The sequence below is a fragment of the Nonomuraea sp. NPDC003560 genome, assembly GCF_042878785.1.
Taxonomy (GTDB): domain Bacteria; phylum Actinomycetota; class Actinomycetes; order Streptosporangiales; family Streptosporangiaceae; genus Nonomuraea.
Window position 1 is genome coordinate 282612 of sequence record NZ_JBIAOF010000008.1, and the last position, 109554, is coordinate 392165.

Annotated in this window: 115 protein-coding genes and 1 pseudogene (2 of these 116 running past the window's edge); 53 read left to right on the forward strand and 63 right to left on the reverse strand. The window is 74.3% G+C overall.

Annotation, left to right across the window (positions count from 1 at the left end):
- Nucleotides 1-165 carry the final stretch of an S-methyl-5'-thioadenosine phosphorylase gene (locus tag ACFYUV_RS30070; RefSeq protein ID WP_387673821.1) on the forward strand. Its footprint begins 738 nt before the window's first position, so the window shows 165 of its 903 coding nt (coding positions 739-903); its start codon lies beyond the left edge, outside the window; its stop codon occupies nt 163-165.
- Between the two features lie 61 nt (nt 166-226).
- Here the strand turns inward: ACFYUV_RS30070 and ACFYUV_RS30075 are convergent, their stop codons facing one another.
- The 3 genes from ACFYUV_RS30075 to ACFYUV_RS30085 form a co-directional block, all read right to left on the reverse strand.
- A complete protein-coding gene (locus tag ACFYUV_RS30075; protein WP_352354843.1) occupies nt 227-490 on the reverse strand; it encodes a phosphopantetheine-binding protein in 264 nt (87 codons plus the stop codon).
- A 53-nt stretch (nt 491-543) separates the two neighbouring features.
- A complete protein-coding gene (locus ACFYUV_RS30080) occupies nt 544-786 on the reverse strand; it encodes a phosphopantetheine-binding protein (protein WP_352354845.1) in 243 nt (80 codons plus the stop codon).
- 124 nt (nt 787-910) lie between these two features.
- Nucleotides 911-1933 (reverse strand): prephenate dehydrogenase/arogenate dehydrogenase family protein, encoded by a 1023-nt coding sequence (locus ACFYUV_RS30085; protein ID WP_387673824.1) that lies wholly within the window; start codon nt 1931-1933, stop codon nt 911-913.
- A gap of 157 nt (nt 1934-2090) precedes the next feature.
- Here ACFYUV_RS30085 and ACFYUV_RS30090 point away from each other — a divergent pair, with 157 nt between their 5' ends.
- Nucleotides 2091-2867, forward strand: coding sequence for an alpha/beta hydrolase family protein (locus tag ACFYUV_RS30090; RefSeq protein ID WP_387673827.1), 777 nt, complete (start codon nt 2091-2093; stop codon nt 2865-2867).
- A gap of 80 nt (nt 2868-2947) precedes the next feature.
- Here the strand turns inward: ACFYUV_RS30090 and ACFYUV_RS30095 are convergent, their stop codons facing one another.
- Nucleotides 2948-3541, reverse strand: coding sequence for a TetR/AcrR family transcriptional regulator (locus ACFYUV_RS30095; RefSeq protein WP_387673830.1), 594 nt, complete (start codon nt 3539-3541; stop codon nt 2948-2950).
- A gap of 64 nt (nt 3542-3605) precedes the next feature.
- The gene (locus ACFYUV_RS30100) at nt 3606-4838 is read right to left on the reverse strand and encodes a serine hydrolase domain-containing protein (protein WP_387673833.1); all 1233 of its coding nucleotides are present in this window, start codon (nt 4836-4838) and stop codon (nt 3606-3608) included.
- Nucleotides 4839-5081: 243 nt separating this feature from the next.
- Between ACFYUV_RS30100 and ACFYUV_RS30105 the strand changes: the two genes are divergently transcribed.
- Nucleotides 5082-5858: a MerR family transcriptional regulator gene (locus ACFYUV_RS30105; RefSeq protein WP_387673836.1), complete on the forward strand. Its 777-nt coding sequence runs from the start codon at nt 5082-5084 to the stop codon at nt 5856-5858.
- Nucleotides 5859-5877: 19 nt separating this feature from the next.
- Here the strand turns inward: ACFYUV_RS30105 and ACFYUV_RS30110 are convergent, their stop codons facing one another.
- Nucleotides 5878-7149, reverse strand: coding sequence for a cytochrome P450 (locus tag ACFYUV_RS30110; RefSeq protein ID WP_387673839.1), 1272 nt, complete (start codon nt 7147-7149; stop codon nt 5878-5880).
- Nucleotides 7150-7428: 279 nt separating this feature from the next.
- Between ACFYUV_RS30110 and ACFYUV_RS30115 the strand changes: the two genes are divergently transcribed.
- Nucleotides 7429-8199 (forward strand): class I SAM-dependent methyltransferase, encoded by a 771-nt coding sequence (locus ACFYUV_RS30115; protein WP_387673842.1) that lies wholly within the window; start codon nt 7429-7431, stop codon nt 8197-8199.
- Nucleotides 8200-8241: 42 nt separating this feature from the next.
- Nucleotides 8242-8579: pseudogene (locus ACFYUV_RS30120) on the forward strand (IS5/IS1182 family transposase); the annotation flags it as partial.
- A 15-nt stretch (nt 8580-8594) separates the two neighbouring features.
- Here the strand turns inward: ACFYUV_RS30120 and ACFYUV_RS30125 are convergent.
- Nucleotides 8595-9419: an endonuclease/exonuclease/phosphatase family protein gene (locus ACFYUV_RS30125; RefSeq protein ID WP_387673845.1), complete on the reverse strand. Its 825-nt coding sequence runs from the start codon at nt 9417-9419 to the stop codon at nt 8595-8597.
- A gap of 552 nt (nt 9420-9971) precedes the next feature.
- Here ACFYUV_RS30125 and ACFYUV_RS30130 point away from each other — a divergent pair.
- Both ACFYUV_RS30130 and ACFYUV_RS30135 read left to right on the forward strand, forming a co-directional pair.
- The gene (locus tag ACFYUV_RS30130; RefSeq protein ID WP_387673848.1) at nt 9972-11447 is read left to right on the forward strand and encodes an MFS transporter; all 1476 of its coding nucleotides are present in this window, start codon (nt 9972-9974) and stop codon (nt 11445-11447) included.
- A complete protein-coding gene (locus ACFYUV_RS30135) occupies nt 11444-11908 on the forward strand; it encodes a MarR family winged helix-turn-helix transcriptional regulator (RefSeq protein ID WP_387673851.1) in 465 nt (154 codons plus the stop codon). Before ACFYUV_RS30130 ends, ACFYUV_RS30135 begins: the two co-directional genes overlap by 4 nt.
- A gap of 2 nt (nt 11909-11910) precedes the next feature.
- Here ACFYUV_RS30135 and ACFYUV_RS30140 read toward each other — a convergent pair whose 3' ends face one another.
- Nucleotides 11911-12471 (reverse strand): GNAT family N-acetyltransferase, encoded by a 561-nt coding sequence (locus ACFYUV_RS30140; RefSeq protein ID WP_387673853.1) that lies wholly within the window; start codon nt 12469-12471, stop codon nt 11911-11913.
- Between the two features lie 33 nt (nt 12472-12504).
- Nucleotides 12505-12924, reverse strand: a complete 420-nt coding sequence (locus ACFYUV_RS30145) for a MerR family transcriptional regulator (protein WP_387673856.1) — start codon at nt 12922-12924, stop codon at nt 12505-12507.
- A 54-nt stretch (nt 12925-12978) separates the two neighbouring features.
- Here ACFYUV_RS30145 and ACFYUV_RS30150 point away from each other — a divergent pair, with 54 nt between their 5' ends.
- Nucleotides 12979-13929, forward strand: a complete 951-nt coding sequence (locus ACFYUV_RS30150; protein WP_387673859.1) for an SDR family NAD(P)-dependent oxidoreductase — start codon at nt 12979-12981, stop codon at nt 13927-13929.
- A 5-nt stretch (nt 13930-13934) separates the two neighbouring features.
- Here ACFYUV_RS30150 and ACFYUV_RS30155 read toward each other — a convergent pair whose 3' ends face one another.
- Together ACFYUV_RS30155 and ACFYUV_RS30160 are read right to left on the reverse strand one after the other, a co-directional pair.
- On the reverse strand, nt 13935-15344 hold the full coding sequence (locus tag ACFYUV_RS30155) for a hypothetical protein (RefSeq protein WP_387673861.1): 1410 nt from the start codon (nt 15342-15344) through the stop codon (nt 13935-13937).
- A 105-nt stretch (nt 15345-15449) separates the two neighbouring features.
- Nucleotides 15450-15884 (reverse strand): peptidase inhibitor family I36 protein, encoded by a 435-nt coding sequence (locus tag ACFYUV_RS30160; RefSeq protein ID WP_387673864.1) that lies wholly within the window; start codon nt 15882-15884, stop codon nt 15450-15452.
- A 125-nt stretch (nt 15885-16009) separates the two neighbouring features.
- Between ACFYUV_RS30160 and ACFYUV_RS30165 the strand changes: the two genes are divergently transcribed.
- The 8 genes from ACFYUV_RS30165 (at nt 16010) to ACFYUV_RS30200 (ending at nt 24433) form a co-directional block, all read left to right on the forward strand.
- A complete protein-coding gene (locus tag ACFYUV_RS30165) occupies nt 16010-16495 on the forward strand; it encodes a MarR family winged helix-turn-helix transcriptional regulator (RefSeq protein WP_387673867.1) in 486 nt (161 codons plus the stop codon).
- Nucleotides 16496-16575: 80 nt separating this feature from the next.
- Nucleotides 16576-18015, forward strand: a complete 1440-nt coding sequence (locus ACFYUV_RS30170; protein WP_387673870.1) for an MFS transporter — start codon at nt 16576-16578, stop codon at nt 18013-18015.
- Nucleotides 18016-18052: 37 nt separating this feature from the next.
- On the forward strand, nt 18053-18529 hold the full coding sequence (locus ACFYUV_RS30175; RefSeq protein ID WP_387673873.1) for a PPOX class F420-dependent oxidoreductase: 477 nt from the start codon (nt 18053-18055) through the stop codon (nt 18527-18529).
- Between the two features lie 148 nt (nt 18530-18677).
- Complete coding sequence (locus ACFYUV_RS30180) at nt 18678-20039, forward strand: integrin alpha (protein WP_387673876.1); 1362 nt, start codon at nt 18678-18680, stop codon at nt 20037-20039.
- A gap of 88 nt (nt 20040-20127) precedes the next feature.
- On the forward strand, nt 20128-21210 hold the full coding sequence (locus ACFYUV_RS30185; RefSeq protein WP_387673879.1) for a dihydrodipicolinate reductase: 1083 nt from the start codon (nt 20128-20130) through the stop codon (nt 21208-21210).
- Nucleotides 21207-21743: a carboxymuconolactone decarboxylase family protein gene (locus tag ACFYUV_RS30190; protein ID WP_352325308.1), complete on the forward strand. Its 537-nt coding sequence runs from the start codon at nt 21207-21209 to the stop codon at nt 21741-21743. The genes ACFYUV_RS30185 and ACFYUV_RS30190 overlap by 4 nt, the downstream gene beginning before the upstream one ends.
- Before the next feature lies 1 nt (nt 21744).
- The gene (locus ACFYUV_RS30195) at nt 21745-23352 is read left to right on the forward strand and encodes a GMC oxidoreductase (protein ID WP_387673882.1); all 1608 of its coding nucleotides are present in this window, start codon (nt 21745-21747) and stop codon (nt 23350-23352) included.
- 97 nt (nt 23353-23449) lie between these two features.
- On the forward strand, nt 23450-24433 hold the full coding sequence (locus ACFYUV_RS30200) for an alpha/beta fold hydrolase (protein ID WP_387673884.1): 984 nt from the start codon (nt 23450-23452) through the stop codon (nt 24431-24433).
- 48 nt (nt 24434-24481) lie between these two features.
- Here ACFYUV_RS30200 and secD read toward each other — a convergent pair whose 3' ends face one another.
- From secD to ACFYUV_RS30220, 4 genes are all read right to left on the reverse strand, one after another.
- Entirely contained in the window at nt 24482-26719 is a 2238-nt protein-coding gene (secD, locus tag ACFYUV_RS30205) for a protein translocase subunit SecD (RefSeq protein ID WP_387673887.1), read from the reverse strand.
- Nucleotides 26720-26757: 38 nt separating this feature from the next.
- Nucleotides 26758-27150, reverse strand: coding sequence for a hypothetical protein (locus tag ACFYUV_RS30210; RefSeq protein WP_387673890.1), 393 nt, complete (start codon nt 27148-27150; stop codon nt 26758-26760).
- A 55-nt stretch (nt 27151-27205) separates the two neighbouring features.
- Nucleotides 27206-28816: an amidase gene (locus ACFYUV_RS30215; RefSeq protein WP_387673893.1), complete on the reverse strand. Its 1611-nt coding sequence runs from the start codon at nt 28814-28816 to the stop codon at nt 27206-27208.
- 186 nt (nt 28817-29002) lie between these two features.
- Nucleotides 29003-30130: an esterase-like activity of phytase family protein gene (locus ACFYUV_RS30220; RefSeq protein WP_387673896.1), complete on the reverse strand. Its 1128-nt coding sequence runs from the start codon at nt 30128-30130 to the stop codon at nt 29003-29005.
- Between the two features lie 206 nt (nt 30131-30336).
- Here ACFYUV_RS30220 and ACFYUV_RS30225 point away from each other — a divergent pair, with 206 nt between their 5' ends.
- Entirely contained in the window at nt 30337-32199 is a 1863-nt protein-coding gene (locus ACFYUV_RS30225; RefSeq protein ID WP_387673899.1) for an ABC transporter ATP-binding protein, read from the forward strand.
- Between the two features lie 6 nt (nt 32200-32205).
- On the opposite strand, the gene ACFYUV_RS30230 is transcribed toward ACFYUV_RS30225, so the two are convergent.
- Nucleotides 32206-32748, reverse strand: coding sequence for a GtrA family protein (locus tag ACFYUV_RS30230; RefSeq protein WP_358302626.1), 543 nt, complete (start codon nt 32746-32748; stop codon nt 32206-32208).
- 288 nt (nt 32749-33036) lie between these two features.
- On the opposite strand from ACFYUV_RS30230, the gene ACFYUV_RS30235 reads away from it, so the two are divergent.
- The 8 genes from ACFYUV_RS30235 (at nt 33037) to ACFYUV_RS30270 (ending at nt 40088) form a co-directional block, all read left to right on the forward strand.
- A complete protein-coding gene (locus ACFYUV_RS30235) occupies nt 33037-34038 on the forward strand; it encodes an ABC transporter substrate-binding protein (RefSeq protein ID WP_387673903.1) in 1002 nt (333 codons plus the stop codon).
- Complete coding sequence (locus ACFYUV_RS30240) at nt 34035-35075, forward strand: methyltransferase (RefSeq protein WP_387673906.1); 1041 nt, start codon at nt 34035-34037, stop codon at nt 35073-35075. Before ACFYUV_RS30235 ends, ACFYUV_RS30240 begins: the two co-directional genes overlap by 4 nt.
- 149 nt (nt 35076-35224) lie before the next feature.
- Entirely contained in the window at nt 35225-36307 is a 1083-nt protein-coding gene (locus ACFYUV_RS30245) for a hypothetical protein (protein WP_358302617.1), read from the forward strand.
- A complete protein-coding gene (locus tag ACFYUV_RS30250; protein ID WP_387673909.1) occupies nt 36304-37581 on the forward strand; it encodes a hypothetical protein in 1278 nt (425 codons plus the stop codon). The genes ACFYUV_RS30245 and ACFYUV_RS30250 overlap by 4 nt, the downstream gene beginning before the upstream one ends.
- The gene (locus tag ACFYUV_RS30255; RefSeq protein ID WP_387673911.1) at nt 37578-37964 is read left to right on the forward strand and encodes a FixH family protein; all 387 of its coding nucleotides are present in this window, start codon (nt 37578-37580) and stop codon (nt 37962-37964) included. The genes ACFYUV_RS30250 and ACFYUV_RS30255 overlap by 4 nt, the downstream gene beginning before the upstream one ends.
- A 45-nt stretch (nt 37965-38009) precedes the next feature.
- A complete protein-coding gene (locus ACFYUV_RS30260; protein ID WP_387673914.1) occupies nt 38010-38618 on the forward strand; it encodes a TetR family transcriptional regulator in 609 nt (202 codons plus the stop codon).
- Entirely contained in the window at nt 38615-38815 is a 201-nt protein-coding gene (locus tag ACFYUV_RS30265; RefSeq protein ID WP_352354927.1) for a ferredoxin, read from the forward strand. The genes ACFYUV_RS30260 and ACFYUV_RS30265 overlap by 4 nt, the downstream gene beginning before the upstream one ends.
- A gap of 1 nt (nt 38816) precedes the next feature.
- Complete coding sequence (locus ACFYUV_RS30270; RefSeq protein WP_387673917.1) at nt 38817-40088, forward strand: cytochrome P450; 1272 nt, start codon at nt 38817-38819, stop codon at nt 40086-40088.
- 35 nt (nt 40089-40123) lie between these two features.
- Here the strand turns inward: ACFYUV_RS30270 and ACFYUV_RS30275 are convergent, their stop codons facing one another.
- Nucleotides 40124-40897 (reverse strand): methyltransferase domain-containing protein, encoded by a 774-nt coding sequence (locus ACFYUV_RS30275; protein WP_387673920.1) that lies wholly within the window; start codon nt 40895-40897, stop codon nt 40124-40126.
- 120 nt (nt 40898-41017) lie between these two features.
- The gene (locus tag ACFYUV_RS30280) at nt 41018-42166 is read right to left on the reverse strand and encodes a methyltransferase (RefSeq protein WP_387673923.1); all 1149 of its coding nucleotides are present in this window, start codon (nt 42164-42166) and stop codon (nt 41018-41020) included.
- A gap of 306 nt (nt 42167-42472) precedes the next feature.
- Here ACFYUV_RS30280 and ACFYUV_RS30285 point away from each other — a divergent pair, with 306 nt between their 5' ends.
- A complete protein-coding gene (locus ACFYUV_RS30285; protein ID WP_387673925.1) occupies nt 42473-43534 on the forward strand; it encodes a hypothetical protein in 1062 nt (353 codons plus the stop codon).
- A 27-nt stretch (nt 43535-43561) separates the two neighbouring features.
- On the opposite strand, the gene ACFYUV_RS30290 is transcribed toward ACFYUV_RS30285, so the two are convergent.
- The 3 genes from ACFYUV_RS30290 to ACFYUV_RS30300 all read right to left on the reverse strand — a co-directional run bounded on the left by ACFYUV_RS30290 (nt 43562) and on the right by ACFYUV_RS30300 (nt 45321).
- On the reverse strand, nt 43562-44017 hold the full coding sequence (locus ACFYUV_RS30290; RefSeq protein WP_352354937.1) for a MarR family transcriptional regulator: 456 nt from the start codon (nt 44015-44017) through the stop codon (nt 43562-43564).
- A 7-nt stretch (nt 44018-44024) separates the two neighbouring features.
- A complete protein-coding gene (locus tag ACFYUV_RS30295; RefSeq protein WP_387673928.1) occupies nt 44025-44258 on the reverse strand; it encodes a hypothetical protein in 234 nt (77 codons plus the stop codon).
- A gap of 229 nt (nt 44259-44487) precedes the next feature.
- Nucleotides 44488-45321 carry an SAM-dependent methyltransferase gene (locus tag ACFYUV_RS30300; protein ID WP_387673930.1) on the reverse strand — a complete coding sequence of 278 codons (834 nt, stop codon included), beginning with the start codon at nt 45319-45321 and terminating at the stop codon, nt 44488-44490.
- 210 nt (nt 45322-45531) lie between these two features.
- Between ACFYUV_RS30300 and ACFYUV_RS30305 the strand changes: the two genes are divergently transcribed.
- The 8 genes from ACFYUV_RS30305 to ACFYUV_RS30340 all read left to right on the forward strand — a co-directional run bounded on the left by ACFYUV_RS30305 (nt 45532) and on the right by ACFYUV_RS30340 (nt 53681).
- Entirely contained in the window at nt 45532-46737 is a 1206-nt protein-coding gene (locus ACFYUV_RS30305; RefSeq protein ID WP_387673933.1) for a CoA transferase, read from the forward strand.
- Between the two features lie 399 nt (nt 46738-47136).
- Nucleotides 47137-47820 carry a hypothetical protein gene (locus ACFYUV_RS30310; RefSeq protein ID WP_387673936.1) on the forward strand — a complete coding sequence of 228 codons (684 nt, stop codon included), beginning with the start codon at nt 47137-47139 and terminating at the stop codon, nt 47818-47820.
- A gap of 4 nt (nt 47821-47824) precedes the next feature.
- The gene (locus ACFYUV_RS30315) at nt 47825-48613 is read left to right on the forward strand and encodes a glycosyltransferase family 2 protein (RefSeq protein WP_387673939.1); all 789 of its coding nucleotides are present in this window, start codon (nt 47825-47827) and stop codon (nt 48611-48613) included.
- Nucleotides 48610-49821, forward strand: coding sequence for a 2-phospho-L-lactate transferase CofD family protein (locus ACFYUV_RS30320; RefSeq protein ID WP_387673942.1), 1212 nt, complete (start codon nt 48610-48612; stop codon nt 49819-49821). Before ACFYUV_RS30315 ends, ACFYUV_RS30320 begins: the two co-directional genes overlap by 4 nt.
- Nucleotides 49822-49826: 5 nt before the next feature.
- Entirely contained in the window at nt 49827-50450 is a 624-nt protein-coding gene (locus ACFYUV_RS30325; RefSeq protein WP_387673945.1) for an HAD family hydrolase, read from the forward strand.
- Nucleotides 50451-50458: 8 nt separating this feature from the next.
- Entirely contained in the window at nt 50459-51205 is a 747-nt protein-coding gene (locus ACFYUV_RS30330; protein WP_387673948.1) for an NTP transferase domain-containing protein, read from the forward strand.
- The gene (locus tag ACFYUV_RS30335) at nt 51193-52446 is read left to right on the forward strand and encodes a lipopolysaccharide biosynthesis protein (protein WP_387673951.1); all 1254 of its coding nucleotides are present in this window, start codon (nt 51193-51195) and stop codon (nt 52444-52446) included. The genes ACFYUV_RS30330 and ACFYUV_RS30335 overlap by 13 nt, the downstream gene beginning before the upstream one ends.
- Entirely contained in the window at nt 52443-53681 is a 1239-nt protein-coding gene (locus tag ACFYUV_RS30340; RefSeq protein WP_387673954.1) for a glycosyltransferase family 4 protein, read from the forward strand. Before ACFYUV_RS30335 ends, ACFYUV_RS30340 begins: the two co-directional genes overlap by 4 nt.
- 4 nt (nt 53682-53685) lie before the next feature.
- On the opposite strand, the gene ACFYUV_RS30345 is transcribed toward ACFYUV_RS30340, so the two are convergent.
- The 7 genes from ACFYUV_RS30345 to ACFYUV_RS30375 all read right to left on the reverse strand — a co-directional run bounded on the left by ACFYUV_RS30345 (nt 53686) and on the right by ACFYUV_RS30375 (nt 60613).
- Nucleotides 53686-54657 (reverse strand): glycosyltransferase family 2 protein, encoded by a 972-nt coding sequence (locus ACFYUV_RS30345; protein WP_387673957.1) that lies wholly within the window; start codon nt 54655-54657, stop codon nt 53686-53688.
- 81 nt (nt 54658-54738) lie between these two features.
- The gene (locus ACFYUV_RS30350) at nt 54739-55740 is read right to left on the reverse strand and encodes a hemolysin family protein (RefSeq protein ID WP_387673960.1); all 1002 of its coding nucleotides are present in this window, start codon (nt 55738-55740) and stop codon (nt 54739-54741) included.
- Nucleotides 55737-57047: a hemolysin family protein gene (locus tag ACFYUV_RS30355; RefSeq protein ID WP_387673963.1), complete on the reverse strand. Its 1311-nt coding sequence runs from the start codon at nt 57045-57047 to the stop codon at nt 55737-55739. The genes ACFYUV_RS30350 and ACFYUV_RS30355 overlap by 4 nt, the downstream gene beginning before the upstream one ends.
- Before the next feature lie 111 nt (nt 57048-57158).
- The gene (locus ACFYUV_RS30360; RefSeq protein WP_387673966.1) at nt 57159-57545 is read right to left on the reverse strand and encodes a pyridoxamine 5'-phosphate oxidase family protein; all 387 of its coding nucleotides are present in this window, start codon (nt 57543-57545) and stop codon (nt 57159-57161) included.
- A 76-nt stretch (nt 57546-57621) separates the two neighbouring features.
- Nucleotides 57622-58314: a sigma factor-like helix-turn-helix DNA-binding protein gene (locus ACFYUV_RS30365; protein WP_364338633.1), complete on the reverse strand. Its 693-nt coding sequence runs from the start codon at nt 58312-58314 to the stop codon at nt 57622-57624.
- Complete coding sequence (locus tag ACFYUV_RS30370; protein WP_387673969.1) at nt 58284-59402, reverse strand: hypothetical protein; 1119 nt, start codon at nt 59400-59402, stop codon at nt 58284-58286. Before ACFYUV_RS30370 ends, ACFYUV_RS30365 begins: the two co-directional genes overlap by 31 nt.
- A complete protein-coding gene (locus tag ACFYUV_RS30375) occupies nt 59399-60613 on the reverse strand; it encodes a sensor histidine kinase (protein WP_387673972.1) in 1215 nt (404 codons plus the stop codon). Before ACFYUV_RS30375 ends, ACFYUV_RS30370 begins: the two co-directional genes overlap by 4 nt.
- A gap of 287 nt (nt 60614-60900) precedes the next feature.
- Here ACFYUV_RS30375 and ACFYUV_RS30380 point away from each other — a divergent pair, with 287 nt between their 5' ends.
- Nucleotides 60901-61665: a PP2C family protein-serine/threonine phosphatase gene (locus ACFYUV_RS30380; RefSeq protein ID WP_387673975.1), complete on the forward strand. Its 765-nt coding sequence runs from the start codon at nt 60901-60903 to the stop codon at nt 61663-61665.
- A 73-nt stretch (nt 61666-61738) separates the two neighbouring features.
- Here the strand turns inward: ACFYUV_RS30380 and ACFYUV_RS30385 are convergent, their stop codons facing one another.
- Complete coding sequence (locus tag ACFYUV_RS30385) at nt 61739-62272, reverse strand: hypothetical protein (RefSeq protein WP_387673978.1); 534 nt, start codon at nt 62270-62272, stop codon at nt 61739-61741.
- Between the two features lie 45 nt (nt 62273-62317).
- Between ACFYUV_RS30385 and ACFYUV_RS30390 the strand changes: the two genes are divergently transcribed.
- The 3 genes from ACFYUV_RS30390 (at nt 62318) to ACFYUV_RS30400 (ending at nt 65969) form a co-directional block, all read left to right on the forward strand.
- Complete coding sequence (locus ACFYUV_RS30390; protein ID WP_387673981.1) at nt 62318-63928, forward strand: PucR family transcriptional regulator; 1611 nt, start codon at nt 62318-62320, stop codon at nt 63926-63928.
- 150 nt (nt 63929-64078) lie between these two features.
- A complete protein-coding gene (locus ACFYUV_RS30395; protein WP_387673984.1) occupies nt 64079-65449 on the forward strand; it encodes a diaminopimelate decarboxylase in 1371 nt (456 codons plus the stop codon).
- 184 nt (nt 65450-65633) lie between these two features.
- The gene (locus tag ACFYUV_RS30400; RefSeq protein WP_387673987.1) at nt 65634-65969 is read left to right on the forward strand and encodes a WGxxGxxG family protein; all 336 of its coding nucleotides are present in this window, start codon (nt 65634-65636) and stop codon (nt 65967-65969) included.
- 126 nt (nt 65970-66095) lie between these two features.
- Here the strand turns inward: ACFYUV_RS30400 and ACFYUV_RS30405 are convergent, their stop codons facing one another.
- On the reverse strand, nt 66096-66887 hold the full coding sequence (locus ACFYUV_RS30405) for a putative protein N(5)-glutamine methyltransferase (RefSeq protein WP_387673990.1): 792 nt from the start codon (nt 66885-66887) through the stop codon (nt 66096-66098).
- A gap of 402 nt (nt 66888-67289) precedes the next feature.
- Here ACFYUV_RS30405 and ACFYUV_RS30410 point away from each other — a divergent pair, with 402 nt between their 5' ends.
- Nucleotides 67290-69398: a prolyl oligopeptidase family serine peptidase gene (locus ACFYUV_RS30410; RefSeq protein ID WP_387673992.1), complete on the forward strand. Its 2109-nt coding sequence runs from the start codon at nt 67290-67292 to the stop codon at nt 69396-69398.
- Between the two features lie 15 nt (nt 69399-69413).
- Here the strand turns inward: ACFYUV_RS30410 and ACFYUV_RS30415 are convergent, their stop codons facing one another.
- From ACFYUV_RS30415 to ACFYUV_RS30455, 9 genes are all read right to left on the reverse strand, one after another.
- Nucleotides 69414-69920 carry a DUF1707 domain-containing protein gene (locus ACFYUV_RS30415; RefSeq protein ID WP_387673995.1) on the reverse strand — a complete coding sequence of 169 codons (507 nt, stop codon included), beginning with the start codon at nt 69918-69920 and terminating at the stop codon, nt 69414-69416.
- Complete coding sequence (locus ACFYUV_RS30420) at nt 69917-70720, reverse strand: ABC transporter permease (RefSeq protein ID WP_358299601.1); 804 nt, start codon at nt 70718-70720, stop codon at nt 69917-69919. The genes ACFYUV_RS30415 and ACFYUV_RS30420 overlap by 4 nt, the downstream gene beginning before the upstream one ends.
- Entirely contained in the window at nt 70717-71682 is a 966-nt protein-coding gene (locus ACFYUV_RS30425; RefSeq protein WP_387673998.1) for an ATP-binding cassette domain-containing protein, read from the reverse strand. The genes ACFYUV_RS30420 and ACFYUV_RS30425 overlap by 4 nt, the downstream gene beginning before the upstream one ends.
- Nucleotides 71683-71699: 17 nt before the next feature.
- Entirely contained in the window at nt 71700-72632 is a 933-nt protein-coding gene (locus ACFYUV_RS30430) for a DUF4097 domain-containing protein (RefSeq protein WP_387674001.1), read from the reverse strand.
- A 5-nt stretch (nt 72633-72637) separates the two neighbouring features.
- The gene (locus ACFYUV_RS30435) at nt 72638-73204 is read right to left on the reverse strand and encodes a toxin-antitoxin system HicB family antitoxin (protein ID WP_387674004.1); all 567 of its coding nucleotides are present in this window, start codon (nt 73202-73204) and stop codon (nt 72638-72640) included.
- A gap of 71 nt (nt 73205-73275) precedes the next feature.
- Complete coding sequence (locus ACFYUV_RS30440) at nt 73276-73665, reverse strand: hypothetical protein (RefSeq protein ID WP_387674007.1); 390 nt, start codon at nt 73663-73665, stop codon at nt 73276-73278.
- 106 nt (nt 73666-73771) lie between these two features.
- Nucleotides 73772-74278, reverse strand: coding sequence for an FBP domain-containing protein (locus tag ACFYUV_RS30445; RefSeq protein ID WP_352354999.1), 507 nt, complete (start codon nt 74276-74278; stop codon nt 73772-73774).
- Complete coding sequence (locus ACFYUV_RS30450; protein ID WP_387674010.1) at nt 74275-75636, reverse strand: DHA2 family efflux MFS transporter permease subunit; 1362 nt, start codon at nt 75634-75636, stop codon at nt 74275-74277. The genes ACFYUV_RS30445 and ACFYUV_RS30450 overlap by 4 nt, the downstream gene beginning before the upstream one ends.
- Complete coding sequence (locus tag ACFYUV_RS30455; protein ID WP_352327684.1) at nt 75633-76205, reverse strand: TetR/AcrR family transcriptional regulator; 573 nt, start codon at nt 76203-76205, stop codon at nt 75633-75635. The genes ACFYUV_RS30450 and ACFYUV_RS30455 overlap by 4 nt, the downstream gene beginning before the upstream one ends.
- A gap of 131 nt (nt 76206-76336) precedes the next feature.
- On the opposite strand from ACFYUV_RS30455, the gene ACFYUV_RS30460 reads away from it, so the two are divergent.
- Genes ACFYUV_RS30460 through ACFYUV_RS30470 form a run of 3 tightly spaced genes read left to right on the forward strand, consistent with a single transcriptional unit; the run spans nt 76337 to nt 79170 of the window.
- Nucleotides 76337-76537: a ferredoxin gene (locus tag ACFYUV_RS30460; RefSeq protein ID WP_352355003.1), complete on the forward strand. Its 201-nt coding sequence runs from the start codon at nt 76337-76339 to the stop codon at nt 76535-76537.
- Nucleotides 76530-77906 carry an NAD(P)/FAD-dependent oxidoreductase gene (locus tag ACFYUV_RS30465; RefSeq protein WP_387674013.1) on the forward strand — a complete coding sequence of 459 codons (1377 nt, stop codon included), beginning with the start codon at nt 76530-76532 and terminating at the stop codon, nt 77904-77906. Before ACFYUV_RS30460 ends, ACFYUV_RS30465 begins: the two co-directional genes overlap by 8 nt.
- A gap of 16 nt (nt 77907-77922) precedes the next feature.
- A complete protein-coding gene (locus ACFYUV_RS30470; RefSeq protein ID WP_387674016.1) occupies nt 77923-79170 on the forward strand; it encodes a cytochrome P450 in 1248 nt (415 codons plus the stop codon).
- A gap of 12 nt (nt 79171-79182) precedes the next feature.
- Here ACFYUV_RS30470 and egtE read toward each other — a convergent pair whose 3' ends face one another.
- From egtE to ACFYUV_RS30510, 8 genes are all read right to left on the reverse strand, one after another.
- The gene (gene egtE / locus ACFYUV_RS30475; RefSeq protein WP_387674019.1) at nt 79183-80319 is read right to left on the reverse strand and encodes an ergothioneine biosynthesis PLP-dependent enzyme EgtE; all 1137 of its coding nucleotides are present in this window, start codon (nt 80317-80319) and stop codon (nt 79183-79185) included.
- Complete coding sequence (gene egtD, locus ACFYUV_RS30480) at nt 80316-81296, reverse strand: L-histidine N(alpha)-methyltransferase (RefSeq protein WP_387674022.1); 981 nt, start codon at nt 81294-81296, stop codon at nt 80316-80318. Before egtD ends, egtE begins: the two co-directional genes overlap by 4 nt.
- A gap of 18 nt (nt 81297-81314) precedes the next feature.
- A complete protein-coding gene (gene egtC, locus ACFYUV_RS30485; RefSeq protein WP_387674025.1) occupies nt 81315-82025 on the reverse strand; it encodes an ergothioneine biosynthesis protein EgtC in 711 nt (236 codons plus the stop codon).
- Nucleotides 82026-83321: an ergothioneine biosynthesis protein EgtB gene (egtB, locus tag ACFYUV_RS30490; RefSeq protein ID WP_387674028.1), complete on the reverse strand. Its 1296-nt coding sequence runs from the start codon at nt 83319-83321 to the stop codon at nt 82026-82028.
- Nucleotides 83318-84583 (reverse strand): ergothioneine biosynthesis glutamate--cysteine ligase EgtA, encoded by a 1266-nt coding sequence (gene egtA, locus ACFYUV_RS30495; protein ID WP_387674031.1) that lies wholly within the window; start codon nt 84581-84583, stop codon nt 83318-83320. The genes egtB and egtA overlap by 4 nt, the downstream gene beginning before the upstream one ends.
- A 120-nt stretch (nt 84584-84703) precedes the next feature.
- Complete coding sequence (locus tag ACFYUV_RS30500) at nt 84704-84949, reverse strand: anti-sigma factor family protein (RefSeq protein WP_387674034.1); 246 nt, start codon at nt 84947-84949, stop codon at nt 84704-84706.
- Between the two features lie 40 nt (nt 84950-84989).
- Nucleotides 84990-85583, reverse strand: a complete 594-nt coding sequence (locus ACFYUV_RS30505; RefSeq protein WP_387674037.1) for an RNA polymerase sigma factor — start codon at nt 85581-85583, stop codon at nt 84990-84992.
- A gap of 230 nt (nt 85584-85813) precedes the next feature.
- Entirely contained in the window at nt 85814-86212 is a 399-nt protein-coding gene (locus ACFYUV_RS30510; RefSeq protein ID WP_387674040.1) for a VOC family protein, read from the reverse strand.
- A 67-nt stretch (nt 86213-86279) separates the two neighbouring features.
- Here ACFYUV_RS30510 and ACFYUV_RS30515 point away from each other — a divergent pair, with 67 nt between their 5' ends.
- A complete protein-coding gene (locus tag ACFYUV_RS30515; RefSeq protein WP_387674043.1) occupies nt 86280-86768 on the forward strand; it encodes a DinB family protein in 489 nt (162 codons plus the stop codon).
- Between the two features lie 16 nt (nt 86769-86784).
- Here the strand turns inward: ACFYUV_RS30515 and ACFYUV_RS30520 are convergent, their stop codons facing one another.
- Together ACFYUV_RS30520 and ACFYUV_RS30525 are read right to left on the reverse strand one after the other, a co-directional pair.
- On the reverse strand, nt 86785-87648 hold the full coding sequence (locus tag ACFYUV_RS30520; protein ID WP_387674045.1) for an SMP-30/gluconolactonase/LRE family protein: 864 nt from the start codon (nt 87646-87648) through the stop codon (nt 86785-86787).
- 37 nt (nt 87649-87685) lie between these two features.
- Nucleotides 87686-88597 (reverse strand): EamA family transporter, encoded by a 912-nt coding sequence (locus ACFYUV_RS30525; RefSeq protein ID WP_358299548.1) that lies wholly within the window; start codon nt 88595-88597, stop codon nt 87686-87688.
- Nucleotides 88598-88673: 76 nt separating this feature from the next.
- Here ACFYUV_RS30525 and ACFYUV_RS30530 point away from each other — a divergent pair, with 76 nt between their 5' ends.
- Entirely contained in the window at nt 88674-89171 is a 498-nt protein-coding gene (locus tag ACFYUV_RS30530; protein WP_387674047.1) for a MarR family winged helix-turn-helix transcriptional regulator, read from the forward strand.
- Nucleotides 89172-89289: 118 nt separating this feature from the next.
- Here ACFYUV_RS30530 and ACFYUV_RS30535 read toward each other — a convergent pair whose 3' ends face one another.
- The 6 genes from ACFYUV_RS30535 to ACFYUV_RS30560 all read right to left on the reverse strand — a co-directional run bounded on the left by ACFYUV_RS30535 (nt 89290) and on the right by ACFYUV_RS30560 (nt 94574).
- On the reverse strand, nt 89290-90537 hold the full coding sequence (locus ACFYUV_RS30535) for an MFS transporter (protein ID WP_387674049.1): 1248 nt from the start codon (nt 90535-90537) through the stop codon (nt 89290-89292).
- Nucleotides 90538-90581: 44 nt separating this feature from the next.
- Complete coding sequence (locus ACFYUV_RS30540; protein WP_357981488.1) at nt 90582-91061, reverse strand: Rrf2 family transcriptional regulator; 480 nt, start codon at nt 91059-91061, stop codon at nt 90582-90584.
- Nucleotides 91062-91084: 23 nt separating this feature from the next.
- The gene (locus tag ACFYUV_RS30545; protein WP_387674053.1) at nt 91085-91957 is read right to left on the reverse strand and encodes a pentapeptide repeat-containing protein; all 873 of its coding nucleotides are present in this window, start codon (nt 91955-91957) and stop codon (nt 91085-91087) included.
- Between the two features lie 44 nt (nt 91958-92001).
- On the reverse strand, nt 92002-92769 hold the full coding sequence (locus tag ACFYUV_RS30550) for a GNAT family N-acetyltransferase (RefSeq protein ID WP_387674055.1): 768 nt from the start codon (nt 92767-92769) through the stop codon (nt 92002-92004).
- Between the two features lie 26 nt (nt 92770-92795).
- Nucleotides 92796-93770 carry a small ribosomal subunit Rsm22 family protein gene (locus tag ACFYUV_RS30555; protein WP_387674058.1) on the reverse strand — a complete coding sequence of 325 codons (975 nt, stop codon included), beginning with the start codon at nt 93768-93770 and terminating at the stop codon, nt 92796-92798.
- A gap of 240 nt (nt 93771-94010) precedes the next feature.
- A complete protein-coding gene (locus ACFYUV_RS30560) occupies nt 94011-94574 on the reverse strand; it encodes a TetR/AcrR family transcriptional regulator (protein ID WP_358299528.1) in 564 nt (187 codons plus the stop codon).
- 57 nt (nt 94575-94631) lie between these two features.
- Between ACFYUV_RS30560 and ACFYUV_RS30565 the strand changes: the two genes are divergently transcribed.
- Both ACFYUV_RS30565 and ACFYUV_RS30570 read left to right on the forward strand, forming a co-directional pair.
- A complete protein-coding gene (locus tag ACFYUV_RS30565) occupies nt 94632-95591 on the forward strand; it encodes a DsbA family protein (RefSeq protein ID WP_387674060.1) in 960 nt (319 codons plus the stop codon).
- A gap of 59 nt (nt 95592-95650) precedes the next feature.
- A complete protein-coding gene (locus ACFYUV_RS30570) occupies nt 95651-96496 on the forward strand; it encodes an alpha/beta fold hydrolase (protein ID WP_387674064.1) in 846 nt (281 codons plus the stop codon).
- Between the two features lie 22 nt (nt 96497-96518).
- Here the strand turns inward: ACFYUV_RS30570 and ACFYUV_RS30575 are convergent, their stop codons facing one another.
- Nucleotides 96519-96989: a MarR family winged helix-turn-helix transcriptional regulator gene (locus ACFYUV_RS30575; RefSeq protein ID WP_387674067.1), complete on the reverse strand. Its 471-nt coding sequence runs from the start codon at nt 96987-96989 to the stop codon at nt 96519-96521.
- Between the two features lie 78 nt (nt 96990-97067).
- Between ACFYUV_RS30575 and ACFYUV_RS30580 the strand changes: the two genes are divergently transcribed.
- Complete coding sequence (locus tag ACFYUV_RS30580) at nt 97068-98519, forward strand: LLM class flavin-dependent oxidoreductase (protein WP_387674070.1); 1452 nt, start codon at nt 97068-97070, stop codon at nt 98517-98519.
- Here ACFYUV_RS30580 and ACFYUV_RS30585 read toward each other — a convergent pair.
- A complete protein-coding gene (locus ACFYUV_RS30585) occupies nt 98443-99747 on the reverse strand; it encodes an MFS transporter (protein ID WP_387674073.1) in 1305 nt (434 codons plus the stop codon). The genes ACFYUV_RS30580 and ACFYUV_RS30585 overlap by 77 nt on opposite strands.
- A gap of 55 nt (nt 99748-99802) precedes the next feature.
- Between ACFYUV_RS30585 and ACFYUV_RS30590 the strand changes: the two genes are divergently transcribed.
- From ACFYUV_RS30590 to ACFYUV_RS30605, 4 genes are all read left to right on the forward strand, one after another.
- Nucleotides 99803-100192 (forward strand): MerR family transcriptional regulator, encoded by a 390-nt coding sequence (locus tag ACFYUV_RS30590; protein ID WP_387674075.1) that lies wholly within the window; start codon nt 99803-99805, stop codon nt 100190-100192.
- 73 nt (nt 100193-100265) lie between these two features.
- A complete protein-coding gene (locus ACFYUV_RS30595; protein WP_387674078.1) occupies nt 100266-100901 on the forward strand; it encodes a GNAT family N-acetyltransferase in 636 nt (211 codons plus the stop codon).
- A 243-nt stretch (nt 100902-101144) separates the two neighbouring features.
- Entirely contained in the window at nt 101145-101498 is a 354-nt protein-coding gene (locus ACFYUV_RS30600) for a hypothetical protein (RefSeq protein WP_387674081.1), read from the forward strand.
- A 126-nt stretch (nt 101499-101624) separates the two neighbouring features.
- Nucleotides 101625-102434 (forward strand): TetR/AcrR family transcriptional regulator C-terminal domain-containing protein, encoded by an 810-nt coding sequence (locus tag ACFYUV_RS30605; RefSeq protein ID WP_387674084.1) that lies wholly within the window; start codon nt 101625-101627, stop codon nt 102432-102434.
- Here the strand turns inward: ACFYUV_RS30605 and ACFYUV_RS30610 are convergent.
- The 6 genes from ACFYUV_RS30610 to ACFYUV_RS30635 form a co-directional block, all read right to left on the reverse strand.
- On the reverse strand, nt 102421-103551 hold the full coding sequence (locus ACFYUV_RS30610; protein WP_387674087.1) for an aminotransferase class I/II-fold pyridoxal phosphate-dependent enzyme: 1131 nt from the start codon (nt 103549-103551) through the stop codon (nt 102421-102423). The two genes, ACFYUV_RS30605 and ACFYUV_RS30610, sit on opposite strands and share 14 nt — an antisense overlap.
- Nucleotides 103548-104174, reverse strand: a complete 627-nt coding sequence (locus ACFYUV_RS30615) for a transcriptional regulator (protein ID WP_387674090.1) — start codon at nt 104172-104174, stop codon at nt 103548-103550. The genes ACFYUV_RS30610 and ACFYUV_RS30615 overlap by 4 nt, the downstream gene beginning before the upstream one ends.
- A 56-nt stretch (nt 104175-104230) precedes the next feature.
- Nucleotides 104231-105355: a winged helix DNA-binding domain-containing protein gene (locus ACFYUV_RS30620; protein ID WP_387674092.1), complete on the reverse strand. Its 1125-nt coding sequence runs from the start codon at nt 105353-105355 to the stop codon at nt 104231-104233.
- A 220-nt stretch (nt 105356-105575) separates the two neighbouring features.
- Nucleotides 105576-105977, reverse strand: coding sequence for a sigma factor (locus ACFYUV_RS30625; protein ID WP_387674095.1), 402 nt, complete (start codon nt 105975-105977; stop codon nt 105576-105578).
- Nucleotides 105974-106345, reverse strand: a complete 372-nt coding sequence (locus ACFYUV_RS30630) for a YciI family protein (RefSeq protein ID WP_387674097.1) — start codon at nt 106343-106345, stop codon at nt 105974-105976. The genes ACFYUV_RS30625 and ACFYUV_RS30630 overlap by 4 nt, the downstream gene beginning before the upstream one ends.
- Before the next feature lie 40 nt (nt 106346-106385).
- On the reverse strand, nt 106386-107036 hold the full coding sequence (locus ACFYUV_RS30635) for a DUF998 domain-containing protein (RefSeq protein ID WP_387674100.1): 651 nt from the start codon (nt 107034-107036) through the stop codon (nt 106386-106388).
- A gap of 159 nt (nt 107037-107195) precedes the next feature.
- On the opposite strand from ACFYUV_RS30635, the gene ACFYUV_RS30640 reads away from it, so the two are divergent.
- On the forward strand, nt 107196-107621 hold the full coding sequence (locus ACFYUV_RS30640; protein ID WP_387674103.1) for a hypothetical protein: 426 nt from the start codon (nt 107196-107198) through the stop codon (nt 107619-107621).
- 295 nt (nt 107622-107916) lie between these two features.
- Nucleotides 107917-109554, forward strand: the 5' end (the start) of a protein-coding gene (locus tag ACFYUV_RS30645) for an OmpL47-type beta-barrel domain-containing protein (protein WP_387674106.1). The gene runs 1731 nt beyond the window's last position; only the first 1638 of its 3369 coding nucleotides appear in the window; it begins with the start codon at nt 107917-107919; its stop codon lies beyond the right edge, outside the window.

Consider the following 109554-nt stretch of genomic DNA (forward strand, 5'->3'; position numbering starts at 1 on the left):
GACGAGCTGTTCACGATCTTCCACGAGGGGCTGGACCGGCTGCGGGCGCTGGTGCTGGCGACCGTGGCCCGGCTGCCCCGCACCCGTACGTGCGGCTGCGCGCGTGCCCTGGAGGACGCCGCCCTCCCCGCCGACGCCGACCACCTCGGCCCGCTCCCCGCCTGAATCCTTCTTGGACCACGCGGAAACCCGGGCCCCCGCGGGAACCCGGGTGTGATCGCGGGGGCTACACCGCCATCGGCACGTGCGCGTCCAGGGCGACGCGTTCGACCAGCGCCTCCAGGTTCGGGTCCGCGTCGAAGACGTCGCCGACGTCGATGGCGATGCCCAGCTCCTCCTTGATCCGCCCGACCAGCCGCGCCGCGGCCGCGAACTCCCCTTCCAGGTCGGAGAACGTCGCCGCCTCCAGCCCCTCGGGCACGTCGAGCACCTCGTTCCAGATGTCGCCGACCTTCTCGCGAAGCTCGGCGAGGCTGAGTCCGCCGGTCATGGGCCGTCCCTCCTCAAGGTCTGCTGGTGATTGTCGCAACGGCGCCGCGGCGGCTACATCTCCGAGGATGCCCTGGCCCTGACCTGGCCGAGCAGCGCGTCGAGCGTCCCGTCGCACAGCAGGACGGCCGGTTCGACGGCCACCCCGAGCCGGTCCTCGATCCGGGCGGCCATCCGCAGCGCGGCGAGCGCCGTGCCGCCGAGCTCGCCGAAGGTGGCGCCGGCCTCGTCCGGGCCGACGCCGAGCACGGTGTTCCAGATGTCGGTGACGTGCCTGTCGACGTCCGCCGGGTCCACGTCGCGCGTCCTCCCGTGAGGCTCTCCTTGGGGGGACCATAAGCCGCGGGGGCGGCGGGCGCTTGTCCTCACGTGCGCACTCGGGGCCGTTCGCCCGTGCGGGCCCGTCGGTCGCGCGGCGGGGTCAGGACGCCGCCCGTTCCGCCTCCCGCGTGCGCGACAGCGCCCGGACGATGCGCGCGTGCCCCTCGTTCCCCCTGGCCAGCACCTCGGCCACCGGGCCGTCGTCGGCGGCGCGCAGGGCGGCGGCGACGCGGCTCAGGTCGCGGGTCAGCTCGTCCAGCAGGTCGGCCACCGGGGTCGCGTTGTGCGCCAGGATGTCCCGCCACATGCCGGCGGGGCTGCCGGCCACCCGCGTCACGTCCCGCAACGCCCCGGCGGCCAGCGACAACCCGCCCGCATCCCGGTCCACCTCCCAGCCCGTCTCCGTCTCCGCGCCCGTCTCCGCGCCCGTCTCCGCGCCCGTCTCCGCGCCCGTCTCCGCGCCCGTCTCCGCGCCCGTCTCCGCGCCCGTCCCCTCGCCCGGGGGCGGTTCGGCGGGCCCGTCCTGGGCGCCGGTCGCGAACCGGGCGGCGAGCGCGGCCGACAGGACCAGCGGCAGGTGCGACACCGCCGCGGCGGCCCGGTCGTGGGCGTCCGGCGCGAGCAGCCGCACCTCGGCCCCGCACGCGGTCGCCAGCGCCGCCACCGTGCGCAGCGCGCGCGGCGACAGCGCCGGATGGGGGCACAACGCCCACGTCCTGCCCTCGAACAGGCCCGCCCGCGCGGCCCCCGGCCCCGACACCTCCCGCCCGGCCATCGGATGGCCGGGCACGTAGCAGGACAGGTCGCAACCGCCGCGCTCGACCTCGGCGAGGATCCGCGTCTTGGCGCTGGCCACGTCCGTGTAGACCCTCCCCAGCCCGCGGGCCTGCGCCTCCCGCAGGACGGCGGCCACCGACGAGGGCGGCGTGGCGATCACGACGACGTCGGCCGGACCGGCCCCGGCCCGCAGCGCGGTGCCCGCGCCCATCCGCGCGGCCTGCGCCAGCGCCCACGGATCGTGGTCGGCCAGCTCGACCCGGACGCCCGCCCGCCGCAGCGCGCACGCCACGGACGTGCCGATCAACCCACAGCCGATCACCACGACACGGCGGATTGGGGACATGGCCGAACCTCGCTTCCCTCGGACGTCACTCCCCCATGGTCGCGGCGCGAGGCACCCGGCGGCGGTACGCGGCCCGTCTTCTTGCTGCCGCCCCGCGGCACGTTCCTGCCAGCGCAACCCCAGGTCAACCCCCTGGACGCGCTCCTACGATCACGACATGTCCTACCAAGACCTGCTGTCCCGACCGGTACGCCCGCCCGACCGCGTGCTCCGCTACGGCGACCGCCACCCCGACCAGGTGATCGACGTCTACGACGGCGCCGGCCGCCCGCCCCTCGTCCTGCTGCACGGCGGCTACTGGATGGCCGAGTACGACCGGCGGCACGCCCGTCCCATGGCCGTCGCCCTGGCCGCGCTCGGTCACACGGTGTGGGTGCCCGAGTACCGCAGGGTGGGCCAGGAGGGCGGCGGCCACCCGGGCACGTTCGACGACGTGGCCGCCGCGCTCGACCTCGTAGGAGCGCACTGCCCGTCCGGGGTGCTGCTGGTGGGCCATTCGGCGGGCGGTCACCTCGCGCTCTGGTCGGCGCTGCGGCACCGGCTGCCGCCCGGCTCCCGCTGGCACGCCGAACCGGCGGTCCGCGGCGTGGTGGGGCTGGCCGCCGTCGGCGACCTGGGCGAGGCGTTCACGGCGGGGCTCGGCGGCGGCGCGGCCCGCGCCCTGCTCCACGACCGCGCCGACCTGCTGGACGAGGTGGATCCGGCGCGCCTGCTGCCCTACGACCGGGGCCCGCTGGTGCTGGTGCACGGGGTCAGGGACCGCGTGCTGCCGGTGTCGATGAGCCGCCGGACGGCGGCGGCCGAGCCGTCGGCGGTGCTGATCGAGCCGTCGGACGCCGGCCACTTCAGCCTGATCGACCCCCAGTCGAGCACCTGGCCCCTGATCACCGCCGCCATAGAGGCCGCGGCGGGTCGCAACGCGATTCGGGCGTGAGCCCGCCGACGACCCGGGCGAGCAGCATGGTCAGGACGGTTCGGACATGAGCGCCCCGACGACCCGGGCGAGCAGGGCGGTCAGGACGGTTCGGGCATGAGCGCGCCGACCACCCGGGCGAGCAGGGCGGCCCATTCCTCGTCGCCGACGGCGTGCAGGTCGGGCGTGACCAGGGCGCTGCCCATGGACAGCAGCAGGCAGAAGTGGGCCAGCGCGGCCGGCGACAGCGCCGGGTCCAGCTCGCCCCGGTCCTGGGCGAGGCGGGCCAGCGCGGCCATCGACCCGGCGCGCTCGCCGACGTAGTCGCGCATGGGCCGGGCGACGTCCTCGTCCCGGCGGGCCGCGACGAGCGCCTCGACGATGAGGTAGCCGCGGGCGTCGCGCCGCTGCGGCAGCCAGCGTCCGATCTCCAGCAGCAGGTCGGGGACGGGCCGGTCGGGGTCGGCGGCGAACAGGTCGGCCAGCCCCCGCCGCCCGTGCGCGCGCAGCGCCGCCACCAGCAGCTCGGCCTTGGAGCCGAAGTGCGCGTACAGCGCGCCGTTGCTCACCCCGGCGGCGGCGGCGATGTCGGCGACGCGGGTGCCGTCGTAGCCGCGTTCGGCGAACGCCTCCGCGGCGGCGCGCAACAACCGTTCACGAGTCTCGGCGGCGGTGACGCCGGCGATTCGGCCCATGGCAGCATTAAACAGCCCGCCCACCCGGGACGTGACCATCGACCGGATCCCCCGCCCGCGCCGGTCAGTCGTCGAGGGCCTGGTAGAGCGTGGTCCAGAAGTCGTTGATGAGCCGCATCGAGTCCGGGGTGGACATCCCGACCTGGGTGAGCAGGATCCCGGTGAGCCGCCTGGCCGGGTCGGCGTAGGCGGTGGTGCCGGTCCCGCCGTCCCAGCCGAACTGGCCGACGGAGGCGTAGTCGCCGCGGCGGGTGCGCACCGCCATCCCGAAGCCCCAGCCGCCCTGGAGCCCCTGGCCGGCGGACACATGGACGATGTTCCCGTACATGGCGTCCCGGGCGGCCTGTTGCGCCGGGGTGAGGCGGTTGGTGGTCATCAGCTCGACCGCGGGCCTGGACAGGATGCGTTCGCCGTCGTGGACGCCGTGGTTCAGCAGCATCCGGAAGTAGGCGTGGTAGTCGTCCACGGTGGAGACCAGCCCGCCGCCGGCGCCCTGGAACGCCGGGGGCCGGGCGGTTCTGCCGCCCTCCGCCTCGTCCCACACCAGGAACTCCCCGGTCGCCGGGTCGGGCCCGTACAGGGGCGGCAGCCGGTCGATCTTCGCGGCGGGCACGTGGAAGGCGGTGTCCTTCATCCCCAGCGGGTCCAGGACGCGTTCGCGCAGGAACGCCTCCAGGGACCGGCCGGCGACCCTGGCGACGAGCACGCCGACCACCTCGTTGCTGAGGTCGTACTGCCACCGCTCCCCCGGCTGGTACGACAGCGGCAGCTCGCCGAGGCGGCGCATCCACTCGTCCGGCTCCGGCGCCGGCCCGGACGCCACGCTGTAGTCGGTCCGCTCGAAGGTGGCGGCCCTGATCGGGGAGTCCAGCAGCGTGAAGTCCATGCCGAGGCCGAACGTGGAGGTCAGCAGGTCCCGTACGGTGATCGGCCGGAGCGCCGGCACGGTGTCCTCCAGCGGGCCGTCGGGACGCCGCAGCACCCGCCGGTCGGCCAGTTCGGGCAGCCACGGATCGACCGGGTCGTCCAGCCGCAGCCGGCACTCGTCCAGCAGGACCATCGCCGCCGCCATCGTGACCGGCTTGGACGTGGACGCCATCCGGAAGATCGTGTCCCGGCTCATCGGCGCGCCGCCGTCGTGGCGCATGGTCCCGATCGCCTCGACGTGCGTCTCCTCGCCCCGGCTGACCAGGGCGACCAGCCCGGGAATCCGCTTGGACTCCACGTGCCGGGTCAGCACCTCGCGCAGCCGGCGCAGCCCTGCTCCGGAGAAGCCGTTGTCGTTCTCGATCGTCATGATCCCTCTTTCGGTGGTGGTCGTCGTCCGCCACGGCTCGAAGGCGGTGATGGACGGGCCACCGGCGCCTTCGAGGTGGCCGTGCGACGAGCCTGAACCCTGACCCAAGGTCAAGGTCAACCCCGCCATGGCCGTGCGCGCTACTCTCGGCCCTGTGAATGCCCGCACCCCGTACCCGGGAGCGCCGCTCGCCGACCGGCGACCGGCGCGCGTCCGCCTGCCGTCCGCCGCCGCGCCGAGCCGATGACGGACGGGCTCACGATCGGTCAGACGGCGGCCTTCACCGGCGTCACCGTCAAGACCGTGCGGCACTACCATCGGCTCGGCCTGGTCGCCGAACCCGAACGCGACAGTTCCGGCTACCGGCGTTACCGGTCGGCCCACCTGGTCCGGCTGGTCCAGGTCCGGACCCTCGCCGCGGCCGGCGTGCCGCTGGCCGAGATCGGCGACCTGCTCGACGCCGATCCCGAGCCGTTCGCCGCCGCCCTGGACGACGTCCGCCGCCGGCTGACCGAGCGGATCGAGGACCTGACCGCGCGCCGCGACACACTGCATCGCCTGGCCCACGGCGACCGGGTCCTGCTGCCCGACCGGGCCTGCGCCGTCCTGGACCGGCTGGCCGCCCTCGGCTTCGACCCCGGCTACGTGTCCACCCAGCGGGAAGCCATGGTCCTGACCAGGGCGCTGATGCCGGCGATCTTCGACAGCCTCCTGACCCGGCTCGAACACTCACTGGACGACCCCGAGCACGTCGAGCTGGTCAAACGCGCCCTGGAGGCGCGGGCCTGGGACCCGGACGACCCGCGCATCGAGGAGCTGGCCGCCGCCCTGGCCGCCAAGCTGCTGGCCGGCCCGGGGCCGCGGGCGATGCCGGCCGGGTTCTGGAACCGGTCCGACACCGCCGCCCGCTACGGGCTGGTCAACCACCACGGCGAGGACCGGGAACCGTCCATCGCCCGGCTGAACGCCCTGGTCGAGGCGGAGCTGCGAGCGTCCGGCATCGACCTCCCCCGCGGGTGACGCCGGCGTTCCTGGGCGGTCAGCCGATGCGCAGGGGCAGGGTCCGAGGGCCCCGGACCTGACTGGCGGCCCAGGTGACGGCGTCGGGGTCGGCGAGGGTGAAGGCGGGGATGCGCTGGAGCCAGACGTCGAGGGCGGTGCGCAGTTCCATGCGGGCCAGGTGGGAGCCGACGCAGCGGTGGATGCCGAGTCCGAAGGCGGCGTGGCGGTTGACCTCGCGGTCGATGCGGATGTCGGCGGGGTGGTCGAAGTGGGCGGGGTCGCGGTTGGCGGCGGGGAAGGAGAGCAGGACCCAGTCGTCGGCTTTCATGTCGACGCCGTTCCAGTGCATGTCCTGTTTGACGAGGCGGGCCATGGTGACGGGGGCGTAGGCGCGCAGGAACTCCTCCATGGCGGTGGGGAGCAGGGCGGGTTCGGCGACCAGGCGTTCGCGGTCGGCGGGGGTCCTGGCCAGGTGCCACAGGGACGCCCCGATCGCACTCCACGTCGTGTCGATACCGGCGATCAGCAGCAGCGTCATCGTGCCGACGACGTGGACGGGGTCCAGCTTCGCGCCGTTGAGCTCGGCGCCGAGCAGGTACGTCGTGAGGTCGTCCCGCGGGTGGGCCAGGTGGTCGTGGATCTGCTCGACCAGGTAGGACGACAGCTCGGCGAAGCGCTCCAGCCGTTTCTCGGTGGGCTCGTTCACGCTTTCCAGGGCGTTCTCCACGAACTGCCGGAACCGGTCGGCGTCCTCGGGCGGGAAGCCCAGCATGTCGGCGATCACCCGCATCGGGATGTCCTGGGCGTACTCACGGGCCGCGTCCACGACCTCCCGCCCTTCCAGGCCGTCGATCAGCTCGTGGCACAACGCCCTGGTACTGGCCTCCCGCTTGGCGACCGCCGTCTTGGTGAAGGCCGGCAGCAGTAACTTGCGGGCGTCGTGGTGGAAGGGCGGGTCGGACGAGATCGGCGGAACCCCGCCCACCGGCGCGAGCTCGCGGGGCGGCTTGACGTTGCCGACGACGACGGCCCGGGAGGAGAACCGCTCGGTGTCGTAGGCGATGGCGGCGACGTCCTCGTACCGGGTCGGCAGCCACACCCCGCCGAACCGGTCGGTGTGCGCGATCGGGCAACGCTGCCGCAGGTCGTCCTGGATGGGGTACGGGTCCGCGGCCCACTGGGGGTCGACGTGGGAGAAGTCGGTGGCCCAGTCGGAGACCGGATCGGTGACGATCTCGCTGACGGTGCCGCGCAGCCGGTTCCTGCGCGTCTCTTCCAGCTCCGGGCCGAAGCGGTCGTCCACGGTCATCTCGCAGCTCCATCCCTGACGTCGATGAACCGGTCGGAGTCGATCTGAGGTGAATCGCACCCTCACCCGAATTAAAAAAGCATTCATTTGATACGTCAAGACACCCCCACGACCGACGTTCCTGCCCGGCGGCAGTTCGTCCGGGTAGGGCAGACCGAGCGCTTCAGTTGGTGGATGGGCGCTTGAGGCGCGATCGGCGCACACGAGCAGCGAGGATGCCGTTTGCGTGCTTGACCAAGATCTGCCGTATGTCTGTGCCGCCGAGACTGCTGGGCCACAATGGCCCGCATGTCTGCCATGCCCAAAGATCACGTTGAGACCGCGAACCCCTCCTCGCTCAACGACTACGACAGGATGGCTGAGGGGTACGCGGCCGAGAACGAAGCCAGTCTGCTCAACGCGTACTACGAGCGGCCCGCGATGCTGGAGCTCGCCGGGAACGTGGCCGGAAGGCGCATCCTCGACGCCGGCTGCGGCGCGGGTCCCCTGTTCTCCGAGCTGCGCGATCGAGGGGCCGTCGTGACCGGCGTCGACGCGAGCGTCGGAATGCTGGAGCAGGCCCGACGGCGGCTGGGGGCCGACGCCGATCTGCGGGTCGCCGACCTTGCGGGCCCGCTGCCCTTCCCCGACGAGGCGTTCGACGACGTCATCGCGTCCCTGGTGCTGCACTACCTGGAAGACTGGGGCCCGACACTGGCCGAGCTGAGACGCGTGCTGAAGCCCGGCGGCCGGCTCCTCGTCTCGGTCGACCATCCTTTCAGCGTCACCCTCTTTCAGCACATGGCCGGGGAGAAGCCCAAGTACTTCGAGACCCGCAGCCGGACCGACGAATGGACCATGGGCGGGCAGACCGTCCAGATGCGTTTCTGGGACCGGCCCCTGCACGCGATGACCGAAGCCTTCACTGCGGCGGGCTTTCGTATCAGCGTCATCAGCGAACCGCCGTTCGCGCCGGAAGCCCGCGAACTGTTCGCCGAGGAGCTCCGCGAGTTCGAGCCCACTCGCACGAGGTTCCTGTGCTTCTTGTTCTTCGTTCTCGAAGCCGGCTAGCTTGACCGCGCCTTACGCAACGCCGCGCGAGACGGCCTGCACTACCTGGTGCTGGACGGCATGCTCATCCCCATCGACCGCTTGCGCGCCGACCGGCCGTACTGCTCGGCCAAGCACCGCATGCATGGGATGAACATCCAGGTCATCGCCTCTCCAGACGGCACGATCATCTGGATTCCGGCATGCTGCCCCTGGCCGACAAGGGCTACCAAGGCGCCGAAGGCCCGGTGGCCCGGTGGCCACACCGTACAAGGGCCGCAACAAGCCCCTGTCACAGGGGCTGGCGCATCCTCCGCAAGCTTCGCTGCTGCCCGCACAAGGCAGGACAGCCATGCAAGGCGATCGCCGTCCTGCAAGACTACGAGTTCACCCACGGATGAAAGGCCTCAGCCGGCTCAGCGCGATGCAGGCGGCGTTGAGCCTGCTCTCACCCAGGCGTGCAGCGGGACGTGATCAGACCACGTGCTCCGGGCGTAATCGACGAAGCATTTCCGTACGCGGCCGTCGCCGGCGAACACGTAATCGATCTTCCGCTTGCGGGTCACGTAGGTCCAGCGCCGGCGTGGGTCGCATTCGTCGCGGCCCTTGTAGGCCGCGGCGGCGTCGCGCGGCACCAGGTTGAGGTCGCCGCCGATCACACCCCGGCCGAGCTTGAACAGCTCGCGCAACTGGATGTGGCGGTAGGGCCTGCCCTTCTGCCTGTCGTCGTAGCTCGATCCCGACGAGAAGTGCGCGGTGCAGAACGCCCGGTCGGCCGTGCAGACGGCGTACCTGCGGGCTCCCCACGGCGGCGAGGTCAGCGCGTGCACGACGAGGCCGGTGTCCGCTCCGGCCACGGCCAGGGTGACGCTCAGCACCCCACGCGGCCTGCCGTTTCTGTCGGGCAGGCACTGGTACGGAGAACCGTCCGAATACATCAGCCCCGCCGACCGGACGCTCCAATTCCGGCCGGTACGGCGTTCGAGCTCGTGTTTCAGGTCGGCGTCGGCGCCCGTGCAGAACTCCTGGAGGAAGACCACGTCCGCCTCGGTCGCCAGCACTGCCACGTGCCAGGCCAGCTCGGCGGTCGAGCGGCGGAAGAGCGCGCACCCGGCGTTGGTGCCCGCACAGACGTTCCACGTCATCACGTGGAGGAGAGGTGGCTGTGCCTGTACGGACAGGTTCGGGAGCAACAGCCCCGCGATCACGAGCTGGCTGATCATCATCACCGAGATCTCCACACCTGATCCGAGCCGTCAAAAGACCGCTCAACCGGCACATCTGACAACCAGGAGCCTATTGGTCTTCATGGGGTCAGACCCGGGCGTACGAGCTGCCGAGAGCCTCTGGTCATGCCAACCAGTCCCGGTTCTCTCCTGCTGATCAGCCCGATCAGGTTGGAAAAGCCTCACTGATCGCTCGCGGCGACTCCACCTGGCATGGCTGTTCGCTACTGGCGCGGTGTGGACCGAGGCTGTTCCGGGCGCCACACGCGCGTCCGTACCAGGAGGCGGCCTGCTCGTGGCGGGGCCAGACGGTGGCAGGCGTAGCCGAGGCTGTCGCAGGCGTTGGCCTGGCCGAGGGCGTCGCCGAGCCGCCGAGCGGCGGCACCGGGCGCAGCAGCGGCGGCACCAGCAACCCCGGGGCGTGCACGAGCCAGTCGTGCATGTTGCGGTACACCGATCCGGCCGCGACCCGTAAGGCCCCTGGTAGCCCGTCCGGCTGCCGGGGGCCTTACCGCGTTCCGGGGGGCGGGGCGGACATGTGTTTAGTTGTGCGAATATAATCGTTATATGCCTATAACGAGTAGAGCGCCCATCTCCCCCGCCCCCGCGCTCAGCCCCCGCCGGCGGATGCTCGTGCTGGCCATCTGCTGCATGAGCCTGTTCATCGTCGGGCTGGACAACACGATCGTGAACATCGCGCTGCCGGCCATCCGCCGCGACCTCAACGCCTCCATGTCCGGCCTCCAGTGGATCATCGACGCCTACACGGTGGTCCTGGCGAGCCTGCTCATGCTGGCCGGCTCGACCGGCGACCGGGTCGGCCGCCGGCGCACGTTCCAGACGGGGCTGGCGCTGTTCACGCTCGGCTCGCTCATGTGCTCGCTCGCGCCCGGCCTCGGCTGGTTGATCGCGGCGCGGGCGCTGCAGGCCGTCGGCGGGTCCATGCTCAACCCGGTCGCCATGTCGATCATCACGAACACCTTCACCGAGCCGCGCGAGCGGGCCCGCGCGATCGGCGTGTGGGGCGGCGTGATCGGCATCAGCATGGCGCTCGGCCCGCTGGTCGGCGGCACGCTGGTGGACTCGGTCGGCTGGCAGGCGATCTTCTGGATCAACATCCCGGTGGGCCTGGCCGCGTTCGCCCTGTGCGCGTTGTTCGTGCCCGAGTCGCGCGCGCCGCGCCCGCGCCGGGTGGACCCGGTCGGGCAGGCGCTGGTCATCGTGCTGCTGGCCACCCTGACGTACGGCTTCATCGAGGCGCCGTCGGCCGGCTGGGCGTCCCCGCGCACGCTGGGCTGCTTCGCGGTCGCGGCGCTGGCGCTGGCCGTCCTCGCGCCGTACGAGCTGCGCCGCACCGACCCGCTGATCGACCTGCGCTTCTTCCGCAGCGCGCCGTTCACCGGGGCCACGGTCATCGCGGTGTGCGGCTTCTCCGCGCTGGCCGGGTTCCTGTTCGTCAACACCCTCTACCTCCAGGACGTGCTGGGCCTGTCCGCCCTGCACGCCGGCCTCTACACGCTGCCCATGGCCGGGCTCACCGTGGTCTGCGCGCCGCTGTCGGGCCGGATCGTCGGGACCGCCGGGCCGCGCGTCCCGCTGGTGGTGGCCGGGGTCACCATGGCGGCCAGCGGCCTGATCATGACCGACCTGGCGGCGGACACGCCGACCTGGCGGCTCATGGCCGCGTACGTGCTCTTCGGGGTGGGGTTCGGCATGCTGAACGCGCCCATCACCAACACCGCCGTGTCCGGCATGCCGCGCGCCCAGGCCGGCGTGGCCGCGGCGGTGGCCTCCACCAGCCGCCAGATCGGCCAGTCGCTCGGCGTCGCGGTCATCGGCTCGCTGGTCACCTCGGCGGTGGCCGGCCCGTTCGCCGCCGGGTTCCCGCAGGCCAGCCACATCGGCTGGTGGATCGTCGCCGGGTGCGGGCTGGCCATCCTGCTGCTCGGTATCCTGACCACGACCGGCTGGGCCCGCCGCAGCGCCACCCGTACCGCCGAACGGCTCGCCCACGCACCCGACAGAACGGCGGACGCCTCATGACCGACACCTCCGGCAACTCCGGCAGCTCCGGGCACGACGCCGTGGCCCGCGTCTGGGCGGCGATGTACGACCTCGTCCTGCGGCAGGAGGACCGCCGCAAGGAGGTGGCCGAGACGCTCGGCATGAGCTTCTTCCGGGTCAAGGCGCTGCGCCGCCTGCTGGCCGGCCCGATGAGCATGCGGGAGCTGACCGCCGAGCTGTCCACCGACAAGCCGTACACCACCCTGATGGTCGACGACCTGGAGCGGCGCGGCCACGTGACCCGCAGCGTCTCCCCCGACGACCGCCGCAGCAAGATCGTCACGCTCACCCCGGCGGGCATGGCCGCCGCCGAGGAGGCCGAGCGCATCCTGGCCCGTCCGCCGCGTTCCCTGCTGGCCCTGGACCCCGGCGACCTGGCCGCGCTCGACCGCATCATGGCCCTCCTGCTCACCCCGGAGGAGCCGGCCCGCGGGCGGTGAGGTCAGCCCTTGAACCAGGACAGCCGGGCGGCGCAGAGGGTCTGCTCGGCGCCGAACTCCTCGAAGGCGGCGACCGGCCGGAAGCCCAGGCGGGCGGCCAGTCTCAGCGATCGTCCGTGCGCCGTCCGGGTGACGATCACCACCGGCTGGTCGGGCAGCTCGGCCGCCGCGGCGCGCAGCGCGGCCGTCGCCGCCTCGTGGGCGAACCCGCTGCCCCAGGCCGGGCGGCGCAGCACGTAGGACAGCTCCAGCTCCTCGCCGTCGCCGGTGACGTGCCCGGGACGGTCGGCCGCGCGGCGGTCGAGCGCCAGCGTCCCGAGGAGTTGGTCGGTGACGAGGTCGGCGATGACGTAGCCGCCCGGTGCGGCCGTCGCGGCGGCGGTGCCGGCGGCGTCGAGGAAACGCTCCACGTCGTCCCGCGGGCGCGGGCCGCCCAGGTGCTCGCGCACCTCGGGGTCGGTCATCAGCTCGACGAGACCGTCCCGGTCGCCGTCGTGGGCCTTGCGCAGCAGCAGGCGTTCGGCGCGGATCTCCATGGCGGACAGCGTGGGCGACGGGCTCATGGGTCCTTGATCCTAGGGCAGCCCCGCCGCCACTCAAGGCGAAGGCGTCGGCGACCAGACCCCGGCCGCGGTCCCGTCCCGGACGTGCCGGCGGTAGGCGACGACCTTGCCGTGGATGATGTCCAGGCTCGCCGTCAGGTCGGCGATCCGGTCGCGGACGGCCCGCTCGTGCTCCTCCAGCAGCGCGAGCCGCTCCGGCTCGTTGCCCGGCCCCGAGCGTACGAGGCAGGCGAACGTGCGCAGGGTGGCGATCGGCATGCCGGACTCCCGCAGCCGGTTGCACAGCAGCAGCCACTCCACGTCGGCCCGGTCGTAGGCCCGCTGCCCGCCCGCCGTACGCGGGATCGGGCGCAGGAACAGCTCCTCGCGCTCGAAGAAGCGCAGCGCGTGGACGCCGAGCCCGGTGGCCCGCGCGACGTCCCCGATGGACAGGCGGTCGGCGTCCCTGCTCATGGCACCTCGCCATAGTTTGACCTAGATTGCACTCTAGATTCTACGGTCCTGGGCATGGCACGTACTCAACAGAAGATCGGCTCGGGGTTCGGCGCGCACAGCACGGCCGACGACGTCCTGGCCGGCATCGACCTGTCCGGCCGGAACGTCCTGATCACCGGCGGCTACTCGGGCCTCGGCCTGGCGGCCACCCGCGCGCTGGTACGGGCGGGAGCGCACGTCGTCGTGCCCGCCCGCCGTCCCGGCGTGGCGAGGGACGCGCTGCGCGACCTCCCCCGCACGGAGGTGGCCGAGCTGGACCTGGCCGACCTCGGCAGCGTCCGCGCCTTCGGCGACCGGTTCCTGGAGACCGGCCGCGGCCTGGACATCGTCATCGGCAACGCGGGCGTCATGGCCTACCCCCACCGGCCGGTCGGCCCCGGCTGGGAGGCGCATCTCGCCATCAACCACCTCGGCCACTTCGCCCTGGTCAACCGGCTGCGCCCGGCGCTCGCCGGGGCCCGGGTGGTGTCGGTCTCCTCCTCGGGGCACTTCCTGTCCGACATCCGCTGGGACGACCCGCACTTCCGCCACGGCCACGACCACTGGGCGGCCTACGGGCAGTCCAAGACGGCCAACGCCCTGTTCGCCGTCCATCTCGACGCCCTCGGCGCGGCCGACGGCCTGCGGGCCTTCGCCGTGCACCCGGGCAGCATCCTCACCCCGCTGCAGCGCCGCATCCCGCACGAGGAACAGGTCGCCCAGGGCTGGATCACGGCCGACGGACGCCGGGCCGACGGCTTCAAGACCCCGGAACAGGGCGCGGCGACCGCGGTGTGGGCGGCCACCTCACCCCTGCTGGACGCGCACGGCGGCGCCTACTGCCAGGACGGCGACCTGGCCGAGCCGGCGACGGGCGACGACATGCTGATCGGCGGCGTCAAACCCTGGGCCCTCGATCCGGACTCCGCCGCCCGCCTGTGGAGACTTTCCGCCGACCTGACCGGTGAATCCGCCTTCTCCTGACCGCCCTACGGGCGGCGGCCGGGCCTGAACAGCAGCGCGACCGCCGCCGCGAGCACGGGGAGCGCGACGGTCGCCAGGGCGATGGAGCTCCACGGCGTCTCGAACGGCACCCGCGGCACCGGGTCCCAGTCCACCGAGGTCGTGAAGGGCCAGGCCAGCAGCAGCCCGGCGACACATCCGGCGACGGCGCCCGGAACCGCGCCGCAGGCCGCCGCCAGGGCCGCCCGGCAGGCGGTGAGGCCGCGCGCGGCGGCGGGAGAGCCGCCGGCCCGGAGCAGGAGGCGGTCCGGACGGCGCGACCTGACCGTGGCCGCGAGCGCCCCCGCGAGAGCGGCCGGCACGGCCGCCCCCGGGAAGAGCAGCCAGCCGTACGAAGGCACGAAGCCCTCCTCCAGGTACGCCTGCCCGCTCTCGCCCAGCCGCTCCTGGACGCGGTCCCGGTCGGCCGCCGTGACCCGGTGCAGGGAGGGATCGACGATCAGCGCCTCCAGCTCCAGCTTGACGCCCATGCCGAGCACCAGCTTCGCGGGCAGGAAGACCGCCTCGACACCGCCGACCGGCGGCGGGACGACGGTCGCGGGAACCGTCCTGGAGATTCTCGGTTCGCCCGGCGGGTCCTCGGGGGCGCTGTACTCGATCGTGACGGTGTCGTGCCGGCCCTGCTCGGACGTGACCGCCACGGCCCTGCTCTCGTCGTACGGGAACGACGGGTCCCCCGTGAGGTAGCGCAGCAGCGCCTGGTCGCCGATGTAGGCGCGGGAGGAGGACGTCGCGGAGTCGGCCGTCGACACGGTGAGGTCGAACGGGTGGACCGGCGTCAGGCCCTGGGCGACGTCCGTGCCGGGCAGCTCCTGCCGGACGGCGGCGATCCCGGGCGCCGGTCGTGCGGTATCGAGCCGCACGACGAGCGCCCCCGGCCGCGCCTGCGGGACGTACTGCGCCCTGGACTGCGCGGTCCCGGCCGCAGCCATGGTCGCCACCGCGACGGCGAAGGCCGTGGCGATCATGGTCGCGGCCACCGCGGGGGCCGTCCGCGCGCGCCGGTCGGCCAGGTGCCGGGCCGAGAGCCGCAGGGCCGCCGGAAGCCGGGCGCCGCCCCGCCCGAGCACGCCCAGCAGCCAGGGGACGAAGGGGCCGAGCCCGAGCACGAACGTCGTGGCGCCCACCACGGCGGCCAGATAAGGGAACAAGGAGTCGTCATAGTGCACGTCCTCGTGCGTCGACCAGGCCACCAGCGCCATCATTGTGAGCCCGGCCGCCGCCACCCATGCGCCGGCGACCAGATGGCCGGAGTGCATCCGGCCCTGCCGGCCTCGCGGCGCGGTCTCGGCGGCGAAGACGGTCGCGCCGCAGGCCAGCATCACGAGCCCGCCAATCAGCGCCAGGAAGAAGATCAGGGAGACGAGGTCCGGCATGGAGGGAGCGTACGAGCGGAACGATCAATGCGACACCCCCACGGACCGGGAACGGCGACGGCCGGCCGCCGCGGGGTACGCGGGGCCGGCCGGAGGGTTCGAAGGTCAGCCGTGGGAGTCGATGGTCGCGGCGCGCTTGATGCTCAGCTCGTCGCCGCCGATGGAGCAGGAGGGCCCGTTCGGGCCGCCGAAGCGGACGGAGTCGAAGAAGTCGCGGAAGGTGATGTAGAAGTTGCCCTTGCCGCGCGGGCCGGTGACGGCCGAGCAGCCGCCGTAGTCGGCCTCGGAGTAGAGATGGATGAGCGTGTCGGTGCGGTTCCAGTCGGACTTGGCGCGGTCGCCCATGCCCAGGGCCGCCAGGTTGGCCGTGCTCGCCTGGAGCTGGACGATGTCGCCGGTGCCGTCGAGACCGGAGAACAGGCAGTAGTTGCCCTCCTGGCAGCGGTCGTATCCCGTCGCCGCCTGCGCGGGGGACGCCACTGCGGCCAGCGCGGCCACGGCGATCGGTAACGCCAGAACGTGAAACTTCTTGCCCACCATGCCTCCATGGACGAAACTTTCCTTCGGTCCGAACATACATAGTGAGATCAACTTGCGCTAGACCGTCAGGGTGGACGTTCTTCAGCGGATAATCCGCTACGGGATGAGTTGGTAGCCTCGATGACATGACTTCGATGGCGCCCTCGCGTACCGAGCACGACCTGTCGTTCCTGCTCGACCACACCAGTCACGTGCTGCGCACCCGGATGGCGGCGGCCCTGGCCGAGCTGGGGCTGACCGCGCGCATGCACTGCGTGCTCGTGCACGCCCTGGAGGAGGAGCGCACGCAGATCCAGCTCGCCGAGATCGGCGACATGGACAAGACCACGATGGTGGTCACCGTCGACGCCCTGGAGAAGGCCGGGCTGGCCGAGCGGCGGCCGTCGAGCACCGACCGGCGGGCCCGGATCATCGCCGTGACCGAGAAGGGCGCCCAGGTGGCCCGGCGCAGCCAGGAGATCGTGGACGGCGTGCACACCGCGGCCCTCGGCTCGATCCCGGACGACGAGCGGGAGGTGCTGGTACGCGCCCTGAACCGGCTGGTCACCGGCCATCTGGAGACCCCGGCCGAGGCGCCGCAGCCGGTCCGGCGGGCCAGGGAGCGCGGCTAAGTAGTTCCGTGACATATCGTCTGTAACGGAACTATCTGCTACGGTCTCTCCTGTTGCACCCCTTGAAACAGGAGACGACCATGTCCCTCACCTCCCGGCGCACCGCCCTGGCCGTGTTGTCGACGTCCGCCTTGATGACCATCCTCGACGGCAGCATCGTCACCGTGGCCATGCCCGCCATCCAGCGCGACCTGGGGTTCTCCCCCGCCGGGCTGAGCTGGGTGGTCAACGCGTACCTGCTCGCGTTCGGCGGGCTGCTGCTGCTGGCCGGACGGCTCGGCGACCTCGTGGGCCGCCGGACGATGTTCCTGTCCGGGAACGCGGTGTTCACCGGCGCGTCCCTGCTGGCCGGCCTGGCGAACAGCGAGGGCCTGCTCATCGCCGCCCGGTTCCTGCAGGGCGTCGGCAGCGCGATGGCCTCGGCCGTCGTGCTCGGCATCCTGGTGACCTTGTTCACCGAGCCGCGCGAGCGGGGGCGGGCGATCGCGGCCTTCAGCTTCACCGGCGCGGCCGGCGCGTCGATCGGGCAGGTGCTCGGCGGCGTGCTCACCGATGCGCTGAGCTGGCACTGGATCTTCTTCATCAACCTGCCGATCGGGCTGGCGACGATCATGCTGGCGCTGCCCGCGCTGCCCGCCGACCGGGGCCTCGGCCTCGCGCGGGGCGCCGACGTGACCGGCGCGCTGCTGGTCACCTCGGGCCTGATGCTGGGCATCTACACCGTGGTCAAGGTCGAGGAGCACGGCTGGCTCGCCGTGCACACCCTGGCGTTCGGCGCGGTGTCGCTGGCCCTGCTCGCCGGTTTCTTCCTGCGCCAGGCCACCGCGCGCACGCCGCTGATGCCGCTGCGCGTGCTGCGCTCCCGCAACGTGGCCGGGGCCAACGTCGTGCAGATGCTGGCGCTGTCGGCGATGTTCGCCTTCCAGATCATCGTCGCGCTCTACATGCAGAAGGTGCTGGGGTACGGCGCCCTCGCCACCGGGCTGGCGATGCTCCCGGCGGCCGTGGCGATCGGCGGCGTGTCGCTGTTCGTGTCGGCGCGGCTGAGCGCCCGCTTCGGCGCGCCGGCCGTGCTGCTGGCCGGGCTGGTGCTGCTGCTGGCCGCGATGGCCTGGCTCACGCGGGTGCCGGTGGACGCCGACTACGTCACCGACCTGCTGCCGGTCATGGTGCTGATCGCGGGTGGCGGGCTGGCGCTGCCGGCGCTGACCACGCTCGGCATGTCGGCCGCCCGCGCGGACGACGCCGGCCTCGCCTCGGGGGTGTTCAACACCACCCAGCAGATCGGCATGGCGCTGGGCGTGGCCGTCCTGACCACGCTGGCGGCCTCCCGTACGCAGGAGCTGCGCGCCGGCGGGGCGGCCGAGGCGGCGGCGCTGACCGGCGGCTACCACCTGGCCTTCGCCACCTCGGCCGGGCTGCTCGCGGCGGCCGTCGTGGTCGCCCTGGCCGTCCTGCGCCGCCCCCGGGCCGCCGCGGCCGCCGACGCGTCGCGGCTCGACCAGCCCGCCGCCCGCTGAACCCCCTTCCTCTCACCGCGAAACGGAGCCGATCATCATGACCGAGCCCTCTTACGGCCCCGGACAGGGCCCCGGCGCCCGCCCCCTCACCGAGGACGAACTCCTGCGGATCCTCGCCCGCCAGCCCTTCGGCGTGCTGGCGACGCTCAAGCGCGACGGCCGCCCGCACCTGGCCTCGATGGCCCTGCGCTGGGACGCCGCCGGGCGCGTCCTGCGCATCTCCTCCGCCGAGGGCCGCGTCAAGGTGCGGCACCTGCTCGCCGACCCGCGGGCGACGGTGCACCTGCAGGGCGACGACGTCCTGTCGTACGCCGTCGCCGAAGGACGGGCGGAGGTCTCCGAGCCGTCGCTCACGCCGGGCGACGCCACCGGACGCGAGCTGCTGGAGATGGCCGGCGGCTTCCCCGACCCGGCGGACGAGGCCGCCTTCCTGGCGGAGATGGCCAGGGGCCGCCGCCTGGTCATCAGGATCCGGGTGGACCACCTGTACGGCATCGCCCTCGACGCCGCCTGACCGGCGCCCCCGGTCGCCGGAAGCCGGACGGGCGGGCGCCGGACCCCAATTGTCGGGCGTCGGACGGGTGGGCGCCGGGCCTGGGCCCCGGTTGCCGCGAGCTGGAGGTGCGGGCGAGGATGGCGCGATCGACAAGGGAGGTCGTCTTATGCGGGTCCCGGGCCGTCCGCTCGTGGTGTTGCTGGTGGGGGCGCTGGCCGCGTGTTCCACGGCGGGGCCCGCCGCCGCTCCCGGTCCCGTCCCCGCGCCGGACACGAGCCCGGGCCCGACGACCGCGCCGACCCACGCCTCGCCCGTGCCGACCCACACCCCGCCCGTGCCGACCCACGTCCCGACCGTGCAGGCCGCGACCCGGCCGCCGGTCGTGCGACCGGCGCGCAGCGGCTGCGACGGGGCGAGCGCCCGCGACTTCGACGGCGACGGCCGCGACGACGTCGCCCTCGGCTATCTCGGCGCCACCGGCCGGGTGCACGTCCTGTCGGCGGGCAAGGTCATCCACCTCCCCACCCCGCCGGGCAACCGGATGAAGGGCTTCGGCTGGTCGGTGACCATGGCCCACGTCAACGACGACCGCTGCGCGGACCTCGTCGTCGGCACCCGTACCCTGACCGTGGCCGGCCTGAAGGGGGCGGGCGGGGTCTACGTCCTGCACGGCGGGGCCGCCGCGCCGCCGCGCCGGCTCGTCTCGCCGCTGCCGCAGGAGGACGCGGCCTTCGGCGAGTCCGTCGCCGCCTACGGCGACCTCGTCGCGATCGGCGCGCCGCGGGAGCGGCCGGGAGGCGCGGTCTACCTGTTCAGGAAGGGCGCGTTCGTCCGGCGGATCACCCAGGAGACGCCCGGCGTGCCCGGCAGCTCCGAGGTCTCCGACCGGTTCGGCGACCGGCTCGCCCTCGGCCCGCTCGCCGGCGGCGGCGTGGGCCTCGTCATCGGCGCCCCGGAGGAGTACGCGGACGGCTCCGGCCGCCAGGACGTCGGCGACCGGGACGACTCGCCCCTCGGCGCGGTCACCGTCGTCCGCGACGTCACGGCGCGCAGACTGAGCGCGGTACGGCTGCGGCCGCCGCGCGACGACGACGGCAGGCCCTGCGCCGGCTTCGGCGACAGCCTGGTGTACGTCCCCGGCACCGGGCCGGCCGTGTTCTCGCCGCCATGCGGCCGACTGCGCTTCTACGACCTCGACCTCAAGGTCATCCGCACCGTGACGGCCGTGCGGGAGCCCTGGGACGCCGAGCTGGCCGCCTCCGCCGACGGCCGGGTGGCGGCCCTGGGCGGCGACCACGACGACCCGGCGTTGCTGCTGCTGTCCCCGAGGGACCAGACGCGGGACCGCCGACTCACGGGCGACTACCTCGCCGACACGGCGCACCGGGGGATCGCGTTCGGCGGGAGCCGGATCGTGGTCACCATGCAGGGGGCCGCCGACGTGGCCCTCGTCGACCCCGCCACCGGAGAGGCCGACCTCGTCAAGACCGCCACCGGAGACCTCTTCATCAAGGCCGTCGAAGGCTGAGACGCGCCCGTCGTCAAGGCCGTCGAGGGCTGAGGAGGGCCGGCCGTGGGCCCTGTACACCAAACCAAGCGCTTGCTACGCTCCGCCCATGACGTCCACCGTGGTGTGGGGTACCGGCAACGTCGGCCGCGCCGCCATCAGGGCCGTGGAGGCCCATCCCGACCTCAGTCTCGCCGCCGTCGTCGTGCACTCCCCCGACAAGGCGGGCCGCGACGCCGGAGAGCTCGCCGGACTCGGCCGCGACCTCGGCGTCACCGCCACGGACGACGCCGCCGCCGTCCTGGCCGCCCGCCCGAGGGCCGTCGTGTACGCCGCCTCCGGCGACCTGCGTCCCGACGACGCCCTGGCCGACGTCCTGCGGGCCGTCCGGGCCGGCGCCGTCGTCGTCACGCCGTCCCTGTACGCCCTCTACGACCACCGCGGCGCGCCGCCCGAGCTGCGGGACCAGGTGCTGGCCGCCGTCGCCGAGGGCGGCGGCTCGCTGTTCGCCTCCGGCATCGACCCCGGCTGGGGCAACGACCTGCTGCCCCTGCTGCTCAGCGGCCTCGGCTCGGTCGTGGACGCCATCCGCTGCCAGGAGATCTTCGACTACTCGGGCTACGACCGCCCGGACGCGGTCCGGTACATGGTCGGCATGGGCCAGCCCATGGACTACGAGCCGCCGATGATCGCGCCCACGGTCCCGTCCATGGTGTGGGGCGGGCAGGTACGGCTGATGGCGCGGGCCCTCGGCGTCACGCTGGAGGAGATCCGCGAGGTCGTGGAGCGGCGTGCGCTCGACCGCACGGTCACCACCGCCGGCATGGGCGACTTCGAGGCCGGCACCCAGGGCGCGGTGCGGTTCGAGGTGCAGGGCGTCGTCGAGGGCGTGCCGCGCATCGTGATCGAGCACGTCACCCGCATCCATCCCGCCTGCGCCCCCGACTGGCCGCTCCCCCCGGACGGCGGCGACGGCGCCCACCGGGTGATCGTCGAGGGCCGCCCGCGCATCGAGGTCACGATCGAGGCCACCGACGAGGGCGGCAGCCGTTCGGCGGGCGGGAACGCCACCGCGGCGGGCCGGCTGGTGAACGCCATCGACTGGCTCGCCGCCGCCCCGCCCGGCCTGTACGACGCGCTCGACGTCCCGCTGCGCCCCGCGTCCGGCCGGCTCGGAAGGAAGAACCCGTGATCGTCGACGTTCCCGGCGGCAAGGACCCGATCGCGTACGTCTGGGGCGAGCTGGTCCCCGGCATCGGGACCGCCGCCTCGAAGTTCTCCATGGCCGTCTACGCCCACACCACGCTGGGCCTGCGCGAGTTCGAGGCGGCCCGGCTGCGGATCGCGCAGATCAACGGCTGCGTCTTCTGCCTCGACTGGCGCACCGAGCGCGACGGCGTCAAGGTCGAGGACGGCTTCGCCGACGCGGTCGCGGACTGGCGCGCCACGGACGCCTTCGACGCGCGCACCCGGCTCGCCGCCGAGTACGCCGAGCGCTACGCCCTGGACCACCACGGGCTCGACGAGGAGTTCTGGTCCCGGATGACCGAGCACTACAGCCAGAACGAGATCGTGGAACTGAGCATGAGCATCGGTTCCTGGTGGGCCTTCGGCCGGCTCAACCACGTGCTGGGCCTGGACACGGCCTGCATGCTGACCGGCGGCCCGGCACCCTCCGTCAGACCGACCGAGTCCGCGTCAGACCGACCGAGCGAGGGCACGTGACATGAACACCAGCCGCCGCACCTTCATCGCCGGAACCGCCTCCCTCCTGGGCGCCGCCGCACTGCCCGGGCGCGCCGCCGCCACCGTCGCCACCGCTGCCGCCGACGGGCCGATCGCCGACGGCGCCCGCGTGCCCGTCCTGGTGATCGGCACCGGGTACGGCGGCTCGGTGGCCGCCCTGCGCCTGGCCCAGGCGGGCGTCGAGGTGCACATGATCGAGATGGGCATGGCCTGGGACACGCCCGGCTCGGACGGCAAGATCTTCTGCAACACGCGCGAGCCCGACTATCGCTCGTACTGGCTGCGCACCAGGACCAAGGCGCCGCTCAACTACTTCCTCGGCTTCCCCATCGACCGGGACATCCCCCGCTACACCGGCATCCTGGACGCCGAGGAGTTCGCCGGCATCACGGTCTACCAGGGCCGCGGGGTCGGCGGCGGCTCGCTGGTCAACGGCGGCATGGCGGTCACGCCCAAGCGGGAGAACTTCGCCGCCGTGCTCCCGTCGGTCGACGCCGACGAGATGTACGGCGTCTACTACCCGCGCGCCAACTCCGGCCTCGGCGTCGGCCTGGTGGACCCGGCCTGGTTCGACACCACCGCGTGCTACCAGTACGCCCGCGTGGGCCGCAAGCACGCCCAGCGCTCCGGCTTCCCGTTCACCTTCGTCCCCGACGTGTACGACTGGGACTACATGAAGCAGGAGGCGGCCGGCACGGCCACCCAGTCGGCGCTGGCCGGCGAGATCCTCTACGGCAACAACCACGGCAAGAAGTCCCTGCAGAAGACCTACCTGGCGCGGGCCCGCGCCACCGGCAGGGTGACGATCTCGCCGCTGCACCAGGTCACCTCCGTCGCCCCGGCGGCGGGCGGCGGCTACACCGTCCGGATCGACCAGCTCGCCACCGACGGCTCGGTCACCGCCGCCAAGACCGTCACGGCCGCCCGGGTGTTCTTCGCCGCGGGCAGCGTCGGCACGAGCAAGCTGCTGGTCAGGCTGAAGGCCACCGGCGCACTGCCGGGTCTGGGCGACGAGGTCGGCAAGGGCTGGGGCGACAACGGCAACGTCATGTGCGGCCGGGCCAACCACCTGTGGGACCCGACCGGCAAGCTGCAGTCGGCCATCCCGTGCGCGGGCATCGACAACTGGACGGCCGGCGGCGCCTTCGCCGAGGTGGCGCCGCTGCCGACCGGGATCGAGACGTACGCCTCGTTCTATCTGTCGATCACCAACACCCCGCGCCGCGCGGAGTTCTCCTGGAACGCCGCGACCGGCAAGGTGGACCTGAGCTGGCAGACCGCCTGGAAGCAGACGTCCATCGACATGGCGAGAACGATCTTCGACAAGATCAACGCCAAGGAGGGGACGATCTACCGCACCGACCTGTTCGGCGTGTACAAGATCTGGGGCGACCACCTCACCTACCACCCGCTCGGCGGCGCGGTGCTGAACCGGGCCACCGACAACTACGGCCGCCTGACCGGCCATCCCGGCCTGTACGTCATCGACGGCTCGCTGATCCCCGGCAACACCACGGTGAACCCGTTCGTCACCATCACGGCGCTGGCCGAGCGGAACATCGAGAAGATCATCGCCACCGACCTTTAGCGCAGGGTTTGCCGAAACGGCAACGGAGTTCGCGCGCCGCGGCACGGGCCGCGCATGATCCTGGTGACAGCCCAGGACTCATGTGCATGGAGGAACGATGTCGCAGCTCAACCCGGTCGCCGAGGGCGTCCACCGTCTGGTGCCCTCCCCCGCCGGCCGGGTCCATCTCGTGGAGGCGGGGCAGGGGCCGCTGGTGCTGCTGGTGCACGGATTCCCCGAGTCCTGGTACTCCTGGCGGCACCAGCTCCCGGCGCTGGCCGCCGCCGGGTACCGGGCGGTGGCGGTGGACGTGCGCGGCTACGGCCGCTCGTCCAAGCCGGCGGACGTGGCCGCGTACCGGATGACCGAGCTGGTCGAGGACGCCGTGGCGGTGGTGCGGGCGCTGGGCGAGCGGACCGCGGTGATCGTCGGCCACGACTGGGGCTCCTCGATCGCCGCCCACAGCGCCCTGCTGCGGCCGGACGTCTTCCGCGCGGTCGCCATGCTCAGCGTGCCGTACACGCCGCGCGGCGGGCCGCGTCCCACCGAGGCGTTCGCCGCCATGGGCGGGACGGACGAGTTCTACGTCAGCTACTTCCAGACGCCCGGCCGGGCCGAGGCCGAGATCGAGCCAGACGTCCGGGGCTGGCTGGCGGGCGTGTACGCGGCCCTGTCCGCCGGGACGATGCCGGGCCCGGACGCGCCCCACCCGCTGTTCGTGGCCCCGGGCGGCAGGCTGCGCGACCGGTTCCCGGCCGGCGGCACGCTGCCCGGCTGGCTGAGCGAGGCCGACCTCGACTTCTACGCCGCCGAGTTCGAGCGCACCGGCCTGACCGGCGCGCTGAACCGCTACCGCAACATGGACCGCGACTGGGAGGACCTCGCGCCCCACGACGGCGCGCCGATCGTCCAGCCCTCGCTGTTCGTCGGCGGCGCGCAGGACGACACGACCCGGTGGCTCTCCGCCGCGATCGACGCCTTCCCCACCACCCTGCCCGGCCTGGTCTCCTCCCGGCTCCTGGACGACTGCGGCCACTGGATCCAGCAGGAACGCCCGGACGAGGTCAACGCCATCCTCCTGGACTGGCTCGCCCGGCTCTGACCCGCGACGCCGCGGGCCCGCCCGCGCGAGACGGGCCCGCGGCGCCGGTCACAACACGGCTCCCGAGCCCTCGCGGGGCCGCCGGGCGGCCTTGGGCGCGGGCGGCTGGGGGGCCGGACGGCGGTCGTACCGGGCCAGGCCGATGGCCGCGGGGCCGGCCACGAACGACGACGTCAGCGTGCCCACGACGATGCCGGTGACCAGCGCGATCGCGAAGTCACGCAGCGAGTCGCCGCCGAAGACGGCCAGCGCGACCAGCACGAACAGCGCGCCGAGCCCGGTGTTGACGGTCCGCGGCACGGTCTGCAGGATCGCCGTGTTCACCGCCTCGGCCAGCGGCGCGGTGCGGCGGGCGGCCCACAGCTCGCGCACCCGGTCGAACACCACCACCTTGTCGTTGACCGAGTAGCCGACCACGGTCAGCATCGCGGCGAGGAACACGCCGTCCACCGGCTTGCCGAGCCAGGCGAACAGCCCGATCACCACGGCCAGGTCCACCAGCAGCGCCAGCACGGTCGCCGTGCCGAACGTCCAGCGGAAGCGCACCGCCAGGTAGAGCAGCTGCGCCGCCACGGCCACGCCGAGCGCGATGACGGCGTTGCGGCGCAGCTCCTCGCCCAGCGTGGGGCCGATGAACTCGTCGCGCACCTTGCTCACCTCGCCGCCCTGCCCCTCCAGCGCGGCCTGGACCTTGGCCGGGTCGAGCTGCCCCGCGCGCACGGTCACGCCGTCGGCGGCGGCCTGCACGACCGCGCCCGGATAGCCGGCCTCGCTCACGAGCCGCCGGGCCGTGTCGGCGTCGACCGGCCTGGACGTGCCGAACTCCACGAGCCGGCCGCCGGTGAACTCGACCCCGAAGTCCAGGCCGCGGGTGAACAGCCCGGCCAGCGCCGCGACGACGAGGCCGCTCGCGACCGCCAGCCACAGCTTCCTGGCCTTCATGAGCTGGGGGTTCCGGCGGGCCAGCCACGTCCGGACCGCGCCCGGTGAGGCCAGGCCCGACAGACGCGGCCCGATCCGGCCGATGACGGCCTGGGTGAGCACGCGGGTGATCAGCATGGCCGACACCAGCGAGGCCAGCACGCCGATCGCCAGCGTCACGCCGAACCCCTTGACCGGCCCGGAGGCCAGCCCGAACAGCAGCGCGGCGGCGATGAGCGTGGTGACGTTGGAGTCGGCGATGGCGCTCCAGGCGTTCTTGAACCCCCGGTTCAGTGCCGGGGCGAGCCCGCGGGCCGGGGCCAGGCCGTACTCCTCCCTGGCGCGTTCGAAGACGAGCACGTTGGCGTCGACCGCCATGCCGATGGCCAGCACGAACCCGGCCAGGCCGGGCAGCGTGAACGTCGCGCCCATCGCGACCAGCGCGGCGTAGGAGATCAGGCCGTAGCAGGTGAGCGCGATGGCGGCGAGCAGGCCGGACAGGCGGTAGATCACGATGATGAACAGGGCGGTCAGCACCAGCCCGGCGATCGCGGCCTTGACGCTGGCCTCGATGGCGTCGGCGCCCAGCGTGGGGCCGACCGTCCGCTGCTCGACCAGGTCGAGCGGCACGGGCAGCGCGCCGCCCTTGATCAGCACGGCCAGGTCGCGGGCCTCCTCGTGGGTGAAGGACCCGGTGATCTCGGTGTTGCCGCCCGGGATGCCGGTGCCGCACGGCACGGACGGGTCGAGCTGCGGCGACGAGATGATCTTCTTGTCGAGCACGATGGCGACGCGCCGCTTCGGGTCGCCCGCCGGCTGGCAGGCGGCCGCGCCGGTCATCCGCTGCCAGGCGTCGGCGTCGCGGAAGTCGACCGTGACCGACCAGCCGGGCCCGCGCTGCGGGTCGCTGCGCTCGGTGGCGTCGCTGACGCCGTCGCCGCTGATCGCCGCCGGGCCGAGCGCGAGCGGGCTGCCGCTCTCGTCGGGCAGCGCGGTGGCGTCCCCGGCCTTGCCGGGGCCGGTGACCGGGTGGAAGGCGAGCTGGGCGGTGCGGCCGATGACCTCGGCCGCCTTGCTCGGGTCGAGCACGCCGGGCAGCTCGACGATGATCCGCTTCTCGCCGGAGCGGGCCAGGGTGGGATCGACGACCCCCAGCGCGTCCGCCCGGCGGCGGAGCACGTCGAGGGCGCGGTCGGTGGCCGAGGAGTCGGCCGTGACCGTCGGGGAGTCTCTGGCCTCGAAGACGAGCTGGGTACCGCCGCGCAGGTCGAGGCCGAGGCGTGGCGTGGCGGTGAGGGACAGGATGATCGAGGTCGCGATGACGGCGAACGCCGCCAGCGCGCGCCACATGGGCGCACGTGACATGAGGCCTCCACAGGCTCAGGTGTGCGGAAGAGGGATCTTCAGAGCACCGTGGAGGGAGGCGCGCGGGCCGCCGCCGCGCCCCCGGGACGGTCGGCGGCGGCACGGACGGCGGGCCGCCGGACGACGGCCGACCAGACGTGGAGCGACCGGGCCGAGGCCGCGGCGGGCAGCGCCTGCCCACCGGGCCCGGCCTGGTCGTGCCCCGCCTGCCTGACCTGCGCGAGCGGAGGCGGCGGCGGCGGGGTGGAGCCGAGCTGGGCGACGGCGGGCGGGTCGGCCGCCGCCTGGATCGCCGTGAGCTGCGTGACGGCCTGCGTGACGGCCCGCGTGACGGCCGGGGCGGCGACCTGGGCGGCTACCTCGGCATGGCCCGTCGCGGGGAGCAGCCACGACAGGACGAGAAGCAGCGCGGCGGGCAGTCTGCTGCGCACCTCGCCTCCTTCCCGTCGTGACCGTCGCCCCTACCGTAGCCCGCCGCCGGGCCGCTCAGGGCAGGGTGCGCAGGTACGTCGGCGGCTTGCGGACCTGAGCGGCCTGCTCGAAGGCGTATCCGAGGGCGATCAGGGACGGCTCGGAGAACCGCCCGCCGAAGAACGTGACGCCGAGCGGCAGGACGTCCCTGGCGTACCCGGCCGGGACGGTGACCGCCGGGTAGCCGGAGATCGCCGAGGGCGCGGAGGAGGAGACGAAACCGGTGAAGTCGTCGCCCTTGGTCAGGTCGGTCAGCCAGGCCGCGTGGTTGGTGGGGGCGAGCAGCGCGTCCAGGCGGCCGGCGGCCATCGCCGAGTCGATCGCGCGGCGGGCCAGCGTGGTGGCCTGGTCGCGGAGGGCGCGGTAGGCGGGGTCGTCCAGGTCGCCGGTGGTGGCCTGTGCCTGTTCGAAGACCTCCTGGCCGAAGTACCGCAGCTCGGTCCCGGCGTGCCGCCGGTTGAAGTCGATCAGCCCGGCCAGGTCGGCGGGGTGCCGGCCGGGGGTGGCGGCCAGGTAGGCGTTCAGGTCGTGCTTGAACTCGGTCAGCAGCGCCGGGAACTCGGCCTCGCCGGCCTGGTCCATGCCCTCCAGCTCGACGTCCACCACGGTCGCGCCGCGGGCCTTGAGCGTGGCGACGGTGGCGTCCAGGGCGGCGCGCACCTCCTGGTTGTCGCCCGCGACCGAGCGCCACACGCCGACGCGGGCGCCGTTCAGCGCGCCGGGACGCAGGGCCTTGAGGTAGTCGCGGTCGCCGCCCGGGACGGTCGCGGGGTCGCGCGGGTCCGGCCCCTGGATGGCCGAGAGCACGGCGGCGGCGTCGGTGAGGTTCCTGGTGATCGGCCCCGCGGTGTCCTGCCGGGCCGAGATCGGCACCACGCCGGCCCGGCTGACCAGCCCGATCGTGGGCTTGATGCCCACCACGCCGTTGATCCCGGCCGGGCAGACGATCGAGCCGTCGGTCTCGGTGCCGATGGTGACGGCGGCCAGGGTGGCGGCGGCGGCGACCGCCGAGCCGCTGCTCGACCCGCAGGGGTTGCGGTCGAGGACGTAGGGGTTGTTGGTCTGCCCGCCGATCGCGCTCCACCCGCTGGAGGACGGGCTGGAGCGGAAGTTGGCCCATTCCGACAGGTTGGCCTTGCCCAGGATCACCGCGCCGGCCGCCCGCAACCGCTGGACGAGGAACGCCTCCGCGGCCGGCCGGGCGCCGAGCAACGCCTGCGAGCCGGCGGTGGTGCGCAGCGGCGCGGCGGTGTCGATGTTGTCCTTGAGCAGGACCGGGACGCCTTCCAGCGGCCCGTGCGCGCCCCGGCGGCGGCGCCGGTCGCTGCGCTCGGCCTCGCCCAGCGCGCCGGGGTTGGTCTGGATGACCGCGTGCAGCAGCGGGTCCACCGCGCGGATGCGGTCGAGGTAGAAGCGGGTCAGCGTCACCGCGTCGAAGCGGCCGTGGTCCATGGCGCGTTGCAGGTCGAGCACGGTGGCGCGGTCGAGGTCCAGCCCGCGCAGGACGGTGCCGGCGGACGGCGGGGCCGCCTCGCGCGCGTGCGCGGGGACGGCCGCGGTTAACCCGGCGGCGAGCGCGAGCGCCAGAGCGGCGGCCGCCCGGCGTGCGGGCTTCAGGAGAGTCATGGCTGTCGAGCGTAGCCATGATGCTTTCCCGGGAAAATATTCCAATTCGTATATATCCGCCACCCTCAGTCCGGCCCGGCCCCCGCGCGGGAGGGCCGGGCCGGCGGCGAGGCGGGGCCGCCTATGCGGTGTCGGTCCGGCGGCCGGGCGGGCCTTCCCACGCGGTCCCGGGCCGGTGGCGGGGCGTCAGGGGCAACCTGTGGCGGCGAAGGCCGTGAACTGGCTGACCTCGTTCCTGCTGAAGTTGTCGTCCGAGCCGATCACCAGCGTGCACTCCCCGCTGGCCAGCCGCGGCCCCCACGACATGGCCTCCAGGTTCTGCACCGGCGGCCGGAAGTCGCCCAGGTCGTAGACCAGCCGCTTGCTCACCGGCCGGTACCCCGCGCTCAGGTCGTCCTGGCTCAGCACGTTGGTCGCGCCCGTAAGGTCGATCTCGTACAGCTTGACCTTGTAGTCGACGCCCTCGATCCAGGAGCGTTCCAGGGCCAGGTAGCGGTGGTCGTCGATGGGCAGGATCTCCGAGACCCCGCTGTCGGACTCCCCGGTGGGCGGCACCGGCGCGGCCGGGAGCGCGTCGAGCGGGTAGACGAACTGGCCGCGCGGGACGCCCCGCCGGTCCCACACGGTGAGCCGGGCGGGCGCGCCGTGCCGGACCGTGGACGGCTCGCCGTCCTCGTACCGGGGGCCCTCGGTCATCGCCGTGATCCGGCGGGCGGTGACGGCCAGGCCCTCGAAACCGGCGTTGCGCCGCGGGCCGTGCTCGGTGGTGGTCAGGCGCAGGTTGCCCGGCAGGCGCAGGTCCCCCTGGTGCCGGCCCTGGAGGTCGGCGGCGCGCACGCCGGAGGCGGCCGGCGGCAGGTCGGGGTGGCCGGCGTCGGGGCGGTCGCCCTCGTCGCCCCACAGCAGGCGACCGGACCACCGGTCGTACCTGATGGACTCGGGGTCGGCCGAGCCGGGCTTGCCGTAGCCGGGGTAGGGGGTGCCGTCCTGCCTGGTCAGCGTGGTGACCCCGGTCAGGCTGATGCCGGTGAACGCGCCCGAGTCCCGGTCGATGTCCAGGCGGGCGGTGTAGAAGCGGGCGGGACCGTAGCGCCAGCGGTCGTCGGAGATCAGGTACCAGGCGCCGGTGCGCGGGTCGCGGTCGATGCCCGACACCCCGCCGACGGTGGTGCCGTCGAACTGCATCAGGTACGGCAGCCGCTGCTCCCCGAGATACCGGGTGATGCGGACCTCCTCCCGCGGGGCCGCCCAGGCGGGCTGGGTGACGCTCATGGCGACCGCGCACGCGACCGCGAACCCCGTGATTCTTCGCATTCCGTCCCCTGTGTCGTTCTGGTTACGTGGAGTGACCGGGGGACATGAAATCGTGCCCGCGCCCGCCGGGGCGACCGGGACACGCCGCCGCCCGCGCGTCTTTGCCTGGCGGGCCGTGGACAGGCCGGTGGCGCACGGGCCACCGTCCTGTCACTCCGGAGCGCGAGACGGCGGAAACCGTCGGTGCCCGCCCGCACACTCAGCGCATGCCCGATGAGCCTCTGGAACTCGGTGAGATCACCGTCTCCGACTGGTACGCCCACAACGACAAGATGGCCGAGGTCGGCTTCCTGACCATCGCCAGGCGCCTGCCCTCGCTCGTGGCGCAGGCGATGAGCATGTCCTGGCGGGCCGGCCCCCGCGACACCGTGGCCACCATCGCGCTCAACCTCCTCGGCGGCGTCTTCACCGCCTTCGGCCTGCTGGCCACCACCGGCGTGCTGAGCGCCCTGTTCAGCGAGGGCCCGACCCCCGACCGCGTGCTGGCCGCCCTGCCCAGCCTCGTCCTGGTCGGCGTGGCCGCCGTGCTGCGCACGGCGGTGCAGGCCGGCGCGGGCTGGGCGCAGTCACGCCTGACCCCGCAGATCTCCCGCCACACCGAGGAACGCCTCTACGGCCTGACCAGCCAGGTGGAGCTGGTCGCCTACGACGACCCGGAGTTCCACGACAGCCTCGAACGCGCCAACATGCGCGGCGTCAGCGTGGCCGGCGCGGTGGTCAGCTCGGCCATCAACGTCGTCACCGCCGCCGTCGGCATCGCGGCGGCGGCCGGCGTGCTGGGCGTGCTCCATCCGGTGCTGCTGCCGCTGCTGCTGCTGGCCGTGCTGCCCGACGCGTGGGCCACCGTGCGCGGCGCCCGTATGCGCTACTCGACGATGTACTCCCTCATCCCCGCCCGCCGCCGCAAGTGGATCATCGCCGAGCTGCTGGCCGACCGCGAGCCCGCCGCCGAGGTGCGCTCGTTCACCATGCGCGGCTTCCTGCTGCGCATGTACGACGCCGTCGCCAGGGCCGAGCAGGACGTGCTGCTCACCCTGGCCAGACGCCAGACCCTGGCCGGCCTGGTCGGCGAGGCCCTGGGCGGCCTCGGCACCGCCCTGGTCTACGTCGCGCTGGGCGTGCTGCTGGCCGTGGCGGCGATCCCGCTCGCGGTCGCGGGCACCGCGGTGCTGGCCATCAGGACCGGCCAGTCCTCGCTGGCCAACCTCCTGTACGCCACCAACCGCCTCTACGAGGACGGCCTCTACTTCACCGACTTCCTCCAGTTCTGCGCCGACGCCGAGCGCCGCGTGCCCACGGCCCGTTCGGCGGCCGTGCCCGAGGGGTTCGAGCGCATCGTGGCCGACGACGTGACGTTCACCTACCCGGGCGCCGACCAGCCGGCGCTGCGCGGGGTGACGGTCGAGATCAAGCGCGGCGAGGTCATCGCGTTCGTGGGCGAGAACGGCTCCGGCAAGACCACCCTGGCCAAGATCCTTTCCGGCCTGTACGAGCCCGACACCGGCACCGTCTTCTGGGACGACGTCGACCTGGCCGACGTGCCCCCCGACGACCTGCGCCTGCGCACGGCCGTCATCGCCCAGGACCACACCCGCTGGCCGCTCACCGCCCGCTACAACATCACCATGGGCGCCGACAAGGGCGAGCCCGCCCTGGTCGCGGCGGCCTCGGTCGCGGGGGCCGACGAGGTGGTCGCGGGCCTGCCCCTCGGCTACCGCACGCTGCTCGACCGCCGCTTCAAGGACGGCTGCGAGCTGTCCGGCGGCCAGTGGCAGCGCATCGCGGTGGCCCGGGGGTTCTACCGCGACGCCGACCTGCTCATCTGCGACGAGCCCACGGCGGCCCTCGACGCCCGCGCCGAGCACGCCCTGTTCGAGCGCATCCGCGACCACTCCGAGGGCCGCACGGTGCTGCTCATCACCCACCGCCTGGCCAGCGTGCGCTACGCCGACCGGATCTACGTCCTCGACCACGGCAAGGTCACCGAGCAGGGCGACCATCAGGCGCTCATGGCGCTCAACGGCCTCTACGCCGACCTCTACACCCTCCAGGCCGCCGCCTACCGCTGACCCTGTCTAACGCTGTCCCTGCCGGACGCCGGACCTGCGGGGCTTGCGCTTGGCCACCGGCAGGGTGCGGCGTCCGTGGTACCGGGGCAGGGCAGCCGGCCGCACGCCGACGGGGTGGGTCTTCTCGTCGGGGAAGACCCACTTCCGCAGCGCCCAGAAGCGGAAGACCATGGCGATCACCGTGCCGACGAGCTGCGCGCTCACGAAGTCGGCGATCTCCTGGGCCGCCAGGCCCACGTCGGGGGCCTCCAGGCGGAACACGTAACGGGAGACCCACAGCGGCGCCGAGCTGAGCACCAGGCCGATGCCGCTGACCAGGAAGAACAGCCCCGCCTCGTGGCGGCGCTCGCGACCGCCCCTGAGCCGGAACGACCACTCGCGGTTGAGCACGTAGGACACGATCGTCGCCACGAGCACCGCGATGATCTTCGCGGTCACCGGCTTCGGTTGCAGGACGGTCAGCTTCAGCCCGTAGAACACCGCGTTGTCCACCACGAACGTCGCTCCGCCGACCACCGCGAACTTCAGCAGTTCACGGTGCCTCAGCACGAGCGCCTGCAGCGGCGCCGGTAACCTCGCGAGTACTGCTTCTGCGATTCGGAGCACTCTCGATCTTCTCATCCGTCCGGACCGCGGACGACGCTCACCCCGTCGCGGCCGGGCTGCCGCGCCGGACGGGGCGCGGTCGATCACGGCGGTCTGACACGGCGGCCATCCCGTTCTGACCGGGCGTTGCAAGGCGGGCCTCCCGATGGTGCACTCAAGGGCGTTGGTTCCGACCTGTGTCCAGGCCGCCAGCGGGAGCGAGGGCCGGCGGCGGACCTCGAAGGGAGAACCGTGCGACGATCACGTCCCCTACTGCTGTTCCTGCTCGCCGCGCTGCTCGCGGCCTGCGGCGGACCCGCTCCAAGCGGCCCGCGCGCGACCGGTTCCGGCGCGCCGCTGGAGAAGATCCGGATCGGCGTCATCCCGATCCCCGACAGCGCGCTGGTCTACCTCGCCCGCGACCGCGGCTACTTCGCGGCCGAGGGGTTGTCGGCCGAGCCGGTGACCGTGCAGGGCGGCGGCCCGGCGATCGACCGGATGAAGGGCGGCGCCCTGGAGTTCGGGCTGGTCAACTACGTGACGGCGTTCCTGCAGCAGCGGCGCGAGCCGGGGCGGCTGAAGCTGGTCGCCGACGCCTACCACGCCGCGCCGGGCGCGTTCCAGCTCTTCGTGGCGCCCGGCAGCCCGATCAGGAGCCCGCGCGACCTGCGGCGCTCCGGCGGCGCGAAGAAGAGCGTCGCGGTGGCCACGCTGCGCTCGGTCGGCACGCTGAGCGCCGAGACCGTGCTCGCCGCGGCCGGGGTCTCCGCGGACGACGTCGCGTTCAAGGAGATCCCCCTGCCCGACATGCCGGCCGCGCTGGCCGCGCACGCGGTGGACGTGGCGTGGATGACCGAGCCGTTCATCACCGCCTACCGCCGGCAGGGCGGCCGGTCGCTGGGCGACGCCATGGCGAACGTCCCCGCCGGGTGGCCGATCGCGGGGTGGGCCACGACCGCCTCGTACGCGGCCGCGCATCCCCGGGCGGTCGCCGGGTTCCAGCGGGCCATGGCGCACGCCCAGCTCGACGCCCGGGACCGGAACCTGGTCACCGGGGTGCTGGGCACGTACACGAAGATCCCGCGCGAGGTGCTGCCGACCATCACGCTCGGCACGTTCCCCGCCGCGCTGGAGCCCGAAAGGCTGCAGTCGGTGGTGGACACCATGGTGAGGTTCGGTTACCTGCCCGCGCCGCTGCGGGCCGAAGAGATGATCGTCCGGCCGGCCTGGGAGTCGGGGAAGGGGAACCCATGAGCGAGACGCCGGAGCGGGCGCGGGTGCTGCGCCTGATCGACGACTTCATCCTGTACGCCGCCGTCCGGGCCGCGCTGCGGCTGTCGGTGTTCGACCTGCTGGCCGCCGGGCCGTGCGCCGTGCACGAGCTGGCCGACGAGATCTCCGCGGGCGGCGCCGGCCGTCCGGACGAGATGCTGCTGGGCCGCCTGCTGCGGGCGCTGGAGCACCTGCGGCTGGTCGAGCGGGACGCCCGCGGCCGCTACCTGCTCACCGGCGAGGGCGACCTGCTCACCAGCGGCCGGGACGACTCGCTGGCCCCCGCCGCGCTGATGTGGGGCGAGGAGCTGTGGCGCGACTCGGCCGACCTGCTGCACCGGACGATCACCAGGGGCGAGCCCGCCGCCCTGGAGCTGCACCAGGTGGACTCCCCCTACGCCTGGCTGGGGGCCCGGCCCGCGGCCGGCGCGCTGTTCAACGAGTTCATGGCCACCCGCAGCGTCACCGTGGCCCGCGCGCTCGCCGAGCAGGACGTGACCGGCGTGGACGTGGTCGCCGACATCGGCGGCGGCACCGGCATCGTCCTGGCCACGATCCTGGCGGCCCACCCGCGGCTGCGCGGCGTGCTGTTCGAGCTGCCCGAGGTGGCCGCCCAGGCCCGCCGTCACCTGGACGGGCGGGCGGGCATCACGGTGGCCGAGGGCGACATGTTCACCGACCCGCTGCCCCGGGCGGCCCTGTACCTGCTGGGCAACATCCTGCACAACTACCCCGACGAGCAGGCCGCCAAGCTGCTGGCGCGGCTCGCGTCCCTGATGGACGGCCGCGCCGAGCTGTGGATCGTGGACGCCGTCCTCGACGACGACCCGCACCGCTCGACGACGTCGGCGGTCGCGCTGGACATGAAGATGCTCACGCTGTTCAGCGGCGGCCAGGAACGCACGCTGACCCAGGTCGAGAGCCTGCTGGGGGCCGCGGGGCTGCACGTCGCCCGCACCGAGCCGCTGCCCCACGGGCTGCACCTGGTGGTGGCCAGGCAGCGCCCGGCTCCGGCGTGAGGCCCCGGCCGCCGCGCACTCGCGGCGGCCGTCGGCGAGACTGGCGGCCACGGGCGTCGGCCCGGGGCCGCTCGGCGATGGTGATCTTGGGCTTCCCGCCACTTCGCGGCTTCTGGAAGTATTCGATCATGGAAGAAGGGAGACGCGAAGTGGCAGAGGCCAACGCGGGCGTACGGCGATTACTTGCGGACTCTGGGGAGCCGCGCGGATGGGTGCCGCTCCGGGCGGATCTCGTCACGGCGCTGCTGGGGGTCTGGTTCGGCGTCGGACTGATGATCGACGCCTGGGCGCACACCAATCGCAGCGACCTGGAGACGTTCTTCACGCCGTGGCACGCGGCGTTCTACTCCGGGTTCGCGGCGGTGTCCGGCTGGATCATCTGGCAGGTGTTCCGCAACGTGCGGCTCGGCCGGCAGGGGGTCGCGGCCGTTCCCCAGGGTTATCTGGCCGGGCTGGTCGCCATCCCGGCGTTCGCGCTGTTCGGGCTGGCCGACATGACCTGGCACACCGTGCTCGGCATCGAGACCAGCGTCGACATCCTGTTCAGCCCGTCGCACCTGGGGCTGATCGTGACCATGCTGCTCATCATCACCACGCCGCTGCGCTCGGCCTGGAACGCCCCCGACGTCGGCGTCCGGCCCTCGCTCGGGCGGCTGTTCCCGGCGCTGGCCGGGCTCGCGTTCGCGGCCACGCTGGTGTCGCTGTTCCTGTCGTACGGCGACGCCCTGCAGTACCGGTCCGCGCGCGTCGTCGAGGCGTTCTCCAGCGTGGACGGGCCGGGCGCCGAGCATCTGGCCACCTCCATGGTCATCAGCAACGTCGTCCTGCTGGCCCCGGTGCTGCTGGTGGCCCGGCGCTGGAACCTGCCGTTCGGCGCGGTGACCGTCATGTACACGATCGCCGTCCTGATGCCCGGCGCGCAGACGGCGTTCGAGAACGCGCCGACCCTGCTCACGTTCGTCGCCGCGGGCCTGGCGAGCGACGTGCTGATCCGCCTGCTGCGCCCGTCCGGCGCGCGGCGGGGGGCCTACTGGGCCTTCGCCGGGCTGTCGGCCTTCGTCACCTGGTCGCTCTACATCGGGATCGCCTCGGCGGCCGGAGGCGGGCTGCCCGCGGTGCCCGAGCTGTGGACCGGCGCGCCGGTCGTGGCCGGGCTGATCGGCCTGGCGCTCGGGGCGCTGTTCCTGCCGAATGCGCTCCCCGCGGACGCGGCCGACGCCGGACGGGCATGATCCGGCCGCTCCGGGTCCTGTGTCTCGTCGCCGTACTCCTGCTCGCGGGCGCCGCCCCGGCCGCGGCCCACAACGTCACGGCCGGGGCGGACCTGCGCTTCGCCCAGACCATCGCCGGCGCCGAGCTCACGGTCGTGATCAAGGGCACGTCGCGGGTGCCGGGGCCGCTGCAGATCGGCGTGATCGCCTACGAGCCGGCGACCGGGCCGCCGATCGGCCTGGAGGTGCGCTCGGTCGAGGACGGCCACAAGGCGACGGCCACCGCGCGGCCGTCCGCCACCCCCCGGTACGTCAAGATCGCGGTCGAGCGCACCGGGCCGCACGAGCTCAGGCTGACGGCGGGGGGCGAGGTCGCCGTGCTGCCGTTCCGCGTCCTGGTGGACCGCGGCTCCGCCGGCGAGTTCCTGATCTACGGCGGCCTGTTGGTGGCCGGGCTGCTGCTGGTGGGCGGCCTGCTCACCGGGGCGCTGTCGCGCAGGACCCCGGCGATGCTGCTGGCCGGCGGCGCGGCGGCCGCGGTGACGGTGGCCGCGATGGTCGTCGTGTTCGAGCCCTCGTTGCCGCCCCCGCCGCCGGACGGCGCCGCCCCGGCGGTGAGCACGACGGCCCTCGGACGGCCCTTCGCGCGGGGACGGGTGACGACCGTCCCGGCGCGTCCGGCGGCCGGCGAGGAGTTCACGCTGCGCCTCGACCTCACCGACGGCTCGACCGGGCATCCGGTGGACGACCTCGTCCTGCACCACGAGGCGCTCGCCCACCTGGTGGTCACCAGCGAGGACGGCGCCTACTTCCGGCACCTGCACCCGCTGCGCACCGCGCCCGGACGGCTGGAGGTCCGGCTGCGCGCCGACCGGCCGGGCCGGTTCCTGGCCTACGCGGAGCTGGAACGCGAGGACTCCGGCGGCCAACTGCTCGACGGCGAGTTCCGGGTCGCCGGGCCCGCGGTGGCCGCTCCGCCGCCGGTCCCGCCGGGGACGGGGGGCACGCCGGTGGTGCGGCCGTCCGTGCCGGTCGCGGGGCGTCCGGCGGCGATCGAGGTGGGGCTCGGGGTCACGCCGCGGCAGTGGCTGGGCATGTCGGGGCACCTGATCGTGCGCAGCCAGGACGGCGCGTTCCTCGGCCACGTGCACGAGATGGGCGCCCCCGCGCCCCGGCTGCGCTTCACGTTCAGCTTCCCGGCGCCGGGCCGCTACCTGGCCTGGGCGCAGTACGCGGCCGCCGGCCGGATCGTGACCGTGCCCTTCACCGTCGAGGTCGCGGAGGCTCTCGGATGAGGCGGATCCTGGCCGTCGCCGCGCTGCTGGCCGCGGCCCTGGCGGTGTTCCTGTACGTGCGCGGCTCGGCGCCCGGCCCGCTCACCCTCACCAGCACCGGCGAACGGTACGCCGTCACCGTCGTGGTCCCGAGGCCGACGACGGGCCGCGTCACGGCCGAGGTGCGGGTGACCTCCGGCGACCCGCACACGGTGGCGCTGTCCACGGTGATGCCGGGCATGGGCCACGCCACCCCGGAGATCGTCGCCGACCCGCGGCAGCCGGGCCGTTACGTGGCCGAGGGCGAGTTGTTCCCGATGGCCGGGGTGTGGGAGTTGTCGGTCCGGCTGAGCGGCGCGGCGGGAGAGGAGGTGCTGGTGGTGAAGGCGCCGATCACGGGATAGGGGGCCGCTCTTGACGTATGAAATGAACGATCTTTTAATTCGTCCATGGGACGTATCGCCGGCGTCACCGCCGCCGAGACGCGGGAACGCCTGCTGCGCGCCGCCGCGGACGTCTTCGCCAGGCGCGGCTACGACGGCACCCGCGTCGCCGACATCGCCGCCGCCGCGGGGGTGAGCAACGGCGCCCTGTACGCCCACTTCGGCTCCAAGGCCGGCCTGCTCGTGGCCGCGCTGGGCGCGCACGGGCGGCGGCTGATGGACGGCCTGTTCGCCGACGACCCCGACCGGCCGGTCGCCGACCTGCTCGTCGCCGCTGGCCGCCGGCTCCCCCGCCCCCTGGACGCCGGCGGCGACCTCGTCGTCGAGGCGCTGGCCGCCGCCCGCCGCGACGAGGACGTGGCCCTGCCCATGCGGGACTACGTCGGCGAGCGCGCCCACCGGCTGGCCGGCCTGGTCCGCGCCGGCCAGGACGGCGGCGAGCTGGACGACGCGCTGTCACCGGAGGCGATCGCCCATTTCTGCCTCCTGCTCGCGATGGGCAGCGCGCTCATCGCCCCGGACCCCCACCAGGTGGACGAGGAGGAGTGGGCCAGGCTGCTCATCCGCGTCGTCGCCGCCCTCTCCCCCGCCCCACCGCACGAAGGAACGCCGTGAGAGTACAGATCGACCCCGAGCGCTGCCAGGGACATGGCCGCTGCTACGACCTCGCCCCCGACCTGTTCGGCGAGGACGACGAAGGTTACGGAACGGTCCTCGGCGACGGCGAGGTGCCGCCCGGCCAGGAGCGCACGGCGCGGCTGGCCGTCTCCAACTGCCCGGAGCGGGCGATCGACCTGCTCGGGGAGGCGTGACATGAGCGTGGACGAGCGCTTCGTCAAGAACTTCGGCGAGCCGGGCGACGGCGAGGAGCTCGGCACCCGCAGCGAGATCGTCACCGGCCCGGTCTCGGACTGGGCCACCGACTTCTCCCACCTGGAGCCGGAATGGGCCGCCGACCCGTACCCGATCCAGGACGACCTGCGGCGGCGCTGCCCGATCGCGCACACCGACCGGTTCGGCGGCGGCTGGCTGCCCACCCGCTACGAGGACGTCGCCGCCGTCGCCTACGACACCGAGCGGTTCTCCTCACGCTCGATCATCATGAGCAACTTCCGGCCGCCGCGGGAGAGCGCGCCGGTGGGCGGCACGCCGCCGATCTCGTCCGACCCGCCCTTCCACCACGACGCCCGCAAGCTGCTGCTGCCCGCGTTCACCAAGACGGCGGTCGCCAGGCGGGAGGAGTCGACGCGGGCGCTGTGCCACGAGCTGATCGACGCCCTGGAGGGCCAGGACGTCGTGGACGCCGCCCGCGACTACGCCCAGCACATCCCGATGCGGGTGATCGCCGACATGCTGGGCTTCCCGCCCGAGGACGGCCCGCGCTTCCGCGAGTTCATCGAGAACGCCCTGGAAGGCGTCAACCTGCCGCCCGAGCAGCGGACCGCCAACATGGGACGGCTCTTCGACTACCTGCTGGACCAGATCCGCGACCACGTGCAGCACCCGCGCGACGACCTCACGACGTACCTCGTCGAGGCCGAGCTGTACGGCCACAAGCTGGAGGCCGGGCACGTGGCGGGCACGATCGCCCTGCTGCTGATCGCGGGTATCGACACCACCTGGAGTGCGATCGGGGCGTCCCTGTGGCACCTGGCCAGGACCCCCGCCGACCGCGAACGCCTGGTCGCCGAACCCGCCCTGCTCCCCACCGCCATGGAGGAGTTCCTGCGCGCCTACGCCCCCGTCACCATGGCCCGCCTCGTCAAACAGGACATGCACTGGAACGGCGTCGACATGAAAGCCGACGACTGGGTCCTGCTCTCCTTCCCCGCCGCCAACCGCGACCCCGCCCACTTCGACCACCCTGCCGACATCCGCATCGACCGCGAGGTCAACCGCCACGCCGCCTTCGGACTCGGCATCCACCGCTGCGTCGGATCCCACCTGGCCCGCATGGAACTGCGCACCGCCCTCGACGTCTGGCTCCAGCGCATCCCCGCCTTCACCCTCGCCGACCCCGACGCCGTCACCTGGGCGACGGGCCAGGTGCGCGGCCCCCGCACCCTTCCGCTCCGCATCACCTGACCCGCGCCCGCCCCTGGCCCCCGCCAGGGCGCCGATCACGCGACTTCGGCCGTCACCAGGAACAGCAGGGCCGAGGCCAGGAAGGGGCGGGAGCGCAGGTCGTCGAACCACTCCTCGGCGCCGGGTTCGAGATATCCGGCGCCGACCGCCCTGACCAGGTTGCGGCGCAGGCCGAGGACCTGGTCGGCGGTGGCCAGGTCGCGGAAGACCGGCGCGACCGTCGCCACCGACCGCACCGTGAGGCCCGCCTCCTCGCACAGCCGGGCCAGGCTGCGGCCGAGCGTGCCGTGCCGGATCATCTCGGTGGAGATGAACCGGGCCAGCGTCCGGCCGACGTCCGGGCGCGGGGAGTCGACGAGCATGCCCTCCCAGTCGGGTTCGGCCATGACGATCCGCGCCCCCGGGCGCGCCACCCGGCGGAACTCCGCCAGCACCCGCGCCGGGTCGTCCACGTGCTGCAGCACCCGGTCGGTACGGGCCCGGTCGACGCTCCCGTCCTCGAACGGCAGCTCGTGCACGTCTGCGGAACGCACCTCGACCTGGGGACGTCCGGCCAGACGGGCGGCCGCCTCGGCGACCATCGCCGGGGCGCGGTCGAGGCCGATCACCCGTCCGGCAGGGGTGACGGCGTCGGCCATGGCGGCGAGGTCGGTCCCGGGGCCGCAGCCGAGGTCGAGCACGGTCTGTCCGGGCCGCAGGTCCAGCAGTTCGAGGACCTGCCGCTTGTAGCCCCTGCCGACGTCGGTCGAGGCGACGTGGTCGAGGTAGGCGATGGGGTCGGGACGGGAGGCGGGATCAATGTCGATCATGAACCCAGCCAACCAGACGGGTTCGCAGATCCCGGGGACACCAGGTGAAGGTTCCGTGCACCCGGGCCCCCCGGCCGCGCGCGGAAGGAGGGGCCCGGCCGGGCGCGGGTGGAGGGGGGGTCAAGTGCGGCGGAGGCGCCACAAGGAGGTGGTTTCGGTGGTGCGGGCGGTGTGCAGGGGGTCGGTCCGGTCGGAGGCGCGTGGGTGGCGTGGCCGGGTGCGGAGCTGGTCGACGACCCGAAGGCCCGCGCTCGCGAAGGCGGACAGCAGTTCGGCACGGGTCCGTAACCCCAGCCGTTCGGCCAGGTCCGACAGGATCAGCCAACCCTCTCCCTCCGGGGTCAGGTGCTCGCCGAGCCCGTCGAGGAAGCCGCGGAGCATCCGGCTCCCGGGGTCGTAGACCGCGTGGTCGAGGGGCGAGGCGGGCTTGGCCGGAAGCCAGGGCGGGTTGCAGACGACGAGCGGCGCGCGTCCCGGCGGGAAGAGGTCGGCCTCCAGGACGTCGACCCGGCCGGACAACCCCAGCCGTCGCACGTTGTCGCGGGCGCAGGCCACGGCGCGCGGGTCGCGGTCGGTGGCCACGACGCGCTCGACGCCTCTGCGGGCGAGGACCGCGGCGAGCACGCCCGTCCCGGCGCCGATGTCGAACGCCCCCGCGCGCGAGACCAGCGGGGCCGCGGCCACCAGGTCGACGTACTCGCCGCGCACCGGTGAGAAGACGCCGTAGTGGGGGTGGATGCGGTCGTTCAGGGCGGGCACCTCGACGCCTCGCCTGCGCCATTCGTAGGCCCCGACGATGCCCAGCAGCTCACGCAGCGAGGTCACCGAAGCCTCCGTCGCGGGCCCGTAGACCTGCGCGCAGGCGCTCCGCACGTCGGGGGCGCGCCGCAGGGGGACGCTGTGGTCCGGGTCGAGCGGCACCAGCAACCGGCCCAGCGTGACGGCCCGCTGGGAGCGGGCCTGCCGGTGCTGCTGGAAGGCCTGCACGAGCGAAGACGCAGGCGGGGGCGGGGGTGAGGGGGAGCGGGAAGGGCGGGGTGCAGGTGCGTGGTGGTCGGCGCGGCGGGTCATGGCGCGCAGCAGGCGGCGGGCGGCGTGGAAGTCGCCGCGCCACAGCAGCGCGGTGCCCTCGCAGGCCAGCCGGTACGCCGTGGCCGCGGCCAGGCGCTCGTCGGCGATCGCCACCCGCGCGGGCGGCGGCGAGCCGTTCTCGGAACGCCAGCGGGCCGACCGGGCCTCGCCGCCTTCGGTCCAGCGGATCTCGAGCACTCAGGGCTCCTCATGATCGAACCAGTGATGGCCATGAGAAGCACTTCGACGCGGAGAGGGTCAGCCTGTGGCGGCCTCCCGCGAGGAAGTGCGCGCCGGGGCGTCGCCGAGAACCATGCCGGGCGGTGGGAACGACATGATCAACCTCCTCGCGGTGCTGGGAACCCCCTCATCCTAGCTTCACCGGCGGACGTCGAGCGCTGTCAGCTTCCTCCTGACCGCGTTTCGAGGACAGATCCGGTCGAGCCGGAATACGGTGGGCCGTTGACCATCGGCCAACGCCCGCAAGCCCTACGGAGTCCCTCCATGCGTACCGCAGCGGCAGTCCTCTCCTTCGTGCTCGCCCTCGCCCTTCTCCCCGTCCAACCGGTGACGGCCACTGTGACGGCCACTGTGGCGGCCACCGCCACCACCGCCGCCTCGCCGCTGCCGGGCGGCAAGTCCACCTTCGTCGTCTCGCAGGGCCATCTCCAGGCCGCCTCCCGGCAGAACTGGGTGCGCCTGGGCACGTACCGCTTCGCCGCGAACGGCACGGTGAGCGCCGCCCTGTACCTGTGGTGGCAGCGCTTCCCCAAAGCCAGGCAGCGCACCGGCACCGTGCCCGACCCGAGCTGCACCACCAAGGCCGGCGGCGTCTCGTCGCGGCCGCGCGGCTGCGAGGTGCTCACCGCGGGCGGCTACACGGGCGGCCCGAGCGAGACCCGTACGGGGACGTACACGCTGGCGGGCAACGTGCTCACGATCCGGTGGAAGATCGCCCAGACCTGGACCGAGCAGTGGTACGTGCGCACCTCCCCCGACGGCAAGCTGGCCCGCCTCGACCTCAAGGGCAGCAGCCTGGCCACGCACGGCTACGGCTACGGCAGCAACGCCGCGATCGGCACCCGGCGCGCGATGAGCTCGGTGCGGGCCTTCCCCGGCTCGCTCAGGCAGGACCTGACGAGCTGGGCGAGCGGCACGCTGGTCAACTCGGCGAACCAGCCGTTCGGCCACTCCTCCTTCCGCGCCTGCAAGTCGACCACCTCGTGCCTGACCTACCTGCAGCCGTCCTCGCGGGGGGCGTGCCAGAAGTCGGGCGGCTGCCCCAAGTACGGCGGCGGCACGAAGGCCAACGTCAGCTCCATCCAGTACTACCTGACGACGATCTCCAAGTCCGACCGGCGTGACACGCTGTGGCACTGGTGCACGTGCCTGGCGATGGAGCGGGGCGAGTTCTGCTACACGGGCAACTCGCACGTCAAGCCGCTGATGCAGATCATCGACGACACGGGGGCGTTCCGCGGCTGGGTCGGGGTGGAGGCGTCGTTCTCGACCGGTTCGCGGGCGACGGACATGCTGGCGGTGCTGCGCATCTCCGACTTCCGCTGAGCGCCGCGTCTTCCGCTGAGCGCCGCGTCAGGAGCCGGAGCGCAGGTCCTCGGCGGCCTCCTGGTAGGCGCGGGCGGCCCGGTCGAAGTAGTCGTAGAGCACGTCGAGGTGCTCGGCCGGGTAGCCCGCGAGGATGTCGCCGATCTTCTGCCGGACGGGGGCCATGACCGCGTCGAGCTCGGCGGGCTTGCCGACCGGCTCGACGATCACCTTGCGGCGGTCGTCGGGGGCGGGCACGCGGCGGACGTATCCGGCCTGCTCCAGCCGGTCGATCAGCCGGGTGGTCGGGCCGGTGGTCAGGCCGGTGCGGACGCCGAGCTCGCCGGGGGTCATCGGGCCGGCCAGTTCGAGGATGTTCAGGGCGTACAGGTCGGTGGCGCCCAGGCCGCAGGCTTTGGCGCCGGCGTGGCCGTGCAGCATGACCGCGCTCAGGTAGCGGCGGTAGCGCCGGCCGGCGTCCGACGGGTCGGGGGTGTTCGGCACGCGGTCCTCACTTCCTGTCCTCCTTCTCGGGGAAGATAAATCCTCCAAGAAGTAACTTCTTCTGCGAAGTTACCATGCGGGAGAAGCGCAGGCGTCCCAGCGCGAGCAGGACGAGGGTCGTGAGCACCACGGCGGTCAGCAGCACGGCCAGGTTCAGCGGGGTGCGCAGGAAGCCCAGCGCCACGATCAGCGTGGTCGCGCCGCCGGGCGAATGGGAGCTGCAGGCGGGCGGCGGGATCACAGGGGCCGCGACGGCGGAAGGCGGCCGGGAACGTCTCCGCTGCGATGTCGTCGGCGGCCTGCGGGCCGAGCCGGCGCGGGGACGTCGAGGTGGATCCGCCGGGCGTGGCGGTCGAACAGCGCGGCGCCGTCGCCCGCAGGCCGCGTCGTCGTTCACGGCAGGAACGGAGAGGCCGCGTCATCGTTCGCGGCGGGTGGCTAGGAGGCCGCGGGGGCCGTGCGGTGGAAGGTCAGGGGATGCGGGCCACGGCTCCGTAGTTGCCGGACGAGGCCGGGGCGTCCGCGCAGGCGAGGTCGTCGCCCGCGGGACGCCACTCGGGCACCCACACCAGGCCCGGTTCCAGCAGGTCGAGACCGTCCAGCAGGTCCGCGACCTCGGCGCGGGTGCGCACGTTCAGGCCGGGCAACGTCATGGCCAGCATGCCCCGCACGGCCGGGGCCAGCTCCCCCGGCACGCCGTCGAACGTGATGTGCAGCAGCCCGAGGAAGCTGCCCTCGGGGACGGCGTGCCGCAGCCGCTTGACGACGGTACGGGCGCACTCGTCGTCAAGACTGTGGGCCGACAGCAGCAGCACCGCGATCGGCCGGTCCCAGTCGAGGAACGTCTGCACCACCGGGTCGCCGAGCATCTCGTCCATCTCCCGCACGTCGCCGTCGACCACGCGAACCAGGTCGCAGAAGGGCTCGATGGTGGCCTGGGCCAGCGTCAGGGCCATCGGGTCGCTCTCGACGTACACGACGCGGACGTCCGGGCCGGGCGAGGTCAGGCGGGCCACCTCGTGCAGGCGGCTGCCGCCCGAAGGGCCGTTCGGCACCCCGCTCCCCACGATCATGAATTGGTCCACGCCTTCGACAGCGGCCAAATGACGGATCACCCGCGACAGGTATTCAAGAACGGCACGGGCCGCGGTGGTGGCGACGGGAGTTACTTGATCGAAATGGCGCACCAGGTCTCTGTCGGCGAGGAAGTTGTTCTTCCCGCCCGCGGCGGCGTCAAGTATCCGCGTGATCCTGGCGTGCGCCGTGCCAAGCCTGGCCAAGTTGCGGACAGCACGCTGGCGCATGAGCGTTGCCCCTTTCCCCTCGCCGCCACCCTCTTGCGGTAGGCGATCTTTGGACTTCACTCGTGACTCAGACCATATGTTCCAACAATTCCAGTTAATGACAATGGGGCAGACCGGTTATTTCGGGAAATGTTTGTTACCAGAACTTCCGGGCTAGATCATCAGGCCGCCGTCCGCGCGTAGGATCGGCGGATCGACATGGAGGTGGCCGTGGCGCAGGAGCCTGCCGCACCGCTGGCCGGGATGCGGATCGTGGAGTTGTCCAGCTTCGTCGCCGCGCCGCTCGGCGGGATGACGCTGGCTCAGCTCGGGGCGGAGGTCGTCCGGGTCGATCCGGTCGGCGGCGGGCCCGACGCGCGGCGCTGGCCGCTCGCGCCCTCCGGCCGCAGCCTCTACTGGGCAGGGCTGAACAAGGGCAAGCGCTCGGTCACCGTCGACCTGCGTTCGGCCCGGGGGCGCGCGCTGGTGGCCGACCTGGCCGTCGCGGCGGGCACGGTGCTCACCAACGCGCCGCCACGGGCCGGGCTGTCGTACGAGGAGCTGGCCGGGCGCCGTCCCGATCTGGTGTACGCGCGGCTGCTGGGCCACCGCGACGGCCGTCCCGCTGTGGACTACACGGTCAACGCCGGGCTCGGCCTGCCGTACGCGACCGGCCCCGCGGGCCACGACGGCCCGGTGAACCACGTGCTGCCGGCCTGGGACGTCGCCTGCGGCCTGTACCTGGCCGTGGGCCTGCTCGCGGCCGACCGCCACCGGGCCGCGACCGGCCGGGGACGCCGCCTCGACGTGGCCCTGCACGACGTCGCCCTGGCGACCATGGGCAACCTGGGCTTCCTGGCCGAGGCCCAGCTCCGCGGCGCCGGCCGGCCGCGCATCGGCAACGACCTCTACGGCGACTTCGGCCGCGACTTCGCCACCGCCGACGGGCGGCGGCTCATGGTCCTGGTGCTCACCGAACGCCATTGGCGCGACCTGGTCGCCGCCACCGGGCTGTCGCGCGTGGTGTCGGCGCTGGAGGAGGCGCTGCCCGCCGACTTCCGCTCCGAGTCCGACCGCTACGTCCACCGGGAGGCGCTGGGCGGGCTGCTCGCGCCGTGGTTCGCCGCGCGTACGGCGGCCGAGGCCGAGGAGGGGCTGAAGGGCACGTCGGTGCTGTGGTCGCGGTACCGGACGCTGGAGGAGCTGGCCGCCGGCGGGGCGGCGGCGCTGCGCGCCGAGCCGCTGATGGCCCCGCTCGACCAGCCGGGCGTCGGCCCGCACCTGGCCCCGGGCGGCCCCCTGCTCCTGGACGGCCGCCAGACCCCGCCGTCGCTCGCGCCGGAGCTGGGCGAGCACACCGACGAGGTGCTGGGCGATCTTCTGTCCCTGTCCCCGGCACAGGTGGCCGGCCTGCGCGCGGAGGGCGTGGTCGGCTGACGACGATTTGAACCTGCCCGAAACAAAGGTTACGGGCCTGAAAGATGAGAAGTCGCGGGAGCGCTCCCAAAGAACCGAAATGCCTGTCGAGCTGGACTTATCCGAAGATGGTCAAACTTTCACACAAAAAGCAAGAGGCGGAACGTCTTGCCTCCCGACTCCACGCCAGGTCTTGACATCGCAGGCAGGCCATTTGCGGTCACTCTTCTCCTGCATCGTTCCACCAGCCGTGCCATGACCTCTGAGCTGGACTTTCAGGCGGACACTACTGTTAGTCAGCATGCCCGCAAGTTCCGGTGAGTCCGATATCCGATATTGCGGTGGCCGCCGCCGGGACAGGTGACATACTGCGTTGGGAGCGCTCCCGTGACCCTTCGATGACGCCCACGAGGACCGGTAGTGAACCATCCCGACCCCCTGCTCGACGCCCCGCGCCCCTGGGCCGCCCACATCTGGTGGATCGCCCTGGCCGTCGGCGCGGCCGGCTTCGCCTTCGTCTGGCTGGCCACCCCGCACGCCCGCGAGATCGACGCCGCCTGGCAGCTCGCCGCCAAGCTGCTCGCCTTCGCCTGCCTGTGCTGCGCGATCACGTTCTTCCCCTGGGTGTCGCCGCGCCTGCACTGGCTGCTGTACGCGCCGTTCGTGTTCCTGACCGGCTATCTCATCCCGAGGATCAGCTGGTTCTACTACGGCGACGGCGCGCGGGCCCAGGGCGACGACTTCTACACGCACCTGTACCTGCTGCTCTACCCGGGGATCGTGCTGACGGTCGCCGCCGCGTACCGGATCGGGGGCGGCTCGCCGGGCCGCTGCCTGAAGATCATGGCGAGCGGGGTGCTGATCGTGTTCTCGGGCTTCCTCGACGTGATGTGGCAGGTGGTCAACCCGGTCGAGATCCCCGACCTGATCGACGCCCCGCACATCAACCTGTTCACCGGCGGGCCGATCCCGTTCTGGGGGGCGGTCGTGTTCACGCTGGCGCACGTCCCGGTCGTCGCCGGGATCAACCTGCTGCCCCTGGACCGCTGGATCGGGCGCCTGACCGGGGCCGGCGCCGACCCGGACGCCACCCGGAGGAGGTGACCCCTTGCCGAACAGGCCGGCCGTCGACGTCTCCGTGGCGGCACCCGCGTACAACGAGGCGGACAACATCGCGGCGGCGGTGACGGAATGGCGGGAGTACCTGGAGCGCCACCCGGGGGTGGCCACGTGGGAGATCGTCGTGTGCGACGACGGCAGCTCCGACGCGACCGGGCGGATCCTGCGCGAGCTGCGGGAGGACTGCCCGCAGCTCGTCGTCGTCACCTTCGCGCGCAACCGGGGCGCGGGGGCCGCCATCGCCGCGGCCGTCGCGCGCACCCGGCTGGACTGGGTGGTGCTGCTCGACTCCGACGGCCAGTTCCCGATCGCCAACCTCGACGCGTTCCTGGAGCGCATCCGGGACGGCGGCGGGCCCGCCTTCTCGGGGGCGCGGGTCAGGAAGGCCGACAGCCTGCCGTACCGGTGGGGGTCGGCGGCCAGCGGCGCGGTCAGCAACCTGCTGCACCGCACCCGCTACCGCGACTTCAACTCGATCTTCAAGGTGGTGCGCGGCCCGCTGTTCAGGGCGCTGCCGCTGGAGTCGGCGGGGATGAACTGCTCCACCGAGATCACCGCCCGCGTGGCCGAGCTGGGTCACGTGTGGGAGGAGCTGCCGATCGAGCACCGCGAGCGGGGCGGCGGCAGCCGGGGCTGGCGGTTCTGGCGCGGGGCGCGCGACCGGGCGCTGTTCGTCGGCTACCTCGGGCTGCGCCGCTGGTTGCTGCGCCGGGGCGTGCTGCGGGCGCCGCTCGCGCCGTTCCCGCTGGGCCGCTCCCCGCTGGAGGAGGTGCGATGAGCACCGTGACGAGCCCGGTGTCGAGCCCGGTGTCGAGCCCGGTGTCGGTGGCCCTGTTCGGCGGCGGGCGCGGCGGGGCCGGCATCGCCCGCGCGCTGCTGCGCACCCCGGGGACGAGCCTGTCGCTGCTGGTCAACGGGTACGACAACGGGCTGTCCACGGGCGCGCTGCGCCGCTGGCTGCCGGGCATGCTGGGCCCGTCCGACTTCCGCAAGAACCTGCTGCTGCACCTGGACCCCGGCGATCCGCGCCACACCCTGCTGGAACGCCGGCTGCCGCCCGGCACCACCCCGGCCGACCTGGACGCGCTGATCGGCGACGTCGCCGCGACCGGCCCGGCGGAGGCGGCGCGGGAGCTGCGGGTCGTCGCGGACCGTCTGGCCGCCCGGCCCGGCGGGCTCGACCTGGCCGACTGCGCGCTGGGCAACCTGGTGTTCGCCGGGGCGTACCTGCGGCTGGGCGAGGACTTCAACGCGGCCGTACGGGCGTGCGCGCGCACGTTCGGCTCGCCGGTGCGGCTGCTGAACGTGACCGGCGGCGAGAACGCGTTCCTCGTCGCGCTCAAGCAGGACGGCCGGGTGCTGGCCGACGAGGCCGACATCGTCGCGCCGCAGGACGGCGTGGCCATCACCGGCCTGTTCCTGCTGCGCGAGCCGCTGTCGGCGGCCGACCGCGCCGCGCTGGCGGGCCGCCCGGCCGAGCGGGTGCGCGAGCTGCTGGCCCGCCGGTCCGCCGTGGTCACGCCGAACCCCGAGGCGCTGCGGGCCCTGGCCGAGGCCGACCTGATCGTGTACGGCCCCGGCACCCCCCACTCCTCGCTGCTGCCCAGCTACCTGACCCCGGGCCTGGCCGAGGCCCTGTCCGGGAGCGGGGCCGGGAGCGGGGCCGCGGCCAGGGTGTTCGTCGTGAACGTCGGCGGCGACCACGACGTCCAGGGGCTGACGGCCACCGACCTGGTGGACCGCACGCTGGCCTACCTGGGCGACCCGGGCAACGAGCGGGCCACGATCACGCACGTGCTCAGCGGCCGGGGCGCGGGCGCTCCCGCCGTGCCGGCCCGCGTGCTGGACCGGGGTTCCTGGGCGGGGGCGCGCTGGATCAGCGCCGACCTGGAGGACCCGGCCAGGCCGGGCGCCCACCGCGGCCCGCGTACGGCCGAGGCGCTGCTCGCGGTGCTCGGCGAGGCGCCGCTGGCGCGGGCCGGGTGAGCCGGATGCTGCCCTGGACGGTCTGGCTGTGCGACCTCGACGGCACGCTGGTGGACTCCGCCCCCGCGCACGAGGCCGCCTTCCGCCACGCCCTGGCCGAGCACGCGCCCGGCGCGCTGGAGACCTTCCGCTACGCCGACCACGCGGGCGCGAGCACCGCCGCGGTGGCCGCCCGGCTGACCGGCGACCCGGCGGCGGCCGGCCGGCTGGCGCGGCACAAGCAGCGGCTCTACCGCGGCTACGTCGAGGCGGGCCTGGTGCGGCCGTTCCCCGGCGCGCGCCGCCTGCTGGACGCGCTGGGCGCGGCGGGCCGGGCCGCCTATCTGGTCACGGGCGGCAGCCGGGCCTCGGTGGAGCGGGTGCTGGCCGCGTGCCCGCTGCCGGTGCGCGGCGTGCTGACCGCCGACGACGTGCCGGTGAGCAAGCCCGACCCGGGGTTCTACGCCGCGGCCTGCCGCCGCTGGGGCGTGCGCCCGGCCGCGGCCGTCGCGCTGGAGGACTGCGCGCACGGCGTGGCCTCGGCCGTCGGCGCCGGGCTGGCGACGTTGCACGTGCACACCGCCGAGCCCGCGCCCGGCGCGGTCGCGGCCCCCGACCTGGACCACATCGTGTCCCTGCTGGAGAGGTGATCGGCGAGGTGAGTGAACGGCGGGTGTGCGCGGTGATCCCGGCCGCCGGACGCGGGACGCGGCTCGGCCACGACCTCCCGAAGATCATGATCGGCCTGGCCGACGGCGTCACCGTGTGGGACGTGCTGCACCGGCGGCTGCGCCCGGTCACCGGGCACGTGCACGTCGTGGTGTCCCCGGCGGGCGCGGGCCCGTTCGGCGAGCTGGTGGCGGGGACGCCCGGGGTGTCGGTGAGCGTTCAGGAGCGGCCGACCGGGATGGGCGCGGCGATCTTCGGCGCGGCCGGGCACTGGGCCGGCTACGAGACGATCCTCGTCGTCTGGGGCGACCAGGCGAACCTGTCGGCGCGGACCGTGCGCCGGGTCGTCGCCGCCCATCCGGGCGAGGGGCTGACGCTGCCGCTGGTGCCGATGGAGGACCCGTACGTGGAGTACGAGCTGGCCGGGGGCGAGCTCGTCCGGGTGCGGCAGTCGCGCGAGGGCGAGGGGTGCCGGCCGGGCGGGCTCAGCGACATCGGGGTGTTCTGCCTGGCCACCGCGGGCCTGCGGGAGGCGTGGGAGCGGTACGCGGCGGGCGCGGCGCGCGGCGCGGCCACCGGGGAGGTGAACTTCCTGCCGTTCCTGGCCCATCTGTCGCGGACCGAGGGATGGCCGGTGACGGTCGTGCCGGTGACCGACCCGGCCGAGGCGCGCGGCGTCAACACGGCCGACGACCTGGAGTTCGCCCGGCGGGCGTACGCGCGGTGCACGGGCTGAGGGGCCGCGCGGCGGGCCTGGTCCGGGGGCACCGGTGGGCGGCGGGCCCGACGCTGGTGAGCACGGCGGCCAGCGGCATCGCGGCGGCCACCACGCTGGTCGTCGCGCGCGGCGCGGGGGCGAGCGCGTTCGGCCGGTTCACGGTGGTGTTGTCGATCGCGCTGATCGTCACCGTGGTCATGCTGACGAGCCTGCACTACGTCGTGCTCCAGGAGCTGCCGCGGGCCGCGCCGGGCGAGCGTCCGGCGCTGGTCACGACGGCGCTGGCGGCGACGCTGGCGATGAGCGCCGGGCTGGCCGCGCTGGGCCTGCTGGCCGCCCCGCTGCTCACGCCCGCGCTGAACGTGGACGTCCCGGCGCTGGCCTACGGGCTGGCGCTGGCGGTGTCGATGACGGTCAACCAGCTCGCGGACGGGTTCCTGCGCGGGCTCGGCCGGTTCGCGCTGGTGGCCCGGCTCAAGCTGGCGGTCGCGGTCGCCTACCTGGGCGCCGCCTGCTTCTGCCTGCTGGTGCTGGGGATCAGGGACGCCGGGCCGTACCTGGTCGCGCTGATCGCGACGAACGCGGCGTTCGCGGTGGCGGCGACGGCGGCGGCCGGGGTGCGGCCGCGGGCGTTCTCGGCGCGGCTGGCCCGCTCGCTCTACCGGCACGGCGCGTACGTGACGGCCGTCGCCGCGCTGACCGGCCTGCTGTTCGGCGTGGACGTGCTCTACCTCAACCATTGGGCGGCCCCGGCCGACGTCGGCGTGTACGCGGTCTACAACGGCTTCCCCAAGCGGCTGCTCGGCGTGGTGTTCACCGACGGCGTGCTGCTGGTGCTGCTGCCCGCGATGGCGACCGCCGACAAACCGGCGCTGATGCGGCGGATCGCCCGGCTGGTCCCGGCCGTGGCGGGGGTGACGGCGGTCTTCTCCTTCGCCGCGAGCACGGTGTTCTTCCTGCTGATGGGCGGCGAGTACCCGTACGCGACCGGGCTGATGACGCTGTCGTCCCTGGGCATCGGGGCGCACACGGCGTTCAACCTGTACGCGGTCGCGCTGTCCATGGACGGGGTGCGCGGCGCCCGCGTGCTGATCGGCTGCCTGCTGGCGAGCGCGCCGGTCGCGCTGGCCGTGCCGGCCTGGTGCGTCCGATGGCACGGGGTGGCCGGGGGCCTGGCCGGGTTCGCGCTGGTCAACCTCCTCCTGCTGGCCGTCGTGGCCGTGACGGCCGCGCGCGTCTACCTCAAGGACCTGTCATGAGAATCGCCTGCGTCGTCAACCAGTTCCCGCCCAACGTCACGGCGGGGCTCGGCCGCTACGTCGAGCTGATCACCCCCTGGCTCGCCCGCGGCCACGAGCTCACCGTCCACACGCTCAACGTCGGCGGCCTGCCCGTGGACGAGCGCGTGGACGGCGTCACGGTGCACCGGCCGCGCGTCCGGCTGCCCGGCGCGCGCGGGCGGCGGCTCAACCGCACCCGCCGCGCCGAGTTCCTGCTGCTGGCCGCGCAGGTCGTGGTCAGCGACTGGCGGTACGTGCGGCGGCTGCGCCGCGGCGGGCGGCCGGACCTGGTCGCCGTGCACGACTCGACGAACTTCCTGGCCGCCCTGCTCTGCCACCACCTGCTGCGGCTGCCGGTGGTCCTGCACGTGCACACCACCGAGTACGGGGTGGCGGCGCAGCGCAGCATCCGCGACCCGCTGAACCTGTTCGCGGCGCTGGAACGCCACCTGGCCCGGATCTCGCGACGGGTGGTGGTGGCCACGCCCGAGGTGCGCGAGCAGCTTCTCGCCGCGGGGTGGCGGCGTACGCCCATCGACGTGGTGCCGCTCGGCGGCACGTACGAGCGGGTCGTCGCCGATCCGGCCTTCGACCGGGACGCGCTGCGGCGGGGCGCGGCGGCGCTGCGGCGGCGGCTGGGGTTGTCGGAGCGGGACAAGGTGCTGCTGTTCGTCGGCCGGATCGAACGCCAGAAGGGCGTGTACCAGCTGCTGGAGGCGATGCGGACGGCGTCGGCCGCCGTGCCGGGGCTGCGGCTGCTGATCGTCGGCGAGGGGGACGAGGTGGGCGTCCGGCGCATCGTGGGGGCGACCGGGCTGCGCGGGCGGGTGCTCACCTCGGGCCGGTTCGTCACCGGCCGCGAGCTGCTGGAGTACTACGAGCTGGCCGACGCCTGCGTGTTCCCCTCGCTGTTCGAGCCGTTCGGGCTGGTCGCGACCGAGGCGATGGCGCTGGGACGGGCGACGGTCCTGGGCGACGGCTTCTCCCGGATCTTCCTCGGGGACGACCCGGCGCGGCCCGCGGCGCGGTTCGTCCGGGCCGCCGAGCCGGCCGACATCGCGCGCGGGATCATCGACGTCATGTCGGACGAGGCGCTGCGGCGGTCGCTGGGCGAGCGCGGCGAGCGGTTCGTCCGCGAGAGCCTGAGCTGGGAGCGCGCGGCGGCGGCGACGACCGCGGTCTACCGGGCGGCGCTCAAGCCGCCCGCCTCCTGAAGCCTCAGGCCGGGCCGCCCCGCAGGACGCGCAGGGAGCCGACGGCCAGCCCGGTGACCAGCACCACGTGCACGGCCAGGTGCACGGCCATGAAGTAGGCGGTGAAGGCCGGGCCGCGCTCCCGGTGGACGAACCGCAGCAGCTCCGGATCGGCCACCACGAACCACCCGACCAGCACGACGGGCACCGCGAACAGCGCCGGCGCGAACAGGCCGAGCGGCAGGCAGGCCAGCGCCAGCGCGCAGGCGAGGATCCCGGCCCGGCTGTTGGCGTTCTCCGGCTTGGCCGCGCCCCGCCTGGCCGTGGCCAGTGCGAGCGGGATCAGCGGCAGCGCCCGCCGCCACTGCTCCGACAGCACGGGCAGGAACCGGTGGCCCTCGTCGTGCCGGCCGGCCACGGCGTCGGTCAGCACGATCCGGGTGTGGACGGCCAGGCGGCTGCTGTACTCGACGTCCTCGCAGTCGCGCAGGCTCTCGTCGAGCCGGCCGGCCCGGGTCAGCGCCTCGCGGCGGATGGCGGCCAGGGCGAACACGACGCTGTTGACCTCGCCCAGGTGCCGGCGCCGCCAGTGGACCTGGTGCAGCAGCCGGTACCACTCGACCGGGCCGTCGTCGATCAGCGGCTCGGTGTCGTAGACGCCGTGCACGCAGCCGACGCCCGGATCGGCCTCCAGGATCGCGACGGCATTGGCGACCGCGTCGGGCCGCAGCGCCACGTCGCTGTCCAGGAAGAAGATCACCTCGCCGGTCGTGTGCTCGACGCCGGCGTTCCTGGCCGCCGACACGCCGCGGTTGGCGGGCAGGCGCACGACCCGGCAGCCCAGCTCATCGGCGATGGCCGCCGAGCCGTCGGAGCCGGCGTCGTCGACGACCACGATCTCGTCGGGCAGGCGGGTCTGGGCCAGCACCGACTCCAGGCACAGGCGCAGGGTCCTGGCCGCGTTGTAGCACGGCACGATCAGCGAAACCGTCGTCACGAGCGTTGCCCTCCGGCGAGTTCCCGGTCGCGGTCACCACGGCCCGCGGCCCTGCTCCATGATCTCGCACGGACCCCCGCCTCAGCCAGTCAGGATCCCGCCGAGCACGTCGTCCAGGGTGACGACGCCGAGCACCCGTCCAGACTCGTCGGCGACGGCGGCGAGCTGGGCGCGGCGGGCGCGCATGACGGCCAGCACCTGGGCCAGGGTGGCGGTGGCGGGCACCTGCGGCAGGGCGCGCACGGGCAGCGGCTCGGCGGCGCCGTGGCCGTTCAGCGCGTCCAGGACGTGCAGGTAGCCGCGCAGTTCGGCGGGGTCGGCGCCGTGCACGGGGAAGCGGGAGTGGCCGTGGCGGCCGGCGTACCGTTGCAGGCCGGCGCTGTCGATGGTCTCGGGCACGCTGACGACCTCGCTCATCGGCACCATCACCGAGCCGACCGGGCGGGCGTGCAGGGCGAGGGTGGCGATCAGGCGGTCGCGTTCGTCCTGGCGGAGCAGGCGGTGGCGGCGCGACTCCTCGATGAGCACGGGCAGCTCCCCGGAGGTGTAGACCGTGCGGACCTCCTCGGCGGACGGGACGCGCAGCAGCCGCAGCACCACCCCCGCCATGGCCTTGACCAGCGTCAGCACCGGCCGGGTCGCCCTGGCCAGCACGAACAGCGGCGGCACCAGCCACAGCGCGGCCACGTCGGGCGCCGACAGCGCCAGGTTCTTCGGCACCATCTCGCCGATGATGACGTGCGCGGCCACCACCAGCAGCAGGGCCAGCGCGAAGGCGACCGGATGGACCAGCCGCCCGGGCAGCCCCACGGCGGCCAGCAGCGGCCCGACCGCCCCGGCCACCACCGGCTCCCCGGCCGCGCCGAGCACCAGCGAGGCCAGCGTCACGCCGAGCTGCGCCGCCGCCAGCATGGTCGGGACGGCGTTCATGGCGGCGAGCACGGCCTGCGCCCGCCGCGACCCCTCGCGCGCCCGGGGCTCGATCAGGGTGCGGCGGGCGGAGATGAGCGCGAACTCCGCGCCCACGAAGAAGCCGTTGACGGCCAGCAGCAGCACGATGACCAGCCCTTGGGCGACGCTCACCGGCGCTCCCCCGCCCGGCCCGGCGCGGTGAGCGTGACCTGCTCGATCCGGCGTCCCCGCATGGTCTCCACCCGCAGGACCCACCCGCGCACGGTGACCTCGTCGCCCGGGTCCGGGATGCGGCCGAGCACGGCCAGCACCAGCCCGGCGAGCGTCTCGTAGGGGCCCTGCGGCATGCGGAAGCCGGTGCGCTCCTCGACCTCGTCGGCGCGCAGCAGGGCCGGCAGGCCCACGGAGGCGCCCGGCGCGAGCAGCACGGGCGTGGGCTCGTCGGACTGCTCCTCGGGCAGGTCGTACTCGTCGGCGATGTCGCCGATCAGCTCCTCCACCAGGTCCTCGACGGTGACGACGCCGGCCAGGCCGCCGTACTCGTCGATCACGACGGCCATCTCGGCGCGGGCGGAGGCCAGTCGCTCCTGCACGACCTCCAGCCGCAGCGTCTCGGGCACCTGGAGGGCGGGCCGGGCGATCGCGGCCACCGGGGTCGTGTCGCGTTCGGACGGCGGCACCGCGCAGGCGCCGGGGACGCTGGCGATGCCGAGGATGTCGTCGCGTTCCGCGCCGCAGACCGGGATGCGCAGGTGGCGGCGGCTCCTGGCCAGCTTGAGGAAGTCGGCGACGCTGGTCGTGCCGGGGACGGTCACGCAGTCCGTACGCGGGGTCATGGCCTCGGCCGCGGTCTTGCCGCCGAAGCGCAGGGCCCGCTGGAGCATGGCGGCGGTGCCGGGCTGGAGCACGCCGGCCTCGGCCGACAGGCGTACCAGGAGGCCCAGCTCCTCGGGCGAGCGGGCGGAGGCCAGCTCCTCCTGCGGCTCGGCGCCGAGCCGTCGGACGATCGCGTCGGCCACCGCGTTGCACAGCCGGATCAGCGGCCCGCACGCCGCCGAGAACGCCCGCTGCGGCGGCGTCGCCAGCCGGGCCACCGCGAGCGGCCTGGACAGGGCGGCGTTCTTGGGCACCAGCTCGCCCAGCACCATCTGCGCCACGGTGGACAGCGCGATCGCCAGCACGACCGGAAGCACCGGGACGCCGCCCAGCAGCGGATCGAGCAGGTCGGCGATGGCGGGCTCGGCCACGACGCCGAGCAGCAGCGAGGTGACGGTGATGCCGAGCTGGGCGCCCGACAGGTGGAACGACAGCCGTTGCACCGCGGCCTCGACGCCCTGGGCGCCCCGGTCGCCGTCCTCGGCGAGCTGGCGGACCTGGCCGCGTTCGACGGTGACGAGGGAGAACTCGGCCGCGACGAAGATGCCGTTGGCCAGGATCAGGGCCAGGGCCGCGAGCAGGTGGACGGCGTCGAGGAGCACGTCAGCCCGGGCCCTCGGGTAACGCCGCGGGCGGCCGGTCGTGCTCAGACTCCACGGGCGAAAGCTAGCATCCGGCTCGGGCGTGCGGAAGTCATGACGAACCGCCAGTGATCAGACGTTGCCCATCACGCGCGTCACTTGGATCTCCAGCACCACCCTGGACGGGTTGGGCCGGGGCGGCTTGTAACGGGCGGTGTACCGGCGTTCGGCGTCGGCGACCTGCTCGGGCTCGGTGCGCACCACGGCCCGTCCCTCCAGGGTGGACCAGCGGCGGCCGTCGACCTGGCACAGCGACACCGCCGCGCCGTCCGCGCCGATCAGCCGGGCCTTGCGGGAGGAGCCCGAGGTGATCACGCGGGCGGTCGCGGTGTCCAGGTCGAGGGTCGCGCCGACGGGCACGACGTGCGGGGGGCCGCCGTCGCGGGCGGTGGCGAGCGTGCACAGGTGCCGCTCCCGCCAGAACGCGGCGAACTCCTCGCCCAGCTCGGCCAGGTCCACGATCCTCCTCGGGGTTCCGGGGCCTCGTCGGGCCTCCGGGCGAGCGACATCGTATAGCGGCTGGTGAGGGGGCGGCTCAGGAGGGCGGGCCCTGGCGGGCGTGCGAGGTGTAGATCCCGACCTCGTCGGGGCGGATCAGGCCGTCCTGGATGGCGCAGATGAGCAGTTTCTCCTTGGTCGGCGCGGGCCGGCCGGCCGCCGCGTACTTGACCCTGGCCCGGTCGATGTACTGGCGCACGGTGCGTTCCTTGATGCCCATGCGGGCCGCGACCGACGCCTTCGACATCGACTGGAACCAGAACAGCAGCGCCGCCCGCTCCTTGTCCGACAGCTGGGGGCGGTGGGGGCCCTCGTCCGTGGCGATGGCCTGGGCCATGGGCAGCGTCACGGACGGCCGGTCGGCGGCCACCTCCATGATCGTCTCCAGGCAGGACTCCCGGGTGGCGCGTCCCTTGCCGATGAACGCCGACGCGCCCGCGTCGAGCACCGCCCGGACGATCTCGGGCTCCTCGTGCTCGGAGAAGACGATCACCCGCTGGCCGTCCGCGCACAGGCCGCCCACCCGGTCGGCGACCATCGTGCCGTTGAGGTTGAGGTCGAGCAGCAGCACGTCGGCGGCCACGCCGCGGACCGACTCGATCGTGGGCCCCTGGGCGACCAGCTCGACGCCGCTGCCCGGCCCGAACCAGGAGCGCACGCCGTCCACCACCACCTGGTGGTCCTCGACCAGGGCGACCGTCACGGGCGCTGCCAGATGCTGTTGACCCATACCTCCCCTCCCTGGCGCTGGTAGGTGACCACGACCCCGCTGGGCTCGCGCACCGGCGTGGGGCTGACCGGCAGGTCGTCGTTGTCGGCGACGACGGCCACGCTCACCATGGCCGACATCGCCGACACGGTGACCCTGGCCCGCGAGCGGGCGCCGTCCAGCGCCAGCACGGGCGCCCTGAGCAGATCCTCCCGCACGCCCTCGGGCAGCGCGGGCAGGTTCTCGCCGAACGGCGGCGCGGTCACCAGCACCTGACGCCGCTCGGCCGCGTCGATGCGCTCGCGCAGCGCGGCCACCAGCGCGTCCGGGACGTCCTCGCGCTCGGTGATCAGGCGGCGCAGCCGCATGGCGCCGGCCGTGCAGTCCTCGCGCACGCGCGGGTCGCCGGGGTCGGCGCCGTCGGCGAGCTGCTGGAGCAGCGACTCGGCCACGTCCCTGATGGCGGCGTACCTGCGGATGCGGTCGGCGTGGATGCTCCTGGCCGACTCCCGCCAGGCGTCGTCGGCGGCGAGCCGGCGGGCCAGCAGCACGGCGTCCTCGGCGCGGGCGCGCAGCAGGGCGCAGCCGGCCGTGTAGCCGAGCTGCATGGTGACGCCGCCGACGATGACCACCAGGTACTTGGCGACCGACACCCGGTCGAACGCCCCGGCCACGGCCATCGCGGCCAGCATGACGGCGGCGTTGACGGCCAGGAACGCGCCCAGCTCCGCCCGCCAGCGCGGCCGGTTCCAGGCCAGCATGACGCCCAGCCAGCCGACCGACCCCCATCCCCAGTCGCTGATGCCGAGCAGGTCCTGCGGGCGGCAGGCCACGATCACCGCGACGTCGGCGGCCAGCGCCGCGACCGCCAGGCCGAGGACGCGGTCCGGGCCGCGCGAGGTGCGCGCGAGCGCCAGGCCCGCGATCACGCCGACCCCCGTGTAGACGACCCAGGCGGCCGCGGCGAGCAGCGGCCAGCGGAAGGATCCCCAGCCGGTGACGGTGACGGTGAGGTCGTAGCCGGTGTGCCAGAACCCGGCGATGACGGCCGCGCCGAGCGCGGTGTAGCGGGCGTAGCGCTGGGCGACCTGCTCGATGTCGTCGGTCACGGCCGCCACCACATGCTCACCCGCGTGCCGGTGTCGCCGGAGGAGATCCGGGCGCCGCCGCCGCGCAGCGCGTTCATCGTGTCGAGGATCGAGCCGCGCACGCCGAACCGGTCGGGCGGCAGGCGGTCCTGGTCGAAGCCGTGGCCCGCGTCGGCGACCTCCACCCGGATCTCGCCGTCGTGCCCGCTGGAGACCAGGACGGCCTCGGCCACGCCGGCGTGCAGCGCGACGTTGGCCAGGGCCTCGGTGACGGCGCGGGCGAAGTGCTCGGCGACGTCGCCGGGGACGGTCTGCGGGGTCAGGCGGCGGCGCACGTCCAGGCCGGGCACGCGGCCGGCCACCTCGTCGAGCAGGGCGTCGAGGGCGATGGGGGCGGTCTCGGGACGTGGCCGGTCGCGCAGCTTCTCCAGCGCGGCCAGGTCGGTGCCCACCTGGGAGCGCAGGGTGGGCGACGGCTCGTCGTAGGTGCCGAGGCCGACCATGGTCAGGGTGTGCAGGGCGGTCTCGTGGATGCTGGCGACCTGGCGCAGCTCGTCCTCGCGGCGCAGGCGTTCGACCATGAGGGCGATCTCGGCCCGCGCGCTCTCGCGCAGGAAGGCGTCGGCGGAGGCGGCCGAGCGGCGCAGCAGCGTCATCAGCATCACGATCGCCAGGAGCTGGACGAGGTGGATGCCCAGCGTGCCGGCCACGTCCTGGGACGGCGCGGCGAGCCGCACCCCCGCCAGGTACGCCCCCGCCACGGCCAGCCCGGCCGGCACGGCGATCCGGGGCCGCCAGGTCACCCCGATGACGACGATCGTCATGGTGACCAGCCCCGCGATCCAGCTCGACCCGGCGTCGAACGCCCGGACGGGCACCAGGTGGCGCTGGGCCAGGCAGGCCGCCACGGTGGTCGCCGCGTCACCGGCCACCAGCCAGTGCGGCAGCGGCTCCTCGCCGCGCAGCCGGCGCAGGTAGAGCCCGGTCCACACGAGGCCGGCCGCCAGCGCGGGCGCCAGCCACGCGGCCGAGACCGGCGGGACCGCGCCGAGGCCCGCCGCGACCACCGACACCAGGCCGACGGCGCCGCGCGCGCCCGCGGCGGTACGCGCGACGGCCTTGTCGAGCTGCCGGGTCGCCGAGTCGTACCTCGTGTCGTGCCGCGTGTCGTGTCTCGGGTCGTGTCTGGGGTCGAGCCTCTTGCCGAGACGCGTGGAGCCGGGGTGAGCCATGTGCGATCCGCCCGCGAAGAGAGCACAGGACGGGTCTCACAATATCGACTTTGAACAGGCTTGTTCCTGTCATGACGGTCGGCTGCTTCCATGGCTCTTCCTCGGGGGGCCGGCGGCGCTCCGGTGCGCGTGCGCCGCCCTGCCTCACTGTGGGTCGCGCGGGCCCGGGGCGGCATGACGGCCGATCAGCCGTCGTGCCGCCACGACGGCTGATCGGCCGTCAGTCGCATCCCGCGCAAGAGGGATGTACTGGACAGGTGTCGTCGCGCGCGACGGGAGGGACGATCATGACTGTCTTTTCGATCTCGATTCTGCTCGGCTGCCTGTCGGTGATGGCGGTCCGGGGCCGCCGGGGGGACTGGCCGCCCGGCATGCCGGCGGCACGGCCCAGGCTGGTGACCGCGGGCGGCACGTACGAAGGCTCGCACGGCCACCCGTCCGACGCCTACGTCGTCCAGGAGCGGCTGATCGCGCTGGCCGACGGGCAGGGCGGCACGGAGGTCGCGCACACGGCGGCCGCGCTGGCCCTGGGCGCCGTGGTCGCCGCCCGCCCGCAGCACTCCGCCCGGCGCGAGGAGGACATGGACGAGTGCGCCCAGGCCGCCCACCGCGCCGTCCGGCGGGCCGCGTTGCGCACGCCGTCCAAGCCGGCGCTGGTCACGACGATGGACCTGCTGGTGCTCGTCCCCGGGGAGACGCCGTGCCTGCGCTTCGCCCACGTGGGCAACGGCGCGATCTGGCATTGCGCCAAGGGCGGCAAGCCGCGCCGGCTCACCACGTCGCACTCCTTCGACGACGGGCCGCTGCTGCGCGGGATCGGGCTGGCCTCCACGCTGAACCCCGAGGTCGGCACCGTGCCGCTGCGTCCGGGCGACCGCGTGGCCGTCGTCACCGACGGCGTGCTGAAGGCGCTGGGCGAGCACCGGCTGACCGAGCTGCTGGCCGTCGGCCCGTCCCCGGCCGCCTGCCTGGACCGGCTGTACGACGAGGTGGCCGCCGCGGCGCCCAAGGACGACGCCACGATGGTCGTCGCCGACTTCGTCACCGCCTGACCTCCGGCCGCCTCTGGAACGTGCCACCCGACGCGAAGGCGGGGGCCGGATGGCACGGGGGCGCGCCGGGGCGTCAGTCCAGGCGCTGGAGGAGGCCGTACACGAACAGGGCGCGGCGGGACGTGCCCTCGCAGGCGAAGTCGACCGCCCAGTGGTGCGGGGCCGACCCCTCGCCCTGGAAGCTCACCGGGAAGCTCGCGGCGACGTCGGCAACGACGCACCCCCACGGGGTCAGGTCGGCGGCCGACAGCCGCCGGTCGCCGCCGGGCCGCACGAACCACAGGTTCCACACCTCGCCGCCGGGGCCGGTCAGCGCCTCGAACTCCAGCTCCGGCCAGGACGGCAGCCGCCAGCGGGCCACGTCGCAGGTCAGGCTGCCGAACGGGGCCGCGCCGGCGTACGCGGGCGGGCCGAGCGCCATCCGCAGCGCGGCCCGGCCCTCGGGCGCCCGAGGGGCGTGGGCCAGCCGGGTCCAGTGGGCGTGGGCGGCGCGCAGCTCGGCGCGGGAGGCGTCCAGGTCGGCCAGCGCCTGCTCCACGCGTCCCGGGTTGAGGTCGCGCATGCGGTGCATCAGGGCCAGCTCGAACTGGCGTACGCCGAATCGCATGGCCCCCAGCCTGCCAGGCGTCGTGACCTGCGTATGCTCCCCGTCATGAACAAACGGGGGCAGATCACCCTCCGCGAGCTGCTCGCCTTCGACGAGGGCGGCGTCCTGCGGCTGCTGCTCGCGCCGTCGGGCCAGGACGTGCACGTGTCCGGAATGATCATCGGCGACGAGGGGCCCGCCCGCTCGTACGCGGGCCGCATCGTGCTCGCGGCCGGGCTGTTCCACTCCACCGGCGCGGCCACCGCCTCCATCCGCGAGGCGGCGCGGCGCGGCGCCGCGGCGGTGGTCGTGCGGGCCGGCGAGGACCTGTCCGACGACGCGCTCGACGCGGCCGAGCAGGTCGGCATCGCCCTGCTGGCCCGCGCCGAATGGGCCGACTGGGACGACGTGGCGACCCTGCTGCGCTCGGCCGCCGCCTACGGCGAGGCGGGACGCGGCGACCGGATGGCCGAGGCCACGGCGGGCGGCGGGCTGGCCGCGCTGGCATCGGTGGTCGCCGAGTTCACCGGCGGCTCGATCACCATCGAGGACACCCAGTTCCGCGTGCTGGCGCACTCGGCCACCGGGCCGGAGGCCGACGAGCTGCGCCGCTCCACCATCCTGGGCGGCCGGGTGCCCGACTGGCGGGTGGACGAACTGCGCCGCAGCGGCCTGCTGCGCACCCTGTGGTCCTCCGGCGAGGTGATCCACCGGCCTGCCGACGGCGACACCCCGGAGCGGCTGATCATCGCCATCCGGAGCGGGCGGGAGATGCTGGGCTCGATCTGGGCCGCCGCCGACGGCCGCAGCCTGTCGCCCAACGCGGCCAGCGCGCTGAGCCGGGCCGCGGAGGTGGCGGTGCCGTACCTGGTGCAGCACCGGCTGCGGGAGAGCGGCGCGCGGCTGCGCGAGGAGCACGCGCTGCGCGGGCTGCTGGGCGGCGAGGGCGACATGAGCACCCACGCCTGGACGCTGGGCCTGCCGCCCGACCTGCGCTGCGCCGTCGTGATCGCCGAGACCGGCCCCGACGCGGCGGGCGAGGGCGCGGCGGCCCGGGGCCCGGCCGGCGAGCGGGTGCTGGAGGTGCTCGCGCTGCACGCCGCCTCCTACCGGACGGGGGTGCGGGTGCTGCGGGAGACCGGCCGGGTGCTGGCCCTGGTGCCGGTGCGCGGCGGCGACGAGCGGGACGTGCTCGGGCTGGCCCGGGAGCTGGACGGGCTGGCCGCCTCGACGCCGGGCGCCGCCGCGGTGCTGGTGGGGGCGGGGTCGGTGGCCGCCTCGCCGCTGGTCGCGGCGGGCTCGCGGGAGGAGGCCGACCTGGTCGTACGGGTCCTGCGCGCCCGTGACTCCGGCCCCCGCCACGCCCTGGCGGCCGACCTCGGCCCCGCCCTGGACGTGCTGCGCGTCCTGGACGCCGTCCGCCCGGTGTGGGAACGCGGCAGCGGCCCGGTGTACGACCTGGTCCACGCCGACCTGGCGGCGGGCGGCGAGCTGGTCCGCTCGATCGCCGCCTACCTCGACGCCGCCGGGGACGTCGGCCGCGCCGCCCGCCGGCTGGTCCTGCACCCGAACACCCTGCGCTACCGGCTGCGCCGCGTCCGCGAGCGCTTCGGCGTCGATCTCGACGACCCCGACACCCGGCTGCTGCTCACGCTCGCCGTCCGCCTGGCCGCCTGACCTGGGGCTCCGGATTTTCTTGGCCGAGTGGACAAAGCCGTATGCGGGCTTTGTCCGCCCGGCTGAAGACTTGGCCTGCGGTCATGGCCGAATCTCGTCTGGCCCCCCTCCGAAACTCCCTCTTTCCCGATGCATCCAGGAGCCTTGGACGTGATCCAGAGCAGTGCCACGCTCGCGCCCGCCCCGGCCCGCGGCACCACCGCCGAACGCGCCGCCCACGTGCTGCGCCATGCCGTAAGCGCCGGTGCGCTCGGCCCGGGCGAGCCGGTCGCCGGCTTCGTCGACACCGCCGGCGTGCGGGACTCGGTCAGGGCGTTGCACGAGGCGTTCGGCGAGGTCCCGGACGTGCTGCACACCTTCGCCGCCAAGGCCGCGTCGCTGATCCCGGTCCTGCGGCTGCTGGCCGCCTCGGGCATGGGATGCGAGGTGGCCAGCCCCGGCGAGCTGCGGATCGCGCTGGACGCCGGTTTCGCGCCGGGCACGATCGTCTTCGACTCCCCCGCCAAGACCCGCGAGGAGCTGCGCCAGGCCCTGTCCCTGGGCGTCGCGGTCAACGCCGACAGCCTGGCCGAGCTGCGCCGCATCGACGAGCTGCGCGCGCCGGACTCCTCCTCGGTGCTGGGGCTGCGGGTGAACCCGCAGGTCGGCACCGGCACGATCGGCGCGATGAGCACCGCGACCGCCACCTCCAAGTTCGGCGTCGCGCTGCGCGACCCGGGGGCCCGCGAGGCCGTCGTCCGCGCCTTCGCCGAACGGCCGTGGCTCACCCGCCTGCACGCGCACGTCGGCTCGCAGGGCTGCCCGCTGGAGCTGATCGCGGCGGGCATCGCCGAGGCCTACCGGCTGGCCGAGGAGATCAACGCGACGCTCGGCGTCCGGCAGATCACCAGCATCGACATCGGCGGCGGCCTGCCGGTGAACTTCGACGGCGACGAGGTGGCCCCCACCTACGCCGACTACGTCGCCACGCTGCGCGCGGCCGTCCCCGGGCTGTTCGACGGCCGGTACGCGCTGGTCACCGAGTTCGGCCGGTCGCTGCTGGCCAAGAACGGCTTCGTCGCGGCGCTGGTGGAGTACACCAAGGACGCGGGCGGGCGGCGGGTGGCGATCACCCACGCCGGCGCGCAGGTCGCCACCCGCACGGTGCTCATGCCGGACGCCTGGCCGCTGCGGGTCGGCGCGTACGGCCCGTCGGGCGACCCCAAGGACGGCCCCCTGCTCGCCCAGGACGTCGCGGGCCCGTGCTGCTTCGCCGGTGACGTGGTCGCGCACGCCAGGGAGCTGCCGGAGCTGGCCGAGGGCGACATCGTCGTGCTGCACGACACCGGCGCCTACTACTTCTCCACCCCGTGGGCCTACAACAGCCTGCCCTATCCGGCGGTGCACGGCTTCACCGTCACGGCGGACGGCGACGTCCGGCTGAGCGAGGTGCGCCCGGCGCAGACCCTGGACGAGATCGCCGCGGCCAGCGGGCTGGCCCAGGCCGACGCGCTGACCGGCCTCCTGGCGGCCACCGCCTGAACGCCTGCCGTCCCAACTATGGCGGTATGTCCTGGTTTGTGGGGATTGTTTGCGCGGGTGGGGGTAGGTCTACCAGCGAGTATGGAGTTCTCGCTCCATTTCGGGGGAACCTTCCGGGCCGTCGCCCGGAAGGCGCGACAGGCGGCTCTCCGCCTTGAGGGCCGCCGGATCCGGGGGAACCCACATGCGCAAGACGCTCACCGGCCTGGGGATGGCATTCTGCTTGGCGCTGGCCCCGGCCGCCACCGCTGTGGCGGACACGCCCGTCGTCCAGAGCCAGGCGACGCCGAGCCCGCAACCGACCGAGAACAAATACGACGAGGGCGGCGGCAACGGCGGTCTGTGGGGCCTGCTGGGGCTGCTCGGACTGCTGGGGCTGGCGGGCCTGCGCAAAGGCCGCAACCCGGTAGGGACGGCTGAGCACATGACCACCCGTCCCACGGGAACCACCGGTACCACGGGTACCACCGGGACCACGACGGGGACCACCGCCAACCCCACCCGCCCGCAGCGTCCGTAAGGAGGACGCGGGCGGTGCCCGGCACGCTCCGGCGCGCCGGGCACCGCGCTGCCCACCCCCGGCCCCCATCCCTGCAACGCTGTCGCGGCCCGGCCCGCGGCAGTCCGGTTCGCGTGGGTACGGGCCTCAGGCGGGGCGGGTGGCGATGACGGCGGTGGCGTCCAGTTCCTCCGAGACCGTGGCCCGCGCCGGGAGCCCCGCGGCCACGGCGGCCCGGACGGTGGCCGCGGCCTGCCGTTCGCTGGTCTCCACCAGCAGGTGCCCGCCCGGCGCGAGCCAGCCGGACGCCCCCGCGATCACCCGGCGCACCACGTCGAGCCCGTCGCCGCCGCCGTCGAGCGCCATCAGCGGCTCGTGCAGGCGCGCCTCGGGCGGCAGCAGGCCGACCGACTCGGTCGGCACGTAGGGCGGGCTGGCGATCAGGATGCCGACGCGGCCGCGCAGCGAGCCGGGCAGGGCGTCGTACAGGTCGCCCTGGTGGACGTGGCCGCCGGGCAGGTTGAGCCGGGCGCAGCGCACGGCGGCGGGGTCGAGGTCGGCCGCGTGCACCTCGGCCCCCTCCCCCAGCGCCGCCGCGACCGCGGCGCCCATCGCGCCCGTGCCGCAGCACAGGTCGAGCACGACGGGCGGGCGGCCGGCCCGGCGGGCCAGCGCGACGGCCTGACGGATGAGGAACTCGGTGCGCGGACGCGGCACGAACACACCGGGCTCGACGGCGACGCGCAGGCCGCAGAACCGCGCCCAGCCCAGGACGTGCTCAAGCGGCAGCCCGCCGGCCCGGCGCTCGACCATCCCGGCCAGCTCGGCAGGGGTACGGGCGGTGGAGACCAGCAGCTCGGCCTCGTCCTCGGCGAAGACGCAGCCGGCGGCGCGCAGCCGGGTGACGACGGCGGACATGGGGATCGGGGAGGGGGACATGGGGAGCCTTTCGGGATGCCGATGGGCGCTCCCCGCGGTCACCTGGCCCAGGCGGGCCGGACGTGTGCCGGAAGGGAGCCCCAGCCTGACGAAGCGGTAATGGGTCTCACCTCCTACGGACGATCTCGGCCAGAGACCGTCACAGTACCAGAGCCGGTCCGGCCCGACGCGGGCGGCCGCCGGGGATCTCCCCCGGTCACGCGCACGCCGCCACGCGGATGATCATGTAGTAAAATGTCCGGGAGCTCGGCCGCGGAGATCGTCCCGGCGAGCAGGAGGCGGCCGCGGGAGCCGCGCGAGAAGTCCCGCCGATCACCTGACACGAACGAAGCGCACACCACTACGGTGTGCGCTTTTTGTCGTGCCCGAAAACCGGACCGCAGTGAGAGGAACCAGGCACATATGCCGCACCACGACGACAACACCAAGATCAGCCTGCCCCGGCAGTTCGCCCGCACCCGGCGGTTCACCCTGGGCGCCCCCTCGGCCTTCACCGTCTCGGCGGACGGCTCCGTCGTGCTGTTCCTGCGCAGCCGCGCCGGCGACGACCCGGTCACCTGCCTCTGGGCCCTGGACGCCGGCTCCGGCGAGGAGCGACTGCTCGCCGACCCCGCCGCACTGACCGGCGGCGGCACCCAGGGGATCGGCTCCTACGCCACGGACGACGCGGCCGGCCTGGCGGTGTTCACCCTGGCGGGCGCGCTGTGGGCGGTGGACGTCCCGACCGGCGCGGCCCGTACGCTGCCGGTGCCCGGCACGGCCCGCGACCCGCGGCCCGACCCGGCCGGGCGGCTGGTCGCCTACCTCTCCGGCGGCGCGCTGCGGGTGATCGGCGTGGACGGCGCCGGCGACCGCGCGGTGGCCGAGCCCGACGGGCCGGACGTGCGGTTCGGCGTCGCCGAGTACGCCGCGTCCGCCTCGATGGGCCGATCCCGCGGCTACTGGTGGTCCCCCGACGGCGCCCGTCTGCTGACGGCCCGGGTGGACGAGGCCGGCGTCGCGCTCTGGCACGTGGGCGACCCCGCCGAGCCCGCGCGCCCGCCCCGGGCCGTGCGGTACCCGGCGGCCGGCACCGCCAACGCCGACGTCACCCTCTGGATCGCCGGGGTGGACGGCGCGGTGGACGGCGCGGTGGACGGCGCGGTGGACGGCGGGCGCGTCGAGGTCGCCTGGGACCGGACCGCCTTCGAGTACGTGACGGCCGCCGGCTGGGACGCCCACGGCCCGTACCTGTCGGTGCAGAGCAGGGACCAGCGGACGGTCCGGGTGCTGGCCGCCGACCCGGACTCCGGCCGGACGCGGCTGCTGGCCGAGCAGCACGATCCGCACTGGGTGCAGCTCGTCCCGGGCACGCCCGCCCGTACCGGCTCCGGCCGGCTGGTCGCCCACGCCGACCTGGACGGCACGCGGCGGCTCACCGTCGGCGGCGTCCCGGTCACGCCGCCCGGCCTGCACCTGGAGGCGGTGCTCGGCGTGGACGGCGAGGACGTGCTCTTCACCGCCTCCGACGACCCCGCGCAGACCCACCTGTGGCTGCACACCCCGGCGGCGGGCACCCACCGGCTCAGCGTCGCACCGGGGGTGCACGGCGGGACCCGGCGCGCGGGCACCCTCGTCCACGTCGCCCGCACCGCCGAGCACCCGGGCGAGCGCGTCCGCGTGGAACGCCCCGCGGCCGGGGCGGCGTCCCCGGCGCGGAGCGGGGTCGAGGTGGCGTCGGCGGCGCAGCGGCCGGTGCTGGCGCTGCGCCGGCTGTCGCTCGTCACCACCGCGCGCGAGCTGCGCAGCCACCTGCACCTGCCCTCCTGGCACCGTCCCGGTGACCCGGCGCTGCCCGTCCTGCTGGACCCGTACGCGGGGCCGGCCGGGCGCCGGGTCGCCGACGAGCAGGCGCCGATGATGTTCGTCTCGCAGTGGTTCGCCGAGCAGGGGTTCGCCGTCCTGGTCACCGACGGGGCCGGCACGCCGGGCCGCGGCCCCGCCTGGGAGCGCGAGGTGCACGGCGACATGTTCGGCCCCGTGCTGGCGGACCAGGTGGCCGCCCTGCACGCGGTCGCCGCCCGCCACCCGGAGCTGGACCTGCGCCGGGTCGCGATGCGCGGCTGGTCGTTCGCGGGCACGCTGGCCGTCATGGCGGTGCTGCGGCGTCCGGACGTCTTCCACGCCGCCGTCGCCGGCGCCGGCACCAGCGAGCAGCGCCTGTACGACACCCACTGGCGGGAACGTTTCCTCGGCCACCCGGACCGCCACCCCGACCGCTACGAAGCCTGCTCCACCCTGGCCGAGGCGCACACCCTGGCCCGGCCCCTGCAGCTCGTCCACGGGCTGTCCGACGACAACGTGTTCCCGGCGGGCACGTTGCGCCTGTCGTCCGCGCTGCTGGCCGCCGGACGCCCGCACGAGGTGCTGCCGCTGTCCGGCGCCTCCCACGCCCCCACCTCGGACGAGGACGTCTTCGAGGGCCTGCTCCTCCTCCAGCTCGACTTCCTCCGCCGCCACCTGAACGGGTAGCCGCCGGGGGCCGGGTCAGCGGCGGGCGGGGCGGATGAGCAGGCGGCCGTAGGGGAGGTCGCCGATCACCTGGACGTGCGGGTGGCCGGGGCGGGGCCGGCCGGGGACCTTGCAGGTCACCCGCCCCCACTCCGACCGCACCCCGTCGGCGTTCGCGGTGGCGCCCGCGGGCAGGACGATCGTGGCGCTGCCGTAGGCCAGCAGCAGCTCGATGTCGACGCGCGCGTACGGCACGTGGGCCCGCGACAGGTCGAGCCGCACCCGGCCGTACCTGGAGTCGACGCACAGGCGGCGCGGGACCTCCCAGTCGCCGGTCCGGGTGACGGCGCCGCCGGTGGAGCCCAGCCGGACCACCTCGTCCGGCAGGTCGGCGACGATCGGCGCCAGCTCGCGGGCGGAGGTGGCGGTGAGCGCCAGTTCGAGCCGCCGCTCCAGCTCGCCGGGGTCGAGCCGGCCGTCCGCGTACGCCTGCTGGACCAGCTCGACCGCCCGCTCGCGGTCCGCGCCCGAGACGGTGTTCATCGGCTGACGGCCCTGTTGTACAGCCGCGTGGCCAGCGGCACGAACACGGCCAGGAGCAGCACGGACCACAGCAGCGACACCGGCACGGCGTGCCGCAGCGGCCAGGCGGCGGGCTGGGGCAGCGCGGCGCTGGTGTTGCCGAACAGCTCACGCGCGGCCTGGACGAGCGTGGAGACCGGGTTCCACTCGGCGATCGGCCGCAGCGGGCCGGGCAGGCGCGTGCTGTCGGCGAACGCGTTGGACAGGAACACCAGCGGCAACGAGGTGAGGGTGGCGAGGTTGTTGAACACCTCGGGCGTGCGCAGGGCCAGCGCGACGGTGGCCGTCACCCAGGAGAAGGCGTAGGCGAACAGCAGCAGCATCGCGAACCCGAGCACCGCCTCCGGCGGCGAGCTGTGGACGCGCCAGCCGACCAGCAGGCCGACGAGCGCCATGGTGGCGATGCTGGTGACGTTCATGATCACGTCGCTGACGGTCTGGCCGGTGAGCACCGCCGTCGGGGACATCGGCAGGGTGCGGAACCGGTCGAAGATGCCCTTCTGCAGGTCCTGGGTGAGCGTGTAGCCGGTGATCTGCGCGCTGGTGACGATCGTCATGACGAAGATCCCGGGCAGCAGGTACTCGCCGTAGGACATGCCGGGCAGCTCGATCATGCTGCCGAAGACGTAGGTGAACAGCACCACGAACACGATGGGCAGCATGATCACGCCGCCCAGCAGGTCGGGGGCTCTGCGGATCTTGAGCGCGTTGCGCCTGGCGATGGTCAGGCCGTCGGCGGCGGCCAGCTGGAAGGCGTTCATCGAACGGTCTCCTCGGTCTTGTCGGCGGCCTGGCGTCCGGTGAGGGTGAGGAACACGTCGTCGAGGGTGGGCCGGCGCAGCCCGGCGTCGCGTACGGCGATCCGCTCGGCGGCCAGGTGGCCGAGCGCCCGGGTCAGCGCGTCCGCGCCGCCGGTCACCGGGATCGTCATGCGCAGGGCGGCGGCGTCGACCTGCATCTCGCCCAGGGCCAGCGGCGCCAGGGCGCGGGCGGCGTGGTCCAGGCTCGCCGCGCTGGTCACCGAGAGCTGGATGCGGTCGCCGCCGACCTGGTCCTTCAGCTCCTCGGCCGTGCCGCGGGCGATCACCCGCCCGTGGTCGACCACCACGATGCGGTCGGCGAGCCGGTCGGCCTCCTCCAGGTACTGGGTGGTGAGCAGGACGGTGGTGCCCTCCCGGACGAGCTCGGCGATGACGTCCCACAGGGCGATCCTGGCGCGGGGGTCGAGGCCGGTGGTCGGCTCGTCCAGGAACAGCACGGGCGGGTCGGCGACCAGCGCGCCGGCCAGGTCGAGGCGGCGGCGCATGCCGCCGGACCAGCCGCGCACCGGGCGGTCGGCGGCGTCGGCGAGGTCGAAGCGGTCCAGCAGCTCGCGGGCGCGCTCGCGGCTGCGCCGGGCGCCCAGGTGGTAGAGGCGGCCGACCATCTCCAGGTTCTCGGCGCCGGTGAGGTGGTCGTCCACGGCGGCGTACTGGCCGGACGCGCCGATGCGGGCGCGCAGCCGGCGGGCGTCGCGGACGACGTCGAGCCCGGCCACCGTGGCGTGGCCGGCGTCCGGTCGCAGGAGCGTGGTGAGGATCCTCACCGTGGTGGTCTTGCCGGCGCCGTTGGGGCCCAGCAGTCCTAACACCGTCCCCTCCGGGACGGTCAGGTCGACGCCGTCGAGGGCGGCCACGTCGCCGAACCTCTTGGTCAGCCCTTCGACCACGATCGCGTCTGGCATGTCGGTCTCCTCGGTCGTCAGGAACGGTGGATGTCGATGTCGCCGTGCGTGGTGTGGGCGTGGATCTCGACGGTCCGCGCCCTGTCGCCGGGGTCGTCGCCGGGGTCGAGGGCGACGTTCACGGTGCCGTACCGGGAGCTGACGTCGAGCCAGGCGGAGGTGCCCTCGGGGACGCCGACGTCCAGGCCGCCGCCGGTGGTCTCCATGACGACCGTGCCGGACGCCACCTCGCGGATCTCCACGCCGGCGTAGGCGGTCTTGGCGACCACGCCGGCCAGCGGGCGTTCCACGGTGATGTCGCCGTGGGCGCTGTTGAGCCGCAGCTCGCCGGTGACCTCGCCGAGGCGCACGTCGCCGTGGGCGGTCTTGACGGCGGCGGTGCCGTCGATCTCGCCGACGCGGATGTCGCCGTGGTTCGTGGTGATCTCGGCGTGCCCGCGGGCGCGGGTGACGGAGACGGTGCCGTGGGTGCTCTTCAGGCGCAGCCGGCCGGCCTCCTCGACGCGGATGTCGCCGTACGTGGTGGTCGCCGTGACGTCGCCGAGCCGCCCGCGGCACGACAGGCCGCCGGACGTCCTGGCGTCGAGGCGGGAGCCGGCCGGCAGCTCGACCGTCACCTCCACCGAGCCCGTGCCGAGCAGCAGCGAACGCGCCCAGTCGGCGGGCGACTCGACGAGCTTGCCGAGCGAGAGCCCCCAGCCGAGCGCCGGCCCGCCCTGCTCCTTGTCGGCGGCCACCGTGAGCCTGCCGTCGGCGTAATGGACCTGGACGTGCCGGGCGGCCTGCACGTCGGCGTCGTTGTGCTCGTCGCTCGGGCGGACCTCGACCACGGTCTCGCCGCGGTCGCCCGCGACGACGCGGACGGCGGCGGTCGCCAGGTCGAGGACGGCGACGATGGGGCGGGGCGTGTCGAAGGCCGGCATTCCGATCTCCCTGTCATCGGTCGGCATGGTCATCAGCGCACCCAGCCGCTGTAGCGGTTGCCGGTCTGCGGGGCCGGGCGCCGGGTGGCGCGGCGGGCGGCGTCACGGGTGGCGTCGCGGGTGGCGTCGCCGGGGTCGAGCGCCGCGGAGACGGCGCGGACCAGCCAGGCGTTGACGGACAGCCCGTCACGCGCGGCCGCCTCCTCGATGCGCGGCTTGAGCGCCTCGGGCACCCGGAGGGAGATGCGGGACGTGCCGCCCTCGTCGGCCTCGGGTGGCGGCGGCGGTGTGGGCGGCCGCTCGCCCGGCCAGGCGCTGACGGGCGGTTCGTCCTGGTCCGGGAACGGGTGGGCGGCGGGCGGTGACGTCACGACGAAGGCGGGGTCGCGGCCGCGCAGGCGCACCTCGACCGAGCCGGGCGCGAGATCCTGGGTGATCTCGTCCGCGGCGGCCGACAGGGCCTCCAGCAGGGCGAGCCGGGCGGCCGACTCCAGGGTGGCGGCGAAGCGTTCGGCCAGCGCACGGGCCTCCTCGCCGCCCGTCCCTGCGGCGAGCATGAGCTCGCGCCGGAGTTGATCGACATACGGGGCAAGGTCCATGACGCCATCGTGACACGTGAAGTGACGCCATCGCAATGCGCTATGGCGTCATTATGACGTCACATGACGTCTCAGGCGGGCGGCGGGCCGGACAGCGCGGTGACGACGCGGTGGCGCAGCAGCTCGTACTGCTCGCGGCACCGGCGCGGCGCGTCCGGGGGACGGTGCTGGAGCTGGGGATTCACGATGACCTCGCCCGGGTGGAACTGGTCGGAGGTGAAGTCGACCTCAGTGCCGCCGGGCAGCACGTTCCAGTAGTGGTGGCCGACCTTGACGCCGTCGGCGTGCACCTCGGCCAGGATCAGGTCTCCGCCGAGCAGGTCCTGGACCACCAGCGCGGTGATCCCGCACTGCCCCCTGGCCGGGTTGTCGGCCCGCCACTCCTCCCGCGCGGCGGTGTCGCAGGTGTCGGGCCCCCAGGCGGCGCGCAACGTCGGCCGCAACAGTTCCAATATCAGCATCCGGGGAGTGTCGCAGGCGGGCCCGACAGTTCACGGGCCGGCCAGCGCCGCGGGTGGACCCTTCCCGCCCCGCGGCGCGAGCCGGACGCCCCCCTCCACACCCCGATCACGCCAGGGTGTCGTGCAGGATCTTGTCGAGGAAGGCGTCCAGGTTGACCGTGGTCCTGGCGACGCGTTCGGCCACGCTCAGCGACTCGAACCGGACGCCCAGCTCGGTCTCCTTGCGTCCCCGGACGTACAGGGAGCAGGCCAGGTCGGCGCACATGTAGGCGCCCACCGTGTTGCCCTGCCGCCCCGCCGCGCCGACCCGGGCCGCGGTGAACAGCGCGACGCCGGTCCCGGCGTGCGGGGTCACGCAGACCGAGCAGAGCGTGCTCTTGGTGAAGCTCCTGCGCACCTCCTGGCCGAGCCGCAGCGCGACGCCGACCGGCGCGCCGCCGCGTTCGGCCACCAGGTACGCCCGCTCGGGCGCCCCCGGATCGCGCCAGCCCAGGAAGTCGAGGTCGGGCCAGGGCAGCTCGGGCAGCCCGCGCGGGACGGCGAGCCGGCGGGCCTCGCCCTTGGAGCAGTTGACGAAGGACGAGCGGATCTCGTTCTCGGTGACGGGGTTCATGACGTGCCTGCTTTCGAGGACGGGAGGAACAGGGCGGGCAGGAGGCAGAGCGCGACGGCGGCCAGCGTGACCCAGAAGGCGGGCCGGTAGCCGCCGTGCTGGAGCAGCACGGCCACGCAGGCGGTGCCGGCCGCCGCGCCGACCTGCTGGCCGATGGCGTTGGCGGTGGTCGCGGCGGGCACCTTGGCCGGCGGCAGCGAGTGGTAGAGGGTGATCATGGTGGGTGCGACCGCGAGCGCGGCCCCCACCCCGCGGACGAACAGCGCCACCGGCAGCAGCGCCGTGCCCGTGCCGGGATCGGCCAGCGCGAACGGCAGGGTGCCGGCCGCCAGCAGGACCAGGCCCGTGACGACGATCCGGCGCGGGTTGCCGTTCAGGTCGATCAGCCGGCCGGCCGCCAGCACCGCGACGAGCATGCCGAGCCCCTGCGGCGCGAGCACCAGCCCGGCGCCGAGCGCTCCGGACCCCTCGGCCGTCTGGACGAACAGCGGCACCAGGAACACGGCGGCGAACAGGGAGAAGTTGGCCAGGAAGGCCAGCGCGGCGGAGGCGGCGAAGGCCCGGTCGCGGAACAGGCCGGGCTCGACGATCCGCGGCCCGGAGGTGCGGGCGGCCCGCCACAGGCAGGCGGCCAGCAGTAACGCGCCGGCGGCCGCGGTCAGCGCGGCCACGGGCTCACCGGCCCCGCTCAGCCCGTGCAGCAGCAGGGTCAGGCCGCCGCTCACGCCGAGCAGGCCGGCCACGTCGAGGCGTTCGGCCGGGCCCTCGGGCCGGGCGGTGCGCACGTACAGAGCCGACAGGACGACCCCGGCCGCCACGAACGGGACGTTGACCAGGAACACCCACCGCCACGACAGCGTCTCCAGCAGCACGCCGCCGACGACCGGCCCGAGGACGGGCGCGAACACGGCGGGCACGGCCATCAGCGCCATCATCCGGCCGAGCCGCTCGCGCCCGGCCACCTCGACGACGATGATCCGGCTGAGCGGGAAGAGCATGCCCGCCCCGGCCCCCTGCACGACGCGGAAGGCGATGAGGCTGCCGAGCGACCAGGCCGACCCGCACAGGATCGAGCCGGCCAGGAACACGGCGAGCGAGGCGGTCCAGGCCGTCCCGGCGCCGAACCGCTGGGCCGCCCACCCGGTCGCCGGGATGACCGCGGCCAGGGCGAGCAGGTAGGCCGTCGTCACCCATTGGGTGGCCGCCAGGTCGGCGGAGAAGGCGCGGGCCAGGGTGTGCGTGGCGACACCGACCACCGTGCCGTCGAGCAGGGCGGTGAAGGCGCCGAGGGTGAGCACCCCGGCGACCGTCAGCAGCCGCCGGTCGAGGCCGGGCCGGGCCGCGGTCGTTCCGGTCATGGGGAAACCTGCCAATGTCTCAGTGCGCTGTCGAGCGCGTCGATGATCGCGTCCCACGAGCTGCGGACGTCGCGGGACGCCTGGAAGCCGCCGCGGGCCTCCAGGTTGGTGAAGCCGTGGAAGGTGCTGCGCAGCAGCCGGATGGCGTCGGTGTGGGCCGGCTCGGGCAGCCCGTACGCGGCCACGACCGCGTTGGTGGTGGTGAAGATGCGCTGGACGTCGGCGCACCCGGCGACGATCTCGGGGTCGAGCCGGAGCTGGGTGGCCTCGTACAGGCCCGGGTGGGCGAGCGCGAAGTCGCGGTAGGCGGCGGCGAAGGCGGCCAGGGCGTCCTTGCCCGCCTTGCCGGCCACCGCCGCGGTCAGGGCGTCGGCCTGGATGCGGGCGGCGCGCAGCGCCACCCGGACGCGCAGGTCCTGGAGGTTCCTGACGTGGGAGTAGAGGCTGGCGTCCGCGACGCCGAAGCGGCGCGCCAGGGCCGAGACCGTCAGGTTGTCGAACCCGGCCTCGTCGGCCAGTTCCCCGGCCGCCTCCGTCACGCGGTCCGCCGTCAGACCGGCCCGAGCCATCATGATCCACCTCCGCAGCAGGAAACCTAACCTTCCTAGGTTTTATCCTAGGAGTCCTAGGTTTCGCAAATCAGGAAAACTTGGGATCAGGTTGGAACGTGGCTGGAGCAGCCGTTCGTAACGTGGCGGACATGAGAGTGCTCGTCGATCTGAACCGCTGCCTGAGCTACGGCCAGTGCGTGTTCGCGGCGCCGGCGGTCTTCCGGTTCCACGGCGCCGAGTCCCTCGAGTACGACTACGCCCCGGCCGACGCGCTGCGCGAGCAGGTGCGCGAGGCCGCCGCGGCCTGCCCGGTGCAGGCGATCACCTGCTCGCCGGACGACCATGCGTAGCGCGGTGATCGTCGGCGCCTCGCTGGCCGGCCTGCGGGCCGCCGAGACGCTGCGCGCCGAGGGCTTCACCGGGGAGCTGACCCTGATCGGCGACGAGCCGTACGAGCCCTACGACCGGCCGCCGCTGTCCAAGCAGGTGCTGGCCGGCCGCGCCTCGCCCGCGCACACCGCGCTCGTCACGGCGCGGGACCTGCGAGCGCGCTGGCTGCTCGGCGAGCCCGCCACCGGCCTGGACCTGCGCACCCGGCAGGTACGCCTGGCCGGCGGGCGCGAGATCGGCTTCGACCGGGTGCTGATCGCCACCGGCACCCGGGCGCGCCCCTGGCCCGAGCCCGCCGAGGCGGCCCTGACCGGCGTGTTCACCCTGCGCGGACGCGACGACGCGGCGAGCCTGCGGGCCGCGCTCGCCGCCGGGCCGAGCCGGGTGCTGGTCATCGGCGGCGGGTTCACCGGCTCGGAGATCGCCTCCGTGTGCCGCGAGATGGGCCTGCCCGTGACGGTCGCCGAACGCGGCCCGGCCCCGCTGGCCGGCGCCCTGGGCGCGGCGGCCGGCAGCGTGGCCGCCCGGCTGCACCGCGAGCACGGCGTGGACCTGCGGGTGAACACCACGGTGATGGCGCTGGAGGGCGACGCGGAGGGCCGGTTGCGCGCCGCGCACCTGTCCGACGGCGACGTCCTGCCGGTCGAGGTCGCGGTGGTGGCGCTCGGGGCCGTCCGCAACACCGAATGGCTGGACGGGGCGGGCCTGGCGGCCGACGCGCGCGGGGTGGTGTGCGACGCCGCCTGCCGGGCCTTCGACGCCGACGCGATCGTCACCTCCGACGTGTTCGTGGCCGGCGACGTGGCGCGCTGGCCGCACCCGCACTACGACGGCCTGCTGCTGGCCGTGGAGCACTGGGACAACGCGGTGCGCCAGGCGGCCACCGCCGCGCACAACATGGTCGCCGACCGGCCGCGCCCGCACCGGGGGCTGCCGGCGTTCTGGTCCTACCAGTTCGGCGTCAGCATCAAGTCCGTCGGGCTGCCGACGATCGCCGACGAGGTGGTGGTCACGCAGGGCTCGGTGGCCGAACGCCGCTTCGTGGCCTGTTTCGGCCGCCAGGGCCGGTGCGTGGCGGCGGTCGCGGTGGACGCCCCGCGCTCGCTGCCCGCCTACGCCGGCCTCATCGAGGCGGCCGCGCCCTTCCCGCCCGACCTGCGGGCCGCCGACGGGCCGCGCACGCTGCTCCCGGTGCCCGCCGGCCTGGCCGTGGACGGCCAGTCCACGCACAGCCCGACGGCCGCGGTGACCGGGCAGGGCCCGACCGCGCGCGAGGTGCCGCGCGAGCGCGACCCCCGCTCGCCGCTGACCGCGCCGCCGCTGGAATGAGAGCCGGAGGACGACCATGGCCCACCAGGTGACGCAGAGCCTGTTCGCGCAGGTCCTGGACGAGGCGAGCCGCCCGGACCCGTACCCGCTGTACGCCCGGCTGCGCGAGACGCCCGTCTCCCGCCAGGGGGACGACCTGTACGCGGTGAGCACGTACGCCGAGATCGTCTCGCTGCTGCACGATCCGCGGATCAGCTCCGACGAGCGCAAGAGCAGGAGCGGCTCCGGCTCGTTCGGCGCCTCCGGCAGGCTGATGGCCGGACAGAACGCCCAGGACGGCCAGGAGTCCCGCAAACCGGCGTTCATCTTCCTCGACCCGCCCGACCACGACCGGCTGCGTCGGATCGTCATGCGGCACTTCACCCCCGAGCGCGTCAACCGGCTCGGGGAGCACGTGGTGTCGCTGGTGGCCGAACTGCTCGACCGGCGCGCCGGCCACGACTCCATGGACGTGGTGGACGACCTGGCCTACCCGCTGCCGGTCACGGTGATCTGCGACCTGCTCGGCGTGCCCAAGGAGGACGAGCCGCGCTTCCACGGCTGGGCCTCGGCCCTGGCCCGCACGCTGGACCCGCCCGAGGGGCTGTCGGCCGAGGAGGTGCGGCAGGCCGAGACCGCCGCGCCGGAGCTGCGCGCGTACCTGGTCGAGCTGGCCGGCGAGCGGCACGCCCACCCGTCGGACGACCTGCTGTCGGCGCTGCTCACCGACGGCGAGGCCGAGCGCATGGACGCCCCGGAGATCATCGCGACGATGGCCCTGCTGCTCATCGCCGGCCACGAGACCACCGTCAACCTGATCACCAACGGCATGCTGACGTTTCTGCGCAACCCGGAGGCGCTGGCGCGGCTGCGCGCCGACCCCGGGCTGATCGTGCCGGCCGTCGAGGAGGTGCTGCGCTACGACCCGCCGGTGCAGTTCCGCACCCGCACGACGCTGGCCGACATCGAGATCGCCGGGGTCACCGTCCCCCAGGGCGCGGACGTGGCGCTGCTGCTGGCCTCGGGCAGCCGGGACCCGGCCCGCTTCCCCGGCGCCGACCGCTTCGACCCGGCGCGGCGGGACAACCAGCATCTGGGGTTCGGCGGGGGCGTGCACTACTGCGTGGGGGCGCCGCTGGCCCGGATCGAGGCGCGGGTCGCGCTGGGCGCGCTGGTGAGCAGGCTGGTCCGGCCGGAACTGGCCGCCGGCCCGCCGCCGTACCGGCACAGCGCGTCGCTGCGCGGGCCCGCGCACCTGCTGGTCGGCTTCGACCGCCTGCTCTGACGCCCGCCCGCTCTAATGGCCGTCGAGGACGCGGGCCAGGGCGTCCAGGGTCTCCTGCCGGGTTCCCGGGGGCGGCGAGACGCGTAGCACCGGCTCCCGCAGGTCGAGCGGGGCGCGGGCGACCGGCGCGACGCCCACCAGCAGGCCCGCCCCGGCCGCCGCCGCGGCCGTCCTGGTGGGGTCCGCGCCGCCGGGCGGGCGCAGGGTGACGATGGCCGTCGGCTCGTCGTACGGCTCCACCGCCCGCCAGCCGCCCCTGCCGTCGAGCGTGCGCCGGGCCGCCGCGCCCAGCTCGGCGAGGTGGGCGCGGACCGCGTCCGGCCCCAGCGCGTGGTGCTCCAGGACGGCGACGCCGAGGCCGATCCGCGCCGCGACCGCCGACTCGGCGCTCTCGTAGCGCGCGGCGCCGGGCAGCGGCCCGCTGCGCGCGGGGTCCTCCAGCCAGACGTGGCCGCCGAGCGCGGGGGCCGCCGCGTCCATGTCCTCGGTGAGGCCGGGCACGATCAGGAAGCCGACGCCGCGCGGCCCGGCCAGCCACTTGCGGGAGGTGCCGACGTAGGCGGTGGCCCGCGCGCCGGTGACGTCCAGGTGGCCGAGGGACTGGCACACGTCCAGGACCAGGGGCACGCCGGCCTCCCGGCACAGGCGGCCGATCTCGCCGACCGGCTGCGCGGTGCCCCGGTGGGAGGGCAGGTGCGGCAGGGTGACCAGGTCCAGGCCGCGGCGCAGGGCGGCGGACAGGGCGTCGAGGTCGAGGCGGGCGTCGTCGTCGGCGGGCAGCTCGGCGAGGGTCCAGCCGCGCTCGGCGGCCAGGCGGCGCAGCAGCATGAGCGTGCTGCCGTACTCCGAGCGGGTGAAGCCGACCCGGGCGCCCGGCGGCAGCCGCCAGCCGCCGAGCAGCGCCGCCATCGCGGCCGTGCCGCTCTCCAGGAAGGCGACGTCGGCCGCGTCCGCGCCGGTCAGGGCGGCCAGCGCGGCCCTGGGCGCGGTCAGTCCCGGCACGGCGGCGTACCCGCCGAGCTCGCGTTCGCGCCGCAGGTGCTCGACCGTCGCGGCCAGCGTCCGGTCGCTGGGCACGTTGCAGCCGGCCGCGTCCAGGTGTCCGGGCGGCGCGGCCGAGCGGGCGGCCCGCCAGCGTGCGGCGATCACGCCCCGGCCAGCAGCAGCCCGAAGTCGCCGGCGGGGTCGGTCCACGACCGCAGGACGGTGAACCCGGCCGCGGCCAGCTCCTCCCCCAGCGGCTCCAGCCGGAACTTGGCGCTGATCTCGGTCCGCATCTCCTCGCCCGCGGCGAAGTCCACGGTAAGGCCGAGCGCGCCGACCCGCACCCGCATGTCCCGGGTGGCCCGCAGCCGCATCTCGATCCAGTCGTTGCGCTGGTCGTACAGGGCGACGTGCTCGAACGCATCCGGCTCGAACCCGGCCGCCAGCTCCCGGTTCACCACGCGCAGGACGTTCCGGTTGAACGCGGCCGTCACCCCGGCGGCGTCGTCGTAGGCCGCGACCAGCCGCCCGGTGTCCTTCACCAGGTCGGCGCCGAGCAGGAAGGTGTCGCCGGGCCGCAGGGTGGCGCGCACCTCCTTCAGGAACACCTCGCGGGCGGCCGGTTCGAGGTTGCCGATCGTGCCGCCGAGGAAGGCCACCATGCGCCTGCCCGAGCGCGGCAGCAGCCGCAGGTGCCGCTCGAAGTCGGCGCACACCGGCCGCACCTCCAGGCCGGGGTGGCGGCCGCCCAGCCGGCGCGCGGCCGCCTCCAGGGTGACGGCGTCCACGTCCACCGGCGTGTAGGCGCGCAGCGTGCCCGCCGCGGTGAGCGCGTCCAGCAGGACCACGGTCTTCTCGCTCGTGCCCGACCCCAGCTCGACCAGCGTGTCGGCGCCGCTCGCGGCGGCGATCTCGGCCGCCCGCGCGCGCAGGATCGTCAGCTCGCGGCGGGTCGGGTAGTACTCGGGCAACCGGGTGATGCGCGAGAACAGGTCGCTGCCCGCCTCGTCGTAGAACCACTTGGGCGGCAGCCACTTGGGCGTGGCCGTCAGCCCGGTCCTGACGTCGTGTTCGAGCGCCTGGCGCAGGTAACCGGGGTCAAGATGGTTGATCACATGGACGGTCGGCTGGGTGACGGGCACGAGATCCTCCTGGAAAGGTCACAACGGCTGGACGCGTACGTCGTCCGGCGTGGCGGTGAGCAGGCTGCGGTCGGGCGCCGCCTGCCAGCCCGGCCGGTCGTCGAGCGGCTCGCTGGCCACGTACACGCCGTCCCGGTCGGCGCGGAAGAAGAGGGTGTCGCCCCAGACGGTCGCGGCGAGCGCCGTGCCGTCGCAGGCGAGCAGGTTCAGGCGGGCGGCGGGGTCCTTCTCCCCCGCGCGCACGACGACGTCGGCCAGCGCCGCGGCCAGGCCGAGCCCGGCGCTGCCGCGGGCGAACACGGCGGCGGCCAGCCAGGCCGAGTCGCAGGGGCTCTCGGGCAGGTCGTCGGCCAGGTCCATGACCGCGTCGCGCTCGACCCGGCCGTTGTGGCTGAGCAGCCAGCCGCCCCCGGCGAACGGCGCGGTGGCGCTCTCCTCCACCGGCATCCCGGTCGTGGCGCACCGCACGGCCGCGATCAGGCAGCCGGAGCGGGCGATCTCGGCGAGCGCGGGCAGGTTGGCGTCGGCCCAGATGGGGATGGCGCGGCGGTAGCGCACCGGCTCCGGCCTGGCCGGGTCGTACCAGGCCATGCCGTAGCCGTCGGCGTTGACCGTGCCGTGGCGCTGCCGCCGGGGCGCGTACGACTGGGCGAGCAGGCCGTGCGGCGGCTCATGGATCAGCGTGGTCAGCGGGCGCGGAGCGCCCAGCCAGGCGGCGTGCCGGCACATCTAGGCCCGCTCGGCGTCGCGGGCGCAGCGGAAGCCGGTGAAGATCTGCCGACGGACCGGGTAGTCCCAGTTGCGGAACGTCGTCCGCACCGCCGCCGGGTCGGCCGCCCACGAGCCGCCGCGCAGCACCCGGTACTCCTGCCCGAAGAAGACCTCGCTGTACTCCTTGTACGGGAAGCTGCGGAACCCGGGATAGGGCTGGAACCACGACCCGGTCCACTCCCACACGTCGCCGACCATCTGCTCGGCCCCGTACGCGCTCGCCCCGGCGGGGTAGGCCCCCAGCGGGGCCGGCCGGGCCGCCCGGTGACCGAGGTTGGCCAGGTCGGGACGGGGATCCTCGTCGCCCCACGGGTACTTGCGGGCCCGCCCGGCTTCCGGGTCCCAGCCGCACGCCTTCTCCCACTCGGCCTCGGTGGGCAGCCGCCGGCCCGCCCAGCGGGCGTAGGCGTCGGCCTCGTACCAGCTCACGTGCTGGACCGGCTCGTCCATCGGGACGGGCTCGGCGCGGCCGAAGCGGGTGCGCCACCACGCGCCGCCTTCCCGGGTCCAGAACAGCGGCGCGGTGGCGCCGCTCTCCTGCCGCCAGCGCCAGCCGTCCGGGTGCCAGCAGCGCGGGTCGTCGTAACCGCCGGACTCGACGAACGCCGCGTAGGCGGCGTTGCCGACGGGCAGCCGGTCGATCCAGTAGGCGGGCAGGTCCACCCGGTGGGCGGGGCGCTCGTTGTCGTAGGCCCAGGGCAGGGTGCCGGTGCCCATCTGGAAGGGGCCGGCGGGGACGTACACCTCGGCGGGGCCGGTGGCGCGGCCCGGCGGCAGGTCGCCGTCGCGGACCAGGCCGGGCTGCCGGGACAGCTGCCAGGTGGCCAGCATCGTCTCGTCGTGCTGGTGCTCGTGCTGGATGACCAGGCCGAACACGAACCCGTCGCGGTGCAGCGGCGCGGCGGCCTCCAGGTCGATCGCGTCCAGCACGTCGAGCACCCGGCCGCGCACGCCGCCGATGTACTTCCTGGCCTCCTCGGGGCCGAGGATCGGCAGGGTGGGACGGTCCTTGCGGGGGTGCTTGAAGGCGTCGTAGATGTCGTCGATCTCGGGGCGCAGCGGCGTGATGCCGGCGGCCTCGCGCAGCACCCACAGCTCCTCGTAGTTGCCGACGTGCGCGAGATCCCACACCAGCGGCGACATCAGCGGGGAGTGCTGGCGCAGCAGGAGGTCGTCCTCGGCCTCGGTGTAGGTCAGCGAACGGTCGCGCACCGCGGTCAGCTCGGCGGCGATGCGTTCCTTGATGTCGTTCATGCCCGTCCTTCTCCGCTCAGCCAGGCCGGCAGGCGCCGTGCCGGGTCCGTCATCAGGTCCATCAGGTCGGCCGCCGGGGAGCGGCCCGCGCTCACGTACCGGGCGGCGAAGCCGGACACGCCGTCGACCAGGTCGGCGGGCGCGCCGAGCCGGGGCAGCGCCTCGACCGCGGCGCGGAAGGCCGCCTCGGCGGCGCGGGCGAGCCGCGGGTCGGTCAGGCCGCACCTGGCGGCCACCTCGGCCAGGCCCGCGACGGGCTCGGCGGCCGACAGGGCGGCGTCGGCGGCGCGGTCGTCGGTGATCAGCGCGTGGGTGACGGCGACGCACACCGGCCAGTCGTCCGGGTGCTGGGCGTCGAGGTAGCGGATCTCCAGCCAGCCGCGCGGCCGGACCGGCGGGAACAGCGTGGTGGCGTGGTAGGCCAGGTCGTCGGGGGTGGGCGGGCGCTCGCCCGCGCCGTCGAGCCAGTCGCGGAAGGTCGAGCCGTCGCCGACCGCGCGGTAGCGGCGCTCGTCCTCGCGGACGAGCATGAGCCGGGCGTCGAGCAGGTACGCCGTCCAGGCCGCCGCCGGGTCGCCGGAGCCGTCGACGGGGGCGGTGCGGGTGGGGTCGAGGTTCTCCCAGACGGCCTGGCGGCCCGACATCCAGCCGCAGGGGCGTCCGCGGCTCAGCGGCGAGTTGCTGAAGGCCGCGGTCAGGACCGGCCCGAGCAGCCTGGCGCGCTCCCACCGGACCGCCGGCCGCTCCCCCAGGTCCACGTTCACCTGGACGGACGCGGTCGAGCACATCATCAGCGGCCCGTACGGGCGGCCCAGGAACTCGGCCATGGCGTCGTAGCGCGGCTGGCGGAGCTGCCGCCGGGCCGGGCGCAGCGGGTCGAGCCCGACGCCGCCCAGCACCAGCCCGGCCCGCCCGAGCGCCGCGCGGACGGCGGCCACGTCGGCGGCCAGCCGTCCGATGGCCTCGGCGGGCGGCCCGGCCGGGCCCGACAGCTCGATCTGGCCGCCCGGCTCGTACGTCACCCGGCTCCCGCCGGCCAGCGCCGGGACGACCCGCTTCACCCGGTCCATCGGCACCTGCCGCGCCGGGTCCGCCCGGTCGAAGATCAGGAACTCCAGCTCGGCCCCCACCCGGTCGCCCGGGGCGGGGGCGAAGCACCGGCGTGCGAACTCCTCCACCTCCGGCACGCCCCGGAGCGGCTCGCCGGCCGCTCCCGAGGCGCCGGACCCGCCGGCCGCCGGGCCGGTCATCGCGTGGCGCATGTGCTTACAGACCCGCGAGACCCGCCAGCGTTACACGGAAATCTGATGATCTGCCGAGATTTGCCCCTTTTGCGGCTCTTGGTGCGGAAGAGGGGCCGTCAGCCCCGGTGGCGGCGGCCGTCAGCCCCGGTGGCGGCGGGCTCTGAACGCGGACATCAGGCGGTCGCGCGTGCCGTCGGACAGCTTGCGCTCCGGCGGGAGCTCGCGCAGGGCCCGTACGGTCTCGCGGAACTGGTCGAGCTGCCGCGCGCAGTCGGCGCAGGTTGCCGCGTGCGCCTCGAACCCCGCGCGTTCGGGCCGGTCAAGAGCGCCGTCAAGGTAGGCGGTGATGAGTTCTACCAGCTCGTCGCACGTGAACCGCTTCACGACGTTGACCGCCTCACCTCTGAACGTTGAACCGTTTAACCTATTCTGACCGCTTCACGGACTGGTAGTAGCCTTCGAGCCGGTCGCGGACCGTGGCCCTTGCCCGGTGCAGGAGCACCCGTTGGTTGGCGGCCGAGATCTCCAGGATCTCGCAAACCTCCTCGGACGTGCATCCCTCCAGGTCACGCAAAGTGATGACGATCCGCTGCCGGGCCGGCAGCCCGGCCAGCGCCTCGCCGATGAGACCGCGCGCCTCCGAGGCGAGCACCGCGCCCTCCGGCGTCGGGCCGTCCACCTTCTGGGCCGGCTCGGCGGGCGGCTCGAACGCGCTCCACGGCAGCGTGCGGCTCTCGCGCAGGCCGCGTTTCTTGGCGGTGTTGACCAGGATGCGGTAGACCCACGTCTTGACCGAGGAGCGGCCCTCGAAGGCGTCGATGGCGCCTATGACCGCCAGCCACGTGTCCTGCACGACCTCCTCGGCCGAGTCGTCGGTGGACACGTAGGACCTGGCCGCCCGCAACATTCCCCGCGACCAGGTGTCGAGGAGCGCGGCGAACATCGACTCGTCCCCGGCCCGCAGCGCCGCGACGACGACGTCGTCCGGGGGCAGCCCACCGCCCGCGAAAGGCCCCACGATCGTTTCCTCCCGGTCGAGCGTCGGGGACATCATGACATCGGGCCGCGCGTCGTCCACGCCCGGCCTGCCACCGGGCCCGTGCGGGACGTCATGCTCCAGGCTAGCCCTCACCCCCTCGCACCTGAAGATCGCACACCGGTCCACGCCCGCACGTCGTACGGCGGCACCCATGGGGAACCTTCCCCGGCGAAGGCCGTCCAGCCGCGCGGAACCGGGATCGCCGCAGGTCAGTCGCGGTCGTAGTGGCAGACGGCCTCCAGCATGACGCCGTGCGGGTCGAGCCAGAACGCGGCGTGGTAGGGCGGCGGGTACTCGGGGAACTCCCTGGGCTCGTGCAGCACCTCCGAGCCGAGCTCCACCGCCCGCGCGTGCGCCTCGGCGACCGCGGACCGGCTGCGCAGAGAGAACGCCAGATGCTGGAGCCCGGTGCGGTGCCGCGAGTAGTCGCCGGCCTCCTGCGCGGGGTAGAGGAACAGGTACGTGCCCGGCTTGTCGTCCGCCGGCATGTAGCCGATCTCCTCCTCGCTGCTGAAGAACTCCTTGAAACCGAGGTACGGCAGCAGGGCGTCGTAGTATTCCTTGGCCGCCCGCATGTCGGGGACGTTGATGCCGATATGACCGATCATGCAGGGAGTATCGCGGCCCCCGGCGGGCGACGGCAACGTGTCGGTCCCGGCTGTTACGGTCGCGGGCATGGGAACAGGAGTGCCGCCGTCCGGTGGCGAGAAGGAGAGCCTGCACGCCAGCCTCGACCGGCACCGCGACGTCATCGTGTGGAAGCTGCAGGGCCTGGGCGAGGAGCAGGTCAGGCGGCCGATGACACCGTCCGGCACGTCGCTGCTCGGCATCGTCAAACACCTGGCCGCCGTCGAGTACGGCTGGTTCTGCTCGACGTTCGGCCGCGAGGCCGAGCCGCTGTGGTTCGCCCCCGAGGACGACTTCGCGATCGGCGAGCGGGAGACCACCGAGCAGATCGTCGCCTTCTACGGCCGGGCCCGCGTCGCGGCCGACAAGGCGATCTCCGACCTCCCCCTCGACGAGCCCGGCACCTCGTGGGCGGGCCGCCGGGTGACCCTGCGCTGGGTGCTCATCCACATGATCGAGGACACCGTGCGGCACGCGGGCCACATGGACATCCTGCGCGAGCTGATCGACGGCGCCACCGGCGACCACCCCCGCTGATCGCCTTTCGCTCCCGTCACAGGGTGGTGGGCAGCACCGGGCGGCCGCGCACGCCGGGGTCGGCCGCGAACAGGGCGCCCGCCTCGGGCTGCTCCCGGGCGTCCACCCCGAGCCTCGACGTGGTGACGTACAGCCGGTCGAGGCCGGGGCCGCCGAACGTGACCGCGGTGACCTTGCCGACCGGCAGCTCCACCACGGCGTCGAGCCGCCCGCCGGGGGTGTACCGGTGCACGGCGAACCCCTGCCAGAGCGCCACCCACACCCCGCCCTCGGCATCGACCGTCAGCCCGTCGGGCGCGCCCTGGGCGGGGTCGATCGTCACGAACGGCCTGCGCCCGGTGAGCCCGCCCGCCGGGTCGTGGTCGAGGACGTCCACCCGGCCGGTGGCGGTGTCGGCGTAGTAGGCGAGGCTGCCGTCGGGGCTGAAGTCGAGGCCGTTGGAGACGGTGACGCCGCTGATCACGGGGCTGAGCGCGCCGTCCGGCCCGGCCACGTAGAGGGAGCCGGCTCCGGGGGTCTCGTCGTAGGGCATGCTGCCGATGTAGAAGCGGCCCTCGGGGTCGCAGCCGCCGTCGTTCATGCGCACGCCGGGGTCGCTCCACGCCTGGCCGAGCGGGCGCAGCGGCGCGTCGAGGTCGTCGGAGTCGGCCAGCAGCAGCTCGCGTTCGCCGGCGACCACGTAACCGCCGGACACGCGCGGGCGCAGGGCCGCGGCGACCGGGCCGACGTGCCGCCGCCGCACGCCGCCGGAGTCGTCGAGGGCGAGCACGTCGCCGGCCAGCATGTCCACCCATCGCAGCCCGCCCCAGCGGGCGCACCACACGGGCCCCTCGCCGTGCTCGGCCACCGGCCCGGTCACGGGGTACGCCTGCACGCTCATACCGGCCTCCTCGGCCCGATCCTAGCGTCGGACGCGATCATCGTTTCCCGCCCGCGGGCACGGGGGCCTCCAGCGGCTGCGGCGCGGCGCGGTGCCGTACGGGCTGGAGCTGCGCCACGAGGAGGGCGGCGAGCACGATGACGGCGCCGGCGACCTGCGCGAGCGTGAGCCGCTGGCCGAGCACCAGCCAGCCGAGCGCGGTGGCGACGACCGGGCTGAGCAGCCCGAGGAAGGTGACCTTGGTGGCCGACAGCTCGCGGATGCCCCGGAACCACAGGGTGTAGGCCAGGGCCGAGCCGATGATCGCGAGGTAGGCGTACCCGGCGAGGTTCTCGCCGGTCAGGTGGGCGGGCGGCGGCCCCTCGACGAGGAACGTCACCGGGGCGAGCAGCAGGCCGCCGGCCGTCAGCTGCCATCCGGTGGTGGCCAGCAGCGGCGCGGGCGACTTCCAGCGCTTGCTGAGCACCACCCCGACCGCCATCACCACCGCGCCGCCCAGCGCGGCGGCCACGCCCAGCAGGTCGAGCCGGGCGTCGGCGCGCAGCACCAGCAGGCTCACCCCGGCCACGCCCGCCGCCGCGGCGAGCGCGACGCGCCAGGTCAGCCGCTCCCCCAGCAGCCCCGCCGACAACAACGCGACCAGCAGCGGCTGGATGGCCCCCACGGTGGCGGCCACCCCTCCGGGCAACCGGTAGGCGCCCACGAACAACAACGCGAAGAACAACCCGATGTTGAGCGCGCCGAGCACCAGCGCACGCCACCACCAGTTCCCCTGGGGCAGCCGGCGGGTGATCGCGATCAGGATCAGCCCCGCCGGCAGGGCGCGGATCAACGCGGCCAGCAAGGGCCGGCCGGGCGGCAGCAGTTCGGTCGTGATCAGATAGGTGGTCCCCCAGATGGCGGGGGTGAGGGCGGTCAGCAGAACGGTTCCCGTTCGATTACTTAGCACTAAGACAAATTAACCGAACGCCGACGTTCCGGCCAGGTGATTTTCCTCACCGCTAAGACACTTGTAGGCTGCGAGGGTGGCTGACCAGGTCGACTACATCCTCAGGCAGTGGCACGCGCAGCGCCCTGACCTGGACGTCTCCCCCATGGCGGTGATCGGGCGGCTGTCGCGGCTGTCCCGGCTCATCGAGGCCGAGCTGGGCCGTACGTTCGCCGGGCACGGGCTCGACCGGGCCTCGTTCGACGTGCTGGCCACGTTGCGGCGCAGCGAACCGCCCCACCGCCTGACCCCCGCCGCCCTGATGCGCGCCTCCATGGTCACCTCCGGGGCCGTCACCCAGCGGCTCGACCGGCTGGAGTCGCGGGGACTGGTGCGGCGCACGCCCAGCGACTCCGACGGGCGCGGCGTGCACGTGACGCTCACCGCCGAGGGGCTCGCGCTGATCGACCGCGCGCTGCCCGACCATCTGGCGACCGAGCAGCGGATGTTGGCGGCGCTCACCGGGCAACGGCGCGACGAGCTGGCCGCCACCCTGCGCGACCTGCTCGAATCCCTCGGCGACCACACGTCCTGACGCGCCCCGCGCCCCCACTCGGCGCGGGCCGTCCTACCGGCCGCGCCGCCGTGCCGCCGTGCCACGCGGGTCACGCCGGTCACTCGGGGGCGCCGCCGGGCGAGGCTGGTCACGCCGGTTACTCGGGGGCGCCGCCCGCCGATCTGGTGGCCAGGGCGAACAGCAGGGCGGCGGCCGCCAGCGCCGCGCCGGTCGCGTACGTGAGGGCCGCGCCCGACGGCAGCGTGAGCCCGCCGAGCAGCGTGCCCGCGCCGATCCCCGCGTAGATCGCCGAGGAGTTGAGCGAGACCACCAGCGGCGCCTCCCCGGGCGCGGCGGCGATGAGCCGGTGCTGCTGCGGCGGCGTCTGACACCAGCTGCTCGCCCCCCACGCCAGTACCAGCACACCGACCAGCGCCACAGTGCCGACCGCAGGTTCGGCCGCAACACCGGCCGCCGCGCCGACCGCAGGGCCGACCGCTGTGCCATCCGCCGGGCCGGCCGCCGCCATCCAGGCGAGCAGCCCCAGGCTGACGGCCATGACCAGGTACGCGACCGGCAGCACCCGATGCGCGCCCCACCGGTCGGTGGCGTACCCGGCGGCCAGGTTGCCGAGGACGGCGCCCAGCCCGTACAGGAAGAGCATGCCCGCCGTCCCCTCCACGCCCACCGCGCGCAGGGCGGGCACGCTGTAGGCGTACACCGTGTAGCTGCCCGCCATCCCGAGCACGGTGAGCGGCAGGATGGCCGTCACCGCCGGCCGCCTCAGCACCTCCAGCCGGGCGCGCAGCGGCACCCGGGGCGCGCCCGGCAGCACCGGCATGATCGCGTACACCCCGGCGGCGACCGCCAGGCAGGCCACGGCCACCGCCCCCAGCGCGTACCGCCAGCCGAGCCGTTCGCCGGCCAGGTCGCCGAGCGGCACGCCGAGCGCCGTCGCGACCGTCAGCCCGCCCACCACCACGGCCAGCGCCCGCGCCCGCAGCTCGGGCCGCACCAGGACGGCCGCCACCGCGCCCGCGCCCGGCGTGTACGCCGCCGCCCCGGCCGCCGCCAGCACCCGGCTGACCACCAGCACGGGGAACGACGGCGCCAGCGCCGACCCCAGGTTGGCCAGCCCGAGCACGACCAGCGCCGTCACCAGCAGCGCCCGCCGCGGGACCCGCGCGGCGACGGTGGCCAGCACGGGCGACGACAGCGCGTACGCGACGGCGAACACCGTCACCGACTGCCCGGCCGCCCCCTCGGTGACCTCCAGCGACGCGGCCAGGTCCGGCAGGAACCCGGCCACCACGAAGGCGTCCGTGCCGACGGCGAACGTCCCGAGCGCCAGCACCAGCGTCGGGGCGAGGCCCCGGGACTCCGTCTTATTCGGGACATTCAACATCCCGATTCTCCTTCCAGGTGTGCGCCCCACGGGCGGGGTCGAATTCAGCCGCGAAGGCGTTCGTAGTGGCGGCGCGCGCGGTCGGGGGCGTTCGCCGGAGCCGCGTCCATGAGGTCGGCGACCGTCTGGGCGGCCAGCTCGCGCCGCCAGGCGAGCTCGGCCCGGCGCATGGCCGCCGCGACCCCGCACGGGTGCGCGAACTCGCGGGCGGGCGCCTCGGCCCCCGCGCCGCGCTGCCGGATCTCGGTGCACCTGAACGCCTCGTCGGGGCCCTCGACCGCGGCGACGACGTCCATGAGCGTGATCCGGGCGGGCGGCCTGGCCAGCCTGAACCCGCCCTGAGCGCCCGGAACCGAGGTCAGGATGCCCGCGCGGACCAGCGCCTGGAGCCGCTTCTTGAGGTAGACGGGCGGCAGTTCGAAGAGCGCCGCCAGCCGCCCGGTGGGCAGCGGGGCCTCGTCCTCCAGCCACGCCAGCACCAGGCAGCAGTGGAGCCCCCACTCGACGCCTTCACCCATGCGCATGAAAGGGGATACTACATGTCCCTTTAAGGTCGGCCGCGGCGGCCCTGCCTGCCGCGCCGGGCGCGCGGCTCCGGCCCGGCGGCGGCCGTCCAGTGGGCGGGACGGGTGAGCGCGGCGGGCAGTTTCGTGGCGGGGGTGCCCTTGGCGGCGTTGACCTGGGCCTGGGTGAGGAAGACGCAGCCGGTGAGGTCGGCCCCGGACAGGTCGGCGCCCCGCAGGTCGGCGCCGATCAGGTCGGCCAGGCGCAGGTCGGCCCCGCGCAGGTTCGCGCCGATGAGGTAGGCGCCGCGCAGGTTGGCCGCGCGCAGATCGGCGCCCTTGAGGTTGGCGCCGATCAGGTCGGCGCCGCGGTGCTCCCTGCCCCGCCGACCGGCCCTGACCAGCTCGCTCGTACGCAGCAGCAGCGTGTTGACCTCACCCCGGTGGGCGGCCACGTCGAGCCGCTCCAGGACGCCGGCGCTCTCGCGGGTCAGGCGCTCGGTCTCCTCGTACGCCGCCCGCAACTCCGGGCCGATCTCCGCGGCGGCGTCGAGGGTCAGCGCCTCGGCGAGGTACCACAGCAGCTCGTGGAGCTGCCGCATGACCGGGAACACGGCGAACATCTGCCCGGACGTCTCAGGCGCGGCACGCCAGTCACGGCCCTCGAAGGTGACCTGGGAGACCTTCTGCCCGGCGCCGAAGCAGTCGAAGACGGTGCAGCCGGGGAAGCCGCGCTCCCGGAGCTGGGCGTGGATGCCGCAGCGGAAGTCGTCGCGCAGGTTGACGCAGGGGCGGCCGGCGTCCTTGGCGACGGCGAAGTCGGCGGAGGCGGCGAACGGCAGGGCCACGCAGCACAGGCCGAAACAGCTCTCGCAGTCGGCCAGCAGGCCGAGCTCGCGCGGGGTCCTCTCGGGCAACGCTCTCCTTGTCACGACGGGGTGTGCCCAGGGTACCGGCGCGGTCAGTCCCGCACGTACGGCGTGGTCGTGGTCAGCGGGACGAACCCGAGCCCGAGCAGGATCGGCCGGCTCTGGCCGGAGGCGTCGACCTGGAGGTAGTCGTAGCCGCGCGCGGCGGCCCGCCGGGCCCGCCAGGCGACCAGCGCCCGGTAGAGCCCGCGCCCCCGCCAGCCCGGCACGGTGCCGCCGCCCCACAACCCGGCGAAGCTCGTGCCCGGGGACAGGTCTAGCCGGGCCGCGCTGACCGCCCGCCCGTCCGCCACCGCGAGGACGGGGACGACGGTGTCGTCGGACAGGCGGGCCAGCAGGTGGTCGCGCAGCCGGCTGCCGTCGGCGCCGAAGGCCAGCTCGTGCACCTCGACCAGCGCCCGCACGCCCGCCGCGTCGGTGACCGGCACCAGGCTCACGCCGTCGGGCGGCCGGACCTCGGTGTCGAGGTCGGCGACCCGGGCGACCATCACGGTCTCGGCCGGTTCGGCGGCGAACCCGGCGGCCAGGAGCCGGTCGGCCAGGTCGGCGGGCCGGTCGTGGGCGTACAGCTTCCACTCGAAGCCCAGGCCGAGGTCGCCGAAGAAGCGCACCTGGCGGGCGACGGCCGCGTCGGCGCTGCCCTCGTCGAGGCCGGACCACAGGACGCCGTTCCACGCGTGCGGCGGGCCGACCTGACGGACGACGTCGGCGTCCCGCTCGACCCTGACGTCCGGCCCGTCGGGGCGCGCCTCCCGCCGCATCTGCCGGTCGAACAGCGCCAGCACCTCAGCATGATCCATTCCGCCGACCCTACCGCCCGGCCGGGTCACTCGGCGGCCGGCCAGTCGTCGCCCCAGTCGACGTCGCGGGCCAGCCGGTACAGCTCGCCCTGCCGCTTGGAGACGACCACGTCGCGCACGCCCTCCTCGGCGGTGCACAGGCGCAGCGACACCAGGCCCTTGCGCTTCTGCGGGTGGCGCAGGACGCGTGCCGCCGCCCGCGGCCACTCCCCCCGCACGGCGGCCACGTAGGAGAACTTCTCGTCCTCGAAGCCGAGGGTGCCCGACTTGACGCGGCGGTGCAGGGTGGTGCGCGGCAGGCGTACGGAGAAGTGGCACCAGTCGCGGCCCGGCCGGATCGGGCACGGGCCGTCGTGCGGGCAGGGGGCGACGACGGTCAGGCCGCACCCGGTCAGCGCCTCCCGGGCGGTGACGATGTTGGCGTACCCGGCGGGGGTGCCGGGCTCGATGACGATCACCATCGTCGCGTCCGCGGCCAGCCAGCGCACGACGTCGGCGTGCCGCTGCGCGGGCAGCTCGTTCAGGGCGTACGACATGGTGACCAGGTCGGCGGCGGGCCGGTCGAGCCCCGGGTCGATCGAGGCGCGCCGCCAGGTGACGTCGCGGACGGGCGCGGTCCTGGCCAGCCGCCGGCCGAGCTCGATGATCTGCGGGTCGTGCTCGACGACAGTGACCCGCTCCAGCGAGGGCCAGACCGGCCCGGCCGCCCAGACCGCCGCGCCGGTGCCGCCGCCCACGTCGAGCTGCGTCCGCGGCGCGAAGCCCGGGGTCATCGCGGCGGCCATGCGCATGGCCGTGCCCGCGGCGGCGTACGTGGCGGGCATGCGGTAGGCGGCGTAGGCCGCGATGTCGGCCGGGGTGCGCAGGTGCGGCGCGGCGGCGGACGGGCCGGTGCGGTAGCGCTCGGTGAGCTGTTCCGTCGCGCGGGACAGGTCGTGCGGCGCGAAGCGGGCCAGGGCCGAGTCCAGGGCGGTCCTGAGCTCGTCGGGCAGCATGGTCATCGTGTGGTCCTGGCGGTCGGGTCGGGGACGGGGCGGGCGACCGCTGCCAGGGGAGGAACGACGCCTCTGACCTGTCCGGCGATGTCGCGACGCAGCGTACCAAGCGGGCGGCGCGCGGCGGCAGCGGAGCTCAGGGCCCGCAGTCCCCGCACCGGTTTCCGGCGCGCGGCGGCAGCGGAGCTTGAGGGCCTGGAGCCCCCGCACCGGTTTCCGGAGGGCGGCCCGCGGCGGTGGCGGAGCTCAGCCGGGGGCCGGGGGCCGGAACAGGCGCCAGAACGACTGGGCCGCGGCGGCGTCGCGGCGGCCGCCGCACACCCAGTGGGTGATCACGCCGATGAGCGCCCCGGCCAGGAAGGCGGCGTGCACGTCGGCGGGCACGTCCTCGAACCCCGCCGGGCGGCTGCCGGTGGCGAAGCGGCCGGTGAGCTCCTCGGTGAGCCGCTCGCGCATCCGGGCGGCGAAGCGGGCGCTGCCCTGGCCGCCCAGCATGCGCTCGTACAGGGTGGCGTTGGCGGCCACGTGGTCGAACAGCTCCGCCAGCGGGGCCGGCGGCCGGTCGCGGGGGGCGTCGAGCGGGCACAGGGCGGCCGCCCGCGCCACGGCGGTGACGGCGTCCTCCATGGCGTCGGTGACCAGCGCGTCGACGTCCGGATAGTGCAGGTAGATCGTGGCGCGGTTGACCTCGGCGTGCTGCGCCAGCGCCGACATGGTGATGCTGCCCAGTTCCTGCCGGGCGGCCAGGTCCAGCACGGCGGCCTTGAGACGGGCGCGGGTACGCCGCGCCCGCGGATCATCCGGGTTCACGCCGCCACTATACGACACATGTTGACTAATCGACAGTTGTCGCATAGATTGCCCGACATGCGAATCGAAGTCTGGGCGGACATGGTCTGCGGATGGGCCCACATCGGGAAGCGGCGGCTGGAGAAGGCCCTCGCCTCCTGGGAGGGCGAGCCGGTCGAGGTGGTCTGGCGGCCGTTCCAGATCGATCCGTCGGCGCCGGCGAAGGCCGAGCCGCTGGCCGAGGTGCTGAGCGACCCCATGGTCGAGCAGGCGCTCCAGGTCTGCTCGCCCGGCCTGTCCCCGGCCGACAACCGGCTGCGGGTGGCCGGCATCGCCGCCGACGAGGGGCTCGGGCAGCAGTGGGGCGCGGCCTGGCGGCCCAACACGCTGGAGGCGCACCGGCTGATCGCCGTGGCGTACGAGACGGGCGGCGCGGCGCTGCAGTCCGACGTGGTCGGCCGGGTCCTGTCGGCCCACTTCGTCGAGACCCTCGACATCGGCGACCCGGCCGTGTTGTCGGCGATCGCGGCCGAGACCGGCGTGCCGTGGGACGGCCGGGGCGCCGGCCTGGTGCGCGAGCTGCTGCTCACGGGCAAGGCCAAGGGCGTGCGCACGTCGCCGACCCTCGTGGCGGGCGGCCGCGCCCTGGCCGGGGCCCAGCCGCCGGACGTGATCAGGGACTTCCTGGCCGACGCCGCCGCTCACCCGGTCCGGCGGCTGCCCGCCGAGGTCGAGCGCCTGCGCCACGCCGAGTCGCTGCTCGACCAGCGCGACCCGCTCGGCGCGCTCACGCTGCTGCGCCCGCTGCTCGACGAGCACGGCACGGATCGCGGGGTGCGGCTGCTGGCGGCCCGCGCGTACTTCGCCTCGGCCCAGCTCGGCCGGGCGCGTACGGCCCTGGAGAGCCTGGTCGCCGAGGCGCCCGACGACTCCTACGCCCGCCACCTCCTCGGCCGTACCCTGCACCGCCAGGGCCACCCGGAGGAGGCCGCCCCGCACCTGACCCTGGCCGCCGTCATGACCCCGGACTACGCCTGACGCTGAGCCCGTGGCGAACGCGACCTTCTCCCGCACCCCCGCGGGAGTAGGTTGCGGGGATGACGATCGCCTATGACCAGGCCGGGCCCGCGTCGGACGACGCCGTCGTGCTGGTCCATGCCGGGGTGGCCGATCGGCGCATGTGGGAGCACCAGTTCGCGGCGCTGTCGCGGCGTCATCGGGTGATCCGCTACGACCGGCGCGGCCACGGCGGGTCCGGCGACGCCGAGGGCGAGGTCTGCCACCACGAAGACCTGCTGGAGCTGATGGACACGCTGGAGGTCGGGCGGGCGGCGCTGGTCGGCTGCTCGATGGGCGGCGCGTACGCCGTGGAGGCCGCCCTGGCCGCGCCCGGCCGGGTGGCGGCCCTGGCGTTGGTCGGCTCCGGCCTGGCCGGACATCAGTGGCCGCCGGAGATGCTGGCGCAGGCCCGCGAACGCGTGCACACCTCGGTGCCCGCCGACCGGCTGGCCCGCTACCGCGAGGGCGGGGCGACCGGCGTCGATCCGCGTGACGTGCGGGCGATGGCCGAGGCGCACACGGCCTGGCAGGTCGCCGGGCCCGGCCGCAGCCGCGACGCGCTGCCCGGCCCGGTGTGGGAGGCGGCGGTGGAGATGTGCGCCCTGGTGTTCCAGCGGTCCTGGACCGGGCCCAGGTCGTCGGAGCGGTTCCTGTCCCCGCCGGCCGCGGGGCGGCTGCGCGAGGTCGCCGCGCCCACGCTGGTGATCAACGGCTTGTCGGACGTGCCGGGCATCCAGGAGGTGTCGGACATCCTGGCAGCGGGCATTCCGGGCGCGCGCCGCCTCGACCTGCCCGAGACCGGCCACCTGGCGCCCCTCGAACGCCCCGAAGAGGTGACGGCGGCGTTGACGTCGTTCCTCGCGGAGGTCTTCCCTCCCCTCTGACGCTCCCCTGACCAGCGGCCGTTCAGCGGCCGGGCTCCAGGCGGCCCCAGGTGCGGCCGGTACGGGCGGTGTCCTCGGTCAGGATCTCCCCGATGGCCGCGGCCAGCAGGTCGCGGTGGCGCGCGGGCAGGCCGGCGGCCAGCGTCTCCAGGCGGGCCGCCACCCCGTCGTGGGCGCGCACCGCGATCTCCGCGCCCGCCGGGGTCAGCTCGATCAGGCAGGCGCGGCGGTCACGCGCGTCGCGCACCCGGGCCACCAGCCCGCGTTTCTCGGCGCGGTCGACGAGCCCGGTCAGGCTCGACTTCTCCAGGTGCAGCGCCCGGGTCAGGCCGGTCATCCCGATGGGCCCGCCGACCAGCAGGCACAGGAGCTGGGCCTGCTGCGGGGTCAGGTCGTGCTCCCTGCTGACCTCGCCGTAGACCTGCTCGACCAGGTGCGCCAGGCGGACGAGCGCCTCGGTGAGGCTCAGACCCGGGGCTTCGGTGGCGACCATGCGACCAGTGTAATTGACAGTAGTTGGCGGCACGAACTAAATTTACTTCGCGATACCAACAGTTCGTACAACCAACCAATGGGTGAGCCCCTCATGCCCGACTACGGTCACGACCTGCAGTTCAGCGCCAACCTCGTCCCGGCCGCCGGGCAGGCGGACGAGGTCGTGGCCCTCGCCCAGCTCGCCGAGCGCGCCGGGCTGGACCTGGTGACCTTCCAGGACCACCCCTACCAGCCCGCCCTCCTCGACACCTGGACGCTGCTCAGCTTCGTCGCCGCGCGCACCGAGCGCATCCGGCTGGCCGGCAACGTGCACCCGCTGCCGCTGCGCCCGCCGGCCGTGCTCGCCCAGGCGGCGGCCAGTCTCGACCTGCTCAGCCACGGGCGGTTCGAGCTGGCGCTCGGCGCGGGCGGCTACTGGGACGCCATCGAGGCCATGGGCGGCCCCCGGCGCACCCCGTCCGAGGCCGTGGCCGCGCTGGAGGAGGGCATCGGGATCATCCGCGCGGTCTGGGACACCGGCACGCGCGGCGGCATCCATCACCGCGGCGAGCACTACCGGGTGGATGGGCTCAAGCGCGGCCCGCGACCGGCCCACGACATCGGGATCTGGCTCGGGGCGTACAAGCCGCGCATGCTCCGGCTCACCGGGCGGCTGGCCGACGGCTGGCTGCCCTCGCTCCCCCGCTTCCAGGACGTCGCCGCCCTGGGCGAGGGCAACGCCGTCATCGACGAGGCCGCGCTGGAGGCCGGGCGGTCGCCGTCCGACGTGCGGCGGCTGCTCAACCTGGGCGGTCCGCTGCCCGCCGGGCAGCTCGCCGAGCTCGCGCTCGTCCACGGGGTGAGCGTCTTCATCCTCATGTCCGGCGATCCGCGCGAGATCGAGCGCTTCGCCGCCGAGACCGCCCCGGCCGTACGGGAGCTGGTCGCCGCCGGGCGCGGACAGTCGCCGGAACCGGCCAACCACGCCGGGACCCGCGCCGCGATCCAGGTCTGGGACGAGGCCACCAGGCCCACCGCGCCCGACCCCGACCCCGGCCGCCGGTACACCCCGGCGGAGCAGGCCACCGGGCAGCACCTCGTGGACGTGCACGACCACCTGCGCGCCGAGCTGGCCCAGCTGCGCGACCTCGTCGAGCAGGTGGCCGCGGGCACGATCGACGCGGGCGCGGCCCGTTCGCAGATCGCGACCATGACGATGCGGCAGAACAACTGGACGCTGGGGGCGTACTGCGAGTCGTACTGCAGGCTCGTCACCATGCACCACACCGGGGAGGACAGCATGGTCTTCCCGAAGCTGCGCCGCGCCGAGCCGGGGCTCGCGCCCGTCCTGGACCGGCTGCAGGAGGAGCACGAGGCGATCCACAAGATCATCGAACGGGTGGACCGGACACTGGTCGCCTTCGTCGGCGAGCCCGGCGGGCTGGGCGACCTGCGCGCCGCCGTCGACCTGCTCAGCGACGCGCTGCTGTCCCACCTGTCGTACGAGGAGCGGGAGCTGGTGCCGCCGCTGTCGAGGCACGGCTTCTAGCGTCGCCTGTTCCGGCGGCCCTGCTTCCGGCGACAGGGTCGCCGGGGGCCAGGTCGCCAGAGGCCGTGCCGCCAGGGGCCGGGAAGGCGTGCCGGCGGGCGGCGGCCACGACCGCGAGGGCGGCGAGCGCCACCGGGAGCGCGGTCCACGGCAGCGCGCCCGCCCCCGCGCCCTCCAGCACCAGCCCGCCGGTGAGCGACCCGGCCGCGATGCCCGCGTTGTAGACGGTGGTCTGCATCGACGTGGCCACGTCGGCGTTCTCCGGCCCCGAGGCGATGACCAGCGCGGTCTGCAGCAGCGTCGGCGCTCCCCCGAACGCCGCGCCCCACAACGCGACCGCGCCCAGCAGCACCCCGGCGGACCCGGCGTACAGACCGAGGGCCGTCATGGACGCGGCCACGGCGGCCAGCACCGCGAGCAGGGTCGCCCGCGGGCGCCTGTCGATCACCGCGCCGACCACCCAGATGCCCGCCACCGTGGCCACGCCGAACACCAGCAGGACGGTCCCCGGCCGGCCGAACCCGGCCTGCTCCGCGAACAGCGCCAGGTACGTGTACATCGCCTGGTGCCCCAGCAGCACCAGCGCCGTCACCGACAACACGGTCCTGACGCCGGGGACGAGCGCGACCCGCCGCAACGGCACCCGCCGCGCCGCGGGTTCGCCGGGGAAGGGCGGCACCTTCCACAGGACCCAGCCCACCAGGACCACCGCCACCGCCGACAGCGACCCGAACGCCGCCCGCCATCCGACGGCCGCCGCGAGCTGCGTCCCGGCCGGGATGCCCGCGCACAGTGCCACCGTGATCCCGGCCGAGACGATCGCGATGGCCCTGCCGCGGCGCTCGGCGGGGACCATGCGGGCGGCGTACCCGACGAGCATGGCCCACAGGATGCCGCCCATCGCCCCCGCGCCCACCCGCGCCGCGAACGTCACCGCGTACGACGACGACACCGCCGTGACCGCGTTGAGCAGCGCGAACCCGAGCAGCGCGGCCACCAGCACCTGCCGCCTGGGCAGCCCGCGCAGCAACGCGGTGAGCGGGATCGCGGCCAGGAAGGAGGCGAGCGCGTAGGCGGTCACGAGGAACCCGGCCGTCCCCTCCGGCACGCCGAGGGCGGCGGAGAGCTGCGGCAGCAGGCCCGCCGGGAGGAGTTCGGTCATGACGGCCGTGAACGCCGCCGTGAACAGCGCGAGCAGCCCCGCCCACGGGAGTTTCGCAGGAGACATGCCGCCTATGCTGAAACCTTCACATCAGTGTGAAGGCAAATCCTCCGAGGGAAGCATGAAGATCGGACAGTTGTCCCAGCGTACGGGCGTGCCGACGCGCATGCTGCGTTACTACGAGGAGCAGGACCTGCTGCACCCCGACCGCGCCGTCAACGGCTACCGGGACTATCCCGAGTCGGCGGTGTACCGGGTCCAGCAGATCCGCGGCCTGCTCGACTCCGGGCTCACCACGGAGATCATCCGCCGCATCCTGCCGTTCCTCAACAAGCCCGACGAGATCCACCTGCATCCGGAGTGCCTGACGCCGGAACTGGCCGAGCTGCTGCGGGCGGAGGCGGGCCGCATCCAGCAGCGCATCGACTGCCTGGCCCGCAACCGGGACGCCATCCACGCCTACCTGGCCGCCGTACGGTCCGCGGCGGACGGGGGCGCGCCCTCGGAGTGACCGTTCCGCCGGGACGGGAGTCCGGCCTCGGCCTGATCGTTCCGCCGCGAGTCCGGTCTGCTGGAATGTGGGCATGGAGACCTTGGCCGACCTTCTCTCGGACGCGGCGGCGGGCCGCCCGCCCGCCCCCGACGGCAGCGTGACCGTCCTCCCCCAGCCGTCGGAGCGCGACGCGGGGATCATCGCCTTCACCGCCCACACGGTGGTCTTCGCCGACGTCGATCCGGCTCGGGTGCACGCCCTGCTGCCCGCCGGCGACCTGTCGGCGCCGCTCATGCCGGCGTTCCTGACGGCGATGGAGGCCGCGACCGGCAGGCGGACCGGCAACCTCGACCTGCTGGCGCTGGCCGCCCCCGCCCCCGGGGCGCCCCCGCTCCCGCTGGAGGAGCTCACCGCCGGCGACCATCCGCGCGTCGTCCGGGCCCGCCGCTACCGGGACGCCGTGCGCGTGTGGGTCACCGGCGACGGCGCCGGCCTGGTCACGCTGGGCCGCGGCGTGGCGGGCCGCTGGGAGGCGGCCGTCGAGGTGGAGCCCGAGCACCGCGGGCGCGGGCTCGGCAGGTCGCTGGCCGCGGCGGCCAGGCACCTGACGCCCGGCCCGCTGTGGGCGCAGATCGCGCCGGGCAACGCCGCGAGCGTACGGGCCTTCCTGGCCGCGGGCTATCTGCCGATGGGGGCCGAGGTGCTGCTCGTTCCGGAGAACGGCTGACTCGGAGGGACGGGTCCGCCCAGTCGCGCCGGTCGGCCGAGCGTCCTGTGCCCGGCGTGCGCTCGTGCCGGAACGCCGTGCGGAAGGCCCGTGCGCCCTTGCCAGGCCGGGGTTGCCGGTGTCCGGGAGTTTGCTGGTAGGGGGCCCGCTGTTGGGGGAAACCGGGTGTGGCGCTGCGGAGGGTGTCCAAGATCGCTACGTATAGTGATGGCCGATGTCACTTCGTGATTACAGGGGGAGCTCATGAGAGGTAACCTCATCGCCGCCGGCGGTGCACTGCTCGTCGCGGCCGCGGTGTTCAGCATGGCCGGCGTGGCCGCCGCGGACGCCTGGTCCGACGAGAGGCACTGGCACCCGGACAACTGCAGCCTCGGAACGAACGACGACTCCACGTACCACCACGTCACGAAGTACGGCCGGTTCGCCGGCACCCGTGACGCCGACGCCTGCAAGGGCGGCGAGCACGGGCACGACTCCGACGACGACGGCTGGGGCTGGAAGTACGGCCACGGCCGCCACAACTGGCCGGGCAGCGGCAACGGCAACTGGATCGGCCACGGCTACGGCCCCGGCGCGGGGGTCGGCGTCGGGGGCTGACGCCTTCACCCACCTCGATCCCGGCGCCCCGTGAGGGCGCCGGGATCGACGCACGCCCCCGCCGTGCCACTCGGAGCGCTGATATCTTCTGCCGTAAAGAGATCCGGGGCAGAGGAGAGTCGTACCGTGGTCGTCTTCGCCGGGCAGGGGGACGCGCGCCGTTCGATGGCGTTGTTGTGGCGGACCGAAGAGCCGGGCGAGTCGCGTCCCGGTCCCAAGCCGGGCCTGAGCGTGGACCTGATCGTCGACGCCGCCATCGCCGTCGCCGACGCCGAGGGCATGGCCGCGCTGTCCATGCGCAAGGTCGGCGAACGGCTGGGCCGCACCGGCATGGCCCTCTACACCTACGTCCCCAGCAAGGGCGAGCTGGTGGACCTCATGTACGACAAGGCCCTGGGCGAGCTGCCCACCGCCCACGACCTGGCCGGGGGCTGGCGGGCGGCGGTCACCGCGTGGGCCGGGCACCTGTGGCACTTCTACCAGCGCCATCCCTGGGTGCTCCAGGTGTCGCAGGCCCGTCCGGTGCTGGGCCCCAACGAGTTCGCGCTGCTGGAGAGCCTGGTCGCGATCCTGCGTGAGACCGGCCTGCGCCCGCCCGCGCTGCGCGGCGTGGTGTCGCTGCTGTTCGACTTCGTCCGCGGCGCGGCCCGGACGGTCGCCGAGTCCCGGCAGGCCCCGTCGGCCACCGGCGTGTCGGACGAGGAGTGGTGGCACACCCGCTCCCGGCTGCTGGAGGAGGTCGCGCCGGGCTTCGCGGCCCGCTTCCCCATGGTGGCCTGGATCGAGAGCGAGGGCAGCGTCCCCGGAGAGGGCGAGCCGTACCTGGAACACCAGGTGAACGAGGCGTTCACGGTCGGGCTCACCGTGCTGCTCGACGGCGTGCAGGCCGCCGTCGAGCGGACCGGCCCGCACGCCGGGCCGGTCAGCGCCCCTTGAGGAAGGACGCCCAGGCTTCCAGGCCCGGCTCGGGGTCGGCGCGGCCCACGCCGAGGCGGAACCGGTCGTCCGGCGTGGACGTGAGCTCCGAGCGGTAGACGCCCGCGGGCAGCAGCAGCACGCCGGCCTGCTCGACCAGCTCGGCGCAGAACGCCTCGACGCCGTCCGGCCCCAGGTAGCGGGGGAAGGTGACGCAGCCGCCGTCGGGCGCCCGCCATTCGAACAGGTCGCCGAACTCGCCGAAGAACGCCTCGAAGCGCGGCAGGTTGGCGGCGATGATCCCGCGGTTGCGCTCCAGGATGCGGTCCCGGGCCTTGATCGCGATGCGGGCGAGGAGCTCGCTGGGCGCGGAGTTGCAGATGGTCGTGTAGTGCTTGGCGCGTTCGAGGCGGGCGCGCAGCTCGCGGTCGCGGCAGGCGATCCAGCCGATGCGCAGGCCGGGCATGCCGAGGGACTTGGAGGTGACGTTCAGCGAGAGCGCCGCCGGTGACAGGTCGGCGGCCTGCGGCAGCGTACGGCCGGGGTCGAGCTCCAGGCCGCGGTAGACCTCGTCGCTGAACAGGTGGATGCCGCGCTCCTCGCACAGCGCGGCCAGCCGGGCGAGGTCGGCCGCGCCGATGACCTTGCCCGTCGGGTTGTTGGGGAAGTTGACCGACACCACGCGGGTGTTCGGCCGGATCGCGGCCTCCACGGCGTCGAGGTCGAGCGCCCAGTCGCGGGCCGGGTCGAGCGCGACGCCGGTGACCTCGCACAACGCCATCGGCACCGTCTCGGCGGACTGGTAGCACGGCGTGACCACCACGGCGTGGTCGCCGGGGCCGAGCAGCACCTGCATGGCCAGGTACAGGGCTTCCTGGGCGCCCGCGAAGACGACCACGTCGTCCGCGCCGACGCGCTCGTAGGTGTCCGCGACGGCCTGACGCAGCCCCGGGTCGCCGAAGGTCTCGGTGTAGCCGAGGGACAGCGTCTCCCAGGCGTGCCTGTCGTCGTCGCCGGCCAGGGCGAGCAGCTCGGCCATGGTCATGGTCTGCGCGTCGGAGGCGGCCAGGTGGTGGCGGGCGGTGAACTCCCAGCGGGAGAAGTAGACCTCCAGCCGGAAGTCGGGAAGCGGGGTCACGGTCGGCTCCTCCTGAGCTCGGCGAGCAGGGCGTAGAGGGTGGAGCGGGACGTCCGCAACGCCCCCGCGACGACGGACGGCGCCCGCCGGACGGTGAAGACCCCGGCCTGGTCCAGCTCGGCCAGCACGGCGAGGCGGTCCTCGCGGGTCAGCCGCTCCACCGGCCGGCCGTGCTCGCGGACGTAGGCGCCGACGATCTGCTGCACGCGCTCGGTCCAGTCCTGCTCGAACAGCGCCTCCGGACGCGGCGCCGACGGCGCGGCGAACGCGGCCAGCAGCGCCGCGGCCTGCTCCAGCGGGGTGCGGTCGAGGTTCACGCAGAGCACGGCGGACGGCTCGCCGCCGGGGTCGCGCAGCACGGCGCTCACCGACGACAGCCGCCGCCCGTCGGCCAGCAGCTTCTCGTAGGGCCCGTAGACGCCGCTGGGCGAGGGGTCGAGCCGGTCGAGCTCGCCGAGCAGCGACGGGGCGCCGGGGCCGCGCCCGGACATCGGGTTCCACACGCCCAGGACCCGGTCGCCGCGGACGTCGTGCAGGACCACCTCGGCGTACGGGGCCAGCAGCGCGGCCACCGCCTCGCACACCGGCGACCACAGCCGCACGCGCTCATCCGTGTTCGCCACGCCCGGATGTTATGTCCAATTCGGACGCTTTGTCCAACCAGGCGCGTTCCCCGAGCTCAGGCGTGCGCGCCCACCGTGACCGGGCCGAGGGTCAGGCGCGGCCTGCCCTCCAGGATCTCCCCCGCCCGTTCCACCTGCTCGTCGAGCTCACCGCGCTGGGCGGCGGTCAGGGCGGACAGCAGTTCCACCGTGACGTCGATCCGGCTGCCGGAGCGCCGCTGGTGCCAGACCCCGCGCACCTCGCCGTCCACCAGCAGCACGGGGAAGGTGCCCGCCTGCCCGCCGGACAACGCCCGCTGCCAGGCCGGGCCGGGGTAGAGCAGCTCACGCGGCCGGCCCGCGATCAGGTAGGCGTCGAAGTACGGCAGAAGACGCACGCCGCGCGGCGGCCCGTCCGGCACCGCCGTGTCCCCCGCCAGCACCCGGGCCGGACGCCCGTCGAACGACACCTCCTCGGTCTCCACTGTCGCGAACGCCTCGGCCGCCCACCGCACCGTCGCGCCGGCCCACTGGGCGAACTGCGCCGGGGTGGCCGGCCCGTACGCGGCCAGGTAGGCCCTGACCAGGCCGGCCCGAGCGTCCGGCGGCACGGGCGCGGCCGGCGCGGCGCGGTAGGTGACCTTGCGCCCTCTGACCGGCCCGAACACGAACGCCCCCCGGTGCGCCGCGGTGTGCATCGCCTGCCGCCAGCGCGGCCACATGCCCTGGAACGCGGGCATGACCAGGTCGCCCGCCCACGGCCCGGTGGCCGCCACGACCGCGTCGCTCAGCTCGTCGATCGTCATGTCGGCCCCGGCCAGCGCGTCGCGGACGGCCTGGACGACCTGGTCGGTCTGCTCCGCCGTCAGCCGGACGCCCTCGGCCCCGCCGGACCCCGGCGGCAGCGACGACAGGGCGCCCAGCCACATGGGCAGGTCGCTCGCGGGCAGCAGGTGCACGGTTCCGCGCGGCCCGTGCGTCTTGACCAGGGTCCCCTCGTCCCACAACGCCTCGCGCACGTGGGCGCGGGTGACGCCGTCGAGCCGCAGGCCGATCGAGAGCTCGGCCGCCGACATGACCTGGGCGTGCGCCCCGCACATGGCGGCCACGACGGCGGCCTGGCCCTTGTCGGCGGCGGGGGCGGCCAGGTGCGCCCGCTCCAGCCGGCGCGCGCTGACCTGCGGCCACGACAGTTCGATCACGAATTCCTCCTCGGTGCGTTCGCCCTCACCGTAGAAGGACAGGCGGAAAGGTTCGTTCCGCTACGGCGGGTGTCACCCCGGCGATCCGCCCACGGTGCCGGTGCGGGGGCCGGTCAGCTGAGATCGCCGGCCTTGCCGAGCAGGTAGCGCCGCTCGACCTGGTTCGCGGTCAGGCCGGCGGCCTGGCGGTAGAGCGCGGCGGCCCGCGTGGTGTCGCCGGTCATCTGGCGCAGGTGGGCGCGGACCGCGTGCTCCCGTTGCCTGGTGAGCGGGTGCCGGTCCAGGTGGTGGCGGCGGTTGAGGTCGTCCAGGAGCGCCAGGCCGCGGGGTCTGCCCGGCGCCCGGGTTCCCGCATGGCCAGGTCGGCCACTCCGGCCTGCAGCTCGCGGCGGTGGCGGGCCTGGTCGGAGCGGAGCAGGTCCACCATGCGCCGGTATCCGACGCGGATCAGCCAGCTGCGCGGGTTCTCCGGGACGCCCTCGACCGGCCAGGTACGCCCGGCGGTCAGCAGCGCCTCCTGCACCGCGTCCTCGGCGATGTCGAACCGGCCGAAGCGGCGGACCAGCGCGCCGAGCACCTGCGGCGCCTCGGTGCGCAGCAGGTGCTCCAGCTCGCGGTTCACGCCCCGAAGTCCGCACCCATGATCGGGCGGATCTCGATCGGCTCGCCGAGCGCCTCGACGATGCGCGCGGCGATCTCGACGGCCCGCTCCTTGCCGGTCACGTCGATCACGGCGAAGCTGGCCAGGACCTCCTTGAGCTCGGCGAAGGGACCGTCGGTGGCGACCACCTCGTCACCGTCGCGGTGGACGGTGGTGCTGACCGCCGGGTGTCCCAGGCCCTCGCTGCCGACGAGCTCGCCGGAGGCGATCAGCTCCTGCTCCAGCTTCTGGTAGGTCGCGAAGGCGGCCAGCGCCTCCTCGGAGGGGACGCCGGCGGTGGCGGCGTCCCACGCGGCGGCCGGGGTGTAGCCGAGCAGCAGGTATTTCATGGTTTATCCCTCGATCGTGGCAGCCGATTCTACGTTCGCCTCAGGCGGCGCGCCGCAGCGACACCGCGAGGACGGTCGTCCAGGTGAAGGCGGCCAGGCCGTTCACGGCGATCTGGACGCTCATGCGGTCGGGCGACATCGGCACGAGGAGCACCAGCGCGGCGACGGCGCTCAGCACGGCGGGCGGCGCCGACCGGCGGCGGGCGCACCGGACGCTCATCACGACGGCCGCGACGGCCAGCGCGGTGAAGGCCACGGCGGCGGCGGCCGAGTGCGCGATGCCGTGCCAGGACATCTGCGCGACCGGCCCCTCAGGGGTCCCAGCCGGGAAGCCCTTCTCGGGGTCCATGGTGAAGACCCCTGCCGCCACCAACCCGGCGCCGAACACGCCCACCAGGATCGGCAGCGCCCGCCGCCCGATCCCTTCGGTGAGCGTGCGCCTGACGCCGACGGCCAGCGCCAGCGCCCCCGTCCCCGCGAGGACGAAGGTGAGGATCTGGATCCACCCCAGGTCGCCGGTGGACAGCTGGCTGATGGGGTGCCGGGTGAGGTCGAAGCCCTCACGGGTGAGCATCTGCGTGGTCGCCGAGGCGAAGAAGATCGGCCCGGCCAGCGCCCCGGCCAGCAGCAGGCGTCCGGACGCCCGGGCGCTCCTGCGGACGGGGACGCCGGTGGCGGTGGTGGTGGTCATGAACGTCCTCCTTCGTCGGTGGGTTTCCCGCTCGCTACCTCGGACCCGGACCGGCCTTCTTGACGCCGGTCGAGGGTGATTCACGTCACAGCGGTCTCGCGTCAAAGCCCGGCAGGGGGCTCCGAGGTACCGGTGAAACAACTCACAGAGGAGGACGACATGATCGAGACCCAGCAGCCCAGCCCCGAACTGAAGGCCCTGGACCGGCTGGTCGGCACCTGGAAGGTCACCGGCGGCGCCGAGGGGACCGTGCGCTACGAGTGGCTGCCCGGCCGGTTCTTCCTCGTCCAGCACGTCGAGCTCACCCAGTTCGGCGAGCCGGTCACCGGCATCGAGGTGATCGGCAACCTGCGCCCGTTCGGCGAGCCGGCCGGGGCGGACGTGGTGTCCCGCTACTACGACTCGGCGGGCAACACCTTCGACTACGTCTACGAGCTGGACGGCGACCGGCTGACCATCTGGGCCGGGACCAAGGGCGGCCCGGCCTCCTACGCGGGCACCTTCGACGCCGAGGGCACCACGCTCACCGGCGAGTGGGTCTACCCCGGCGGCGGCGGGTACGCCTCCACCTCGACACGCGTCTGACGCCCGGCCGGGGAAACGCACGGTGGCGGCGAGCCGTCCTGAACGGCTCGCCGCCTTCCGCCGGCGTGGCTGCTCGTCGGCCCTCGCGGGCGCTCGCGCGGCCAGCGCCTCGGACGCCCCGGCAACCTGCTCAGGCACGATCGGAGAGATCCGATCACCTGGGGGACAAAACGCGATTTTCGGTGCACCACGAGCCTTCGGGAGTCGATTGATCGGATGAAACGTGACCTTGGCGTGATCGCCTTCGTCTGAGGGCTTGGTCACAATGAGGGCCATCCCCCGACTGGAGGCCCTTGTGCGCCATGGCAAGCCCTGGCGGCTGCTCCTCGCGGCGACTCTCGCCGCGACCGGACTGACCGCTCTCTCCCCCGCCTCCGCCCAGGCGGCCGGCACCGTCTTCCACGTCTCCCCCGACGGCGACGACGGCGCCGCCGGCACCGAGGCGGCGCCGTTCCGTACGATCGAGCGTGCCCAGCGCGCGGTGCGCGCGGTCCTGCCCACCGCGCCCGAGCCGCCCCGGGTACGGGTCCGCGGCGGCGTCTACCACCTCGCCGAGCCCCTCACCTTCACCCCCGCCGACTCCGGGGCCGTCTACGAGGCGGCCGCCGGCGAGCAGGTCGTGCTCAGCGGCGGACGCCGGCTGACCCCCGCCTGGACGCCGTACCAGGGCGCGACCCTGGTGGCCGACATCGGCGCGGGCCTCGACTTCGACGAGCTCTTCCTCGACGGCACCCGGCAGGTCCTGGCCCGGTATCCCAACGTCGATCCCAAGGAGGCCGTGCTCGACGGGTACGCCGCCGACGCGATCTCGCCCGAACGGGTGGCCCGCTGGAAGAACCCCACGACCGCGCTGGTCCGCGGGCTGCACCAGGGCGAATGGGGCGGGAACTCCTTCAGGGTGACCGGCATCGGCGACGGCGGCGTCCCGATCCTGAAGTGGGTCGGCGACAACAACCGGGGCGACGGCCTGCATCCGCAGAAGCGCATGGTCGAGAACGTCCTGGAGGAGCTGGACGCCCCCGGCGAGTGGTTCTACGACAAGGACGCCGGCCGCCTCTACCTCCAGCCGCCCGCGGGCCTCGACCCGGCCAAGGCCCGCGTCGAGACCGCCGAGCGCGAGGAGCTCGTGCGGGTCGTCGGCGACTCGCCCGCCGCGCCGGTGCGCGACCTCACCTTCACCGGGTTCACCTTCACCCAGACCCACCGCACGCTGTTCAGCCGCCCGTACGAGAAACTGCAGCTCGGCGACTGGGCCATCGTCCGCGCCGGCGCGGTCTACCTGCGGAACACCCAGCGGGTCGCCATCCGCGACGCCCGGTTCGACCAGGTCGGCGGCAACGCCGTCTTCATGGACGGGTACGCCGAGGGCAACGTCGTCTCCGGCGGCGAGTTCCGGGAGTCAGGGGCCAGCGACGTCGCGGTCATCGGCTCCCCGGCGGCCGTCCGCGAGCCGTCCACCTGGGACGACATGCGGCGCACGATCACCGACACCACGCCGGGCCCGAAGACCGAGGACTACCCGCGCGACATCACCATCAGCGGCAACCACATGACCCGCAACGGCCGGTTCGAGAAGCAGAGCTCGGGCGTGCAGATCTCGATGAGCCGCCGGGTGACGGTGTCCGGCAACACCGTGCACGACGGCCCGCGCGCCTGCGTCGACATCAACGACGGCACCTGGGGCGGCCACGTCATCGAGGACAACGACATCTTCGACTGCGTGAAGGAGACCTCCGACCACGGGCCGATCAACAGCTGGGGCCGCGACCGCTTCTGGCCGCTGACCGCCGGGGACGCCCAGAAGAAGGCGTACGCCAAGCTCGACGCGATGGAGACGACGAAGATCCGGCACAACCGGATCCGGCACTCCTCCCACTGGGACGTCGACCTCGACGACGGCTCCTCCAACTACGAGGTCACCGGGAACCTGCTG

Excerpts from the sequence above, each read along its gene's own strand:
- ACFYUV_RS30170 (WP_387673870.1), top strand. The coding sequence starts at position 16,576 with ATGTCCCTCACCTCCCGGCGCACCGCCCTGGCCGTGTTGTCGACGTCC.
- ACFYUV_RS30565 (WP_387674060.1), top strand. The coding sequence starts at position 94,632 with ATGCGAATCGAAGTCTGGGCGGACATGGTCTGCGGATGGGCCCACATC.
- ACFYUV_RS30535 (WP_387674049.1), bottom strand. The coding sequence starts at position 90,537 with ATGTTGAATGTCCCGAATAAGACGGAGTCCCGGGGCCTCGCCCCGACG.
- ACFYUV_RS30215 (WP_387673893.1), bottom strand. The coding sequence starts at position 28,816 with ATGACTCTCCTGAAGCCCGCACGCCGGGCGGCCGCCGCTCTGGCGCTC.
- egtC (WP_387674025.1), bottom strand. The coding sequence starts at position 82,025 with ATGTGCCGGCACGCCGCCTGGCTGGGCGCTCCGCGCCCGCTGACCACG.
- ACFYUV_RS30435 (WP_387674004.1), bottom strand. The coding sequence starts at position 73,204 with ATGGACCTTGCCCCGTATGTCGATCAACTCCGGCGCGAGCTCATGCTC.
- ACFYUV_RS30445 (WP_352354999.1), bottom strand. The coding sequence starts at position 74,278 with ATGAACCCCGTCACCGAGAACGAGATCCGCTCGTCCTTCGTCAACTGC.
- ACFYUV_RS30115 (WP_387673842.1), top strand. The coding sequence starts at position 7,429 with ATGGCCCGCATGTCTGCCATGCCCAAAGATCACGTTGAGACCGCGAAC.
- ACFYUV_RS30090 (WP_387673827.1), top strand. The coding sequence starts at position 2,091 with ATGTCCTACCAAGACCTGCTGTCCCGACCGGTACGCCCGCCCGACCGC.
- ACFYUV_RS30200 (WP_387673884.1), top strand. The coding sequence starts at position 23,450 with ATGTCGCAGCTCAACCCGGTCGCCGAGGGCGTCCACCGTCTGGTGCCC.
- ACFYUV_RS30325 (WP_387673945.1), top strand. The coding sequence starts at position 49,827 with ATGCTGCCCTGGACGGTCTGGCTGTGCGACCTCGACGGCACGCTGGTG.
- ACFYUV_RS30540 (WP_357981488.1), bottom strand. The coding sequence starts at position 91,061 with ATGCGCATGGGTGAAGGCGTCGAGTGGGGGCTCCACTGCTGCCTGGTG.
- ACFYUV_RS30175 (WP_387673873.1), top strand. The coding sequence starts at position 18,053 with ATGACCGAGCCCTCTTACGGCCCCGGACAGGGCCCCGGCGCCCGCCCC.
- ACFYUV_RS30390 (WP_387673981.1), top strand. The coding sequence starts at position 62,318 with ATGAACAAACGGGGGCAGATCACCCTCCGCGAGCTGCTCGCCTTCGAC.
- ACFYUV_RS30450 (WP_387674010.1), bottom strand. The coding sequence starts at position 75,636 with ATGACCGGAACGACCGCGGCCCGGCCCGGCCTCGACCGGCGGCTGCTG.
- ACFYUV_RS30630 (WP_387674097.1), bottom strand. The coding sequence starts at position 106,345 with ATGAAATACCTGCTGCTCGGCTACACCCCGGCCGCCGCGTGGGACGCC.
- ACFYUV_RS30095 (WP_387673830.1), bottom strand. The coding sequence starts at position 3,541 with ATGGGCCGAATCGCCGGCGTCACCGCCGCCGAGACTCGTGAACGGTTG.
- ACFYUV_RS30100 (WP_387673833.1), bottom strand. The coding sequence starts at position 4,838 with ATGACGATCGAGAACGACAACGGCTTCTCCGGAGCAGGGCTGCGCCGG.
- ACFYUV_RS30640 (WP_387674103.1), top strand. The coding sequence starts at position 107,196 with ATGATCGAGACCCAGCAGCCCAGCCCCGAACTGAAGGCCCTGGACCGG.
- ACFYUV_RS30130 (WP_387673848.1), top strand. The coding sequence starts at position 9,972 with ATGCCTATAACGAGTAGAGCGCCCATCTCCCCCGCCCCCGCGCTCAGC.
- ACFYUV_RS30105 (WP_387673836.1), top strand. The coding sequence starts at position 5,082 with ATGACGGACGGGCTCACGATCGGTCAGACGGCGGCCTTCACCGGCGTC.
- ACFYUV_RS30165 (WP_387673867.1), top strand. The coding sequence starts at position 16,010 with ATGACTTCGATGGCGCCCTCGCGTACCGAGCACGACCTGTCGTTCCTG.
- ACFYUV_RS30600 (WP_387674081.1), top strand. The coding sequence starts at position 101,145 with ATGAGAGGTAACCTCATCGCCGCCGGCGGTGCACTGCTCGTCGCGGCC.
- ACFYUV_RS30595 (WP_387674078.1), top strand. The coding sequence starts at position 100,266 with ATGGAGACCTTGGCCGACCTTCTCTCGGACGCGGCGGCGGGCCGCCCG.
- ACFYUV_RS30585 (WP_387674073.1), bottom strand. The coding sequence starts at position 99,747 with ATGTCTCCTGCGAAACTCCCGTGGGCGGGGCTGCTCGCGCTGTTCACG.
- ACFYUV_RS30555 (WP_387674058.1), bottom strand. The coding sequence starts at position 93,770 with ATGACCATGCTGCCCGACGAGCTCAGGACCGCCCTGGACTCGGCCCTG.
- ACFYUV_RS30385 (WP_387673978.1), bottom strand. The coding sequence starts at position 62,272 with ATGCGATTCGGCGTACGCCAGTTCGAGCTGGCCCTGATGCACCGCATG.
- ACFYUV_RS30270 (WP_387673917.1), top strand. The coding sequence starts at position 38,817 with ATGAGCGTGGACGAGCGCTTCGTCAAGAACTTCGGCGAGCCGGGCGAC.
- ACFYUV_RS30160 (WP_387673864.1), bottom strand. The coding sequence starts at position 15,884 with ATGGTGGGCAAGAAGTTTCACGTTCTGGCGTTACCGATCGCCGTGGCC.
- ACFYUV_RS30415 (WP_387673995.1), bottom strand. The coding sequence starts at position 69,920 with ATGAACACCGTCTCGGGCGCGGACCGCGAGCGGGCGGTCGAGCTGGTC.
- ACFYUV_RS30285 (WP_387673925.1), top strand. The coding sequence starts at position 42,473 with ATGCGTACCGCAGCGGCAGTCCTCTCCTTCGTGCTCGCCCTCGCCCTT.
- ACFYUV_RS30550 (WP_387674055.1), bottom strand. The coding sequence starts at position 92,769 with ATGGATCATGCTGAGGTGCTGGCGCTGTTCGACCGGCAGATGCGGCGG.
- ACFYUV_RS30590 (WP_387674075.1), top strand. The coding sequence starts at position 99,803 with ATGAAGATCGGACAGTTGTCCCAGCGTACGGGCGTGCCGACGCGCATG.
- ACFYUV_RS30150 (WP_387673859.1), top strand. The coding sequence starts at position 12,979 with ATGGCACGTACTCAACAGAAGATCGGCTCGGGGTTCGGCGCGCACAGC.
- ACFYUV_RS30250 (WP_387673909.1), top strand. The coding sequence starts at position 36,304 with ATGATCCGGCCGCTCCGGGTCCTGTGTCTCGTCGCCGTACTCCTGCTC.
- ACFYUV_RS30085 (WP_387673824.1), bottom strand. The coding sequence starts at position 1,933 with ATGTCCCCAATCCGCCGTGTCGTGGTGATCGGCTGTGGGTTGATCGGC.
- ACFYUV_RS30375 (WP_387673972.1), bottom strand. The coding sequence starts at position 60,613 with ATGGCTCACCCCGGCTCCACGCGTCTCGGCAAGAGGCTCGACCCCAGA.
- ACFYUV_RS30260 (WP_387673914.1), top strand. The coding sequence starts at position 38,010 with ATGGGACGTATCGCCGGCGTCACCGCCGCCGAGACGCGGGAACGCCTG.
- ACFYUV_RS30185 (WP_387673879.1), top strand. The coding sequence starts at position 20,128 with ATGACGTCCACCGTGGTGTGGGGTACCGGCAACGTCGGCCGCGCCGCC.
- ACFYUV_RS30145 (WP_387673856.1), bottom strand. The coding sequence starts at position 12,924 with ATGAGCAGGGACGCCGACCGCCTGTCCATCGGGGACGTCGCGCGGGCC.
- ACFYUV_RS30400 (WP_387673987.1), top strand. The coding sequence starts at position 65,634 with ATGCGCAAGACGCTCACCGGCCTGGGGATGGCATTCTGCTTGGCGCTG.
- ACFYUV_RS30110 (WP_387673839.1), bottom strand. The coding sequence starts at position 7,149 with ATGACCGTGGACGACCGCTTCGGCCCGGAGCTGGAAGAGACGCGCAGG.
- ACFYUV_RS30455 (WP_352327684.1), bottom strand. The coding sequence starts at position 76,205 with ATGGCTCGGGCCGGTCTGACGGCGGACCGCGTGACGGAGGCGGCCGGG.
- ACFYUV_RS30140 (WP_387673853.1), bottom strand. The coding sequence starts at position 12,471 with ATGAGCCCGTCGCCCACGCTGTCCGCCATGGAGATCCGCGCCGAACGC.
- ACFYUV_RS30515 (WP_387674043.1), top strand. The coding sequence starts at position 86,280 with ATGGGAACAGGAGTGCCGCCGTCCGGTGGCGAGAAGGAGAGCCTGCAC.
- ACFYUV_RS30180 (WP_387673876.1), top strand. The coding sequence starts at position 18,678 with ATGCGGGTCCCGGGCCGTCCGCTCGTGGTGTTGCTGGTGGGGGCGCTG.
- ACFYUV_RS30410 (WP_387673992.1), top strand. The coding sequence starts at position 67,290 with ATGCCGCACCACGACGACAACACCAAGATCAGCCTGCCCCGGCAGTTC.
- ACFYUV_RS30255 (WP_387673911.1), top strand. The coding sequence starts at position 37,578 with ATGAGGCGGATCCTGGCCGTCGCCGCGCTGCTGGCCGCGGCCCTGGCG.
- ACFYUV_RS30465 (WP_387674013.1), top strand. The coding sequence starts at position 76,530 with ATGCGTAGCGCGGTGATCGTCGGCGCCTCGCTGGCCGGCCTGCGGGCC.
- ACFYUV_RS30635 (WP_387674100.1), bottom strand. The coding sequence starts at position 107,036 with ATGACCACCACCACCGCCACCGGCGTCCCCGTCCGCAGGAGCGCCCGG.
- ACFYUV_RS30275 (WP_387673920.1), bottom strand. The coding sequence starts at position 40,897 with ATGATCGACATTGATCCCGCCTCCCGTCCCGACCCCATCGCCTACCTC.
- ACFYUV_RS30405 (WP_387673990.1), bottom strand. The coding sequence starts at position 66,887 with ATGTCCCCCTCCCCGATCCCCATGTCCGCCGTCGTCACCCGGCTGCGC.
- ACFYUV_RS30135 (WP_387673851.1), top strand. The coding sequence starts at position 11,444 with ATGACCGACACCTCCGGCAACTCCGGCAGCTCCGGGCACGACGCCGTG.
- ACFYUV_RS30225 (WP_387673899.1), top strand. The coding sequence starts at position 30,337 with ATGCCCGATGAGCCTCTGGAACTCGGTGAGATCACCGTCTCCGACTGG.
- ACFYUV_RS30440 (WP_387674007.1), bottom strand. The coding sequence starts at position 73,665 with ATGCTGATATTGGAACTGTTGCGGCCGACGTTGCGCGCCGCCTGGGGG.
- ACFYUV_RS30075 (WP_352354843.1), bottom strand. The coding sequence starts at position 490 with ATGACCGGCGGACTCAGCCTCGCCGAGCTTCGCGAGAAGGTCGGCGAC.
- egtA (WP_387674031.1), bottom strand. The coding sequence starts at position 84,583 with ATGCGCCACGCGATGACCGGCCCGGCGGCCGGCGGGTCCGGCGCCTCG.
- ACFYUV_RS30575 (WP_387674067.1), bottom strand. The coding sequence starts at position 96,989 with ATGGTCGCCACCGAAGCCCCGGGTCTGAGCCTCACCGAGGCGCTCGTC.
- ACFYUV_RS30320 (WP_387673942.1), top strand. The coding sequence starts at position 48,610 with ATGAGCACCGTGACGAGCCCGGTGTCGAGCCCGGTGTCGAGCCCGGTG.
- ACFYUV_RS30300 (WP_387673930.1), bottom strand. The coding sequence starts at position 45,321 with ATGCGCCAGCGTGCTGTCCGCAACTTGGCCAGGCTTGGCACGGCGCAC.
- egtB (WP_387674028.1), bottom strand. The coding sequence starts at position 83,321 with ATGAACGACATCAAGGAACGCATCGCCGCCGAGCTGACCGCGGTGCGC.
- ACFYUV_RS30470 (WP_387674016.1), top strand. The coding sequence starts at position 77,923 with ATGGCCCACCAGGTGACGCAGAGCCTGTTCGCGCAGGTCCTGGACGAG.
- ACFYUV_RS30195 (WP_387673882.1), top strand. The coding sequence starts at position 21,745 with ATGAACACCAGCCGCCGCACCTTCATCGCCGGAACCGCCTCCCTCCTG.
- ACFYUV_RS30460 (WP_352355003.1), top strand. The coding sequence starts at position 76,337 with ATGAGAGTGCTCGTCGATCTGAACCGCTGCCTGAGCTACGGCCAGTGC.
- ACFYUV_RS30425 (WP_387673998.1), bottom strand. The coding sequence starts at position 71,682 with ATGCCAGACGCGATCGTGGTCGAAGGGCTGACCAAGAGGTTCGGCGAC.
- ACFYUV_RS30510 (WP_387674040.1), bottom strand. The coding sequence starts at position 86,212 with ATGATCGGTCATATCGGCATCAACGTCCCCGACATGCGGGCGGCCAAG.
- ACFYUV_RS30380 (WP_387673975.1), top strand. The coding sequence starts at position 60,901 with ATGACTGTCTTTTCGATCTCGATTCTGCTCGGCTGCCTGTCGGTGATG.
- ACFYUV_RS30430 (WP_387674001.1), bottom strand. The coding sequence starts at position 72,632 with ATGCCGACCGATGACAGGGAGATCGGAATGCCGGCCTTCGACACGCCC.
- ACFYUV_RS30580 (WP_387674070.1), top strand. The coding sequence starts at position 97,068 with ATGGGTGAGCCCCTCATGCCCGACTACGGTCACGACCTGCAGTTCAGC.
- ACFYUV_RS30365 (WP_364338633.1), bottom strand. The coding sequence starts at position 58,314 with ATGGGTCAACAGCATCTGGCAGCGCCCGTGACGGTCGCCCTGGTCGAG.
- ACFYUV_RS30520 (WP_387674045.1), bottom strand. The coding sequence starts at position 87,648 with ATGAGCGTGCAGGCGTACCCCGTGACCGGGCCGGTGGCCGAGCACGGC.
- ACFYUV_RS30155 (WP_387673861.1), bottom strand. The coding sequence starts at position 15,344 with ATGCCGGACCTCGTCTCCCTGATCTTCTTCCTGGCGCTGATTGGCGGG.
- ACFYUV_RS30240 (WP_387673906.1), top strand. The coding sequence starts at position 34,035 with ATGAGCGAGACGCCGGAGCGGGCGCGGGTGCTGCGCCTGATCGACGAC.
- secD (WP_387673887.1), bottom strand. The coding sequence starts at position 26,719 with ATGTCACGTGCGCCCATGTGGCGCGCGCTGGCGGCGTTCGCCGTCATC.
- ACFYUV_RS30340 (WP_387673954.1), top strand. The coding sequence starts at position 52,443 with ATGAGAATCGCCTGCGTCGTCAACCAGTTCCCGCCCAACGTCACGGCG.
- ACFYUV_RS30570 (WP_387674064.1), top strand. The coding sequence starts at position 95,651 with ATGACGATCGCCTATGACCAGGCCGGGCCCGCGTCGGACGACGCCGTC.
- ACFYUV_RS30420 (WP_358299601.1), bottom strand. The coding sequence starts at position 70,720 with ATGAACGCCTTCCAGCTGGCCGCCGCCGACGGCCTGACCATCGCCAGG.
- ACFYUV_RS30220 (WP_387673896.1), bottom strand. The coding sequence starts at position 30,130 with ATGCGAAGAATCACGGGGTTCGCGGTCGCGTGCGCGGTCGCCATGAGC.